Origin of the sequence: Streptomyces sp. NPDC052052, from assembly GCF_040680455.1 — a bacterium.
Lineage (GTDB): Bacteria > Actinomycetota > Actinomycetes > Streptomycetales > Streptomycetaceae > Streptomyces.
This window is the reverse complement of sequence record NZ_JBFAWU010000015.1, coordinates 57,672-173,014: the sequence shown is the minus strand read 5'-3', so window position 1 is coordinate 173,014 and position 115,343 is coordinate 57,672. Positions and strand designations below refer to the sequence as shown.

Genomic DNA, 115,343 nt, shown 5'->3' with positions numbered 1-115,343 from the left:
TTGCGCTGACCCGTGACGCCGGTGACGACCCGGGCCCCGGCCTGAGTGCGATGGAGACGGTCGGCTGGTTCGTCCTGCTGCCCATCGCCCTGTTCGTGGTCATCGCGGGCCTGGTCATGGTCCTCGACAAGTCGAAGAAGGCCTAGCCCCCAGCACCCTCCCGCGTGCGCCGCAGGTACCCCGTACCGTGCGGCGCACACGCATGTCCGGACGCGGGTGCCGCTGGATCACCCCTGCTCCCGCCCCATGCCGGGAGACGCGCGAGGAGCGCCCGGCCCCGCCGGGCAGGAGTTTGCCCCGGGCGTTCGCGTGTCGCAGTGTATTGCGGCGTGCTACGTTCGAGGTATGAAGACCATCACCCAAAGGGAACTTGCCGCCCGCTCCAAAGCGGTCCTGGATGATGTGGAAGCGGGCGAGGTCTATCACGTGACCCGCAACGGGATAGAGATCGCCGAAGTCCGGCCGCTGAGCACCCGGCGGAGATTCGTCTCGGTCGAGGAGATGCAGCGCAAGTGGCGGACCGCGCCGCGAGTCGACTCCGCGCGTATGCGTGCGGAGGCCGACGCGTTCTTCGGAAACGAGGACCGGGTCGGCGAGTGCGACGACCCTTGGGAGCGGGAGCCGGGGCGAGACCATGGCTGAACGCCGTCAGCAGGGCGTGCTGGACACCTGCGTCGTCATTGATCTGCCGGACATCGCCCCCGAGAGGCTCCCGGTGGAGATGGCCGTTCCCACGATCGTCCTGGCGGAACTCGCCCAGGGAGTCGCCATGGCTGGCGACCCGGTGGACATGATGGCAAGGGCGCAGCGGCTGGCCGACGTGGAGGCGGACTTCGACGCCGTGCCTTTCAGCAGGGAAGCCGCGCGCAGGTATGGCACGCTCGTCGCGCTGGTCGTCAAAGCAGGCCGGAACCCTCGCCCGCGCCGCATGGATCTCATGATCGCGGCCGTCGCAGCCGCCGAAGGGCTGCCGCTCTACACGCGCAACCCGGATGATTTCAAGGGCCTGGAGCAAGGCGTGGAGGTCATCGCCGTGTGAGCCGGCAACCGCCGTCCGGCGAAGAGGCGGCGGGAGGGAAAGCAGGGGCGCCCCCGCCCTTCAGCGGGAGCGCCCCTGACCGCTTGCCGTCCGCGTGTTACGCCGTGGCCGCCGCCGCGTCCGCGGCCTGGGCCTTCAGTGCGCGCTCCACACCCGCGCGCGACTCCGACATCAGACGGCGCAGGGCCGCGTTCGGGTTCGCCGAGGACAGCCAGGCGTCCGTGGCGTCCAGGGTGGCCTGGGAGACCTGAACGGCCGGGTAGAGGCCAACCGCGATCTGCTGCGCCATCTCGTGGCTGCGCGAGTCCCAGGCGCCCTTGACCGCCGCGAAGTACTTCTCCGTGTACGGGGCCAGCAGTTCGCGCTGGTCGGTCTGGACGAAGCCGTCGATCACCGCCTCCTGGACGGCGTTCGGCAGCTTGTCGGACTCGACGACCGAGGCCCACGCCTCCGCCTTCGCCTCCTCGGTGGGACGTGCCGCGCGGGCGGTGGCCGCGTGGCGCTCGCCCGCCGCCGTCTTGTCGTGCTCGTACTCTCCGGCGATCTCGTCCTCCTCGAACACGCCGGTGGCGGCCAGCCGCTCGACGAACGCCCAGCGCAGCTCCGTGTCGACGGCCAGACCCTCGACCGTCTCCTTGCCGTCGAGCAGCGACTGCAGCAGGTCCAGCTGCTGCGGGGTGCGCGCCGTCGCCGCGAAGGCGCGGGCCCAGGCCAGCTGGTGGTCGCTGCCCGGCTCCGCCGCGCGCAGATGCGCCAGAGTGGCCTCGGTCCACTGCGTCAGTCCGGCCTCGCGCCACTCCGGCGCCGCGTACAGGTCCAGGGCCAGCTTCACCTGGCGGTGCAGCGACTGGACGACGCCGATGTCCGACTCCTTGCCGATGCCGGAGAGCACCAGGGAGAGGTAGTCCCGGGTGGCCAGCTCGCCGTCGCGGGTCATGTCCCAGGCGGAGGACCAGCACAGCGCGCGGGGGAGGGACTCGGTGAAGTCGCCGAGGTGTTCGGTGACGACGCGCAGCGACTCCTCGTCGAGGCGGACCTTCGCGTACGAGAGGTCGTCGTCGTTGAGGAGGATCACGGCGGGGCGGGCGGTGCCGGCCGGGAACGGCACGGTCGTGCGCTCGCCGTCGACGTCCAGCTCGATCCGGTTCGTACGGACCAGCTTGCCGGAGCCGTCGAGGTCGTAGCAGCCGATCGCGATGCGGTGCGGCCGCAGGGTCGGCTCACCCTTCGCGCCCGCGGGGAGCGCCGGGGCCTCCTGGAGGACGGTGAAGGACGTGACGTGCCCGTTCTCGTCCGTGACGATCTCGGGGCGCAGGACGTTGATGCCCGCCGTCTCCAGCCACGCCTTCGACCAGGTCTTCAGGTCGCGCCCGGAGGTCTCCTCCAGCGCGCCCAGCAGGTCGGACAGGCGCGTGTTGCCGAAGGCGTGCGCCTTGAAGTACGCCTGGACGCCCTGGAAGAACTTGTCCATGCCGACGTACGCCACCAGCTGCTTCAGGACCGAGGCGCCCTTGGCGTAGGTGATCCCGTCGAAGTTGACCAGCACGTCGTCCAGGTCACGGATGTCCGCCATGATCGGGTGCGTGGAGGGCAGCTGGTCCTGGCGGTAGGCCCAGGTCTTCTCGGTGTTGGCGAAGGTGGTCCAGGAGTTCGGCCACTTCGAGCCGGGCGCGTACGCCTGGCAGGCGACCGAGGTGTAGGTGGCGAACGACTCGTTCAGCCACAGGTCGTTCCACCACTCCATGGTGACCAGGTCGCCGAACCACATGTGCGCCAGCTCGTGCAGGATGGTCTCCGCACGCCGCTCGTACGCCGCGTCCGTCACCTTGGAGCGGAACACGTACTGGTCGCGGATGGTGACCGCGCCCGCGTTCTCCATCGCTCCCGCGTTGAACTCCGGGACGAACAGCTGGTCGTACTTGGCGAACGGGTAGGCGTAGTCGAACTTCTCCTGGAACCAGTCGAAGCCCTGCCGCGTCACGTCGAAGACCGCGTCCGCGTCGAGGTACTCGGCCAGCGACGGACGGCAGTAGATGCCGAGCGGAACGGACTGGCCGTCCCTCTCGTAGCTGCTGTGCACCGCGTGGTACGGGCCGACGATCAGGGCCGTGATGTACGTCGAGATGCGGGGCGTCGGCTCGAAGGACCAGACGTCGTCCTGCGGCTCGGGCGTCGGCGAGTTCGAGATGACCGTCCAGCCCGTCGGCGCCTTCACGGTGAACCGGAACGTCGCCTTCAGATCGGGCTGTTCGAAGCTCGCGAACACCCGGCGGGCGTCCGGCACCTCGAACTGGGTGTAGAGGTACGCCTGCTGGTCGACCGGGTCGACGAAGCGGTGCAGGCCCTCGCCGGTGTTGGTGTACGCGCAGTCGGCGACGACCTTCAGTTCGTTGGAGCCGGCCACCAGGTGCGGGAGCGTGATGCGCGAGTCGCGGAACACGGCCGCGACATCCAGCGCCCGGCCGTTCAGCTCGACCTCGTGCACGGCCGGGGCGACCAGGTCGATGAAGGTCTCCGCACCGGCTTCGGCGGAGTCGAAGCGCACGGTGGTCACGGACCGGTAGGTGCCGCCCTCCTGTGCTCCGGAGAGATCGAGATCGATCTCGTACGCGTCCACGGTCAGCAGGCGCGCCCGCTCCTGTGCCTCTTCGCGGGTCAGATTGGTGCCAGGCACGCGGTCATCTCCTTGGTATGCGATGTTTCGGGTCATCCTTCCACGTCGCCCGGCTTCAGTGGAGTAGCTAATGGTGGGCTACCTTGGTAGCATCAATGGTATGAAGATCAGTGTGAGCCTGCCGCAGGAGGATGTCGCCTTCGTCGACGAGTACGCCACGAAGATCGACGCGGACTCCCGCTCCGCGGTGATACACGCCGCCATCGAGTTGCTGCGCGCCTCGAACGCGGAAGCCGACTACGAGGCGGCGTTCGCGGAATGGGATGCGAGCGGCGACGCCGAGTTCTGGGACACGTTCTCGGGGGACGGGCTGACCGATGAGACGCGGTGACATCTACCTGATCGACTATGAGCCGGTGCGCGGCAGCGAGGCCAACAAGGCCCGCCCCTCGGTGATCGTCTCGAACGACGGCGCCAATGCCGCGGTAGCGCGGACGGGGCGCGGCGTGATCACGGTAGCGCCGTTGACCTCGAACACCTCTCGGGTCTATCCGTTCCAGGTGCTGCTCCGGGCAGCCGAGAGCGGCTTGCCGAAGGACTCCAAGGTGCAGTGCGAGCAGGTGCGCGCGATGGCGCGGGAGCGGTTCCTGAAGCGAGTCGGCGCCGTCCCCCGCCAGCGCATGGCCGAGATCGACGCCGCCCTGCGTCGACACCTCGCCCTCTGACGGACACGAAAGGGCGACCACCGAGCACCGGTGGCCGCCCTTTTCACATGCGACGTGTCAGCTGACGCGTGACCGCGTCAGCCCTTCAGCTCGGCCGCCACCAGCTCCGCGATCTGGACCGCGTTCAGCGCCGCGCCCTTGCGCAGGTTGTCGTTGGAGACGAAGAGCGCGAGGCCGTTGTCCACCGTCTCGTCGACCCGGATCCGGCCGACGTAGGAGGCGTCCTTGCCGGCCGCCTGCAGCGGGGTGGGGATCTCGGAGATCTCGACGCCCGGGGCGTCCTTCAGCAGCTCGTAGGCGCGCTCGACGCTGATCGGACGGGAGAAACGTGCGTTGACCTGGAGCGAGTGGCCGGAGAAGACCGGCACCCGGACGCAGGTGCCGGACACCTTGAGCTCCGGGATCTCCAGGATCTTGCGGGACTCGTTGCGGAGCTTCTGCTCCTCGTCGGTCTCGAAGGAGCCGTCGTCGACGATCGAGCCCGCCATCGGCAGCACGTTGAAGGCGATCGGCCGCTTGTACACGCCCGGCTCGGGGAAGTCGACGGCCTCGCCGTCGTGGGTGAGCTTGTCGGCCTCGGCGACGACCTTGGACGCCTGGCCGTGCAGCTCCGCGACACCGGCCAGGCCGGAACCGGACACCGCCTGGTAGGTGGCGACGGTCAGCGTCAGCAGGCCTGCCTCGTCGTGCAGGGGGCGCAGCACTGGCATGGCGGCCATCGTGGTGCAGTTCGGGTTGGCGATGATGCCCTTGGGCCGGTCCGCGATCGCGTGCGGGTTGACCTCGGAGACGACGAGCGGGACCTCGGGGTCCTTGCGCCAGGCGGAGGAGTTGTCGATCACGACGGCGCCCTGGGAGGCGACCTTCTCGGCGAGCGCCTTCGACGTCGCGCCACCGGCCGAGAACAGCACGATGTCGAGCCCGGTGTAATCGGCGGTCGAGGCGTCCTCGACGGTGATCTCCCGGCCCTCCCACTCGATCGTGGAGCCCGCGGAGCGTGCGGAGGCGAACAGGCGCAGCTCGTCGGCCGGGAACTTCCGCTCGGCCAGAATCCTGCGCATGACTGTGCCGACCTGACCGGTGGCGCCGACGATTCCGACCTTCACGGGAACTCCTTCGAACGTACGAACTGGCACGGTTGCCCGATCCATGATGCGTATGTCCCCGGCTTCCTTGTCCAATCCATTGTCCGAGCTGTGGACAGCATCTGCCCGGTGGACAGCGCAGTGGGGCGGGAGCTCCACAGAGCGCCCGCCCCACTGTCGTACGGATCACACGGCGACCGAGGTCACCGCCGCGTCCGCACCGGCTACTGCGTGACCTTCTCGATCACGACGCTGCCGGTGCCCGCCGCGGTCCCGTGGCTGTTCACCAGGTGGACCTCGCCGAAGAACTGCCGGCCCTCGGGCGCCGCACCGGCGACCGAGACCTCGGCACTGATCTGGGCCGAGGCGCCGTTGGCCAGGTTCACGGCCTTCGACTCGTCGGCGGTGATCGTGCCGAGCGACGGCGTGTAGTACACGTCGCGGTAGTTGTACGTGGTCGTCCCGGCCGGGACGTCGTAGCCGTCGATCACGACGGTGTACTCACCGGCGGCGGGGTTCGTCAGGCTGACCGCCTCCTCGGACCCGGCCGTGGTGGACTTGGCCACCACGGTGTCGCCCTTGTAGAGGTACAGGTCGATGTCGGCGTTGGTGTCCGACGTGCCCCCGATGGCGACGTCGAGCTTCTCGACGCCCTCACCGATGGTGACCGTGTACTCCTGCACGTCACCCGTCTGGATCGACGGAGTGGCAACCTTGGCCGAACCCAGCGAGCCGCCCTTGAGCGTGCCCTCCAGGTCACCGGAGTTGTTGGTGACGGTCCAGTTCACCGCGGCCGGCGTGCCGACCTTCGCCTCGGCGAGGGTCTGCACGGCCGGGTCGAAGGTCGCGCCGAGCAGCGAGACATCGAGCGTGTACGGGTTGTCCAGCAGCGGCGACGTGCGCCGTGCCTCGACCTCGATCTCCCAGACGCCGGCCTGCGGGTCCTTGTAGGAGCGCACGTCCGGGCGGCAGGTGTTGGCGGGGTTCTCGTAGTTCGGGTAGCAGTAGGTCGTGGTGGTGGGGTCGACCGGCGTCCCGTAGGGGTGGATGGCGATGAACCGCGTCTGGCTGCCCGTACGCAGGCCGCTCATCGCGACCTCGAGGGTCTTCGCGCCCTCGGGGACGTTGACGAAGTACGACGTGGTGCCGTTGCGCTGCACCGAGCCCTTCGCCGAGAAGGCGTAGGAGGGCTCCGTCAGGTTCGCGGAGACGACGACCGTGGAGAGGATCTGGTGGTCGATGCCGACCGTCTTGCTGTCGTCGACCTGCAGGATCGCGCTGTGCGCGCCCGCCGAGCGGGGCTGTGCCTGGACCTTGACGGTCACCGGCGTGTTCAGCGGCAGCGAGACCGTGCCGGAGCCGGTCAGCTTGAAGGTGCCGTCGTTGTTCTTCCACGACAGCTGGTGCTTGACGGCCGTGTCCGCACCCGTGGTGCGGGTGATCGTGACGTCGTACGACTTCTTCTGGCCGACCTGGAGGCCGCCCTCACGGTCGTACAGACCGGTACCGAAGCCGGGGGTCTTCAGCGCCCAGTCGATCGAGGTGTCGACCGGGGCCTGCACCGTGTACTCGTGTGCGGGGGAGCTCTGCTTCTCGATCTGCTTCCAGGCGCCGACGATGTTGATCAGACCGGCGCCCTGGGCGTGCGCGGGCACGTCCTTGATCTGGGTGGCGGTGCTGGTCAGCGCGGTACGCAGGGCGGCCGGCTCCAGATCGATGTGCTTCTGCTTGGCGGCCGACAGCAGCAGCGCCGTCGCACCGGCGGCCTGCGGCGAGGCCATCGAGGTGCCCTGCAGCATGGAGTAACCGGCCGGCAGGTCGTAGCCCGCCTCCTTGACCGGGCCGCCGGGCAGCCAGGTCTGGGTGGTGTTGATCGCGGCACCGGGGGCCGACAGGGTCGGCGTGAAGCCGCCGTCCTCACGCGGACCGCGCGAGGAGAAGGGCATCATGTCGTACTTCTTGGTGACCTGCGAGCCGTAGTTGGCGGCCCAGGTCTCCTTGGAGATGGTCGCGCCGACGGAGATGACGTGGTCGGCCAGACCGGGGTCACCGATGGTGTTGAGGCCGGGGCCGCTGTTGCCGGCCGAGATGACCAGCTGGACGCCGTAGGTGTCGATGAGCCGCTTGTACAGCAGCGCACGGGCGTTGTTGCCGTCGTTGAGCGCCGGCAGGCCGCCGATCGACATGTTGATGACGTCGACACCGCGGTTGACCACGAGGTCGATCATGCCCTCGGTGAGCGCGATGTTGGTGCAGCCGCCGTCCCAGGTGCAGGCACGCGAGGAGACGATCTTCGCGCCGGGCGCGGCGCCGTTCATCGCGCCACCGAAGAGGCCGTTGGCGGCGGTGATGCCCGCGACGTGGGTGCCGTGCTCGGACTCGATGACACCGATGTTGACGTAGTCGGCCGTGGCGCCGGCCGCGTTGTACACGACGTCCTTGCGGGTTTCCACGACGAACGGGATGCGCTCGACGACCTCGGTCGTCGGGTCGTCCGTGCCGAAGTAGCCGACCTGGTGGCCGTCCTTGTACGGCTTCATCACGTCGTCGTTGGTGAAGTCCGCGTCGTTGTTCAGGTCGACCCGGACGGTGCCGGCGGCCTGGTCGTAGAGCACGGCCCAGACGTCGGTGGTGTCGCCGTCCCGGTTCAGGTCCCCGGCCATGTCGCCACCCTTGGTGGCGGCCTCCGAGAAGAGCTGGATCTTGTACGAGCCGGCCGGCGCCGAGTAGGTACGGCCGCCGATGGTGAAGGTCGGGCCGGAGACCGAGGCCGACATCCGCAGCCAGGTGCGGTCGCCGTCGTTGACGGGGTCGGTGGCCGTCACCCAGTCGACGATCTTGCGCTCGCCGGTGGTGGTCTTCTGGAGCGCCGGGTGGCCGAGGTCGACACCCGAGTCGAGGATGCCGATGGTCACGCCGCGGCCGTCGGCCTTCGGGTTCTGCTTGACGAAGTCGACCGCGCCCGTCTCGAAGGACGGGTTGTACGGGTTCTTCGCCGGGGTGTTCTTGCCCGGCGCCGCGTAGGTGCCCGTGGTCTTCGTCGACGCCCCGGCGGCCCGGTCGGCCGTGGGGGTCGGGTCGTCCAGCTCGATCTCCTGCTTGAGATCGATGCCGTACACGGACGACAGCTTGGAGGCCGCCTTGATGGTCGCCTCGGCGGACGCGGTGGGCACCGTGGCCCGCACGTAACCGAGCTTGTCGTAGGTGCGTCCCAGCACGGACCCCTTGACGGCGTCCAGCTGCTCGGCGACCTTCTCGGTCGCACCGGGGGCGGTGGCGACCATCATCGTGATGTTCTTCTCGCCCTTGGCCTTGGCCTCGGCGAGGACATCGGCGTCGGACTGGCCGAGCTTGTCGGTCGCGGCGCCGGTGGCACCGGACTTGACGGGAGCGGGGTCATCGGCGGCGAAGACCGGGGCGGCGCCGGTGGCGGCCAGTGCGGCCACCAGGCCTGCGGCAGCCGCCACGCGTGCTGCGCGTCTGGCCCCGGGTATGGAACGGGGGGACTCGGAGATCATCAGCATCCCTGAAGTGAAAGAGAGAGTCCGGAATTCGGTACCGGATGACCGCTCACCCTTTCGTAAATGACAGGGGTTTGTGGAGACATTCCAAGGGGCGAGATGTAGACATGGCGCAATTCCGCCAGCGCGACTGATGTGTCATCAGGGATGAAACGGTAAAAAGAGGGGCATTTGAGGGGCCGTCATCAACGGGGCAGTACCATCACATATGCCGCCGGTTCGCGATCGGCCGCCGCCATCAGGGCCGTTCGTACCACGACCACCTGCTGCTCCCGTGCGTCGCACAGCTTCTCCGGCGACAGCGGGACGACGGTCACGCCGAGCCGTTCCAGCCGCTCCCGGCCGCCGGCGTACGCGGACCACCGCGCGTCCTGCTCCACCGAGGGCCGGCCGTCGTCGAACCTGTTGCGCCACGGCGCTGTGGTGTCGAGCACCACGGCGACCCCCTCCTCGGGCCAGTAGGCGTCCACCCCGCCCAGATACGGCCCTGCGGGCAGGCGCAGGCCGACGTTCCAGAGCGGCTCGGGCAGGCCGTACGTCCGCACCATGTCGTACAGCCGGGCCTCCGCCCGTGTCCGCTCCTCGGTGAACAACGAGTCGACGGCGCCCGCCATCTGAGGGCTGCCCAGCAGCCCGGACCGGTCCAGCTCGTCCACCACGGCGGCCGGCTCGCAGTGTCCGCCGCGTACCGCCTCGATGAGCAGGCCGCGTACGGCCATGGCATCGCCGAGCCCGGCGATCGCGTCCGCGAGCGCCCGCTCCACCGGCGCCACGGGCAGGTCCCGCACCCGCTCGGGACGGGGCGGTTCGGAGGTCCGTACCAGGTGCACGTACCGGACCGAACGCATCCGGCGGACGTGCGGCACCAGCACGTCGATCCGGTCCGACGGCACGGGCGGCGGCGCGGTCGCGAGCCCGTGCAGGGCGAGCGCGGCGAGTCCGGTCAGCATGGCCTCGCCGTACTCGGGGTCCGTGTCCGGGTTCCGTTGCGCGGGTGCCTTCCGGCGGCCGGCCGCCGGTGGCCGGCCCGCGTACAGCAGTGCGGAACGCAGCAGTTCCTCGCCGGTGGGGGCTCCCGGATGCAGGACGTACACACCGGGCAGCGGCTGCTGCCACGGCCCACCGGCTCCGCACTGCGCGGCGGCCTCGGCGGCGGACACGCCATGCGCCTTCAACTGTGCTGCGGACAGCACGCGTTGACGGAGATCGCCGGTGATGCGGAGAGGGGAGGGGGAGGGTGGGATGTTCTGGGTCATGCTCCGGGGTATCCCGCACCCGGTCGCGGCACTAACCCCTGTTACACGCTCGTCGACAATTCAGGACAACGCCGCCCTAAAGTACGCGTGTTCGATGGCCGACAAGGGCCGTCCTGCCGCAAGCCCCCTTGGGCCCTTCCGGCCCGGACCGCCCGGTGCGCGAGGACCGTGCCGGGGCCCCACCGGGCCCCGGCACCTGAAGTCACGCGCGTCCTGCCGCCGCCGCGTCGCACTCCTGGGCCCGCAGCGCCCGCGCCAGATCGTCCCGGGCCTCCAGCACCAGCCTCCGCAGCGCCGGCGCCGCCTCTGCGTGGGCGGCCAGCCATGCGTCGGTGGCCTCCAGCGTCGCCGGATGGTCCTGCAGCGCCGGGAACAGGCCCCGCACCACGGCCATTCCGATCTGGATCGACCGCTCGGCCCACACCCGCTCGATCGCGGCGAAGTACTTCCCCGTGTACGGCTCCAGCAACTCCCGCTGCGAGGACTGCTCGAACCCGGTGATCGTCGCCTCCACCAAGGCGTTGGACAGCGCCTCCGACTCCACGACGCCCGCCCAGGCCTGCGCCTTCACCGCAGCCGACGGCCGCGAGGCCAGGCACCGCACCTGGTGCCGCTTCCCGGACGCCGTGTCGTCCCGGGCCAGTTCGGCGTCGATCACCGACTCGTCGGCCACCCCGTGCGCGGCCAGCGGCGACAGCAGCGTCCACCGCAGCTCCTGGTCGACATCCAGGCCGTCGATCCGGGCCGAACCGTCGAGCAGACCGGACAGCAGCTGGAAGTCCGCCTCCGAGTCGGCCACCGACGCGAAGAACCGCGCCCACGCCAACTGGTGCTCGCTGCCCGGATCGGCCACCCGCAGCTCCCGCAGCGCACCCTCGGCCAGTGCGCGGCCACCCTCCTCGCGCCACTGCGGCGCCGCGTAGTGCACCAGCGCGGTCCGGGTCCAGGTGTGCAGCATCTGCAGCACCCCGATGTCGGACTCCCTGCCGGAGAAGGCCAGCACCAGCGAGACGAAGTCACGGGCCGGCATGAGGCCGTCCCGGGTCAGGTTCCACAGCGCGGACCAGCACAGGGCCCGGGCCAGCGGATCGGTCATGTCGCCGAGGTGCTCCCGCAGCGTGGCCAGGGACGCCTCGTCGAAGCGGACCTTGCAGTACGTGAGGTCGTCGTCGTTGACCAGGACCAGCTCGGGACGCTCGGCCCCGGCCAGCTCCCCGACCACCGTGCGCGGCCCCGCCACATCCACCTCGGCGCGCGCGTACCGCACCAGGTTGCCGTCGACGGCCCGCCGGTACAGACCGACCGCGACCCGGTGCGGCCGCAGCTCCGGGTGGGACTCGGCCGCCTCCTGGAGCACCGCCAGTTCCGTGATCCGGCCCGCCGCGTCGTAGGTGACCTCCGGAGTCAGCGAGTTGACGCCCGCGGTCTGCAGCCACGACCGGGACCATGCGGTCATGTCGCGCCCCGACGTCTCGGCCAGCACCGACAGCAGGTCACCCAGCTGGGTGTTGCCCCAGGCGTGCTTCTTGAAGTAGCGCCGGGCACCCTCCAGGAACGCGTCCCGCCCCACGTAGGCGACCAGCTGCTTCAGCACCGAGGCGCCCTTGGCGTACGTGATGCCGTCGAAGTTGAGCTTGGCGTCCTCCAGGTCACGGATGTCCGCCGTGATCGGGTGGGTGGACGGCAGCTGGTCGGCACGGTACGCCCAGGCCTTGCGGTTGTTGGCGAAGGTGATCCAGCCGTCCTCGAAGCGGGTCGACTCCACCATGGCGAAGACGCCCATGAAGTCGGCGAAGGACTCCTTCAGCCACAGGTCGTCCCACCACTGCATGGTGACGAGGTCGCCGAACCACATGTGCGCCATCTCGTGCAGGATGACGTTGGCCCGGCTCTCGTACGAGGCCTGCGTCACCTTGCCGCGGAAGATGTACTCCTCGCGGAACGTGACGCAGCCCGGGTTCTCCATCGCACCGAGGTTGTACTCGGGTACGAACGCCTGGTCGTACTTCCCGAACGGGTACGGGTAGTCGAAGTTGTCGTGGAAGAAGTCCAGCCCCTGCTTGGTGACGAGGAAGATGTCGTCCGCGTCGAAGTAGCGGGCGAGCCCCTTGCGGCACAGCGCGCCGAGCGGGATCTCCAGCGTCGTGCCGTCGTCGAACGTACGGCTGTAGGAATCCGTCACATAGTGGTACGGACCGGCCACGATCGCGGTGATGTACGTCGAGATCGGCTTCGTCTCGGCGAACCGCCACACCTCGCCGTCCTGCGTCTCCGCGACCCCGTTGCTCCAGACCGTCCAGCCCTGCGGCGCCGTCACCTCGAAGCGGTAGGTGCCCTTCAGGTCGGGCTGCTCGAAGTTGGCGAAGACCCGCCGGGAGTCGGCCGGCTCGTACTGCGTGTAGAGGTAGACCTCGCCGTCCTCCGGGTCGACGAACCGGTGCATCCCCTCACCGGTCCGGCTGTACGCGCACTGCGCGTCGACCACCAGGACGTTGTCGCCCTCCGGCAGGTCCTCCAGCGCCACCCGGGTCCCGTCGAAGACGACGGCGGGGTCGAGCGGCTGCCCGTTGAGCGTCACCGCGTTCACGCTGGGCGCCACCAGGTCCGCGAAGGTCGACGCGCCCCCGCGCGCGGTGCGGAACCGGATCGTCGTCACCGAGCGGAAGGTACGCGGGCCCGAGGAGGCGTCGTCGCCGTTCTCGTCGGGCCCGCCGACGGCGGAACGCAGATCGAGGGCGACCGCGTAGCTGTCGACGCTCAGCAGTTCGGCCCGTACGCGGGCCTCGTCGCGGGACAGGTTCTCACCGGGCACGGGCACACTCCTTTGTGTCATGTTCTCAGGGTTTGATCCTCCCACGCCGCCCTTCGGCCCGGCGTAGGGGAATGGCTGGTGAACCCGAGGCGTTCTCGGCCACAGGAGCGAAACGCCCTGATGAGGAGAGGCATGTCTGACAACAGCACGGCGACCGGCAAGACCCCTGCCGATTTCTGGTTCGACCCGCTCTGTCCCTGGGCGTGGATGACCTCCCGCTGGATGCTGGAGGTGGAGAAGGTCCGCGACGTCGAGGTGCGCTGGCATGTGATGAGCCTGGCCGTCCTCAACGAGGACCGGCTCGACGAGCTGCCCGAGGAGTACCGCGACATGATGGCGAACCAGGCCTGGGGCCCGGTACGCGTCGTCGTCGCCGCCCAGCAGAAGCACGGCGACGACATCGTCGGCCCGCTGTACACCGCGCTCGGCACCCGCTTCCACAACCAGGGCGAGGGCCCCACCCGCGAGGCGATCCTGGGCGCGCTCCAGGACGTGGGCCTGCCGGCCGAGCTGGCGGACTTCGCGGACTCCGAGACGTACGACGCCGAGCTGCGCGCCTCCCACAAGGAGGGCATCGACAAGGTCGGCCAGGACGTCGGCACCCCGGTCATTGCGGTCCCGGGCCCGGACGGCGAGGAGATCGGCTTCTTCGGCCCGGTCGTCACCCCCGCCCCGAAGGGCGAGGAGGCGGCGAAGCTGTGGGACGGCACGCTGCTGGTGGCGTCGGTCCCCGGCTTCTACGAGATCAAGCGGACCCGTACCCAGGGGCCGATCTTCGACTGACGCTTTCCGCGCGGTGCGGTGCGGGGCCTGTTGTCGTCGGGGCCCGCACCGAGCCGTCTCGCGCGTATCGTGAGGCGTGGTCCGGATCGGCGTGACCCCGCCGGGATCGAGATATGCGAGCTTCGTTCTCCCAGCTGCCGATCGAGGAGACTGTGATGACCCGCGACGACGCTCTCGAACAGCTCGGCCACATCGCGCGCGAGAGGGCGTTCGGTAGGCACGTCGGGTCCGACCGGCTCATCAAGACAGGGCTGGAGGCGCTGATTGCCGGGGTTGAGAGTCCCTCCCTCGCCATGCTGGCCGGCCTCCTCCGGAGCGAGGAGCCTGAAGCTCCGGAACTCTTCGACCGGGTGTTGGAGGAGTTGGGGCTGCTCTTCGTCGCGCCCGCTGATCCTCGGGCCGCGAAGTGGGCGCTGGCCTACTGGATCGCCGGACAGATCGCCGACGGATCCCTGGATCCAGCCACTGGCACCCAGCTCATCTGGGTTGACATCTCCGATGGCCTCGGGCGCCCCGAAGAGCTGGAGTCGCTCGTCCATTGCGCGGACAACTTGGAGTGCTGGGAGGAGAGTTGGGGAGTCTCTTACGAGGATCTATGCGGGGAAGCGGTTGAGGCAGCGAAGCAGTTCTTGAGCACGCGATCGGCCGCAGAGGTGGGGGACTGACCGCCGGTTCATCTACATCACCGGGATCGGTCACTCGGAGGGACACCCGGTTCGCTGATTCCCGCGCCCCGGAATCGGCGCTGACGCCTGCACAGTCGAAGTGGGGCGTGTTCCGGGTCGGCGTGATCCGGCGGAATCGATTCCCGGACGTGGGCCGCCGTTGCCGGCGCCAGATGATCGGTCGCGCCGGCTGACCCTGTTGCGGAGAGAAGTCGTGCTGTCGCAACTCATGCGAAGGGTCAACGAGAGGGCAGGTGGGCCGGACGGTCCACGGCGTACACCGTGACTGGGTTGCCCTGCAGGTGGTCCTCTCGACGCGGCGCGAACCCCAGGCGCTCGGCCACCCTCACCGACGCCTCGTTGCCCGGACGGATGAGAGCTGTGAAGTAGCGGGCGTCAAGCGTGGCAAAACCCCATTCCAGGCATGCCCGGGCGGCCTCGGTCGCATACCCGCGTCCCCAGTGATCGGTTCGAAGGGTCCAACCCAGTTCCACCTCGTCGAACTGCTCCCAGTACTGCAGGCCGCTCCGGCCGACGAACTCGCCGCTCGACTTGAGCTCGATCGCGCACAGGCCATGGCCTCGCTCGGCCCACTGCCGTTCGATCGCAGTGAGTCGTTCCCGTGCTTGGTGACGCGAGAATGACCCGACGAAGCGGTTGACCTGAGGGTCGGTATGGAGCTCGACGAAGGCGTCGACGTCGGACACACGCAGAGGTCGCATGAACAGCCGCTGGCTCTCGATCATATGGCCGAGCATAGATCTCGCCTCCCCCTGCACCGAGGCCCCGCTGCCATGCCACTCCCGACGGCATCTCACCCGAGGGCTGCCGGAGCTTGACTGTCAGTGCCGGGTGGAAGACTGCCCGATGTGATCGAACCGAATCCGAAAGCGGACCTTCTCCGATACCTGCAAGATGCGCGTGATGCCTTGTTGTGGAAGCTCGATGGGCTCTCGGAATACGACATCCGCCGCCCGTTGACCCCCACAGGCACGAACCTGTTGGGGCTGGTCAAACATGTCACCGGTGTGGAGCTGGGGTACTTCGGCGACACATTCGGGCGGCCGTTCTTCCGTGACGCACCGCCGTCCTGGTGGTACACGGAGGACGCAGAACCCAACGCGGACATGTGGGCCACTGCCGACGAGTCGCGCGAAGAGATCGTCGGGCTGTATCGCCAGGCGTGGGAGCACTCCAACAGCACGATTGCGACGCTGACGCTTGACGCGATCGGCTCAGTCCCGTGGTGGCCGGAGGAACGCCGAGAGACGACGCTGCACCACATCCTGGTGCGGGTGATCTCCGATACCCAGCGTCACGCCGGCCACGCCGACATCGTGCGAGAACTCATCGACGGGAGCGTCGGGTGTGTGAAGAGCAGCGACAACATGCCGCCAGGCGACCAGGCATGGTGGGAGAGCCACCGGAGCCGACTGGAACGCGTGGCGCGCGAAGTCGGCAACGGCTGATTCCGCCCTGATGCCGCCGACCCCACCGGCCGCGGGGCCGGCCTCTCACTCGCGGGCCGGGCCGCGTTCATCGCTGGGGTGAAAGCCGGGGCCCTGTCCGGCTGAGCCACTCCCTGACCTCGACCACGTCCCCGACGCTCACCACGCCCTCGCGGACGACCGCGTTCTTCGAGCCGAAGCTCACCTTGTTGCCGTAGTCCGGCTCGCGCCGGTACGTCGCCAGAGTCCGGACCGGTTCCGGGCCGACGCGGCGGCCGGTGCGCTGGTCGACGAGCGGGACGCTGCACCGCGTCGCTCGTACCGCGTGGGCGAGTTCGGCGGTACCGACGGACATACTGCGGATCCGGTCCTCGAAGTGCGGTTCGTCGTCGCCGGTCAGGACGATGTTGGGGCGGAATCGGTTCATCGGGACGGGTGTCGCGTCGCCCCGCGCGGCGATGCGGGCATTGAGGTCGTCCAGCGAGGCCGTCGAGGCGACCAGCACCGCGTGGGCGTCCCCGAAGTTGACCTTGCCCGGGGTGTCGCCCCAGCCGTCCCGGTCGAAACCGGGGACCACACGTACCAGACGAGACTGCGCACCGAGCGTGGCGGAGAACCATTCCGCCGCCTCATCTCCCTGGTCCGCTGCCGCACCCAGAGGACGGTCGAACATGCTGACTTCGCGGCGCGGGCCGTCCGGGTCGACGTCCAGGCGCAGCGGCCCGACACCCTCGGCGGACAGGGCCAACGCCGCCCCGTCATCGAGGACTTCGACGCTGATCGCGGCCATCGCCGGATGTGTGCGCTGGCTGCGGAACGCACCGTCCACCGCGTCCACCACCATGAATGTCCGGTCGTGCTTGAGGCCGGTCACGCCGACCCGTGCCGTATCGACCGTGATCCCGGAGCAGCCCTTGACCGGGTAGGAGACGAGTTCCTGAACGGTGATCGTCACGAGGTACCTTCCGGGGCAGGCGCTCGGAGCGCGGTGGGGGCTGCGGGTGTGGGGATCATGGGGCCATCCATTCTCGCACCCACCCTGCATCGCCGGGTCAGCTGTCCGGCCTTGCCGCGGTGCGGGCGCATCGGCTCAGGACGTGGTCCGGGACGACGCGTTCGTATCGATCAGCAGATGGGTGCGGGCGGTCGTGAACAACTTCCGCTGGGTGGTGAGCTTCTCGGGGGTGGCGGCGGTGTCGACGAGCAGTTGGTAGACGCGGCCCGCCTCTCCCGCGACGAAGACTTCGACGCGCTTGCGGGGTTCGCTCTGGTGCACCCAGTGGTAGTCGATCTCCAGCCAGAGGGCGTCCCGGCCGTTCTGCCGGGTGGTGTGGGTGACGGCCTTGAGACCGGCCATCGACGACTGGCCGGTGTCGCGGTACCAGGCGAGCTGCCCGGCGGAGGCCGCCTGGGCGGTCGATCCGTACGAGGTGTCCCGCTTGACGCTCATGTCGAAGGCGCCGTCCGGGGACTTCCAGGTGTTCTGGATGTCGTTGTCCTCCTTCTGGATCCAGCCGTTCGGCAGGGCGAAAGCGACCGTGAGATCGGGGTCGCCGACCCGGTGCCAGCCCTTGGGCAGGGGCGAGGGGGAGAGGGAGGGGCTGGAGGACGCCGAGGGCGCGGGGACCGGCTCGACGCTCGCCGTCGCGGACGCGGACGCGGAGGAGGTGGCCCGGGCGGCGTCACCCGCGACGGTCCGGTTGGTCGGGGAGCCGCCGACGAGCGGGACCCCGAACACGGCAAGCAGCAGACCGATGACAGCGGTGATCGCCGAGATCAGCGCCGCTATCTCCCCGATCCGTCGATTCGGCGGTGTGCCGTCACCTGGACTGCTCAACTCTGCCTCTCCCCCTGCGACCGGGCACCGGGTGCCGCCCTTCGGAGCCATTCAACTGGAGGGGTGGCAGCGTCGGCAGGACAACGGGCGGGGAGGTGCCGGAACGTGATCGTCCGGTCTGTCGCGCGGGCGGCATCGTCGAGGACGGCACGGACGGGCGGAGCGAGGTGCTCGGTGGGCCGGTCCCGCCGGGCGACGGTGAGGCTCACGGTGCGCGGCTCACGAGGACACCCGACGAGGTGGCGGGGAGCCGGCCAGGGCGGGGCCGCCGCCGACCCCGTTCAGCCGGGCGTAGGTTCCGTCACGCAGGAGCAGCTCCTCGTGCGTGCCGCTCTCGACGACCCGGCCGCGGTCCAGCACCACGGTGGACGTGGCGTCGTGGACGGTGAGCAGATGGTGGGAGATGACGACGGTGGTCCGCCCGGCCATGAGCCGGCGCAGCGGTTCCATGATCCGGCGGGCCGACCGGGCATCGAGCCCGGTGGTCGGTTCGTCCAGGATCAGGACGGGGGCGTCCCTGATCATCGCGCGGGCGATCGCGAGCCGCTGGGCCTGCCCGCCGGACAGGGTGCGACCACGCTGGCCGACCACGGTGTCGTAACCCTCGGGGAGCAGCCGGATGAAGTCGTCGGCGTCGGCGGCGCGGGCCGCCGCGACGATGTCCGCCTCCGCCGCGTCCGGGCGGCCGTAGGCGATGTTCTCCCGTACGGTGCCGTGGAGGACGAGTGTCTCCTGCAGCACCACCGCGATGTTCTCGCGCAGCTCGGACAGCCGCAGCTCCCTCAGATCGGTGCCGTCGAGCAGGATCGCCCCCTGATCCGGGTCGTAGAAGCGAAGTTGCAGCTTCCCGACCGTGGACTTCCCCGCGCCGCTCGCGCCGACCAGCGCCAGCGTCGTGCCGGGCATCACGTGGAACGACACATCCGCGAGGGCCCACCGGGGTGCACCCGGGTAACGGAACGACACCCCCCGGAACTCGATGTCGCCGCGAGCGCGCCCGATCCGCCGGGGTGCGGCGGCTTCGACGACCTGGGGGTGCTGGTCGAGCAACTCGATGATCCGCTCGGCAGAGGCGGCCGCCCCGTAGAACGTGTTGATGAGATGGGACAGTTCGCGAACCGGGCCGTAGAGACTGCTCAGCAGCGCGAGGAAGACCAGCAGCCCGCCCAGCGTGAGCTGCCCCTGCGCCAGCTTCCACGTACCCAGGCCCATGACGGCGAGCGCACCGATCAGTTCGAAGACCTCCACGATCGGGCTGTACACGGCGTGGATCCGCGCCGAGGTCATCGCCGCGCGGAACCTGCCCGTGCTCTCGCGCTCGAACCGGTGTGCCTCCGTCTCCTGCCGGTTGTACGCCTGCACCAGCGCGATGTTGCCGAGCGACTCCTCGGTGATCGCGCTGATCGAGCCGCTGCGCCGGCGCTGTTCCCGTGACGCGGCCCTGATCAGCCGGGAGAAGTGCCGGGCCGCGCACCAGAAGAGCGGCACGATGACGAGGGCGAGCAGAGTCAGGTCCCAGCGCAGGTAGAACAGCAGGCCGAGAAAGAGGCCCAGCCGGATCAGGTGATAGAGGCCGTCCGCCACCCCGGAGAGGAGGAACGTCTCCACCGCGTCGACGTCGCCGGTGATGCGCGACAGGACGTCCCCCAGCCGCCGTCGTTCGAAGAACCCGAGCGAGAGGCCCTGGACATGCTGGAACACATCCGACCGGAGAATCAGCAGGAAGTGCTCGCCGACCCAGGTGGACATCACGTCGTCGGCGAAGCCCACCATGCCGGAGCAGAGGAAGAGCCCGGTGTAGGCCAGGGCGATCCAGAGGAAGGGGCGCAGATCGCGTGGCACGAGGACGTCGTCCACCACGATCTTGAAGAGCCAGATCTCGGCCGCTTCGACAACGGGACCGATCAGGCTGAAGGCGATTATCGGAACGAGCCAGCGACGCCCACCGCGGGTGTAGGGCCAGAAGCGCCGGAACACCTCACGCGGGGCGACCGGTGGCGCGGCGGCGACGACCGCATCGGAATCATCCGCCACCGACAGCAGTCGGCGCAGCAGCGCATGAACCGAGACACGCCTCATGGGACGCGTTCCTCAGGAATCAGCGGCTGAGCGGACCAGGAACCCTGGCCCGCTCAGCCGTCCAGTGCGATCACTAGTAGCGGCCGTGGCGGTCACCGCCATGACCGTGGTCACCGCCGTGTCCGTGGTCACCGCCGTGCCCGTGGTCGCGACCATGGTCCCTTCCGTGGTGGTCCGAGTGCCGCGACATCCGGTCGTTCCTGTCGCGACGGTAATCGGTGGGGATGAGATGACTGAAGATCGTCATGAGCTTCCCTCCTGAAGAGGCTTCCAGACGGAATACGCTCCGGAACGCTCAGCGGATTGCCTTTTCGGGAAATTGCCCCGCCTGGATCTGCCCGCCGTCCTGCCCGAATCCGCCCGCCGTCCTCGCCGTGCACGGATGCCGGGGCCCGCGCCCGTCCTTCCGCCGCTCCGGGGCTGCCCGGCGCGGGCAATCCCCGCGTGCCCGTGCTACGTAAGGAGTGTGCGCAGGATTGGCATCCCCCTGGAGCGGGTGCCCGACGAAGCGCTGCTGGCCGGACTCATGACCGGCGATCCCGAGATCGCCGTGGCCTTCGTCCGGCGGTTCCAGCGTCGCGTCTTCGGCGTGGCCATCGCCGTGGTGGGCGACGTCCAGCTCGCCGAGGACATCGCTCAGCAGACCTTCGAGCGCGCCTGCCGGCACGCTCAGGTCTACGACCCGCGCCGCGGGTCGGTGCCCACCTGGCTGGCGTCGATCGCGCACAACCTCGCGATCGACGCCGTACGCACCCGCAAGGCCACTCCGGTCGACCCCGCGGACCTGGAGAGCATGATGGAGACGATCACCGACACACCGGAGCGGCACGCACTCTCCACCGAGACCGCGACGGAACTGCGCCGCGCCGTCGCCGAGCTGCCGCGGGAGCAGGCACGCGCTCTGGTGATGGCCGGCATCTACGGGATGACGGCCCGACAGGTCGCCGACTTCGAGGGCATACCGCTCGGTACCGCCAAGACCCGGATACGGGCAGCCATGGGCAAGGTCCGGGAATCCCTCGCGACCAGGCAGGTGGACCATGACTGACCACGACGGGTTCACCTGCGAGCACCTCCGGGAGACCGGTGCGGAACTGGCCCTCGGCGTGCTGCCGGCCAAGGAGCGGGCCGAGGCGATGGACCACCTGGAGCACTGCCCCGCCTGCCGCGAGCACCTCCACGAGCTGACAGCGACCTCGGACGCGCTGCTGGACCTCGTCCCGGGCAGCGAACCGCCGGCCGGCTTCGAGGACCGGGTGATCGACCGGCTCGGGATCTCCTCCGCGCGCAGCCCGCAGAGCCTGCGCAGGCGGGTGCTGTGGCGGCGTTTCACCCTCGCCGCGGCGGCAGCGGCGGCGGGGCTGGCCCTCGGCGGAGGCGGTTGGGTACTCGGCGCGTCCCTCGGCCGCCCGGCCCCGGTCGCGCCCATCGTCGCACCGGCGCAGCCGCAACTGCGCACCGCCGAACTCACCCACGCGGGCCACTCGTTCGGGCAGGTCTACCTCTACACCGGGCCCTCGCCCTGGCTGTACATGTCCGTGGACGCCGATGGGCACTCCGGCACCGTTCGCTGCCAGTTGCAGCGGGCCGACGGCTCCACCGTCACGGTCGGTTCCTTCGCCCTCAACCCCAAGGGCTACGGCTCCTGGGGCGCGCCCTTTGCCGCCGGCGCGTCGCCGGTCACCGGTCTGCGCCTGTTCAACCCGGACGGAACCGTGCTCGCGAGCGCCTCCTTCCAGCAGCTCTAGCGCTGACCGGGTCCTCGGACACCGGCAACGAGCGGTCACAGACGGGACCGCGCGCTCGACGTACCGGGCGCGCCACCCTTGAGACGGCCTTCAGGCGCCCTTCAGGCCCGGACGCGAGCGGACCGCCGCTGCCGTACGACGCCGATGGTCGCCAGGACGACGGTCAGGATGCCGGAAGCCATCAACTGGTTGCGGGTGTCGGCTTCCCGGAGCATCAGGAGGAAGATGCCGGCCATCGCCAGCAGCGCCACCACGGTCAGCACCGGGAAGAGCCACATCCGCACGACGAGCTTCTCCGGGGCCCCGCGCTCCAGTCGCTTGCGCAGGATCAGCTGGGACACGGCGATGAAGATCCAGACGACCAGGATCACCGCGCCGACCATGTTGAGCAGCCACGGGAAGACGTCGTCGGGGCGCCAGTAGCTGAGCAGCACGCACAGGAAACCGAACACGGACGAGAACAGGACGGCGGTGCGCGGGACACCGGAGGAGACCCGGCCGAGCCGTGCCGGCCCCTGGCCGCGGGCCACCAGCGAACAGGCCATCCGGGAGGCGCCGTAGATGTTGGCGTTCATCGCGGAGAGCAGGGCGACCAGGATGACCACGTTCATGATCTCCGCGGCGCCGTTGATGCCGAGACGGTTCAGGGCCGCGTAGAACGGGCCGACCTCGACGACCTTCGGGTCGTTCCACGGGACCAGCGTGACGACGACGGCCATCGAGCCGACGTAGAAGAGCGCGATCCGCCACATCGCCGTCCGTACGGCCTTGGCGACACCCTGGACCGGGTTCTCGGACTCGGCCGCGGCGATGGTGACGGTCTCCAGACCGCCGTACGCGAAGACGGAGGCGAGCAGTCCGATCACCAGGCCCTCGGAGCCGTTCGGCAGGAAGCCGCCCTCGCCGGTGAGGTGGGTGGTGCCGGGGGCGTCCGTGCCGGGCAGGACGCCGAGGACCGCCAGCACCCCCAGGACCAGGAAGAGCGTGATCGCCACGACCTTGAGCGTGGCGAACCAGAACTCGAACTCGCCGAACTTCGTCACCGAGGCCAGGTTCGTGCCCAGGAACACCACCATGAACAGCGCGACCCAGGCCCACTCCGGCGTACCGGGCAGCCAGCCGGTGACGATCTTCGCGGCGCCGATGCCCTCCAGGCCGACGGCGACACAGAGCAGCACCCAGAACGCCCAGCCCGCGGTGAATCCCGCCCAGGGCCCGATGGCCCGCTCCGCGTGGACGGAGAAGGAACCGGAGGCCGGGTTCGCGGCCGACATCTCGCCGAGCATCCGCATCACCAGCATGACCAGCAGCCCGGACACGGCGTACGCGATGACGACCGACGGGCCCGCGGCGGCGATTCCCGCACCCGAGCCGACGAAGAGCCCGGCGCCGATGACCCCGCCGAGGGCGATCATCGAGAGATGGCGCTGCTTGAGTCCGTGGGTGAGCGCCACGTCGCTTCCGGTGCCGGGAGCGACGGCCGGGGAGTCGGTGGGGGGAGACGCGAGGTTCCGAGACATGGACAAGCTCTGTTCGGTAAGTGAGACGGGGTTCTACCCGGACAGTCTGGCCACGCACCCCGTCCGCAGGGAACCCATGTCCGCCATACGGGCACAAGCCGCGCACAAGGTGTGCAGAGGGGGCGGACCGGTCGGCCGGGGCGGCGCGGACGGCCCTCGGGAGGTTCTCGCCTTCTCCTGGGCGGAATTGGCGAGAACCTACAGATGCTCCGGACGGCCTCTGCCGGAAGAACAGCGGGTCGGCCCGTCTCCACCTCAGTGAGAAGCATCACGCCGTCCTGTGATTGCGTACGGCTCTTTGTATGAATTCCATCAAGGCCTCGACCGCCGCTTTGTGGGCCACTGACGGTGATCGAGCGTTGACCGGTGGACTAACGTCGACTCCAGCCCGTCACCACCAGACCTCACCACCCGTCCTCACCCCGGGGAGTCCCGATGAGCACTGCTGCCGCCACCCCTGCCCGTACCGGATCGGTCCTTGCCGACCTGCTGCCCGCCACCCGGAACCGTGTCGCCGTCGACACGGCCCTGGTCCTCGGCGGCGCCGCGCTCACCGGCATCGCCGCCCAGATCGCCGTCCCGGTCCCCGGTTCTCCGGTCCCGGTCACCGGCCAGACCTTCGCCGCACTCCTCGTCGGCACCGCGCTCGGTGCCCGCCGCGGCTTCCTCTCCCTCGCCCTGTACGCGCTCGTCGGCATGGCGGGCATGCCGTGGTTCGCCGGCGGGGCCTCCGGGGCGGGCGGTGCCTCGTTCGGTTACGTCCTGGGCATGCTGCTCGCCGCCACCGTGGTCGGCGGCCTCGCCCGCCGCGGCGGCGATCGCTCCATGCTGCGCACCGCGGGCACGATGGTGGTCGGCTCCGCGATCATCTACGCCGTCGGCGTCCCGTACCTGGCGCTGTCCACCGGCATGTCGGCGAGCGCCGCGATCGCGGCCGGCCTGGTGCCGTTCCTGCTCGGTGACGCGCTGAAGGCGGCGCTGGCGATGGGTGCGCTGCCCGCTTCCTGGAAGTTCCTCGGCCGTCGCGGCTGATCCCGTAGCTCCCTCCGCAGAGGCCCGCCGGACCGCCGCACCACAGCGGCCCGGCGGGCCTCTCGGGTGTCCGGGGAACACGAACCCGCCCGTAGGGTCCCGAGCGGCGGGGGAGGGCCGACCCGATGGCGGTCACCCGCCGGGGGGCGTGCCACACTCGTCGTATGCGCGTGTACCTCGGCTCGGACCATGCCGGCTATGAACTCAAGAACCACCTCGTCGAATGGCTCACGGCCCAGGGCCATGAGGCCGTCGACTGTGGCCCCCACATCTACGACGCCCAGGACGACTACCCGCCGTTCTGCCTGCGTGCCGCCGAGCGGACGGCCGCGGACCCGGACAGCCTCGGCATCGTGATCGGCGGCTCCGGCAACGGCGAGCAGATCGCCGCCAACAAGGTCAAGGGTGTGCGCGCCGCGCTCGCCTGGAGCGAGCAGACCGCCGCGCTGGGCCGCGAGCACAACAACGCCAACGTGATCGCCATCGGCGGCCGGATGCACTCGGTGGAGGAGTCCACCAAGTTCGTCGAGGTCTTCCTCGCGACCCCGTACTCCAACGAGGAGCGTCACACCCGCCGCATCGACATGCTGACGGCGTACGAGACGACCGGCGTGCTCCCCCCGATCCCGGCCCACCACCCGCAGCAGGGCTGACCGCCCCTCGCCCCTGTGCCGCCGGTGTTCCCGGCGGCACAGCCGTTTCCCCGGCCGCCCACCGCCGCGGCCGCCCACCCCACGTCTTCGAGGAGAACCGCCGCCGTGCCCGAGGGACACACCATCCACCGCCTCGCGGCGGACCACCGGGACCGGTTCGCCGGGCGGCCGGTGCGGGTGAGCAGCCCGCAGGGCAGGTTCTCCGAGAGCGCCGCACTGCTCGACGGCCGGACGTTCACCGACGTCGACGCCCACGGCAAACACCTCTTCCTCGGTTTCGAGGACATCGGCTGGGTCCACATCCACCTGGGCCTCTTCGGCAAGCTCGGCTTCGGTACGACCCCGGTCCCGCCGCCCACCGACACGGTCCGGCTGCGCCTGGTGAACGACGACCACCACGCCGACCTGCGCGGCCCCACCACCTGCGCACTGATCACCGAACCCGAGAAGCGCGCGATACACGAGCGCCTCGGCCCGGACCCGCTGCGCACCGACGAGGACGGCGAACGGGCCTGGCGGCGGATCTCCCGCAGCCGTATCACCGTCGCGGCCCTGCTGATGGACCAGAAGGTCATCGCGGGCGTCGGCAACGTCTACCGCGCGGAGGTGCTGTTCCGGCACGGGATCGACCCGTACCGCGCGGGCAAGGACCTCACCCGCGGTGAGTGGGACGCGATCTGGGCGGACCTGGTGGGGCTGATGCGCGAGGGTGTACGGAACAACCGCATCGACACCGTCCGCCCCGAGCACATGCCGGAGGCGATGGGGCGCCCACCGCGGGTCGACGACCACGGCGGCGAGGTGTACGTGTACCGCAGGGCCCGGCAGGCCTGCCACATCTGTGGCGGCGAGATCCGCACCGCCGATCTCGCCGCTCGCAACCTCTTCTGGTGCCCGGACTGCCAGCGGCCCTGACGCTGCGGCCACCGCTGTCCGGGCCGCTGCCGGACAGGCTTCAGAAGCCGTGCGGCAGCCACGGTGCCGCGTCCGACGAGAACGCCAGGGACGCCTCCACCAGCGCACCCGCCCGCAGCTCCCGTACCTGCCCGGCCAGCGCCATGGCGCTCAGCGACTCGCCGCCCAGGTAGGCCGACCCCAACTCCCGCACCGACAGAGCGAGATCGGCCGCGTCATCGGTCCGCCGGCACGTCGCGGCCCCCTTCAGATCGCTCGTGAGCCGCCAACGCCCCGCGTTCCAGGGACAGAACGCGTCCTCGACCTCGAACACCACGTCCACCGGCGCCCGGTACGTCCGCGCCTCCAGCGCGGCGCCCAGCTCCACCAGCCGCACATACAGCGAGTCCCGGACCCGGACATTGCACCGTCGTACGTCCGACACCAGGTGCAGCACCGCGTCGTCGACCGGCCGGTTCAGCGCCTCCACCGTCGAGGTGAGGTCGATCTCGAAGACGAACCGCCAGAGCGCCGCGTACGTCGCCGGGTCCAGCGCGGCGAGACTCCGCACCGCGACCGTGCCCTTGGGGCCGGTCGGATCCCAGTCCGGCTTGATGTGATAGGTCACACAGCCGACGATCTCGCCGTCCCGCTCCGCCAGCACGCACTGCAGCGCCGAACCGCCCTGCCGGGAACTCACCGGGTCCGCCATCATCTTCTGCTCCCAGCCGGGCCCGTGGGTCGGCGTGCCGGGACGGCCGGCCACCAACTGCGCGTACACGCCCTCGCACGCGGCCGTCGCCTCGCCGGGCCGCGCACGACGCAGACGCACCTCGTCCGTGCCCTCGGGCACCGTCAGCCGCACCCGGTCCGAGTCGATCGTCAGGGACATCTGACGGGAGGCCACCCCGTAACCGAACCGGCCGTAGATCGCAGGTTCCGAGGCCGTCAGCACGGCGATCGGCTCACCCAGTGCCCGGACGTCGTCGAGCTGCCGGCGCATCATCGAGGTCAGCAGCCCGCGCCTGCGGTGCGTGGACGCGACACTCACCATCGTGACCCCGGCCGCAGGCACCAGTGCCCCGCCCGGCACCGCGACCCGGAAACTGAAAGCCCCGGCGGTGCCGACGACATCGGTGCCGTCCCAGATCCCGAGCGAGCGCTGGTGCTCGGTCAGTTGCTCGTCCAGCTCGCGCAGCTCCGGGGGCTCGACGACGCCGAACGCGAGTTCCAGGCACTGGAACCATTGGTTCCACTCGGACGGTCGGAGCACGCGCAACTCAGTAGTCATGGGCCACGTCTATCAAGGCGATGAGGCCCGGGCGACCCATTTTCGAACACATTGTCACGGGGTCCCCCTGCACCGGAGGCGGCCGGGTGGATAGGGTCCCCGCAATGGCCCGTCGCGCAGGAGCAGACTCGTACCCGGCCCGATTGAGGAAATCGGCGCACCGGGTACGCATCGCCCTGCGTAAATCCGGTGTCGACTACTTCCGCGGCGACGGATCGGACTGGGTCGCGCTGGCCGCCCTGCTTCTCACCATCCCGGCCATCACCTGCGCCACCCTGGTCAATTCGGTGTGGTGCTCACCGGCCGCGCTCGTCCTGCCGATCGTCGCGGGCGGACTGCTGCTGCGGCCCGCGAGCCTGCTCGGCCTGTACGCGACCGCCGCCACTGCTTTGATCGTGGAGTCACTGACCCTGGGGCCGTACGACCAGGGCCCGGCCCGGGTGACCCCCGGCATCGTCCTGGTCGTCGCCGCCTGCGGCTTCTTCGGGCTGGTCGTCGCCCAGTTCCGGGCCAGGGTCGGTGTGCCATGGCGGCGTGGCGGCACCATGCTCTTCGACCTGCGCGAACGCATCAGGGTGCAGAGCGCTCTGCCCCGGCTGCCGCAGGGCTGGCACCGCGAGATGGCGCTGCGCCCGGCGGGGGGCCAGTCCTTCTCCGGCGACTTCGTGGTCGCCGCGCGCACCAACGGCGGACGGACCCTGGAGGCCGTCCTCACCGACGTCTCCGGCAAGGGCATGGACGCGGGTTCCCGCGCCCTGCTGCTGTCCGGCGCCTTCGGCGGCCTCCTCGGCTCACTGCCCCCGCACAGCTTCCTGCCGGCGGCCAACGGCTATCTGCTGCGCCAGGACTGGGACGAGGGCTTCGCCACCTCGATCCATCTGGTGCTGGACCTCGAATCGGGCGACTACGAACTTCTCTCGGCGGGGCATCCGCCGGCGCTGCAACTCCACGCGGGCAGCGGCCTGTGGGAGGAGAAGGCCGCGGAGGGGCCGCTCCTGGGGGTGTACGACGGGGCGGAGTTCGACGCGGTGAAGGGCTCGCTGGCCCCCGGCGACGTGCTGATGCTCTTCACGGACGGCCTGGTGGAGGCGTCCGACCGCGACATCGCGGAAGGCATCGACCGGCTGACCGGGGAAGCCGACCGCTATGTCACCACCGGCTTCGAGGGCGCGGCCTGGCATCTGATCGAGGCGTGCGCCAAGGACGTCAACGACGACCGGGCGCTGCTGCTCCTGTCCCGCAGGTCCTGAGCCGTAGGCACCATCCGTACAAACCGGCCCCGGGCCGTGCGCGGCCCGACGGGCGGGGGCTCCCAGGAGCGGACACGCGGGCAGGCCCGGGTAGCGGGGTCCGCGCTGTGACGACCCCGTACCCGGACCTGTGAGCCGTTGTCTCAGGCCGGGACCGAGACCTGCTCGGCGCCGCTGCCACGGTCCCCCTCGCGGTCACCGTCCCGGCCCCGCCCGCCGGGCAGGACGCGGGCCAGCCAGTGCGAACGCCCGGCCACCAGCGGTGCGAGGACGGCGAGCACGAGCACATAGCCCGCGATGAACGGGGAGAGCCGTTCGTCCAGCCCCGCGCCCGCCGCCATCGTGGCGAGGATCAGGGCGAACTCGCCGCGGGCCACCAGCGTGGTGGAGATGTTCGCCGTGGCCTGCGGACCGAACGCGTACACCTTGGCGGTGGCCAGTCCGGCGAGGACGTTCATGACGAGGGTCACCGCGACGGCGGCCAGCACCGGCCACAGGACGGTCGGCAGATCGCCCGGGGCGATGGAGAGGCCGAAGGCGAAGAAGAAGATCGCGCCGAAGGCGTCGCGCAGCGGGTGGACCAGCTTGAGGATGCGGGTGCCGGAGGACGTGCTGCCGAGCATCAGACCGACCATGAAGGCGCCGATCGCGTCCGCGACCCCGAACCACTCCGATATGCCCGCCACCAGGACCGCGACGCCGAGGAAGGAGATGACGAGGAGTTCGTCGTCCCGGGTGTTGATCAGCCGGCCGACGACCTTGGTGCCGAACCGGGCGGCCAGGGCGAGCAGGAGCAGGAAGCCGAAGGCCTTGCCGCCGTCGACCGCCGCGGCGCCCAGGCTGTCGGCGCCCGACAGGATCGGCTGGAGGGCGGCCAGGTAGAGGGCGAGGAACACGTCCTCGACGACGATGATGCCGAGGATCGGCCGGGTCTCCGGATTGCCGATCCGCCCCAGGTCGACGAGGACCTTGGTGACGATGGCCGACGACGAGATGCCGAGCACCCCGGCGAGGACCAGCGTCTCGGATGTGCCCCAGCCCAGCGCCAGCCCGAAGCCGAGCCCGGCGCCGACGTTCAGCGCGAGATAGGTGCCACCGGCGAGCGCCATCTTGCGGCCGCCGGTCTTGAGGTCGTCGAGATGGAATTCGAGACCGAGGTAGAAGAGCAGCAGCACCAGGCCGAGCGCGGAGAGCATCTCCAGGTCGTGCGGTTCGGCGACGAGCACGATGCCGGGTGTGTGCGGGCCGAGCAGGATCCCGGCCAGGATGAACAGAGGGATGGTCGGCAGCCCGATACGGCTGCCCACGCGAGCGAGGACGGCGGCGGCGAGGAAGGCGCCGCCCATGGCGATGAGCGTGTCTGCGTGTCCGATGGGCCCGGTCCTTCGTTAGGTCAAGAGAACGTCAAGAATGCGTCAGTAATTAGTTTACCGAATGATTGACGTTGCAAGTGTGGCCGCTCTCCGGACTGTGCGGGGCCGTCGAGGAGGGCGGGTCGCCGGGTGATGGCCGGCCGATCCTGTGCGGCCTCGGCGGGAAACGGGGTGGGGGAAACAAAAAGTCCTCGCCGTCACCAGAGGTGACGGCGAGGACTTCCGTTCGGCCCCGGACGCATCCTGCGCACTCCGACCGGTCCGCCTGGCCCCGCCGGGGCGGCGGCCCGTACCCGGCTGGCCGAGAAGTATGCGCGGGGGTGGGGGTTTCCCGGGTCCACCCCAGGTGAAGCGCCCGCCGAGCCATCGGTTTCAGGCCAACACGGCGACCGGCTGGTCCACTTGGGCCGGAGCCTTCGGAAAGGGGCGGACCGGTCCCGCCCGAGGGCGGCTCAGGTCCTGGGTGCGGCTCTCCGGAACGCCCAGTCCATGTCCGGTTCGGTCACCGGGCGCAGCGCCCGGCGCACCGGCGGTGTGCACAGCAGCGTCACCGCACCGGCCGCGACCAGCGAGACGAGGACCAGGCCTCCGGGGTCCGCGAGCCAGGCGAAGGTGTCGAACACCCCGGCGTACTCGGCGGCCTTGATCAGGAATCCATGGAGCAGATAGCCGCAGATCGTCCCGGCGCCGAGCACCGTGAACCAGGTGGAGCGGCTCGGAACCCAGGACAGGAACCCGATGGTGAGCAGCAGTGCGATGCCGAACAACGCGGGGGTCGTCACGGCACCCATCCACCACGGGGCGCCCATCTCCGGCGCGCTGTTGCTGCGGTAGAGCCAGCCCGTATCCATGTGTGGCACCGCCCAGTACGCGCATGCCAGGGCCCCGGCGAAGAGCGGCAGCGAGAGCATCCGTACCTCGCGTCGGCGGACCAGCTGGAAGTGCTCGGGCCTGAGCCGGAGTCCCAGCACGAAGAACGGCAGGAACTGCAGAACGCGCTGGAGATCGAGATCATTGCCGATCTCCGGGGAGAAAGAGGCGAGCACGGCGATGACGAGCGCCACCGGAAGCGGGTGGCGCAGCGCCTGCCAGAGCGGTGTGGTGATGCGCCATACGAACAGTGCGACCAGGAACCAGGTCAGAAACCAGGGGTCGGTGAGACTGATCGGCTGATCGGGCGAGTCGCCCGCGTACCGCTTGAACAGCGAATAGGCCGTCTCGAACACGATATAGGGCACGGCGACGCCGGTGACCAGGCGTTTTACCTTCGGCGCGGACATGTCGAACGAGCGGGAGAAATAGCCGGAGACGAGGATGAACGCCGGCATGTGAAAGCTGTACGCCACCATGTACAGCGCGCGGGCGGTCCGGCTGCCCTCCATCACCGGTTCCCATGCGTGTGCCACCGCGACGAGCACGATGGCCAGGTATTTGATGTTGTCGAAGTAGGGGTCACGTTTCTTCGCCGAGGTGGCCGTCGGAGGCCTGTTCGCCACCGGCGAGGGGGGTGGCGCGGTGGCTGTCGACATCCCTTGGCGTCTGGGCTCCTTCTCTCGGGTCGCCGATGGGAGCGAGGCCCTCCTGAATGCGTTCGGAGCGTGAAACATTCAAAGCACTTTAGACGCCTCGCTCGCCGCTCGTAAAACCAGGGCGCGGATATCGTGTGTCCGCGTCCAATCAAAAGTGAAACCGTCGAAAACCGACCACTATGACCCGATTCATCCCGCTTAAATGGGGCATGACGGCAGGCGGTCGAGAGGGTTGAATTTCTTCGCTTCGCCGTCTCGGATTTGTATGTGAACGAAGTGTGTGGATAGGGAAACCGTTACGGTCACCGCGTTGTTGTGATTATTTGATTCGCGGGCGGCTCATTGAAGTCCGCGGCACCCCGAAGTCGCCCCGTGCCACCCCTGGTGCGATCGTGCGCCCCGGGGCGCACAGAGGGCGCAAGGATGGCGCGATCCTGTCTGTCCGGTCCGTCACCCGGCAGCGGCCACAGGGGAGTTGGTGGCACGATGGGTGGGACGGAGGGGTGCTCGGCCGCGCGCCTCCGGGCCGGAAGGCGGACCGACCAAGGGTGTGATCAGTTGTGGCCATTTCCATGTCTGTGGTGCTTCTGCTGGCGATCATCCTGGTGGTCCTGATCCGGAACGGCTCAGTCAAGCCCGGGCCCGCGGTCGTCGCGGCGCTCTTCGGCTTCTTCCTGGCGTCGACCGGCATGGCGCCGTCGATCGACAGGTTCATGAAATCGATAGCCGAGACCATCAACCAGATCAGCTTCTGATTCGGCCGGCCGCAGTGCGCGCTTCGGCGCGCCCGGTGGCGTACGCACAGCAAAAGGCCCGGCCCGACGAGGAGATCGTCGGGCCGGGCCCATGTGTGGAGCGGGCGACGGGAATCGAACCCGCGTAGCTAGTTTGGAAGACTAGGGCTCTACCATTGAGCTACGCCCGCAAGCGTCGCACCGCCGGTCCGGGGGGAGCGGCGGCAACGAGAAGCATCGTAGCGGGTCATGGGCACTGGCCGCACACCCCGTGGGGTCAGCCGGTGTCTCCTTCGACGCCGCCCGCGCAAAGCGGCCGATGCGTGGTCGGTCTGCATGTACCCTACGTGTCGCACCAGCGGGGTGTGGCGCAGCTTGGTAGCGCGTCCGCTTTGGGAGCGGAAGGTCGTCGGTTCGAATCCGGCCACCCCGACCACCGGCAGGACCGAGGACCCGCAGCGGGATCGTGGACCACCGGCGAGATCGCATTGTGGGAGTCGGTCTCCTTGCCGTTACTATGCAAAATGCGTGCCCGTGTGTCTGATGTACCGGGCTCGGTCCGCGAAGCCGCCTCCCGCGCGGCGGAGCAGAACCCCAAGAAGTCAGCCACCAAGGAGACCGAACCGTGAAGAGCGCCGTGGAGACCCTGAACCCGACCCGGGTTCGGCTCACTGTCGAGGTGCCCTTCGAGGAGCTCAAGGACAGCCTCGACGCGGCGTACAAGAAGATCAACCAGCAGGTCACGGTGAAGGGCTTCCGTAAGGGCAAGATCCCCGCCCGGGTCATCGACCAGCGCTTCGGCCGCGGTGCGGTGCTGGAGGAGGCCGTCAACGACGCCCTCCCGAAGTTCTACACCGAGGCCGTCAACGAGGGTGAGCTCAACGTCCTGGGCCAGCCCGAGGTCGACATCACCGAGCTGAAGGACGGCGAACTGCTGGCCTTCACCGCCGAGGTTGACGTACGCCCCGCGATCGAGATCCCGGACTACTCCGGCATCGAGGTCACCGTCGACGCCGTCGAGGTCACCGACGAGGACGTCGAGAAGGCCGTGGAGCAGCTCCGCGGGCGCTTCGCTTCCACCAACCCCGTCGAGCGCGCCGCCGCCGAGGGCGACGTCGTGACGATCGACCTGCAGGCCAAGGTCGACGGCGAGGTCCTGGAGGACGGCGTGGCCGAGGGTGTCTCGTACACCATCGGTTCCGGTGAGCTCCTCGACGGCATCGACGCCGCCGTGACCGGCCTGGAGGCGGGTGGCGAGGCCACCTTCACCTCCGAGCTGAAGGGCGGCTCGGCCGAGGGCAAGGAGGCCGAGGTCACCGTCAAGGTCACCGCCGTCGCCGCCCGTGAACTCCCCGAGCTGGACGACGAGTTCGCCCAGATGGCGAGCGAGTTCGACACCCTCGACGAGCTGAAGACGGACAGCCGCAAGCGCCTGGAGAACACCAAGCAGTTCGAGCAGGCCACCCAGGCCCAGGAGCGCGTGCTCGAGGCGCTGCTGGAGCTCGCCGAGGTCCCGATCCCGGAGAAGCTGCTCGAGGACGAGGTCCGGACCCGCAAGCACAACCTGGAGCACCACCAGCTCGGTCAGATGGGTCTGACCCTCGACAAGTACCTGGAGATCCAGGGCAAGACGGTCGAGGAGTTCGACACCGAGACCTCGGAGCAGGCGGTCAAGGGCATCAAGACCCAGTTCCTGCTGGACGAGATCGTCAACAAGGAGAAGCTCAACGTCAACCAGGAGGAGCTCACCGAGCACCTCATGCGGCGTGCTGCCTCCTCCGGCATGAGCCCCGACCAGTTCGCCCAGGCCGTCGTCGAGGGCGGCCAGGTGCCGATGCTCGTCGGCGAGGTCGCCCGCGGCAAGGCGCTGGCCGTGGTCGTCGAGGCCGCGAAGGTCGTCGACACCAAGGGTGAGATCGTCGACCTCGAGGACGACGAGGAGGAGGCCATCGAGACGGTCGAGGCCGCCGACGGCGCCGCCGAGGCCGTTGCCGAGGCCACCGAGGAGAAGAACGAGGCCTGAGCCTCGCGCTGAATCCGTACGACGGGCTCCGGGCGTTCTGCGTCCGGAGCCCGTCTCCGTTTGCCGTGTGCGCCCCACAACCCTTGTGCGGACTGCGGAGCTTGCGCTCCCAGCGAACAGTTGCGGAACCGGGATGGCGTTGTCCCACCTGCGCGTTAGGGTCCATGAATAGGAAGGGCAGGGGAGTACCCGCCCACCCGGTACGAAGACGCTGAGACGGCCGGAGCCGTCAGAGACGAGCAGGTGGATACGTGACGAATCTGATGCCCTACGCCGCCGGCGAGCCGTCCCTCGGTGGAGGCCTCGGCGACCAGGTCTACAGCCGACTGCTCGGCGAGCGCATCATCTTCCTCGGTCAGCAGGTCGACGATGAGATCGCCAACAAGATCACGGCGCAGCTGCTTCTCCTTGCCGCCGAGCCGGACAAGGACATCTACCTCTACATCAACAGCCCCGGCGGTTCGGTGACGGCCGGCATGGCGGTCTACGACACCATGCAGTACATCCCGAACGACGTGGTCACCATCGGCATGGGCATGGCGGCCTCGATGGGCCAGTTCCTGCTCACCGGCGGCACCGCGGGCAAGCGTTTCGCACTCCCGAACACCGACATCCTCATGCACCAGGGTTCGGCCGGCATCGGCGGTACGGCGTCGGACATCAAGATCCAGGCCCAGTACCTGCTCCGCACCAAGCAGCGCATGGCGGAGATCACCGCCCAGCACTCCGGCCAGACGGTCGAGACGATCCTCCGCGACGGCGACCGCGACCGCTGGTACACCGCGGAGGAGGCCAAGGAGTACGGCCTCATCGACGAGATCATCACGATCGCATCGGGCGTTCCGGGCGGCGGCGGCACCGGCGCCTGATCCGGTCCCCACCGGATCCGGCTCCACCGCCCCGCACCACCTCTCGTACGCCGAGACATCCAGCCACAGAACGCCCACCAGGATGGTGAACACCCACATGAACAACTTCCCCGGCGCCTCCGCGAGCGGCCTCTACACCGGCCCGCAGGTGGACAACCGCTACATCGTGCCGCGCTTCGTGGAGCGCACCTCGCAGGGCGTGCGCGAGTACGACCCGTACGCGAAGCTCTTCGAGGAGCGCGTGATCTTCCTCGGCGTGCAGATCGACGACGCCTCGGCCAACGACGTCATGGCCCAGCTGCTGTGCCTGGAGTCGATGGACCCGGACCGCGACATCTCGATCTACATCAACAGCCCCGGCGGCTCGTTCACGGCGCTCACCGCGATCTACGACACGATGCAGTTCGTGAAGCCGGACATCCAGACGGTCTGCATGGGCCAGGCGGCCTCCGCCGCCGCCGTGCTGCTCGCCGCGGGTACGCCCGGCAAGCGGATGGCCCTGCCCAACGCCCGTGTGCTGATCCACCAGCCGTCCTCGCAGACCGGCCGCGAGCAGCTCTCCGACCTGGAGATCGCGGCCAAGGAGATCCTGCGGATGCGTACCCAGCTGGAGGAGATGCTGGCCAAGCACTCCACCACGCCGCTGGAGAAGATCCGCGACGACATCGAGCGCGACAAGATCCTGACCGCCGAGGACTCCCTCGCCTACGGTCTCATCGATCAGATCGTGTCGACCCGCAAGCAGGCGGCTGCGGCCGTCTGACGTCGGCCTTCACCCCTTGGCATGGCCGTTTCGCACCGCTTCGGCGGTGTGAACCGTGCCAAGGGGGGCCCGAACGGGGGGCCAGGCAAGGTACCGTCGGATAGAGGCACAGGAGCTGCTGAACCAAGCTGCTCCCAGGCGAAGGGGAAGCACCTCGTGGCACGCATCGGTGATGGCGGCGATCTGCTCAAGTGCTCGTTCTGCGGAAAGAGCCAGAAGCAGGTGAAGAAGCTCATCGCGGGACCCGGTGTGTACATCTGCGACGAGTGCATCGATCTCTGCAACGAGATCATCGAGGAGGAGCTCGCGGAGACCTCCGAGGTGCGGTGGGAGGAACTCCCCAAGCCGCGCGAGATCTACGAGTTCCTCGAGGGGTACGTCGTCGGGCAGGAGCCCGCGAAGAAGGCCCTCTCGGTCGCTGTGTACAACCACTACAAGCGGGTCCAGGCGGGCGAGAACGGCGGCGCGCAGGGCCGGGACGACGCCATCGAGCTGGCCAAGTCCAACATCCTGCTGCTGGGCCCCACGGGCTCCGGCAAGACGCTTCTGGCGCAGACCCTGGCCCGGATGCTCAACGTCCCGTTCGCCATCGCCGACGCGACGGCGCTGACGGAGGCCGGCTATGTCGGCGAGGACGTCGAGAACATCCTGCTGAAGCTGATCCAGGCCGCGGACTACGACGTCAAGAAGGCCGAGACCGGCATCATCTACATCGACGAGATCGACAAGGTCGCCCGCAAGAGCGAGAACCCGTCGATCACCCGTGATGTCTCCGGCGAGGGCGTCCAGCAGGCCCTGTTGAAGATCCTGGAGGGGACCACCGCGTCCGTACCGCCGCAGGGCGGCCGGAAGCACCCGCACCAGGAGTTCATCCAGATCGACACGACGAACGTGCTGTTCATCGTCGGCGGCGCCTTCTCCGGTCTGGAGAGGATCATCGAGTCGCGGGCGGGTGCCAAGGGCATCGGCTTCGGCGCGACGATCCGCTCCAAGCGGGAGATCGAGGCGAGCGACCAGTTCCAGGAGGTCATGCCGGAGGACCTGGTGAAGTTCGGGATGATCCCGGAGTTCATCGGCCGGCTGCCTGTCATCACCTCGGTCCACAACCTGGACCGTGAGGCGCTGCTGCAGATCCTCGTCGAGCCGCGCAACGCGCTGGTGAAGCAGTACCAGCGCCTGTTCGAACTCGACGGTGTCGAGCTGGACTTCGACCGTCCGGCCCTGGAGGCCATCGCCGACCAGGCGATCCTGCGTGGCACCGGGGCGCGTGGCCTGCGGGCCATCATGGAGGAGGTCCTCCAGTCCGTGATGTACGAGGTGCCGTCCCGCAAGGACGTCGCCCGGGTCGTCATCACGGCGGACGTGGTCCGCAACAACGTCAACCCGACCCTGGTCCCGCGCGAGCCGCGGACGATTGGCAAGGGCGACGAAGGACGGCACGAGAAGTCCGCGTAGCGCATGCCGCAAGCAGCGCGAAGGGGCGCCCGCCAGGTGAACTGGCGGGCGCCCCTTCGGCGTTGACGCGGTCAGATCTTGGTGCGGGATGTGTTGTAGAGCTTGGCGGCCAGGGCGGCCAGATCGTCCTGGGGCATGCCCTTGCCGGTCATGGCCTGCGCGACATCGACTCCGATGACCACGCCGACCGTGCTGTAGTCGGCCCACACACAGATGGGCGTCACGAACTCCTTCGGCCCGTTGGCGAGGGTGTTGTCGCCCTTCTTGTTGATCGCCTTGAGGTCCTGGCACTTCATCAGCGCACCCTCGAACCCGGGCGGACTGACGCTCTTGGGGCTGCCGACGAGGGAGTACTCCATGCTCTCGTCCTTCGCCATGTCCTCCTCGGCGCCGGTGAACGAGCTGTCGATGACCTTCGCGGGGTCGGTGACATCGCCCCAGATGCCCGAGAGCATCAGGCTCTTCATCGTGAGCGGGCTGTCCTCGGAACCCGACTGGTAGGCGGCCTCGACCTGCTGGGGATCCTTGATCCCCATCGCCTCGGCCTCCTTCTTGTCGCTGCCGGTCAGCGCCTTGGAGGAGGTCGATCCCGATGATTCCTTCTTGTACTCGCCCACCGAGGCGGCCGGCGTCAGCTTGTAGCCCTTGGTGGAGTCCGCCACATCACTGTTGCTGGCGCCCCCGCCCGACGTCAGGAGGTACGCCGCGCCCGCGATCACCGCCAGCGCCACGACCACGGCGCCGATGATGAGGCCCGTCTTCTTCTTCGGCTGCTCCGGAGGGAACGGGGGCTGACCGCCGTACTGCTGTCCGTCGTACGGGGACGCGGGCGGCTGCTGGCCGTACGGACCGGGCTGCTGGCCCTGCGGGTAGCCGTAGCCCGGCTGGGGCTGCTGCTGCGGCGGGATACCCGGGGGAGCCTGCTGCGGGTACCCGTAGCCCGGCTGACCCTGCGGAGGCTGACCGCCGTACGGACCCGGCTGCTGACCGTACGGGCCCGGCTGGCTGCCGTACGGTCCGGGCTGCCCCTGCGGGGGCGGGCCGCCGTAGGGTCCGGGCTGGCCCTGCGGAGGCTGGCCGCCGTACGGGCCCGGCTGGTTGTAGCTCATCTGCGGTGTCCCCTGTTCGGATTCCTTATGCGTTCCGAACATCCTGGCGGATGGGCCACTCCCGTGGAGGGCCGGGAGCCACACCGTTACTGAACAAACCGGTTTCAGTGCACGACTGTGACGGCTCTAAACTGTCCCCCGTGACCGACAACACTCAGCAGACACCAGCCAGCAACCCCGAACTGCCGACCCAGTACGCACCGGCCGAGGTAGAGGGGAAGCTGTACGAGCGCTGGGTGGAGCGCGGTTACTTCGAGGCCGACGCGCACAGCGACAAGCCCGCGTACACGATTGTCATCCCGCCGCCGAACGTCACCGGCTCCCTCCACCTGGGCCACGCCTTCCAGCACACGCTGATGGACGCCCTCACCCGCCGTAAGCGGATGCAGGGCTACGAGTCGCTCTGGCTGCCCGGCATGGACCACGCCGGCATCGCCACCCAGAACAAGGTCGAGCAGCAGCTCGGCGAGGAGGGCAAGTCCCGCCACGACCTGGGGCGCGAGGAGTTCGTCGAGCGCGTCTGGCAGTGGAAGGAAGAGTACGGCGGCAAGATCCTCGGCCAGATGCGCCGCCTCGGCGACGGCGTCGACTGGACCCGTGAGCGCTTCACCATGGACGAGGGCCTCTCCGCCGCCGTCCAGACCGTCTTCAAGAAGATGTTCGACGACGGCCTGATCTACCGCGCCGAGCGCATCATCAACTGGTGCCCGCGCTGTCTGACGGCCATCTCCGACATCGAGGTCGACTACCAGGAGGACGACGGCGAGCTCGTCTCCATCCGGTACGGCGAGGGCGAGGAGAGCGTGGTCGTCGCCACCACGCGTGCCGAGACGATGCTCGGTGACACCGCGGTCGCCGTCCACCCGGACGACGAGCGCTACACCCACCTCGTCGGCAAGCGGATCAAGCTGCCGCTGACCGACCGCACCATTCCGGTCGTCGCGGACACCCACGTCGACCCGGAGTTCGGCACCGGCGCCGTCAAGGTGACACCCGCCCACGACCCGAACGACTTCGCCATCGGCCAGCGGCACGGCCTGGAGTCGCTGACCGTCATGGACGAGCGCGCCGTCATCCACGTCCCCGGCCCCTTCGAGGGCCTCGACCGCTTCGAGGCGCGCGCCGCCATCGTCGGCGCCCTGCGCGAACAGGGCCGCATCGTCGCCGAGAAGCGCCCCTACCTCCACTCCGTCGGCCACTGCTCGCGGTGCCACACCACCGTGGAGCCGCGGCTCTCCCTCCAGTGGTGGGTCAAGGTCGAGACCCTCGCCAAGGCCGCCGGTGACGCGGTCCGTGACGGCCGGGTCACGATCCACCCCAAGGAGATGGAGCAGCGGTACTTCGACTGGGTCGACAACCTCCGTGACTGGTGCATCTCCCGCCAGCTCTGGTGGGGCCACCGCATCCCCGTCTGGTACGGCCCCGACGGCGAGGTCGTCTGCGTCGGCCCTGACGAGCAGCCGCCGAGCGGCGAGGGCTGGACCCAGGACTCCGACGTCCTGGACACCTGGTTCTCCTCCGGCCTGTGGCCGTTCTCCACGCTCGGCTGGCCCGAACAGACCCCGGAGCTCAAGAAGTTCTACCCGACCGACGTCCTGGTCACCGGCCACGACATCATCTTCTTCTGGGTTGCCCGGATGATGATGTTCGGCCTGTACGTCATGGACGGCGAGGTCCCGTTCAGGACGATCGCGCTGACCGGCCTGGTCCGCGACGAGCGCGGCAAGAAGATGTCGAAGTCCTTCGGCAACGTCGTCGACCCGCTCGACTGGATGGACACCTACGGCTCCGACGCCGTCCGCTTCACCCTGGCCAAGGGTGCCAACCCCGGCACCGACGTCCCGATCGGCGAGGACTGGGTCCAGGCCTCCCGCAACTTCGCCAACAAGATCTGGAACGCCACCCGCTTCGCCCTGATGAACGGCGCGACGGTGGAGGGCGAACTCCCGCCCGTCGAGAAGCTGTCCGCGACCGACCGGTGGATCCTCTCCCGGCTCAACAAGACCGTCGCCGAAGCCGACGCGTACTACGACGACTTCCAGTTCGCCAAGCTCAGCGAGGAGCTCTACCACTTCGCGTGGGACGAGGTCTTCGACTGGTACGTCGAGCTCTCCAAGACCACCTTCTTCGCCGGTGGCGAGCAGGCCGAGGTCTCCGGCCGGGTCCTCGGCGAGGTCCTCGACGTGATGCTGCGCCTGCTGCACCCGATCGTCCCCTTCGTCACCGAGACGCTCTGGACCACGCTCACCGGCAAGGAGTCCGTCGTCGTCGCCGAGTGGCCGAAGGACTCGGGCTTCCGCGACGACGCCGCCGAGAAGGAGATCGAGCTCGTCCAGCAGGTCGTCACCGAGGTCCGCCGGTTCCGCTCCGACCAGGGCCTCCAGCCCGGCCAGAAGGTCCCGGCCGACCTGACCGTCGCCGGCACGGTCCTGGCCCCGCACGAGGCGGCCATCCGCCAGCTGCTGCGCCTCCAGCCCGCCGGGGACGACTTCCAGGCCACGGCGACCCTGCCGGTCGCCGGGGTCACCGTCGCCCTCGACCTGTCCGGTGCGATCGATGTCGAGGCCGAGCGCAAGCGGCTCGGCAAGGACCTGGGCGCCGCCGAGAAGGAGAAGGCACAGGCGACCGCGAAGCTCGGCAACGAGGCCTTCCTGGCCAAGGCACCCGACCACGTGGTCGACAAGATCCGCGGCCGGCTCGCCAAGGCCGAGGCCGACATCGAACGGATCACCGCCCAGCTGGCGAACCTGCCCCAGGGCTGACCGTCCACGGCGGAGCCCCCGCACACCCGGCCGACCGGGACCGCGGGGGCTCCGCCGTGTCCGGGCGCACACAACGGGCGCTGCGCGCGATGTCCGCACCCATCCGTAGACTGGGGTCCGTGAGTGAGCCCCGCCCTTCCGACCGGCATGACGACTCCGATCCCGACGAGACCTTCGCGGAGATCGTCGACGAAGCGACCCAGCGCGACCCCGACCTGGCGGTGATCGAGGCCGGGAGCCGTACGCTGCGCACCCGTTCCGGACCGCCTCAGGCCCCGGACGCCCCCGCCCGTCCCGCGGACCCCGAGGTGGACAAGGCGCTGCGCGCGGTGGAGCAGGAGCTCGCCGGCCGCTGGGGCGAGACCAAGCTCGAGCCCTCCGTGGCGCGCATCACCGCGCTGATGGACCTGCTCGGCGAGCCGCAGCGCGCGTACCCCTCGATCCACATCACCGGGACCAACGGCAAGACGAGCACGGCCCGCATGGTCGAGGCCCTGCTCGGCGCCTTCGACCTGCGTACCGGCCGTTACACCTCGCCGCACGTCCAGTCGATCACCGAGCGGATCAGCCTGGACGGCTCACCGATGGACCCCGAGCGGTTCATCGAGACGTACCAGGACATCAAGCCGTACGTGGAGATGGTCGACGCCCAGCAGCCGTACCGGCTCTCCTTCTTCGAGGTGCTGACGGGCATGGCGTACGCGGCCTTCGCCGACGCCCCGGTCGACGTCGCCGTCGTCGAGGTCGGCATGGGCGGCAGCTGGGACGCGACGAACGTCATCGACGCCTCGGTCGCCGTGATCACGCCCATCTCGCTGGACCACACCGACCGGCTCGGCTCCACGCCCGCCGAGATCGCGGGGGAGAAGGGCGGGATCATCAAGCAGGGTGCCACCGTCATCCTCGCGCAGCAGCCGGTCGATGCCGCCCAGGTCATACTGAAGAAGGCCGTCGCGGTCGATGCCACGGTCGCCCGGGAGGGCATGGAGTTCGGTGTCGTCTCCCGAGAGGTCGCCGTCGGCGGCCAGCTGCTGACGCTCCGCGGACTGGGCGGCGAGTACGAGGAGATCTTCCTCCCGCTGTACGGCGCCCACCAGGCGCACAACGCCGCGGTGGCGCTCTGCGCCGTGGAGGCGTTCTTCGGGATCGGTGCCGAGCGGCCCGGCGCACTCGACGCCGACACGGTCCGTCAGGCCTTCGCCTCGGTGATCTCGCCAGGCCGCCTCGAAGTCGTCCGCTCCAGCCCGACCGTCGTCCTGGACGCGGCCCACAACCCGGGGGGCGCCCGCGCCACCGCCGACGGGATCTCCGAGGCGTTCGCGTTCTCCCGGCTGATCGGCGTGGTCGGGGCCAGCGACGACAAGGACGTCAAGGGGCTGCTCGAAGCCTTCGAGCCGATCTTCGCCGAGGTCGTCATCACCCAGAACTCCAGCGCGCGCGCGATGGACGCCGATGCACTGGCCGCCGTCGCCGTCGAGGTCTTCGGCGACGAACGCGTCCAGGTCGAACCGCGCCTCGACGACGCCATCGAGGCGGCGATCACCCTGGCCGAGGAAGAGGACGAGTACGCGGGCGCCGGCGTCCTGGTGACCGGCTCCGTGATCACGGTCGGCGAGGCCCGGCTTCTCCTGGGAAGGCACTGACCGACGTGCGTACGCTCTGTGCATCGACATTGATCGGTGAATTCTTCGTGATCGGCTTCGCCGGACTCGTCGCGATGAAGTCCGACGACCTGACGACCAGCACGGTCTGGACGGTCTGCGGTATCGGCATGCTGCTGTCCGTACTGCTCTGCGGGATGCTCAGCCGCCCCGGTGGAATACAGCTCGGCTGGGCGTTGCAGATCGCCCTGGTGCTGAGCGGTTTCTTCGTGCCGATGATGTTCATCCTCGGTGTCGTCTTCGGCGGACTGTGGTGGGCCTCGGTCCATTACGGTCGCAAGATCGACGAGGCCAAGGCCCGCTGGGCGGCCGCCCAGGAGGCGGCCGAGACCCCGGCCACCGGCTGATCCGCCGCCCTGTGGCCAAACCCGGCCGCAGACCCGCCCCCGTACCCCTGTAGCCTCGCCTCACCGCACTCGCATGCCTCCAAGGAGCCGCACATCATGACCCAGCGCACCCTCGTCCTCCTCAAGCCCGACGCCGTCCGGCGCGGACTCGTCGGCGAGATCGTCGGGCGGATCGAGCGCAAGGCCGGCTGGCGGATCACCGCACTGGAGATGCGCACCCTCGACCGCGCCACGCTGGAGCAGCACTACGCCGAGCACGTCGGCCGCCCGTTCTACGAGCCGCTCGTCGAGTTCATGCAGTCCGGTCCGATCGTGGCGCTGGTCGCCGAGGGCGAGCGGATCATCGAAGGTATCCGTACACTGGCCGGCCCCACCGACCCGATCGCCGCCGCGCCCGGCTCGATCCGTGGCGATTTCGGCACGATCACCAGGGAGAACCTCATTCACGCGTCGGACTCCGAGGAGTCCGCGGAGCGGGAACTGAAGCTTTTCTTTCCGGGACTTTCCTGACCTCGCATCAGCCGTTCAGCGCTGGTGACCCGGGGCGACCGAATTAATTCGGTCGCCCCTCGGCATACCGGCCCGAATCGCGGGAACGCATCACTCCGACGTAACGTCACCATGAGTGGAACGACCACCCGTTCCGCCGACACCGGCGCAGGGCCCTCGCGCGATGTCCGTGCATACGGCACTACGATGGAATCTTCCACGCCCGCAGCGCTCACCTCGCCGACCAGAACAAGCCGTCATCGCTTTCTCGGAAGGCCCGACGCATCCTCAATGGGGAACAAGGGGAACTCAATGTCGTTCATCGGCCGTGACATGGCTATCGACCTCGGGACTGCCAACACGCTGGTGTACGTCAGGGGGCGAGGCATCGTTCTGAACGAGCCGTCCGTCGTGGCCATCAACACCAACACCGGCGGAATCCTGGCGGTCGGTTCCGAGGCCAAGAAGATGATCGGGCGCACGCCGGGCAACATCGTTGCCGTGCGCCCCCTGAAGGACGGCGTGATCGCCGACTTCGAGATCACCGAGCGGATGCTCCGCTACTTCATCCTGAAGATCCACAAGCGCCGCTACCTGGCCCGCCCGCGGGTCGTCGTCTGTGTTCCCTCCGGCATCACCGGAGTCGAGCGACGCGCCGTCATCGAGGCGTCGACGCAGGCCGGCGCGCGCCAGGTGCACATCATCGAGGAGCCCATGGCGGCGGCCATCGGTTCCGGGCTGCCGGTCCACGAGGCCACCGGCAACATGGTCGTCGACATCGGCGGCGGCACCACCGAGGTCGCGGTCATCTCGCTCGGCGGAATCGTCACTGCCCAGTCCATCCGGGTCGCCGGTGACGAGCTGGACAACGCGATCATCCAGCACATCAAGAAGGAGTACTCGCTCCTCCTCGGTGAGCGCACCGCCGAGCAGATCAAGATCACGATCGGTTCGGCCTACGACCTGGACAAGGACGAGCACACCGAGATCCGTGGTCGCGACCTGGTCTCGGGACTGCCCAAGACCGTGGTCATCTCGGCCGCCGAGGTCCGCAAGGCCATCGAGGAGCCGGTCAACGCGATCGTCGACGCCGTGAAGACCACGCTCGACAAGTGCCCGCCCGAGCTGTCCGGCGACGTCATGGACCGGGGCATCGTCCTCACCGGCGGTGGCGCGCTGCTGCGCGGACTGGACGAGCGGCTGCGCCGCGAGACCGGCATGCCGATCCACATCGCCGAGGACCCGCTGGACTCGGTGGCGCTGGGATCCGGCAAGTGCGTCGAGGAGTTCGAGGCACTCCAGCAGGTGCTGGACGCCCAGCCCCGCAGATGACCGGCTCCACCCGGGGACATCGGACACCCCACACGCAGTCAGCTGTGCGGGCCGCTGCCGCTCCGTACGGCCGAACGTTGATATACAGGCACGAACATTCCGACGAGGAAGGCACGGCCGCCGCACGTGAGGGACACACGAGAGAGCCGGCTGCTCCTGGTGCTGCTGATCGCCATCGCGTTCGCATTGATCACGGTGGACATCCGCGGCGGTGAGGGGTCACCCGTGGACGGCGCCCGGCGGGCCGCCGCCGCGGCCTTCGGGCCGGTCGAGAACGGCGTCGCGGCGGCTGTCGACCCGGTGGGCAACGCCATAGGGGCCGTACGCGACTCCGGGACACGCCACAACCGGATCGCACAGCTGGAACAGCAGAACGCCGCGCTCAGGACGAAGCTCGGCAGCGACGACCAGAACCGCAACCGGGTCCGCGAGCTCGACAAGCTGCTGAAGAACTCGGCCGCCGGACAGTACGGCATCAAGGCCGCCGAGGTCATCGCCATAGGAGCGGCCCAGGGCTTCTCCTGGACGGTCACCATCGACGCCGGGGCCAACGACGGCATCGAGCGCGACATGACCGTCATCAACGGCGACGGACTCGTCGGAAGGGTCACCACCGTCGGCCCGAGCACCGCCACGGTGCTCCTCGCCAACGACCCCGACTTCACCGTCGGCACCCGCATGGAGAAGACCGACGAACTCGGCTTCGCCACCGGCCAGGGCACCCAGCCGCTGTCCGTCCAGTTCCTCAACGGCAAGGCCAAGGTGGAGAAGGGCGACCGCCTCGTCACCTTCGGCTCCAGCAAGAACAAGCCGTTCGTGCCCGGCGTCCCGGTCGGCGAGGTCGTCCGGGTCGACCCGTCCGGCGGCGGCCTGACGCGCACCGTCTACGTCCGCCCGTACGTCGGGTTCACCAGGCTCGACATCGTCGGCATCGTCGTCCAGGCCCCGCGCGAGGACCCCCGCGACATGGTCCTGCCGAAGGCGACGGCCAAGCCCGCCAAACCCAAGCCCACCCCGACCGTCACCGTCACGATCTCGCCCAACGGCGACATCGTCGACACCGAAGGCAACGTCGTCGGGAACATCCACGAAAGCCCCGACCCCAGCGGCAGCCCGGACCCGAGCACCAGTCCCAACGCCGCACCGAGCGCCCACAACGCGGTAGACGAACAGAGGTAGAGCTGATCCCCATGCGCGTGAACCGGACTCTGCTCTCCGTCGTCCTGGTCGTGGTCGCCCTCGTCATCCAGGTCTCCGTGCTTGCCCGCCTCCAACTCCCCGGCGCCGTACCCGACCTGCTGCTCCTCGTCGTCCTCGGACTCGCCTTCGTGTACGGCCACGTCAGCGGCGCCCTCATCGGCTTCGGCGCGGGACTCCTCGCCGACCTGGCACCGCCCGCCGACCACGCCGCCGGGCGCTACGCACTGGTCCTCTGCGTCATCGGCTACCTCGCCGGACTGGCCAAGCCGGAGAACGGTCAGCTCAAGTCGGCCTTCGTACCGATGGTCGCGGTCGTCGCCGCGGCGATCGGCTCCACGCTGCTGTACGCCATGGTCGGCGCACTCGTCGGCGACACGGCGGCCCGTCATGTGGGCCTCGGCAACCTGCTGTTCACCGCGGCCGTGTACGACCTGCTCCTCGCACCGTTCGTGGTGCCCCTGGTCATGGCGATCGCCAGACGCACGGTGAACGATCCGCTCACCGACCCGTCCGGGGGCGGTGACGTCGCCGCCGGCTGGCTGTCCACCGGCACCGGGCTGCGGATCGGAAGCCAACGCGGCGGACTGCGGGGCAGGGCCGTCCGCAACCGCGCCGCACGTGCCGCACGGATCAAGGGAGTCAAGCGACTGTGAGGCTGCACCACGGCGGGGCCGCGCCCCGTACCTCCGGCCCGACCACCACCGGGGGCGCCCCGTGAGCAACATCCCCGAGACCGGCCGCACCCAGCGGGTCCGGATCCGTCTCGTCGTCATCCAGATCCTCGTCTTCTCCCTGCTGCTCACGCTCGGCGGGCGCCTGTGGTACCTCCAGATCCGCAACGGCCAGGAGTACAGCGACAAGGCGAAGAACAACCACGTCCAGCAGGTCGTCCAGCCCGCCGTCCGCGGCTCGATTCTCGACGCACGCGGCGTTCCCCTCGCCGACAACGAGACCCGACTGGTCGTCTCCGCCAGCCGCACCGAACTGATGAAGATGGACGACGACGGCAAGGGCGTGCTGACCCGGCTCGCCGATGTCCTCGGCATGGAGCCCAAGGAAGTCATCGACAAGGTCCGGCTCTGCGACTCCAAGACCCCGCAGCCCTGCTGGAACGGTTCGCCGTACCAGCCGATCCCGGTCACCGACGAGGCCACCACCCAGCAGGCCCTCCAGATCCGCGAACGAACCGAGGACTTCCCCGGCATCACCGCCGAACCCACCGCCGTACGCCGCTACCCCTCGCCCGGCAAGGCCAACACCGCCCAGGTCCTCGGCTACCTCTCGCCCGTCACCGACGAGGAGATCACCAAGGCCCAGGACACCGACTCGCCGTACCTGCGCTCCGACCAGGTCGGCCGCTCCGGACTGGAACGCACCTACGACAAGGAGCTGCGGGGCAAGGCAGGGGTGACCCGCTACGAGGTCGACAACCTCGGCCGGGTCATCGGCGAGGCCAAGAACGACGAGGCGGTGGCCGGATCCAGCGTCATCACGTCGATAGACGCCCGGGTCCAGGCCGTCGCCGAGTACGAGCTCAACGAGGCCATGAAGACCGCCCGTCAGTCCTTCGACAAGAACACTGGCGAGAACTACAAGGCCGACTCCGGCGCCGTCGTCGTCATGGAGGCCAAGACCGGCCGCGTCGTCGCCATGGCCTCCCTGCCCAACTACGACCCCAACTCCTGGGTCGGGGGTATCTCCGCCAAGGACTACGCCAAACTCACCGGCAAGAACTCCAACTTCCCGCTCCTGAACCGGGCCATCCAGGGCCAGGCGGCCCCCGGCTCGATCTTCAAGGTCGTCTCCTCGACCGCGGCGGTCAACGCCGGCTACGCCTTCGACGGCCACTACCCCTGCCCCAGCTCGTACAGCGTCGGCGGCCAGGTCTTCAAGAACTTCGAGTCCCAGGGTTACGGCGACATCACCATCGGACGCGCCCTCGAGGTCTCCTGCGACACCGTCTACTACGGCATCGCGCACAAGGAGTGGCTCAAGGACGGCGGCATGAACCCGAAGAAGAACGCCAAGGACTGGTTCTACAAGACCGCCCACCAGTTCGGCCTCGGCAAGGAGACCGGCATCGACCTCCCCAACGAGGTCAGCGGCCGTGTCCCCGACCGCAAGTGGAAGCAGGACTTCTACGAGGCGAACAAGGACGCCTGGTGCAAGCAGGGCAAGAAGGACGGCACGTACGTCGAGAAGATCGCGTACGAGAACTGCCTCGAAGGCGACAAGATGCGCGCCGGTGACTCCGTCAACTACTCGATCGGCCAGGGCGACACCCTCGTCACCCCGATCCAGATGGCGACCATCTACGCCGCCATCTCCAACGGCGGCACGCTCTACGACCCCACCGTCGGCAAGGCGATCGTCAGCGGTGACGGAAAGACCGTCAAGGAGATCGAACCCACGTCGCACGGCAAGCTGCCCTTCACCAGCAAGACCCGCAACCAGATCGACAGCGCTCTCGCCGGAGTCGCGACCCGGGGCTCGGCCGCCTGGCGATTCGGCGGCTGGCCGCAGGACAAGATCCCGATGCACGCCAAGACGGGTACCGCCGAGGTCTACGGCAAGCAGACGACGTCGTGGTTCGCCACGTACACCAAGGACTACTCGATCGTCATGACGATCTCCCAGGGTGGTACCGGATCCGGCGCCTCCGGGCCCGCCGTGCGCAACATCTACGACGCGATCTACGGACTCGACGACGCCGGCAACCAGGACCTCAAGAAGGCACTCCTGCCCACCCCGCAGAAGTCCCTGCCGAAGATCCAGCACGACGGCTCGATCGAGGCCCCGCAGATCAAGCCGTACGACCCCAACTCACAGAAGGTCCCCGAGGGCCAGACCCTCGCCGCAGTGGTCGGGAGGCGTGACTGATGGCCGGCTTCTCCGTCTCGCGGTACGCCCCCGAGCGCTCCACCTGGGGCAAACTCGCCGCCCGGGACTCCGTCGTCCGCAAACTCGACTGGCCGCTGCTCGGATCCGCGATCGCGCTCTCCTTCATCGGCTCCCTGCTGGTCTACTCCGCCACCCGCGGGCGTGACTCGCTCACCCACGGGGACCCCTACTACTTCCTCTTCCGCCACGCCCTCAACACCGGCATCGGCTTCGCCCTGATGATCGGCACGATCTGGCTCGGCCACCGCACCCTGCGCGGCGCCGTCCCGATCCTCTACGGCCTCTCGGTGCTCCTCGTGCTGGCGGTCCTCACACCTCTCGGCGCCACCGTCAACGGCGCGCACGCCTGGATCATCATCGGCGGCGGCTTCTCGCTCCAGCCGTCCGAATTCACCAAGATCACCATCATTCTGATCATGGCGATGCTGCTGGCCGAACGCGTCGACGCGGGCGACCAGCTCCACCCCGACCACCGGACCGTGGCGAAGGCCCTCGGCCTGGCCGCCGTCCCCATGATCATCGTCATGGGAATGCCGGACCTCGGCTCCGTGATGGTCATGGCCGTCATCGTGCTCGGCGTCCTTCTGGCCTCCGGCGCCTCGAACCGCTGGGTCTTCGGCCTCCTCGGCACGGGCGTCGCCGGTGCCGTCGCCATCTGGCAGCTCGGCCTGCTCGACGACTACCAGATCGCCCGCTTCGCCGCGTTCGCCAACCCCGCGCTCGACCCCGCGGGCGTCGGCTACAACACCAACCAGGCACGCATCGCGATCGGCTCCGGCGGCCTCACCGGAACCGGCCTCTTCCACGGCACCCAGACCACCGGCCAGTTCGTCCCCGAACAGCAGACCGACTTCGTCTTCACCGTCGCAGGGGAGGAACTCGGCTTCCTCGGCGCCGGGCTGATCCTCGTTCTGCTCGGCATCGTCCTCTGGCGCGCCTGCCGCATCGCCCGCGAGACCTCCGAGCTCTACGGCACGATCGTCGCCGCCGGGATCATCGCCTGGTTCGCCTTCCAGGCGTTCGAGAACATCGGGATGACCCTCGGCATCATGCCGGTCGCCGGACTTCCCCTGCCGTTCGTCTCGTACGGCGGGTCCTCGATGTTCGCCGTCTGGGTAGCCGTCGGACTGCTCCAGTCCATCAGGGTGCAGCGCCCGATAAGCGCCTGACCCGGGACCGCGGGACTGCCCATCCGCAGGCAACGCGTCTAGATTCGGTGCATGGCGGACTCCAAGCGAGAGATCGAGCGGAAGTACGAAGCCACCACAGCCACCCGGCTTCCCGACCTCAGCCGGGTGGCCGGGGTCTCGGCCGTCGCGCACCAGGGCGTCAGCGACATGGACGCCGTCTACTACGACACCGAGGACCTCCGGCTCATGGCCGGCTCCCTCACCCTGCGCCGCCGCACCGGAGGAAGCGACGCCGGCTGGCACCTCAAGTTCCCGGTCGCCACCGGTATCCGGGACGAACTCCGGCAACCCCTCTCCGACACCCTCCCGCGCCCCTTCGCCGGCCTGCTCCGCTCCCGGATCCGCACCAGCGCACTCGTCCCGGTCGCGCGCCTGCGCACCAGCCGTGACGTCCACCACCTCCTCGACACCGACGGCGCGCTGCTCGCCGAGGTCAGCGTCGACACCGTGCGGGCCGAACGGCTGACGGGCACCGGCGCCACGGCCGACTGGACCGAGATCGAGGTCGAACTCGCCGACGACGGCGACCCCGCCTTCCTCGACGCCGTCGAACACCGGCTGCGGACGGCCGGCATCCACCCCTCCGCACTGCCGTCCAAGCTGGCCAGGGCGCTCGCCGAGACCGGCCCCCCCGAGCAGCACGAGCACGACCGGAGCACGAGCCCGGCGACACCACCCACCACGGCCGGCGACCACGTCCTCGCGTACGTCCGCCACCAGACCGAGGCGATCACCGACCTCGACCCCGCCGTACGCCGCGACCTCCCCGACTCCGTGCACCGGATGCGCGTCGCGACCCGCAGACTCCGCAGCGCGCTGCGGACCTACCGGAAGATCCTCGACCGACACGTCACGGACCCGGTCTGCGACGAGCTGAAATGGCTGGCGACCGAACTCGGCGTCGAGCGCGACCAGGAGGTCCTCGAGGCCCGGCTGCGGACCGCCCTCGATCGCCTGCCCCGCACCCTGACCCTCGGCCCCGTCGACGCCAGGCTCCGCCTGTGGTCGGTGGCGCGCCACGGCGGCTCCCACCGGCGGACCGTCGCCGTGCTCGACGGGGAGCGGTACCTGGCACTCCTGGAGAGCCTCGACGCCCTGCTCGCCGCCCCGCCGCTGCTGCCCGCGGCCTCCAGCGCCCCCGGACGGGCACTGCCGCGTGCGGTGCTCAAGGACTACGAACGCCTCGCCGCCCGGGTCGCCCACGCCCTGGACCTCCCGCCCGGCCACGACCGGGACCTCGCCCTGCACGACGCCCGCAAGGCCGCCAAGCGCGCCCGCTACGCCGCGGAGGCGGCCCGGCCCGCGCTCGGGAAACCGGCCAGGCGGCTGGCCCGGCGGATGAAGGCCGTCCAGAGCCTCCTCGGCGACCACCAGGACAGCGTCGTGGCCCGCGAGGCCCTGCGCACCCTGGCCGTCCAGGCACACGCGGCGGGGGAGCCGACGTTCACCTGGGGCCTGCTGTACGGGCGGGAGGAGGCGGAGGCCGCCGACCGCGAGCGGGAGCTGCCGCAGGTGTGGCACCGGGCGTCCCGGCCGCGATTGCGGGCGGCGCTGGAAGGCTGAGCGCCGGGGTACGCTTGATGGTCACCCTTGCCCGCTCTCGAAAGTGCGCGATGTCTGTCGATTCGGTCTTCCCACAGCTCGAAGCTCTGCTCCCGCATGTGCAGAAGCCCATCCAGTACGTCGGCGGTGAACTGAACTCCACCGTCAAGCAGTGGGACGAGTGCGACGTCCGCTGGGCCCTGATGTACCCGGACGCGTACGAGGTCGGACTCCCCAACCAGGGCGTCATGATCCTCTACGAGGTGCTCAACGAACGCCAGGGCGTCCTCGCCGAGCGCACCTACAGCGTGTGGCCGGACCTCGAAGAACTGATGCGCAAGCACCAGGTCCCGCAGTTCACCGTGGACAGCCACCGCCCGGTCAAGGCGTTCGACGTCTTCGGGCTGAGCTTCTCGACCGAGCTCGGCTACACCAACATGCTCGCCGCCCTGGACCTCGCGGGCATCCCGCTGGACGCCCGGGACCGCACCGTCGACGACCCGATCGTGCTGGCCGGCGGCCACGCCGCGTTCAACCCGGAGCCGATCGCGGAGTTCATCGACTGCGCGGTCATCGGCGACGGCGAGCAGGCCGTCCTGGAGATCACCGAGATCATCCGCGCCTGGAAGGCCGAGGGCCGCCCCGGCGGCCGGGAAGAGGTGCTGTTCCGGCTGGCGAAGACGGGCGGCGTGTACGTCCCGGGCTTCTACGACGTGGAGTACCTCCCCGACGGCCGCATCGGCCGCGTCGTGCCCAACAGGTCGGGTGTGCCGTGGCGGGTGTCCAAGCACACCGTGATGGACCTCGACGAGTGGCCGTACCCGAAGCAGCCCCTCGTGCCGCTCGCCGAGACCGTCCACGAGCGGATGTCCGTCGAGATCTTCCGCGGCTGCACCCGCGGCTGCCGTTTCTGCCAGGCCGGCATGATCACGCGCCCCGTGCGGGAGCGAAGCATCACCGGCATCGGCGAGATGGTCGAGAAGGGTCTCAAGGCGACCGGCTTCGAGGAGGTGGGCCTGCTCTCGCTCTCCTCCGCGGACCACACCGAGATCGGCGAGATCGCCAAGGGCCTCGCCGACCGCTACACCGAGGACAAGATCGGCCTCTCGCTGCCCTCCACCCGCGTCGACGCCTTCAACGTGGACCTGGCCAACGAACTCACCCGCAACGGCCGTCGCTCGGGTCTCACCTTCGCCCCCGAGGGCGGGTCCGAGCGCATGCGCAAGGTCATCAACAAGATGGTCTCGGAGGAGGACCTCATCCGTACCGTCGCCACCGCGTACGGCAACGGCTGGCGTCAGGTGAAGCTGTACTTCATGTGCGGGCTGCCCACCGAGACCGACGAGGACGTCCTCCAGATCGGTGACATGGCGGTCAACGTGATCGCCAAGGGCCGCGAGGTCTCCGGCCAGAACGACATCCGCTGCACGGTCTCGATCGGCGGCTTCGTGCCCAAGCCGCACACGCCGTTCCAGTGGGCCCCGCAGCTCGGCGCGGAGGAGACCGACGCCCGGCTGGCCAAGCTCCGCGACAAGATCCGGGGCGACAAGAAGTACGGCCGCTCCATCGGTTTCCGCTACCACGACGGCAAGCCCGGCATCGTCGAGGGCCTGCTCTCGCGCGGCGACCGCCGCGTCGGCTCCGTCATCCGCGCGGTCTACGAGTCCGGCGGCCGCTTCGACGGCTGGCGCGAGTACTTCAGCTACGACCGCTGGATGACCGCGGCCGACAAGACGCTGCCCGAGTACGGCGTGGACGTCGACTGGTACACCACCCGCGAGCGGACCTACGAAGAGGTCCTGCCCTGGGACCACCTGGACTCCGGCCTCGACAAGGACTGGCTCTGGGAGGACTGGCAGGACGCGCTCGACGAGACCGAGGTCGAGGACTGCCGCTGGACCCCGTGCTTCGACTGTGGCGTCTGCCCTCAGATGGACACGAGCATCCAGATCGGCCCCACCGGCAAGAAGCTGCTGCCGCTGTCGGTCAAGAAGTAGCCGCCCGGTCCGGGTGACAGATCGGTGACGACGGCCCGGTCCGGGAAACTCCGGACCGGGCCGCCGCGTCATGCACGGCATGGACTACGGCAAGCCCCAGGCCCCGGGGCACTACGAAGCCGGCGAGGGCTGCCTCACCGCCCTGATTCGGATACCGGTCCGGATCGTGGTGCTGGTGATCGTGCTGCCCGTACGGATGGTCTGGGACGCCCTGGCGGCGGGCGCCCGCGCCGTCGACCGCAGCCTGCTGCGCCCGCTGGGCCGGGCCCTGTCGCGGCTGTTCGTGACGGTGGTGGTGGCCCCCGCGGTCTGGCTGTACCGGGCGGTGCTCACCCCGCTCGGGCGGGCTCTGCTGTGGCTGGCCGCGGCGGTCCTCGTGTGGCCGTGGGTCGCGCTCTGGCGGTATGTGCTGGTACCGGTGGTGCGCTACGGACTCGTGGCGCCGGTGGCGTGGCTGTACAGAGCGGTGCTCACGCCGCTCGGGCGCGGGCTGCGCCGGGTGTACCGCGACCTGCTCGTCCCTGCCGCGCGGTGGATCGCCGCCGCGGCCGGCCGGTTGCTCACTGCCTTGTTCGTGCGCCCGGTGGCCGTCCTGTGGCGGTGCGTCCTGGTCCCTCTCGCGCTCGCCGTCGGCTGGCTGGTGGACCAGCTGGTGGTACGGCCGTCGGTCTGGGTGTACCGGGCGGTGCTCACCCCGCTCGGTCACGGCGTCGTCCGGCTGCTCGTCCTGCTGGCGCGCGGGATCGCCGCCGTCGCGCGCGGACTGTGGGCGGTGGCGGTGTGGCTGGTCGAGCGGCTGCTCGTCGCCCCGCTCGTCTGGTTCTGCCGCCGGGTACTCGTCCCGGTGTGCCGGGAGACCGTCGCCGCCTTCGGTGTCGCCTGGCGCATCGCGGGACATGTCTCGCGGGCCGTGGGCCGGGCCGTCGCCTGGCTGGTGTGGCATCTGATCGGGGCGCCCGCCGTCTGGATCCACCGCGCGGTGTGCACCCCGGTGGGGCATTTCCTGCGGGACGCCGTCTGGGCCCCCGCGAGGAGGGCCGCCGTCGAGGTGGCGCGTACGGCCCGAGCGGCGCTGCGTACGGCCCGCGCGGCCGTGGCACGGGCGCGCCGGGACGCGTGGCGGGCACTGGTCGGCGGGCCCGGGGTGCCCGAGCTGCGGGAACCGGGGGGCGCCCATGCGCGTACTCTGGGTAGTACAACGACTGTGCCCCGCGCGGCGCCCGAACCAGAGATCTCCTCGCTCGGAGAGCAGAACGCCGAGCGGGGGTGAGCCGGACCGGACACCCCGGGCCATCCGCATTTCGAGGGCGGCGTGCCACCGCGTCCGCCCCGCACCGAGGAGAAGAACCACTGGGCAAGCGACAGCCCGAAGGCCCGCCGCCCGCACCGGCGGTGCAGCGCATCCGACTGCGCTACACCAAGCGCGGCCGCCTCCGGTTCACCAGCCACCGTGACTTCCAGCGTGCCTTCGAGCGGGCACTGCGCCGCTCCGAGGTGCCCATGGCCTACTCGGCGGGCTTCACTCCGCACCCGAAGGTGTCGTACGCCAATGCCGCCCCCACCGGCACGGGCAGTGAGGCCGAGTTCCTGGAGATCGCGCTCACCGAGGCCCGGGATCCGGCCGTGCTGCGCGAGCAGCTCGACGCCTCGCTCCCGGACGGTCTGGACATCACCGACGCCGTGGAGGCCCGTACCTCGGGTCTCGCCGAGCGGCTGACCGCGTCTGTCTGGGAGCTGCGCCTCGACGGAGTCACCACCGAGGAGGCCGTCAAGGCCGTGGCCGCTTTCAACGGGGCCGAGACCGTCGAGGTCCAGCGCCGGGCGAAGAACGGCGTGCGGACCTTCGACGCCCGTGGCGCCGTGGTCGACCTGCAGGTCCTTGATCCACAGCCTGATAGGCCCGCGGACAGGCCCTGTGCGATACTGCGGCTGGTTGTACGGCACGTGACACCTGCCGTGCGGCCCGACGACGTCCTGTCCGGTCTCCACGTTGTGGCCGACCTGGCGCCGCCGGTCCCCGCAGCGGTGACCAGGCTGGCGCAGGGGCTCTTCGACGAGGAGTCCGGCACGGTGACCGACCCGCTCGCGCCCGACCGCGAGGCAGCCCCGGCCGCTCCACCCACGGCCGCCGGGACCGCCGTCGCGACGGCGCCGGAAGGTGCAGGTTCCGCGTAAGGCGGTCGTTGCAGCGCAGTCCTGCGACTCGGGAGCCACCTGGGTCGGACCGCGCGATGACCCATAAGACTTTCGCCAGGCCGTCCGCACTTCGCGTACGGAACCGGCGAGCCAGACATTGAGTTCCCGTGCGGCGCCCGCGCCCCGGACGGCGGTCTCGCGAACATCACGCGGACTGTGCCGGACCGGAACCGGACGCGGCGCCCGGGAGCCTGACGGGAGAACCGCCCGCATGCCCCAGTCCATCGAACCCGGCACCACCGGGAACATCGAAGAGAACAACGCCCCCGGGGACAAGCTGCCACCGCGCCGCAGGCGCCGTGCAGCGTCCCGCCCGGCAGGCCCGCCGGTGGCGGAGGCGCAGAGCAGCGCGGCCCCGGCCATACCGGCCGTTGACGCCGCAGTGTCCGAGAACACCGCCGAAGCCGAGAGCGCTCCGGCGGCAGAAGCCGCGCCGCCGGTGCGTGCGCGTCGCCGTGCGGTGCGCAAGGCGACGTCCCCGGCCCGTGCGCCGAAGGCCGCCGAGGCCGTCGAGGAAGCCACTCCCGCAGCAGCCGAGCCGGTTGCCGAGCCCGAGGCGGAGGCCGTGGAAGCGGCTCCGCCGGCCCGCGGACGTCGTCGTGCGGTGCGCAAGGCGACCGCTCCGGCCGGTGCGCCGAAGGCCGCCGAGCCCGTCGCGCCCGAGGCCGCTGTCGAGCCCGAGCCGGTTGCCGAGCCCGAGGCGGAGGTCGTGGAGGCGGCTCCGCCGGTGCGCGGACGTCGTCGTGCGGTGCGCAAGGCGACCGCTCCGGCGGGTGCGCCGAAGGCGGCCGAGGCCGTCGAGATCGTCGAGGAAGCGACGCCCGCGGCAGCCGAGCCCAAGCCCGAGCCGGTCGCCGAGCCCGAGCCGGCCGCTGCCGCGCCGCGCGGTCGTACCCGGCGCAGGGCATCGGCTCCGGCCGGTGCGCCGCAGCATGTGGAGGCGGCGGCCGAGCCTGCCGCGCCCACCGAAGCCGAGGAAGCCGAAGCAGTGGTCACCGAGGCGGCCGAGCCCGTCGAGGCTACGAAGGCCCCGCGCGGACGCCGTCGTGCGGTGCGCAAGGCGACCGCTCCGGCGGGTGCGCCGAAGGCCGCCGAGGCCGCTGAGATCATCGAGCCCGCCGAGGTCGTCGAGGAAACCGGCGAGAGCCTGCCCGAGGCCGCGGTCGAGGAGCTGGCCGCCGAGCCCGTCGAGGTCGAGGAAGCGGCCCCGCGCGGCCGTCAGCGCCGCAGGGCCACTGCCGCTGCCGGACGGCCGGAGTTCACCGGCAGGGCCGAGGAACCCGCGCAGAAGAGCCGTCGGGTGACGCGCCCCGCCGTGGCCGTGTTCCAGGCGCCGGTCTTCTCCGAGCCGATGTTCCAGACCCCGGAGACCGCGGCCGCCGCCGCTGCCGCTTCCCGTCACGTAGAGGCCCCGGAAGAGATCGAGCCGGCCGAGGAGCCGACCGCCACCCCGGAGGCCGCCGAGGCCGCGCCGCAGGGCGGTTCGCGTCGCCGTCGCCGCCGTCGCGGGGAGGCCGCCGAGCCGGCCGCCGCTGCCGCGGTGGAGGAGCACGTGGAGGAGCTCGAGCAGGAGGCCGAGGCCGAGGCCGAGCACGAGGGCGGGGAGACGGACGAGTACGGGGACCGGCCTTCGCGCCGTCGCCGTCGCGGAGGCCGTCGCCGTCGTCGTGGCGAAGCCGGTGAGGGTGACGAGGCCGCGGAGCAGCACGGCGAGGAGGCCGCTGCCGAGCACGCCGAGGAGGACCAGGAGCACGCCCAGGAGGCGGAGGAGCACGAGGAGCACGAGGAGCACGGGGAGGACGAGACGTCCGCCGGCTCCAGCAGCAGCCGTCGTCGCCGTCGTCGCCGTCGTCGCAGTGGTGACGTCTCGGCCGAGGCCGAGGGTGCGGCGGACGACCCGGAGCGTACGGTCGTCAAGGTCCGCGAGCCCCGCAAGAAGGAGGAGCGCGAGCACGGCACGGGCTTCGACGAGGTTCAGTCCATCAAGGGCTCGACCCGTATGGAGGCGAAGAAGCAGCGCCGCCGTGAAGGCCGTGAGCAGGGCCGTCGTCGTGTCCCGATCATCACCGAGGCCGAGTTCCTGGCGCGCCGCGAGGCCGTCGAGCGGGTGATGGTCGTCCGGCAGAACGGCGAGCGCACCCAGATCGGCGTGCTCGAGGACAACGTGCTCGTCGAGCACTATGTCAACAAGGAGCAGTCCACCAGCTACGTCGGCAACGTCTACCTGGGCAAGGTGCAGAACGTTCTGCCGTCCATGGAGGCGGCCTTCGTCGACATCGGCAAGGGCCGCAACGCCGTCCTGTACGCCGGTGAGGTGAACTTCGAGGCCCTCGGCATGGCCCACGGGCCGCGCCGCATCGAGACCGCGCTCAAGTCCGGCCAGTCCGTCCTGGTCCAGGTGACCAAGGACCCGATCGGCCACAAGGGCGCCCGTCTGACCAGCCAGGTCTCGCTGCCCGGCCGGTACCTGGTCTATGTGCCCGAGGGCTCGATGACCGGCATCAGCCGCAAGCTGCCCGACACCGAGCGGGCCCGGCTGAAGACCATCCTCAAGAAGATCGTTCCCGAGGACGCCGGTGTCATCGTCCGTACCGCGGCGGAGGGTGCGAGCGAGGACGAGCTGCGTCGCGATGTCGAGCGGCTGCAGCAGCAGTGGGAGGACATCCAGAAGAAGTCGAAGAGCACCGGCAGCTCCAACGCGCCGACGCTGCTGTACGGCGAGCCGGACATGACCGTCCGGGTTGTCCGCGACATCTTCAACGAGGACTTCTCCAAGGTCATCGTCAGTGGCGACGACGCATGGGAGACCGTCCACGGGTACGTCTCCCAGGTGGCGCCCGACCTGACGGACCGGCTGTCGCGGTGGACCTCCGAGGTCGACATCTTCGCGACGTACCGGATCGACGAGCAGCTGATGAAGGCGCTGGACCGGAAGGTCTATCTGCCGAGCGGCGGCTCGCTGGTGATCGACAAGACCGAGGCGATGGTCGTCGTCGACGTCAACACCGGCAAGTTCACCGGGCAGGGCGGCAACCTCGAGGAGACCGTCACCAAGAACAACCTGGAGGCGGCCGAGGAGATCGTGCGCCAGCTGCGGCTGCGGGATCTCGGTGGCATCGTCGTCGTCGACTTCATCGACATGGTGCTGGAGTCCAACCGGGACCTGGTGCTCCGGCGTCTGCTGGAGTGCCTGGGACGCGACCGTACGAAGCACCAGGTCGCCGAGGTCACCTCGCTGGGCCTGGTCCAGATGACCCGGAAGCGGGTGGGCCAGGGCCTCCTGGAGTCCTTCTCCGAGACCTGCGTCCACTGCAACGGGCGTGGCGTGATCGTGCACATGGAGCAGCCGACCTCGGTCGGTGGCGGTGGCAACGGCAAGCGTTCCAAGAAGCGCGGTCGGGGCGGCGCGGGCCATGAGCACGAGCTGGACCACGAGCACGTGGCCGAGCGTGTGTCCGAGGCCGAGGCCGAGACCGAGGCCGAGGTCGCCGCCGAGGTGGCTGCCCCGGTTGCGCTGGCCGAGCCGGAGTTCGCCCCGGACGAGGAGCTGTACAGCAGCGCCGCCGAGGCCGAGGCAGCTGCCTCCCGCGGTCGCGGCCGACGCCGTGCGACCCGTAGGACGTCGGCCCCGAAGGCCGCGGCGGCGCCCGCCCCGGCTGCCGAGCCGGAGACGGTCGTGGTCGTGGAGCCGGCGCCCGAGACGGTCGTGGTCGTGGAGCCGGAGCCGGTCGTCGAGGCGCCGCAGCCCGAGGTGGCCCCCGAGGCCGCCCCGCCGCGTGCTCGCCGTCGGGCGACCCGCAAGGCGACCGCCCCTGCGGGCTCGCCGGCCCCGGCCGAGCCGGTCGAGGCTCCCGTGTCGGCCAAGGCCTCCCCGGCTGCCGAGCCGGAGACGGTCGTGGTCGTGGAGCCGGCGCCCGAGACGGTCGTGGTCGTGGAGCCGGAGCCGGTCGTAGAGGCGCCGCAGCCCGAGGCCGCCCCGCCGCGTGCCCGTCGCCGGGTGACCCGCAAGGTCACCGCCCCCGCGGGCTCGCCCGTAGGCGCGGACGCGGCAGAGGTCGTCGTGGTCACCGGTCCCACCGAGCCGAAGCCCGAGGCCGAAGCGGAGCCCGCTGCCGAGCCGGTCGATGCCGGCCAGGCTCCGGACACCGGGGAAGCGCCGGCCCCGGCGAAGAAGACGGCCCGGAAGACCGCGAAGAAGGCCACCGCGAAGAAGGCGGCTGCCAAGGAGACTGCGGCCAAGGAGACTGCGGCCAAGAAGACGGCGGCGAAGAAGACGGCGGCCAAGAAGACGACCGCGAAGAAGACTGCGGCGAAGAAGACGACCGCCAAGAAGACTGCGGCGAAGAAGACGGTCGCCGCGGAGCAGTCGTCGCAGACAGCGGTATCGGTCGACAGCGCGAGCTGACCGACGATCGCTGTGCGATGAAGGGGGTGCGGGCCCCGCAGGGGTCCGCACCTCCTTTTTTCATGCGGTGGCGGATGCGGAGCGTTCGGGGCGCATCCGGTTGTGCGTTACCTTCAGGAAACCGGCTGTGAAAACCCTGATAATGTGACGCGGCTGTCGTCGCATATGTCGTTCCTAAGAATGCTTATCGACGTGGTCGCTAGTCTTGGTTTGAGTAAATTGTCCTTTATGTCACGAATATGCGAGTTTCGCGACATGGGGCGATTTTGTCCGCACTGTATCGAAACGGAATCGGCCATGTGCCGGGGCGGCGGAGCCTCATCCGGCATTCGCATGCCCCTGGAGTCATCGCCGCCCACAGCTCTTGCGTTGTTCGAGGAGGATGTCCATGTCGAGCGACACCAGGGAACCCATCCCTGCGGCGCGGCCGGTGATCGGCGAGGAGGAGATCGAGGCCGCCGTGCGCGTGCTGCGCAGCGGCCGGGTCGTACAAGGCCCGGAGGTCGCGGCCTTCGAGGAAGGCTTCTCGGAGCTGGTCGACGGACGCCACTGCGTCGCGGTCAACTCGGGCACCTCGGCGCTCCATCTTCTGCTGCTCGCCCTGGGGATCGGCCCCGGTGACGAGGTCATCGTCCCGTCGTTCTCCTTCGCGGCCTCCGCCAACGCGGTCCGCCTGGTCGGTGCCGACGTGGTCTTCGCGGACATCGAGCCGGGCAGCTTCTGTCTGGACCCGGCCGCCGTCGAGGCAGCCGTCTCACCCCGCACGGCCGCGATCATGCCCGTCCATCTGTACGGTCACCCGGCCGCCATGGACCGGTTGATGCCGCTGGCCGACAAGCACGGCCTCGCCGTGGTCGAGGACGCCTGCCAGGCACACACCGCCGCCCTGGGCGACAAGCCGGTCGGCGCCTTCGGTGCCGGTGGCACCTTCAGCTTCTACCCCACCAAGAACATGCACTCCCTCGAAGGAGGCATGGTCACCACCGCCGACGCCGAGGTCGCACGCACCCTGAGGCTGCTGCGCAACCAGGGTATGGAGCAGCGGTACGCCAACGAGATCGTCGGCGCCAACATGCGTATGACCGACGTCTCCGCCGCGGTCGGCCGCGTGCAGCTCGGAAAGGTGCACGGCTGGACCGAGCAGCGGCGCGCCAACGCCGCCTACCTCGACCGGCACATCAGCGCGCCCGGCGTCACCGTGCCGCCCGTTGCCGAGGGGGCACGCCACGTTTACCACCAGTACACCATCAGGGTGCAGGGTGACCGTGACGCGGCCATGGCCAGGCTGACCGAGGCGGGCATCGGCAACGCCGTGTACTACCCGACCCCGATCCACCGGCTGAAGCCGTACTGGGAGCCCGACCAGAAGGCGGGCCGGATCTGGGACCTGCCGGAGACCGAGCGCGCCGCCGCCGAGGTCGTCTCGCTTCCCGTGCACCCCTCGCTGTCGTCGGAGGACCTGGACCGCATCGTCGGCGCCGTGAACTCGCTGGGAGAAATACAGTGACCGCAGGACTGAGAGCCGGCCTGGTCGGCCTCGGCTCGATGGGCCGCCACCACGCCCGCGTGCTGGCCGGTCTGGAGGGCGTACAACTGGTCGGCGTCGTCGACCCGATGGGGGACAAGAACGGCTGGGCGCAGGGTGCCCCCGTCCTGTCCACGGTCGAGGAGCTCCTCTCCCTCGGAGTCGACTACGCGGTCGTGGCCTGCCCCACCGCACTGCACGAGGAAGTCGGCCTTCAGCTCGCCGAAGCCGGTGTCTGCGCGCTGATCGAGAAGCCGGTCGCCGACACCGTGGAAGGCGCCCGACGGCTGGTGGACGCCTTCGAGTCGCGCGGTCTGGTGGCAGGCGTCGGCCACATCGAGCGCTGCAACCCGGCACTGCGGTCGCTGCGCTCCCGGCTGGAGGCGGGCGAACTGGGCGAGGTCTTCCAGGTCGTCACCCGCAGGCAGGGGCCGTTCCCGCACCGCATCGCCGATGTCGGCGTGGTCAAGGACCTCGCCACCCATGACATCGACCTGACCGGCTGGGTGACGGGGCAGACGTACACCTCGATCGCGGCCCACACCGTGTCGAAGTCCGGTCGCCCGCACGAGGACATGGTCTCCGCCGTGGGCCAGCTCTCCGACGGAACCATGGTCAACCACCTGGTCAACTGGCTGAGCCCGCTCAAGGAGCGCTTCACCTCCGTCACCGGTGAACGCGGCACCTTCATCGCCGACACCCTCACCGCCGACCTCACCTTCCACTCGAACGCCGCCGTGGCCACCGAGTGGGAGGCGCTCCAGGCCTTCCGCGGTGTCTCCGAGGGCGACATGATCCGGTACGCCATTGCCAAGCGCGAGCCGCTGCTGGTCGAGCACGAGCTGTTCCGGGACGCGGTGCGCGGCGTCTCGAAGGACATCTGCACGCTGCGGGAGGGGCTGCGTACGGTCGAGGTCGCCGCAGCGGTACTGGAATCGGCGAGGAGCGGACGCACCGTCACGACCTTCGTGGAGGAGCTGGCCGCACATGGGACCTGAGATCAGCGCACGACTGCTTCCCGGTAGTAGGCGTCCACCCGTCGAGGGAGCCACCGAGGTGACTGTTCCTGATGTGACGGTCGTCGTGGCCGTGTACAACACCATGCCCTACCTCACCGAATGCCTGAACTCGTTGGTAGGGCAGTCCATAGGTGTGGACCGGCTGGAGGTCGTCGCGGTCGACGACGGTTCGACGGACGACAGCGGCGCCGAGCTCGACCGCTTCGCCGAGCGCTATCCCGGTACGATCAAGGTCGTTCACCAGCCCAACTCCGGTGGCCCGGCGATGCCGAGCAACCGGGCCCTGGAACTCGCCACGGGCAGGTACGTCTACTTCATCGGCTCCGACGACTACCTCGGCGAGGAGGCGCTGGAGCGGATGGTGACCTGCGCCGACGCCAACGAATCCGATGTCGTCATAGGCAAGATGGTCGGCACCAACGGCCGGTACGTGCGCCAGTCGCTCTACCGGGCCAATGACTCCGACGTCAGCCTCTACGGACGCGATCTGCCGTTCGCGCTGGCCAACACCAAGCTCTTCCGCCGCGACCTCGTGGAGCAGTACAAGCTGCGCTTCCCCGAGGACATGCCGGTCGGCAGCGACCAGCCCTTCACCATCGAGGCGTGCGTCCGGGCCCGCAGGATATCCGTGGTCGCCGACTACACCTGTTACTACGCGGTGAAGCGCGGGGACGCCAGCAACATCACCTACCGTGCCGACCATCTGGCACGGCTGCGCTGCACCCGCCTGATCATGGACCGTGCGGCCGGGCTGATCGAGGCCGGGCCGGACCGGGACGCCGTCCTCAAGCGGCACTTCACCTGGGAACTCTCCAAGCTCATCCAGGACGACTTCGTCGGGCTCGACGACGAGACGAAGCGCGAGATCTGCGCCGGCATCACCCGGCTCTCCGACAGCTATCTGACCGACCCGCTGAGTGACTCGCTCCCGGTCAAGCTCCGGGCGAGGCTCCGGCTCGCACAGCGCGGCGCCGTCGACGAACTCTGCCGCGCGATCAGCGAAGAGGCCGAGCACGGTGCGCCGCCCTTCCACTTGGAGGACGGCCGGGCCTTCGCCCGGTACCCCGGGTTCCGCGACGCCGGCCTGGAACTCCCCGACCGCTGCTTCGAACTGGTCGGGGAGATCGTCCCCGGCCGGCTCGCCAACAAGACCGAACTGGTCGAGTCGGGGTGGGTGCAGACCGGTGAGGCGCTGGCGCTGGCGCTGACGGTACGGATCGGTGTGGTCGGCGACACCGGCTCCGCGGTGGTTCGCCTCGTCGAGGGAGCCATGCCCAAGAGCGCCGACAAGGCGCGCGCCCGCCGTCTGCCGGAGGGGCACGACCTCCCTCCGGCGGAGGGCGAGTTCACCTGCGAACTCGCCGACGACGGCCAGGCCACCCTGCTGCGTGCGCTGATCCCGCTGGCTCCCCGTAAGGTCAAGCGCGGGGTGCGGGTCTTCGTCGACGTGGCCGGTGACACGTACGAGATACCGGTACGCGGCGTCGGGCAGCCCATGCCGCTGGCCCGCAGATGGCACAGCGAATCGGATCCGTACCGCGCCGCGGCACGGATCAACTCCAAAGGGCGCGTGGTGATCAGCACCGGTCCGCTCCATCCGCCCAAGCCGTCGCTGGGCTCGCGGCTGCGACCCCGGCTGACCGGCGCCATGCGCTCCAAGAGGAAGTAATCCCCATGAACATCTGTGTAGTGGCCCTCGGCAAGATCGGTCTGCCGCTCGCCGTGCAGTTCGCCGCCAAGGGACACCGGGTGATCGGTGCCGACGTCAACGAGAAGGTCGTCGAGCTGGTCAACGCGGGCGTCGAACCCTTCCCCGGTGAGCACGACCTCGACGTCAAGCTCAAGGAGACCGTCGAGGCGGGCCTGCTGAGCGCGACGACGGACACCGCGGCCGCGGTCGCGCAGTCCGAGGCCGTCGTGGTCGTCGTCCCGCTCTTCGTCGACGCGGAGGGCACCCCGGACTTCGGCTGGATGGACTCCGCGACCAAGGCGATCGCCGCCGGGCTCAAGCCGGGCACCCTGGTCAGCTACGAGACCACGCTGCCGGTCGGCACCACCCGTACCCGCTGGGCGCCGATGCTCGAAGAGGGTTCCGGTCTCAAGGCAGGCGAGGACTTCCACCTGGTCTTCTCCCCGGAACGGGTGCTCACCGGACGGGTCTTCGCCGATCTGCGCCGTTACCCGAAGCTGGTCGGCGGCATCGACGAGGCCTCGGCGGCGCACGGTGTCTCCTTCTACGAGTCGGTCCTGGACTTCGATGACCGCACCGACCTGCCGCGTCCCAACGGCGTCTGGGACCTCGGTACTTCGGAGGCGTCCGAGCTGGCCAAGCTCGCCGAGACGACCTACCGCGACGTCAACATCGGCCTGGCGAACCAGTTCGCCCGCTTCGCCGACCAGCAGAACATCGACGTCCTCAAGGTCATCGAGGCCTGCAACTCCCAGCCCTACAGCCACATCCACCAGCCCGGCATCGCCGTCGGTGGCCACTGCATCCCGATCTACCCGCGGATGTACCTGTGGAACGACCCCTCGGCGACCGTGGTGCGTTCGGCGCGCGAGGCCAACGCGGCCATGCCCGAGTACGCGGTCGACCTGCTTGCCGCCGCCTACGGCGACCTGGACGGGGTGGGCGTGCTGGTACTGGGCGCGGCCTACCGCGGCGGTGTGAAGGAGACCGCATTCTCCGGCGTGTTCCCGACCGTCGAAGCGCTGAAGGCGCGCGGTGCGGTGCCGTTCGTCTCCGACCCGATGTACACGGCCGAGGAGCTGACCGCGCACGGTCTCGTCCCGCACGAGGGTCAGACCGTCACCGCCGCGATCCTCCAGGCCGACCACGCGGAGTACCGCGAGCTGGCCGCCGCCGACCTCCCGGACGTCCGTGTCCTGGTCGACGGCCGCCGCACGACGGACCCGGCCCGCTGGGAGGGCGTCCGCCGCGTCGTCATCGGCGGCTGACCATGACCTGGCCGATCACCGGCGGGGCCGGGCACATCGGATCCCATGTGGTCGAGGAGACGGCGGGCCGGGAGTCCGTCGTCGTCCTCGACGAACTCAGCACCGGCCGGGCCGAGCGGTTGCCGGGAGGCGTACCGCTGGTCGTGGGATCGGTCCTGGACCGTGGGCCGGTCGACCGGGTCCTGGCCGGCCACGCGGTGACCGGCATCGTGCACATCGCGGGCAAGAAGCAGGTCACCGAATCCGTCGAGCGCCCGCTTCACCACTACCGCGAGAACGTCGACGGACTGCACACCCTGCTGGAGGCGGCGGCCGCCGCCGGTGTCGGCAGTCTCCTCCTCGGCGGCGGACCACGGCATGGCCGATCGAGTCGGCCTGGGCCGGTTGGTGCCTCCGGCACGGGGGCCTGCCCCGACGCGAGACACGGCCGCCCGGCCGACCGGGTCACGAGGCGCTACGGAAAACAACTCCGATACTCAGCAGAACAGGAATGACTGAAGTGCCAAGCATGGATGAGCGAAGCGGACCCCGTCCGCATCTGCTGTATTTCGCCATCGGGTTTCCCCCAGCCGCAAAGAGTTGCGCATTCCGGATGAGGGAGACCGCCAACCAGTTTGCCGCTGAGGGCTGGGACGTCACCGTGGTCACGATCACGGAGGAGTCCTGGATCCGCGACTCCGGTCTGGACCACACGCTCTCGGAGTCCGTGGACAAGCGGATCAGGGTGGTGGAGCTGCCCCTCTCGCGCGTCGACCTGGAGACGGACATCCGGCTGTTCTCCGAGGAGCGTGCCCTGGACCCGGGCAAGTGGCTCCAGGGGTATCGGGCCGAGGCGCTCCAGAACTTCCCCGAACCGGTCTTCGGCGCTTGGCGAGGGGCCATGGAACAGGCCGCGCTCGACCTGCACCGCGAACGGCCTGCCGATCTCGTCCTGGCCAGCTGTGTGCCGTACGTCCAGCTCGCTGCCGTCCGCAGGCTCTGGGACGAGCACCGGGTCCCGTATGCCGTGGACTTCCGCGATGGCTGGTCCCTGGACGTCATCGATGGCGTCGAGGCGTTCCCCAAGGACTCCGAGGCCGGACGCTGGGAGCTGGACCTGCTGGAGCACGCCCAGTCGCTCTGGGTGGTCAACGACCAGATTGCCGACTTCTACCGTGCCCGGTACCCGGAGCACGCCGACCGTATCCACGTGGTGCGCAACGGCTACGACCGCGACAGCGTGCCCCAGCCGTCGCCTCGTCCGGACGAGGCGAGCAGTCTGGTCTTCGGTCACCTCGGCACGGTCAGCTTCTCCGTACCGCTGCTGGAATCGGTGCTCGCCGCGTGGCGGACCGCGCGCGGCCGGGAACCGCTCCTCGCCGATGCCAGGTTCGAGGTGCGTGGACACATCGGTGCGGGAGCCAACCGCGAAGCCAACCGGCATATCGAGGTGCTGCGCGCCGCGGCCGAAGACGGTGTGGTCGTGGGCGGCCCGGTACCGAAGGCGGAGGTCGCCAGCGTCTACGCCGCGTGGGACGCGTTGGTGCTCGTCATCATCGGCGGCCCGTACATGACCTCCGGCAAGGTCTACGAATACATGGCAGCCGGGCTGCCGATCGTTTCCATGCATGCGGCTGACCACGACGCCTCACGACTGCTGGAGGGACACCCGCTGTGGACCGGCCCCCGCGGTCTGGACGAGGAACAACTGGCCGACGCGTTCTGTGAGGCCGCCCGCATGGCGGTGGAGGCCTCGCCCGAACAGCGTGCCGCCGCCCGCGACCATGGGACCACCTACGCCCGTGATTCCCTGATGTCAGCTGCCGTACAGCGCCTGAGCTCTCTGGTACTCGGCCAGCGGCCCGCACTTTCCGGAGGTCCCGGCGCATGACCGATGTAGTGATGATCGCGGGCTCGACACCCCGTCCGGCCGTGATTGCGGCGGCCCTGAGGACATACCAGGAACGGGGTGCGCGGGTACATCTGGTCGGTAGCTTCAAGTCTGCCGACATGGAGGATGACCTGGGCTGGGCCACCTTGTACAAGGTGCCTGCCCGCGGTTCGGCCGGCAAACACATGCGGCGCAGGACGGAAGCGATGCCCGCCCCCGAGCGGCTCTGGTTCCACCTCGAGCACGACCGGTCGGCCCGCGCGACCCTGCGCTCCGCCGATGTGGTCGTCGCGCTCGACAACCGCGCCGTCTACAGCGCCTGGCGCGTCGCCCAATCCCAGCGGACCCCAGAGGTGTGCTTCGGGATCGCCGCCGGTCTGCGGGCCGTGGAACGGCGGCGGGAGCAGGTTGGCACGGTGCTGCCCGAGCACGTGCCGAGCCCGGTCGCCGTGGCTACCGACGGGCTGCGGCGCCGACTGCGCGGCCTGCCCGCCGATCTGCTGCGCAACGCCACCGGGCCGCTCATCCTGCGCACCCGCGTCGGGGCCCGCGCCTGGCGTGCCGCCGTCTCCGCCCCAGGAGTCTCCGAGCCGCTGCGCCTGGCGGCCACCGAGCAGGTCATCGAAGGCATGTGGCTGGCCGGCCGCCAGTCCGGAGCACTCGCCACGGCCCGAGCGGCCGCACGGAAGCTCTCCGACCCGGCCAGAAGAGCCCGTCTCTCGAACGACCTGGCATGGAGGAGCATCCGTAACGGCCGCACGCCCGGCAACCTCGCCGAGGCGGTAGGGGCCCATCTGGAGTTGGCCGACACGTATCAGGAGGCCGGCAACCTGACCGAGGCGTCAAAGTCCGTTCTGGAAGCCATGAAGCTGGCCTTCCACCGTGTCGTCCACATCGACCAGGTCTCCAGCCCACTGGCCGAGAACCCTGCCGGGTTCACTGCTCCGTTCAGGAAGTCGGCGGCGGCCCGCACCGCGGTCGAGGCGAAGGGCAGGGTGACACCGGCTGCGGCCCCGCCGAAGGACCGGCCGCTGCGGCTGCTCGTGGCCACCACCGCCAACGCGAACTTCCTGCACCTCATCCGGTCGCATTACGGAGCCAGCCCGGACGTCGAGCTGAGGTTTCTCGACATGGCCGAACACCCTGGCATGCAACGGCTCAACGGCGCTGCCCAACGCCACATCGAGCACCGGCTCGGCGGCGACCCGCTCTTCGCGCACGCTGCAGAGCAGCAACTGAGGCCCTATCTGGACTGGGCCGACACCGTGTTCGTGGACTGGTGTGTGGCTCCCGCGGCCCTTTTCACCGCGATCGATCCCGGAGACACGAGGATCATCGTCCGGCTGCACAGTTACGAGGCGTTCTCGCGGTGGCCCCACATGATGGACTTCTCGCGCGTGGACGACCTGGTGTTCGTCGCCGACCATGTCCGGGACCTGGCAAAGGCGGCCATTCCGGGGCTCGGCGGGGAACTGGCGCCCCGCACTCATGTGATCGACAACGGCATGGACCTGGCCAACTTCCGACGCTCGAAGGACCCGTCCACCCGGTTCAACCTGGGGATGGTCGGCATCGGTCAGGTCGCAAAGGACCCGCTCTGGGCCCTGAAGGTCCTTGAGCAACTGCGCCGGCGGGACGAGCGCTACCGGCTGATCCTGATCGGCGGGGAGATGAGCAAGCCCAGCAACGCGGCCAAGGCGTACTCACGGAAGCTGGAGAAGGCTCTCGCACCACTGGTGGAGAACGGTGTGGTCGTACGCATCGGCGCGACCGACGACGTCGCCGGGGAATTGGAGGACGTCGGCGTCATCCTCAGCACCTCGGTGCGCGAGGGCTGCCACGTGGGGCTCATGGAAGGGGCGGCCAGCGGTGCCGTCCCGGTGGTCCGTGACTGGCCGTTCTTCGCCGGTGGCAGACACGGTGCAGGAACGCTCTATCCGGCCGAATGGGTCGTGGGTACGCCGGAGGAAGCCGTCGAACGTGTGTTGGCCGTCACGGCGTCCGACGAAGGCTGGCGCAACGCCGGAAAGCTGGTCTCCGAGTACGCCCTGACCACCTGGGACTGGTCGGTCGTGCGCCTGGACTTCGACCGGTTGTTCTTCGGTCGCTAGAGTCCCGCGACCGGCGGGGGCCGGCATCACCAGATTCCGGCAAAATTGGATTCCGGCCCCCGCCGGTTCCTGTCCGGCCGTGGACAACCACTGGGCGGGAACCGGCGAGGGCCGGCTCACCGCTCGGTGAGCTCCCCGTCCTTCTCCTCGTGCTGGGTGCCGCTCGCTTCCCAGCGGGCGATGCGGGCCTCAGGTCACTGTCGACCGGACGGAGGCAGCGCAACAACCGACCTGAGGTCCTTCTTCGCCGCGAACTCGCTGGAATCCGTGGCACCGCAACTCAACCCTGGTCAGGGATTCGAGTCCCTACCGGACCTGGGAGAGGCCATGTCATGTGCGGCGTCGGCATACGTGGGGCGGCTCCCGGAAGCCGGGACGCTTCCGGGAGCCGATCACTCCATCAGTCCTGAGGCTTGTTCACCACCGGCTGGGCAGTGGCGCGTCCAGAGTGCCGACAGGGACGCGCCCCTGCATCACGCGCCTGTCGAGTAACCGAGGCCGCTCAGCTCTGTGTGATCCCGCCGGGATTTTCTTGATTCGACTCTTCCAGGATTCTGCCGGTGACGTGGGGAGCCGGATTGTCTCGCATTGCAGGTGATCGAACGAGTGTGCCGGGCACGGGGTGACGGCGGTGCGGTGCGAGCCCGCTACGACCACATCGAAGCCCCGGTTGAGAATGGGTGACCTTGCCAAGTCGGCTTCCGAGCCGGAGTTTCGATGTGCTGTCAGTTTGCTGTCCTGTGCCCTGTGAAGTCCGTCTTGTCGAAGTCGGTATCAGGCCTCATGCCGGCGCAGGGCTGGTCGGACTGCCGGTTCCACGGTGCCGCCGGAGAAACGTCACCTGTTCGCGGCGGTCGGGCTCTCCACCCCACTGGGCTTTCCTGGAGACGGTGGGGGTTACGCGCCACGCTCGGCCAGCGCGCCGGCCTTCTCCTCGTACAGCGCACCCGTCTGCGGGCACTCCCAGAGGCCCGGCTCGCCCTCGCGCTCCACGAGCTTCACGCCCGCACGGCCCACCCAGCCGACCTGCCGGGCCGGGACACCGACCACCAGGGCGAAGTCGGGAACGTTCCGGGTGACCACGGCGCCGGCGGCGACCATCGCCCAGCGCCCGATGTGGACCGGGGCGACACACACGGACCGCGCACCGATCGATGCGCCCTCGGCGACCTTGACGCCGACGGCCTCCCAGTCGCCGCCGCGCTTCTGCTTGCCCTCGGGGTCGACGGAGCGCGGGTTGTGGTCGTTGGTGAAGACCGCTGCCGGGCCGACGAAGACACCGTCGGCCAGTTCGGCGGGCTCGTAGACGAGGGCGTAATTCTGCAGCTTGACGTTGTTGCCGATCTGTACACCTGTGCCGACGTAGGCGCCGCGGCCGACCACGCACCCTTCGCCGAGCCTGGCACCTTCGCGGATCTGGGCGAGTTCCCACACGCTGCTGCCGGCCCCGATCTCGGCGCTGTCGTCGACCTGAGCGGTGGGCTGAACCCTGTAGTTCACTTTCCATGCCTTCCGGAGCGCGGTTTGTGGCGAGAGCATACGAGCGGCGGCCGGCGGCAGTGCAGCCAGGTTCGCGGGCCCGGCACCTTGCGACGTGGTTCTTCCGCCCCTGCGGCCCCGGTTTGACCCCTTGAGTGCAGCCCCGTAACCTTGACCCTCGGCGTGTTTCCCCTACGCGCCCACCCCCTGAGCACATTCCTTCCGGTGGCTCCGTCCGCCGGGAGAGGCCGCTCGTCCTTCCGGATCGTCGCGGGCCCCGGCCCGTGCGGGCGGCTGGCATCAGGGGATCCGTTCCGAGCGAGAGAGAGATCCGCGTGTACGCCATCGTGCGCAGCGGTGGCCGCCAGCACAAGGTTGCTGTCGGTGACATCGTTGAGGTTGACAAGATTTCCACTGCCAAGGTTGGCGACACGGTCGAGCTCTCGACCCTGCTCGTGGTCGACGGCGACGCCGTGACCAGCGACCCGTGGGTGCTGGCCGGGATCAAGGTCCAGGCCGAGGTCGTGGACCACCACAAGGGCGCGAAGATCGACATCCTTCGCTACAAGAACAAGACCGGCTACCGCCGTCGCCAGGGTCACCGTCAGCAGTACACGGCGATCAAGGTCACCGGCATCCCCGCGGCTGCGAAGTAAGGGACTGAGGAGACATGGCACACAAGAAGGGCGCATCGTCCACCCGGAACGGGCGCGATTCCAATGCTCAGCGGCTCGGCGTGAAGCGCTTCGGCGGTCAGGCCGTCAACGCCGGTGAGATCCTGGTCCGCCAGCGCGGCACCCACTTCCACCCGGGCACGGGCGTCGGCCGCGGCAGCGACGACACGCTGTTCGCCCTCGCCGCTGGTGCGGTCGAGTTCGGCACGCACCGTGGCCGCAAGGTCGTGAACATCGTTCCGATCGCCGGCTGATTTCGGCGCCCGCGAGCGGTTCTGCGGAGGCGGACCTCACTTCCCGTAACGGGAAGCGGGTCCGCCTTTCGCGTGTTTCTCTCATGAGAGACGGCTTTCTCCCTGTGCGGGGACGGCGCGAGTGAGACATTTCTGCATGCATGTAACTGGAGGATCCCACCATGACCACCTTCGTGGACCGCGTCGAGCTGCATGTCGCCGCGGGTAACGGAGGCCACGGCTGCGCCTCCGTACACCGTGAGAAGTTCAAGCCGCTCGGCGGTCCGGACGGTGGCAACGGCGGCCGTGGTGGCGATGTGACCCTGGTCGTCGAGCAGGCCGTCACCACGCTCCTCGACTATCACCACAGCCCGCACCGCAAGGCCACCAACGGTCAGCCCGGCGCCGGCGACCACCGCTCCGGCAAGGACGGGCAGGACCTGGTGCTGCCGGTGCCCGACGGCACCGTCGTGCTCGACCGGAACGGCAACGTGCTGGCCGACCTGGTCGGTCAGGGCACCGCCTTCGTCGCCGGACAGGGCGGCCGCGGCGGCCTCGGCAACGCCGCGCTGGCCTCCGCCCGGCGCAAGGCCCCCGGCTTCGCGCTGCTCGGCGAGCCCGGTGAGGCCCGGGACATCGTCCTGGAGCTCAAGACCGTCGCCGATGTCGCGCTGGTGGGCTACCCGAGTGCCGGGAAGTCCTCGCTGATCTCCGTCCTCTCGGCGGCCAAGCCGAAGATCGCCGACTACCCCTTCACGACCCTCGTCCCGAACCTCGGTGTCGTCACTGCGGGCAGCACCGTCTACACCATCGCGGACGTGCCGGGCCTGATCCCGGGCGCCAGCCAGGGGCGTGGCCTCGGCCTGGAGTTCCTGCGGCACGTGGAACGCTGCTCGGTGCTGGTGCACGTCCTGGACACCGCGACCCTGGAGTCCGACCGGGACCCCGTCTCCGACCTCGATGTGATCGAGGAGGAACTGAAGCAGTACGGCGGCCTGGAGGACCGGCCCCGTGTCGTCGTCCTGAACAAGATCGACATCCCGGACGGCCAGGACCTTGCCGACATGATCCGCCCGGACCTGGAAGCGCGTGGCTACCGCGTCTTCGAGGTCTCCGCCGTCGCCCATACGGGACTGAAGGAGCTCTCCTACGCGCTCGCGGGCATCGTCGCCGAGGCGCGCGCGACCAAGCCCGTGGAGGTGGCGACCCGTATCGTCATCCGTCCGAAGGCCGTCGACGACGCGGGCTTCACCGTCACCAAGGAGGACGACGGGCTCTACCGGGTGCGCGGCGAGAAGCCCGAGCGCTGGGTGCGGCAGACCGACTTCAACAACGACGAGGCCGTCGGTTACCTGGCGGACCGCCTCAACCGTCTCGGTGTCGAGGACGAGTTGCTGAAGGCCGGCGCCCGGTCGGGCGACGGCGTGGCCATCGGTGCCGAGGACAACGCGGTGGTCTTCGACTGGGAGCCGAGCATGGCGGCAGGTGCGGAGATGCTCGGACGCCGTGGCGAGGACCACCGTTTCGACGCTCCGCGTCCGGCGGCGCAGCGTCGTCGCGACCGGGAAGCGGAACGCGACGAGGTGCTGCGCGAATTCGACGAGTTCAACCCGTTCTAGGCACTGCCCCACGCCGGACGAGCTTGTTCCGCAGGCCCGTCCGGCACGTAGGCGGCCGGTGCGCCGGGTGACTCGTGCCCGCGCCCGGGCGTCGCACCATGTGATCGACGCAGATGAACCTGCTCAAGAGTGATTAACACCGCTCAACCGTGTGGCGTCAATCACCTGTTAAGGAAGCGTCAATTCCGGGATTCGCCCTGATGGCAAGGCATCAAAAGGTTTCAGGGGGCTGTTCGGCAGTGGACGTCCGCCTTGCGAGACGGTAACGGAGAGTGCAACCATCGCTGTATCTCCAAGCCCTCAAGGTAGGTCGTCTGTGTCTGCTCAGCACATAGCCAAAGCCCGAACCACAGCAGTCGTGCTCGCCGGAGGAACCGGTCAGCGTGTGGGTCTGTCCATTCCCAAGCAGCTGCTGAAGATCGCGGGCAAGGCCGTCATCGAGCACACGCTGTCGATCTTCCAGCAGGCCGACTCCATCGACGACGTCATCGTTCTGATGGCTCCGGGCTACGTGTCCGACGTGGAGAAGATCGTGGCCAAGGCCGGACTCACCAAGGTCACCAAGGTGATCGAGGGCGGCTCCACCCGCAACGAGACCACCGAGCGCGCCATCGCGGCCCTCGGCGAGGGCCTGGCCGAGGGGGAGGACCGCAACGTCCTCTTCCACGACGCCGTGCGCCCCCTGCTGTCGCAGCGCGTCATCAAGGACTGCGTCGACGCCCTGGACCGCTACCAGGCGGTCGACGTCGCCATTCCCTCCGCGGACACGATCATCGTGACCCGCACGCACGGGGGTGACGGCGAGTTCATCACCGACGTGCCCGACCGGTCCCGGCTGCGCCGCGGCCAGACGCCGCAGGCCTTCAAGCTCTCCACGATCCGTCGGGCCTACGAGATCGCCGCGGGCGACCCGAACTTCCAGGCCACCGACGACTGCTCGGTCGTCCTGAAGTACCTCCCCGACGTACCGATCTACGTGGTCGCGGGCGACGAGTACAACATGAAGGTCACCCAGCCGGTCGACGTCTTCATCGCGGACAAGCTCTTCCAGCTGGCCTCCACGGCCGTTCCGCGGCCGACCGACGAAGCCGCCTACCGTGAGCTGCTCACCGGCAAGACCCTGGTCGTCTTCGGCGGCTCGTACGGGATCGGCGCGGACATCGCGACGCTCGCCGAGTCCTACGGCGCCACCGTCTACGCCCTGGGCCGCTCCACCACCGGCACGCACGTGGAGAACCCGGAGCACATCGACGACGCGCTCTCCAAGGCGTACGCGGACACCGGCCGCGTCGACTACGTGGTCAACACCGCGGGCGTGCTCCGCATCGGCAAGCTGGCCGAGACGGACAACACGACCATCCAGGAAGCGCTGAACGTCAACTACCTCGCCCCTGTGCAGATCGCCCGCGCCTCCTACAAGTACCTCGCGGAGACCAAGGGCCAGCTGCTGCTCTACACCTCCAGCAGCTACACCCGGGGCCGCGCGGAGTACAGCCTCTACTCGTCGACCAAGGCCGCCATGGTGAACCTCACCCAGGCGCTGTCGGACGAGTGGGCGGCCGACGGGGTGCGGGTCAACTGCGTGAACCCCGAGCGCACCGCCACGCCGATGCGCACCAAGGCGTTCGGCGACGAGCCCGCGGGTACGCTGCTGTCCTCCGAGGCGGTCGCCAGGACCTCCCTGGACGTCCTGCTCTCCGAGATGACCGGCCATGTCATCGACGTGCGCCAGCAGGACCCGACCCGCGGCGTCTCCGAGGCATCGGGCTTCGAACAGGCCCTGGCGGCCGTGCTGGACCGGCAGGCCGATGTGTAATATTGATTGACAATCGACTTTTCGGACCTCTGTGGACGCCCGCGCGCGAACCACAGGGGTCCGAATGCGTGAAGCTCTGCCTTCACATCTTCCCTGCAAGATGATCAGTCGGCGTTCTCAGGAGCAGTACTTCGTGATTTCGAAAGCCATGCGCATGGCTCGAGTGGGCAGCGGCTCGGAACTGGTCGCTGCCCTTCTCCTGGCCCTGGGGTTCCCGTGCACAATGCTCGCGGCCATAATCCCCAACCTGTGGTTCTTTGCAGGCGCTGCCGCAGTGACCTACCTGGCCGACCAGTACCTGCACCACTGCGGGAGTTACCTGGTCAACCGGCTCGCCGCCGTCCGTGCGGGGCTTTCGATCCGTTTCCTGGTCCGTCAACTGCTGCTGATCCTGTTGCTCTCCCGTATGGGTTACGGGGAGCAGGCGCTGTTCTATGTGACGATCGCCTGCCTGCTGGCCTTCTATGGTCTCCAGGCGCCACAGGGCGCGGTCGTCACCCTCATCAGGCTCCGCCGCAAGCTCCCCGTGGTCACGCGCAACGTCGACCTGGAGGACGCGCGCATCCCGGACGCGCCGCCGCGGCTGCTGATGAACCGCCCCGCGGAGAAGATGCTTCACCTGGATGTCTTCTCGGTCGCAGGCGTGCTGGTCGCGATCGAGACCGGCGTCCACGGCTTCGCCTACGCGGGCTTCGCCCTCACGCTGCTTCTCGCGGTCGGCTACCTGGCGGCGCTCCTCCCGTACATCCGCCCGAAGCGGCTCGTGCCGCCCGACGCCAAGATCCTGGGCGCGGTGAGCAACTGGCTGCGCGAGTACAGGCCGACCGTGGTTCTCTACTTCTCCGGCTCCAAGGACTCGGCCTACCAGGTCAACATGTGGCTGGAGACGATGGCGCAGCTCGATGGGCGCCCGCTGATCCTGCTGCGTGAGCGCGCGATACTGCCCCAGCTGGGCACGACATCGGTGCCGGTGCTCTGTGTGCCCGGTGGCGTGCACCTGATGAATCTGGACCTCTCCTCGGTGCGGGTCGCGCTGTACGCGGCCAACGTCGGCAAGAACATCCACCTGCTGCGGGTGCCCACGATGAAGCACGTCTTCATTGGCCACGGCGACAGCGACAAGCTCGCCAGCGTCAACCCGTACAGCAAGGTCTACGACGAGGTGTGGACCGCGGGCCGGGCCGGCCGGGACCGTTACGCGCTGGCCGATGTCGGCGTACGTGACGAGGACATCGTCGAGGTGGGCCGCCCGCAGCTGGCTTCCATCCAGCCGTGGACCGGCGCGCCGAAGAACCCGATCCCGACCGTTCTGTACGCCCCCACCTGGGAGGGCTGGGACGACAACCCCGGCAACACCTCGCTGCTCCTGGCCGGTGAGAACATCGTCAAGCGGCTGCTGAACTCCGAGAAGCCGGTCCGGCTGCTCTACAAGCCGCACCCCTTCACCGGCACTCGCAGCGCCAAGGCCAAGGCCGCGCACCAGCGGATCGTCGCGATGATCGAGAAGGCCGCGGTCGAGCGCGCAGCCGACCCCCGCTGGGCGGCCGAATCCGCGGCGCTCCAGCCGGTACGGGCCGAGGCGCAGGCCGACCTGGCCCGTATCGAGGCGCGACTGGAGGCACTGTCCAGCGGTGGCCGCGTCGCCGGTGACGAGGCCGAGACGTCTCGCGACTCGCTGGCCGACCCGGTGCGCGAGGCCGAGATCGCACGGCTCAGGGACGAGTGGAACGCCTCTTCCTGGCGTGAGCTCGGCTGGTGGGAGCACAAGATCGTCACGGGCGCCCGGATGCGGCTGTACGACTGCTTCAACGAATCGGACGCCATGGTGTCGGACATCTCCAGCGTGGTGTCGGACTTCATCGCGAGCGGCAAGCCGTACGCGGTCACCGACTCGGCGGCACTGGGTGACGACGAATTCCGTCGGCAGAACACCGCGGTCCGTGCGGCGGTCGTCCTGTCCAACGCCGCCACCGAGCTGGACGCCCTGCTCGCCGCAGTGGCGGACCCTTCGGCGGACACCCTGGCGGAGGACCGGCGGGAGCTGAAGGAGTACTTGCTCGGTCCCGACGAGCCCACCTCGATCGTTCAGTTCGACACAGCCGTGAAGGCACTCGCCGCCAAGGCGGAGGCCCGGAACGCCGGTCTGGCCAGAAGCCTCGGCGAACGCGTCACCGGCTGAGCCTTCCCGGCCCTTAGCACGAACCACCTGGCCCGGCATAGCCCTGAAAAGGGTTGTGCCGGGTTTTTGTGAGGTGACTCACTCTTTTGGTGTGCGCGATCGAGGCAACCGACGTGCGGTTTCACCTGTCTTCTGTTGATGTGAATGACATGTCAACTCCCGATGTGACCGTGATCATCGGCGCTTATGAGGCAATGCCCTACCTCGTTCGCTGCCTCGAGTCGGTGGAGAATCAGACCTTGGGCGCCGACCGGATCGAGATCGTGGCGGTCGACGACGGCTCGACCGACGGCACCGGTGAGTACCTGGAGGAGTTCGCGGCCCGGACCTCGGTTCCGACTCGGGTGGTCAGGCAGGCGAATTCCGGCGGCCCCAGCGGGCCGCGCAATGTGGGTCTCGGAATGGCCCGGGGACGCTACGTCTTCTTCCTCGACGCCGACGACTACTTCGGTGACGAGGCCCTGGAACGGATGGTGACGCGGGCCGACCGGGCGAAGACCGATGTGGTGCTCGGCAAGGTGGTCGGGGTCAATCGAGGGGCGCCCCGGTCGATGTGGACGGCCACCAAGGACCGGGTGAACGTATACAACTCCAAGATTATTTACACGCTGAGTGCACAGAAGCTCTTCCGGCGTGAACTGCTGGAGCGCATCGGTCTGCAGTTCGACGAGGGACTCAAGACCGGTGAGGACGCGCTCTTCACCATGGAGGCGTATCTCCGGGGTGCCGGGGTGTCCGTCATATCCAATTACATCTGCTATTACCTGGTCGGCCGGGACGACGGAAAGCACGTCACCAAGAGCGGCACCTACGAATGGCGCTTCGACTCCGCGCGAGCCATGATGGCGCTCATCCACCGGCTCGAACCCGCGGGGCCGAGGCGGGACTTCTTGATGGTCCGCCCGTTCACGGTCGGGCTGATCCAGCAGTTCGGGCCCAATTTCCTCCGGGACTCCCAGGAGGTCCGGCGCCACAAGATGGAACTGGCGGCGCCGCTCATGGACATGTACTGGAACGACGGCGTCGCACGCCTGATCAAGGTCGCCGAGCGGCTGCGGCTCGCCGCGGTCGCGCGGGGCCGGGCCGATGTGCTGGTGGACCACCTGACCTATCTGCAGGAGAAAACCGTTCCGGAGGTGGTCAGCTCCCGCAAGGGTGACAAGCTCTTTCTCGCGTACCCGCACTTCCGGGACCGTTCGAGTGGACTCTCGGACTCCGATTTCGAGGTCACGGTGCCCGACTGGCGCGACGGCAAGCGCATCGAGAAGCCCGAGGTCGTCCCCGGTCGGCCGTCGTTGTCGAGGCGTGTCGTCCGGCGTATGCGGCGGGACGTCCGACGCTGGCGAGCGCGGATCACTACAGGCTGAGGACGGACCCCAGGTCTCGGTACGAGTTCCGTCCCCGTGCGTGGGATTCGGCACACAGGGAATCGCACAGTAAGGCTCAGTAAGGTCGGCTCGGAAGGTCGCGGCCGCGGCAAGACCGATATCCCTACCACGAGGACGGGTCACGTGAAGGCTCTCGTACTGTCCGGAGGAGCGGGCACCCGCCTGCGTCCCATTACGCACACCTCGGCCAAGCAATTGGTACCCGTCGCGAACAAGCCCGTGCTTTTCTACGGCCTGGAGGCCATCTCCGAAGCGGGTATCACCGAGGTCGGCATCATCGTCGGCGACACCGCACAGGAGATCCGGGAAGCGGTCGGCGACGGATCCCGGTTCGGCGTCGAGGTCACGTACATTCCGCAGGACGAGCCGCTGGGCCTCGCCCATGCGGTGTTGATCGCCCGGGAGTTCCTGGGCGACGACGACTTCGTCATGTACCTGGGTGACAACTTCATCGTCGGTGGGATCACCGGCCTGGTGGAGGAGTTCCGTTCGGACCGGCCCGACGCGCAGATCCTGCTGACCCAGGTGCCCAACCCGACCTCCTTCGGCGTGGCGGAACTCGACGCCGAAGGCCGGGTGGCGTCGCTGGAGGAGAAGCCGAAGGAGCCCAAGAGCGATCTGGCGCTCGTCGGTGTCTATCTCTTCACCCCCGCCATCCACGAGGCCGTCCGCTCGATCGAGCCGTCCTGGCGAGGAGAGCTGGAGATCACGCACGCCATCCAGTGGCTGATCGACCAGCGGCGTGACGTCCGTTCCACCACCATCCGCGGGTACTGGAAGGACACCGGTAACGTCACCGACATGCTGGAGGTCAACCGGACCGTGCTGGAGACCATCGAGCCGTCCTGCGAGGAGGCCGAGGTCGACGAGAACAGCGAGATCATCGGCCGGGTGCGGATCGAGGCCGGCGCCAAGGTCAGCGGCAGCCGCATCGTGGGGCCGGCCGTCATCGGGGCCCGGTCGGTGATCAGCGGCGCGTACGTGGGCCCTTTCACCTCGGTCGCGGAGGACTGCCGGATCGAGGACAGCGAGATCGAGTACTCCATCGTCCTGCGGGGCGCCTCCGTCGCCGGTGTCCGACGCGTCGAGGCGTCGCTCATCGGCCATGACGTCGAGGTGACCCCCGCACCCCGTTCCCCGTCCGCCCACCGGCTCGTCCTCGGTGACCACAGCAAGGTGCAGATCTCTTCATGACCACCGACATCCTGGTGACCGGCGGTGCCGGTTTCATCGGCTCGCACTACGTCCGTACGCTGCTCGGCCCCCACGGCCCCGGAGACGTCGCCGTCACCGTGCTCGACAAGCTCACCTACGCGGGCAACCCGGCCAACCTCGACGAGGTGCGCGACCACCCCGGTTTCAGGTTTGTGCAGGGCGACATCTGCGACGCCGACCTGGTGTCCGAGCTGATGGCCGAACACGACCAGGTGGTGCACTTCGCCGCCGAGTCCCATGTGGACCGCTCGATCGACGGCGGCGCCGAGTTCGTCCGCACGAATGTCGTGGGCACCCACACCCTGGTCCACGCCGCGCACCTGGCCGGCATCGACACCTTCGTGCACATCTCCACCGACGAGGTCTACGGCTCGATCGACGAGGGCTCCTGGCCCGAGACCGACCCGCTCGCGCCCAACTCGCCCTACTCCGCGGCCAAGGCGTCCAGCGATTTGATCGCCCTCTCCTACCACCGCACCCATGGCCTCGACGTGCGGGTGACCCGCTGCTCCAACAACTACGGGCACCACCACTTCCCCGAGAAGGTCATCCCGCTGTTCGTCACCAACCTGCTCGACGGCAAGACGGTCCCGCTGTACGGCGACGGCGCCAACGTCCGCGACTGGCTGCACATCGACGACCACGTCCAGGGCATCGAACTGGTGCGTACGAAGGGCCGGGCCGGCGAGGTCTACAACATCGGTGGCGGCACCGAGCTCTCCAACAAGGAGCTGACCGGCCAGCTGCTCGACGCCTGTGGGGCCGACTGGGACACCAGCGTCACCTATGTCGAGGACCGCAAGGGCCACGACCGCCGCTACTCGGTGGACTGCACCAAGATCCGTGAGGAGCTCGGCTACGAGCCCCGCAAGGACTTCCGCATCGGACTGGCCGAGACCGTGCAGTGGTACCGCGACAACCGCGCCTGGTGGGAGCCGCTGAAGGACCGGGCCGCGCTGTGAGCGCGGTCTGGCTGGTCACCGGGGCCGCCGGCATGCTGGGCCGGGACGTCCTGGCGCGGCTCGCCGGTGAGGATGTCACCGCGGTCGCCGCGGACCGCGCCGCCCTGGACATCGCCGACCCCGGAGCGGTGCGTGCCGGTTTCCGGGAGCACCGTCCCGCCGTGGTGGTGAACTGCGCCGCCTGGACCGCCGTCGACGACGCCGAGACCCAGGAGGACGCCGCTCTGCGGGTCAACGGCACCGGCCCCGGGGTCCTTGCCGCGGCCTGCCACGAACACGGCGCCGTCCTCCTCCAGGTCTCCACCGACTACGTCTTCGCCGGGGACGACGGGAAGCCGTACGCCGAGGACGCCCCCACAGGGCCGCGCAGTGCCTACGGCCGCACCAAACTGGCCGGCGAACAGGCCGTGCTGAGGGCGCTTCCGGACACCGGCTATGTGGTCCGTACCGCCTGGCTGTACGGCGCGGGCGGCGGCAACTTCGTCCGCACGATGATCAAGCTGGAGAGCGTCAAGGACACCCTCGATGTGGTGAACGACCAGCGCGGACAGCCCACCTGGACCGTTGATCTCGCCGACCGGCTGGTCCGGCTCGGACAGGCCGCGCTCACGGGCGCCGCACCGGCGGGCGTCTACCACGCCACCAGCGGCGGAGAGACGACCTGGTTCGGCCTCAGCCGGGAGGTCTTCCGGCTGCTCGGTGCCGACCCCGCACGCGTCCGCCCCACGACCAGCGACTCCTTCGTACGGCCGGCCCCCCGGCCCGCGTTCAGCGTGCTGGGACACGAACGCTGGGCGGCGGCCGGGATCGAACCGATCCGGGACTGGCGGGCGGCGCTGGAAGAGGCATTTCCGGAACTCCTTGCAGCAGAGCGGTCATGATCGTCGAATGATCGTATCGGCGGTCGATTCCCGCCGATATCAAGAATCCGAACAACGCGGGTTTACGTTTCGGGGAACGGTTACATCGCGGCGCGCTCATGGGGTAACTTCGCCCGGAGCCGGACCAGTTGGATTCCTCCGAAGGGCTGCTCCACGTGAACCGCCACGACTTTCTGCGTCAAATGCACCGCGTATACCGTCCCCGGAACTATTTGGAGATCGGGGTCAACGACGGCAGAAGCCTGGCTCTCTCCAGAGTGCCCTCTGTCGCAGTCGACCCCGCCTTCCGGGTGGTGACGGACATCAGCTGCGACGTGCACCTGGTCAAGGCGACGAGCGACGACTTCTTCGCCCGCAAGGACCCCCTGCTCCACCTGCGCAACGGCCGCAACCCGTTCCGGGCCCTCGCCCGCCGTGACGCCCTCAACGTGTTCGGAGGGGACCCGAAGCTGGAGCTCGCCTTCATCGACGGCATGCATCTCTTCGAGTACGCCTTGCGCGACTTCATGAACGTCGAGAAGCACTCCCGCTGGTCGAGCGTGATCGTGCTGGACGACATGCTGCCGCGCGATGTCGACGAGGCGGCCCGCGACCGGCACACCAAGTTCTGGACCGGCGATGTGTACAAGGTGGTGCAGGTGCTGCGCCGCTATCGCCCCGATCTGGTGGTCGTCGAACTGGACACGGCACCGACGGGTGTGGTCGCCGTGTTCGGTGCCAACCCGGAGAGCGACGTCCTCAAGAACGCGTACGACAAGATCATCGAGGAGTACGTCGTCCCCGATCCGCAGGACGTGCCCGAGGAGGTGCTGGTGCGGAAGAACGCCGTCCAGCCCGAGAGGCTGCTCGGCGCCGACTTCTGGCCGGCCCTGGTCCGTGCCCGCAACCTGCGCCGCCCGCGCTCGGCGTTCTCCTCCCTGCGGGGGCGCATCGAGGCCGTGACGGGCTGACCGGCCCCGGACGTACGCAGCCCCCGTGGTCCGTCCGGATCACGGGGGCTGCGTACGTCCCTGCCCGGGTTCAGCCGCGGGCGCGCAGGTGCGCGTAGTACGCCTGGCACGCCTCGTACGACGGCAGCAGGCCCTGCTCCTCGGCCTCGGCCAGCGAGGGGGCCGCGGCGTCCTTGTCGGACAGGAGGGGGAGGATCCCCTGAGGCCACTCGATGCCCAGCTCGGGGTCGAGCGGGTTGATGCCGTGCTCACGGCCGGGTGCGTAGCCCTCGGAGCAGAGATAGACGACCGTCGCGTCGTCCGTCAGGGCCATGAAGGCATGGCCGAGACCTTCGGCGAGGTAGACGGAGTGGTGGTCCACGTCGTCGAGCCGGACCGCTTCCCACTGCTTGTACGTGGGGGAGCCGACCCGGACGTCCACGATCACGTCGAGCACCGCGCCACGCACGCACTTGACGTACTTTGCCTGGCTCGGCGGCACGTCGGCGAAGTGGACGCCACGCAGCGTGCCCCGGCTGGAGACGGAGCAGTTGGCCTGTGCGAGCCGCAGCGTGTGTCCTGCGGCTTCGCCGAGGTCCGCCGCCTTGAACCACTCGTGGAAGCTGCCGCGGCTGTCCGGGAAGACCTTGGGTTCATGGACCCAGGCCCCGGGGATGGAGAGTTGACGCATGGGATCACGTCCTCGTTCCGAAGTGTTCGGTGCTGGTGCTGGTGCTGGTGCTGGTGCTGGTGCTGGCGGGTCGGCTTCGGCAGGGATCAGCCGGTGAGCCGGGAGGCGAGACGGCGGGCCCGCTTGCGACCCGATGGGGGCAGCCTGCGCACGATCGGGCCGCCGACGGTGCGCAGCGCGCGGTGCAGGGCCATCCTGCGGCGTTGCGCGGCCACGCCGTTCATGACCGAGGCGTCGGCCTCGGGCAGCTGCGGGTCCAGCTCGATCCGGCCGCTGCCGCTGATGGTGACGTCGCAGAGTTCGAGCGCGGGGCCCTTGTCCCCGTCCAGCCGCACGGAGAGCTTCCAGACGCCCGCCGCGACGCCCGGGGCGCGTGGAGGCACGGTGAGGTGGACCCGTCCCTTCGTCGGGTGCAGCGAGGTGCGTAACGAGTGCACGGCCGAGCCCGTTTCCTGGCTCAGGACCAGTTGGGCGTCGGAGGCAAGGGTCGTGGTGGTGGTGAAGAGATCCACGCGCAGCTCGGGCCGACGGCCCCGGGCCTGCAGAACGGGACGGCCGTCCAGATAGGCGGCGAGCTTCTTGCTGCGGCGGGCGACATCGAGCGTGAGGTTGCCGTGCGGGTCGGTGAAGTAGGGGATGACGGCGCGGGCCGGCGACCCGAGCGATGCGGGCAGACAGTCGGTGTCCACCTCCGGCGCGCGGTCGGCGCCCAGTCGTGCCTTGCGGACCAGACCCAGACCGCGCAGCGGCACCCAGATGTCCCAGAAGCCGCGGGAAACCCGGCCGCGGCCCTTGACCGCCTCCGACGAGACATGACCGCTGCCGCGCAGGACGACCTCGAAGGACCCGTCGCCGAGGTCCTCGATCCGGGTGGTGAACGTCGCGGGGCAGGGCCACTCGACGGCCGTCTCGCGATTGCGCAGGGACAGCTCGGCGGAGAAGCCGTCCATGTCGTCGGTGACATCGATGAGCTCGTCCTCGGCGAGCAGCCCGTCGCCGTTGTCCGGGTGCAGGAAGTAACGGCCGTCCCGCCGCAGCAGCTTCACCGGGGACTCGTCGTCGCCCTGGACCAGCCGGGCGGTGACGGTGACAGCGGCGCGGCCGTCCGGCTCCCAGGAGAACTGCTCCAGCCGGGCGGAGGCCTTGACGGACCCCGCGAACCGGGCGATCCGGAGCAGGCCCTCCCGGTCGTCGCGGCGCAGGAGCGTGGACCGGATCCGCAGCAGCGGGCCGAGACCGTCATGCACGCCGTCGCCCATGAAGTCGAGGGCCAACTGCCTTATCGCGTCGCACATCTCGGCGAAGAATTCGGGTTGGTACCTGGTCACCGCGGGTTCGCTGAGCCGACTCAGCATCTCGACCCGGTAGAAGCGGCGGAGCAGCAGGTCCCGGTAGGCGCCCGGCTCGGTGTTGGCCACGACGACGTCCAGGACCTCGCGGAGGTTTCCGTAGTACTGGGCCGGCACGATCCTGGTGGATCCGGCGTTCTTGCCGTCGTCGCGCCGGGAGTAGAAGTAGCAGGTGTAGGTGCCCAGGATGGAGACGACCTCGGCCGGGAAATAGGCCTGCATCATGTAGAGCTGGTCCTCCAGGCGGCGCTTCCCCTCGGGGTAGGCGATGCCGTTCTTGCGGAGGAACTCCGTACGGAACATCTTGTGCGGCGTGAGGCTGTCGTACAGCGGAGCGTCGCGCAGCGTGCACTTCTCGCGGTTCTTCTTGAACACGCCGTGCGGGACACCGCGGAAGTTGCTGGCCACCTTGCCGATGACGATGTCCGAGCCGTTGCGGTGCCCCATCTCGTACAGCCGTCGCAGGGCGTCGGACGCGAGGTGGTCGTCCTGGTCGACGAACTGGACGTACTCGCCCTTGGCCTCCGCCACGCCGATGTTGCGGGGCTTCCCGGGCCATCCCGAGTTGGGAATCGTGATCACCCGGAAATGAGGGTGTTCCAGCGCCAGCTTCTCGAGCCGTTCAGGCGTGTCGTCCGTCGAGCCGTCGTTGACGAAGAGAACCTCGAATTCCCCTGCTGGGAGGGTCTGTTGCAGAAGCGAGTCGATGCAGGGGGTGATGTACTTGCCCGGGTTGTACACCGGAATGACGACACTTACTTTGACTGGCATCGTAGGTCCCATGTCTTGGAGGTGCCTGAAGACGGCAGCACATGCGGGGCCGACACTCCAACACTGCCGAGACGGGGAAAGACCGCCGCCATGCACCCTATCGGCAGTTAGATGAGCGAAACGTTCCTATGGTTGTTTTGCTTCCGTCACCCCTGCATTGCCGTCACCCCTGCATTGCCATCACCCCGGCATCGCCGTCACCCCCGCATCGCCGTCACCCCCGCATCGCCGGCGCCCCGCATGCGCCGGCGGACGCGCAGGGTGTCGAACGGGCGGACGCTCCACCGTGGCTTCGACAACAGGGCGCCGGAGCTCCGTCGCTCTCCTGCTCCCGAACGGGAGGGGGCCGGATGCGTGACCCACTCCGCCGCTCGCCCGTCCACGGTCCGGAACGCGGGCGCACCGATTCCGCCGCTCGCGTAGATTGGCCAGGGCTGGGCGAGGCCGAATCATTGGGGAAGTACGTGTCAGGGGCAAGGCAGGGCGTCGCAGAGGCCCGCAGGATCGTGGTCAAGGTCGGTTCCTCGTCCCTGACCACCGCGGCGGGTGGCCTCGACGCGGACCGGGTGGACGCGCTCGTGGACGTCCTCGCCAAGGTGAGGAGCGGCGGGGAGCGCGAGATCGTGCTCGTCTCCAGCGGCGCCATCGCGGCCGGACTTGCCCCGCTCGGACTGCACCGCCGCCCCAGGGACCTGGCCAGGCAGCAGGCCGCCGCCAGCGTCGGGCAGGGGCTGCTCGTCGCCCGCTACACCGCCTCCTTCGCGCGTTACGGCGTACGCGTCGGCCAGGTGCTGCTCACCAGCAACGACACCAGCCGCCGCGCCCACTACCGCAATGCCTGCCGCACCCTCGACCAGCTCCTGGACATGGGCGCCTTCCCGATCGTCAACGAGAACGACACCGTCGCCACCGACGAGATCCGGTTCGGCGACAACGACCGGCTCGCCGCGCTCGTCGCCCATCTCGTCCGCGCCGATCTGCTGGTCCTCCTGTCGGACGTGGACGGTCTCTACGACGGGGATCCCAGCACCCCGGGCACCACACGGATCGCCGAAGTGGCCGGTCCCGAGGATCTCGCGGGTGTCGTGATCGGCAGTGCGGGGAAGTCGGGCGTCGGCACCGGGGGCATGGTCACGAAGGTCGAGGCGGCCAGGATCGCCACGGCCGCAGGAGTCCCGGTCGTCCTCACCTCGGCCAGCCAGGCCGCGGACGCCCTGGCCGGACGCGACACCGGTACCTACTTCCACCGCACCGGACGCCGCTCGGCGGACCGGCTGCTCTGGCTCGCCCACGCCTCCACCCCGCAGGGTGCGCTCACCCTGGACGACGGGGCCGTACGGGCAGTCGTCGAGCGGCACAGCTCGCTGCTGCCCGCCGGAATCGCCGCGGTCCAGGGCGATTTCACCGCGGGCGACCCGGTGGAACTCCGCGACCTCCAAGGCCGTCCCGTCGCCCGCGGTCTCGTCAACTTCGACGCCAGGGAGATCCCGCAGCTGCTCGGCCGCTCCACCCGCGACCTGGCACGGGAACTCGGCCCGGCCTATGAGCGCGAGGTCGTACACAGGGACGATCTCGTGCTCCTGGACCGCTGACGGCCCTCCTGAAACGGCTGAAAGTCCAGCCTCGCGGCGGAGACCTTCACGAAAACCGCCCCATCGTCGGCCGCGGGCTGGTCAACTTTGTCACGGGGACACAGCGGTGACAGAGCACAGCAAACGCATTCACAGGAGGCCGCCGGTGAGACGAGCGCGCCCGGGGGCGCCACCCCGAGGAACGGGTGGCCGGGCCCTGACCAGCGTCGGAGCAGGTATCGACTTCGACGGGAGCCGGTCCGCGGACCGCAGGGACGACCGGACCACCGGGCCCGAACCCGTGGTGGCGAAGGAGGAGCGCACCCCTTCGAGACTCTGGCACGTCACGCTCAGTGTCTCGGGCGCCGAGTATCCGCTGAAGGAGGTCAGACGCGGTCTCGAACAGCTCGCGCACGACCACCCCTTCCTGCTGACCAGCCGGTACGCCAACGACCACGCCGAGATCCGCTACTGGGAAGAGGCCCGGGACCTGCACGACGCGGCGGCCGTAGCCCTGCGGCTGTGGGGGGAGCACCGCTCCACCGCCGGGCTTCCTCCCTGGGAGATCGTCGGCCTGGAAGTCATCGACCGCGAGACGTATCACCAGCGCGTCGCCGAGGGATACGGGCCGCCTCCGGCCGCGCCGGTCGGCGTGCACCCGTACTGAGTGCGGCGGTGTCGGGACGGTCTGAGTGCGGCGGTGTCGGGACGGTCGTCTCGCATCACGGGATACGTGCTGGATGCCCGCAGTGTGCGCACTACTCTGCGGGCATGACCACGCTCTCGCCGTACGACAACATGTCCCCGGTCGCGCAGGCCGCCTACCGGGCACGCGCCGCCGCCGCCGACATCGCACCGCTGCCGCGAGCGGCGAAGGACGACGCGCTGCTGGCCATCGCGGACGCCCTGGAGGTGCGGACGAGCGAGATCGTCGAGGCCAACGCCGAGGACGTCGCCCGGGCCCGCGAGGCCGGCACCAGTGAGTCGATCGTCGACCGGCTCACCCTCACCCCGGAGCGGGTCCGTGCCATCGCGGCCGATGTACGGGACGTCGCGGCGCTGCCCGACCCGGTCGGCGAGGTCGTTCGCGGCTCGACCCTGCCCAACGGTATCGACCTGCGTCAGGTGCGGGTGCCGCTCGGCGTGGTCGGGATCATCTACGAGGCCCGGCCCAATGTGACGGTCGACGCCGCGGCCCTCTGCCTGAAGTCGGGCAACGCCGTCCTGCTGCGCGGCTCGTCCTCCGCCTACGCGTCCAATACCGCCCTGGTGCGGGTGGTGCGCGACGCCGTGGGCGGCTCCGGCCTCCCCGCCGACGCGGTGCAACTGGTGCCCGGCGAGAGCCGCGACTCGGTGCGGGAACTGATGCGGGCCCGCGGGCTCGTCGACGTCCTCATCCCGCGCGGCGGCGCCTCGCTGATCCGCACCGTGGTCGAGGAATCCACCGTGCCGGTGATCGAGACCGGCACTGGCAACTGCCATGTGTACGTGGACGCGCAGACCGACATCGACACGGCCGTCGCCATCCTGGTCAACTCCAAGGCGCAGCGGCCGAGCGTCTGCAACGCCGCCGAGACGCTGCTCGTCCACAAGGACGTCGCCGCACAGTTCCTGCCGCGCGCGCTGGACGCTCTGGCCGATGCCGGGGTGACCGTGCACGGCGACGAGCAGGTGCTCCGGTACGCCGAGGGATCCAAGGCCACCGTGGTGCCGGCGACACCGGAGGACTGGGAGACCGAGTACCTCTCGTACGACATCGCCGCCGCCGTCGTGGAGTCGCTGGACGCGGCCGTCGCCCACATCAGGCTCTGGTCCTCCGGTCACACCGAGGCCATCGTGACCACCTCCCAGGCCGCGGCCCGCCGCTTCACCCAATTGGTGGACTCCACGACGGTGGCCGTGAACGCGTCGACGCGCTTCACCGACGGGGGCCAGTTCGGTTTCGGCGCCGAGATCGGCATCTCCACGCAGAAGCTGCACGCCAGAGGGCCGATGGGCCTGCCGGAGCTGACCTCGACGAAGTACATCGTCACCGGCGACGGACACGTACGGTGACCGCTCGGTTGCCGTGAATGTTGCGGGCTCCCTGCCCAGAACGACCCTGCGGGGCTAGTCTGGAAGCGTGCCGGACGACGTGGGGGGCAGGCCGTTCCAGGACGGCTGGGAGCCCGACGACGACCGCGGGGGCGCGGACGAGGACTTCGCCTCCGTGGTGTTCGACGAGGACTTCGTGCGGGCCGCGGAGATTCATGAACCGACCGCTGTGGAGCGGCTCCTCGCGGCTGCGCAGGCACGCGCCGAGGCCGAGGCGTCCCGGGCGAGGGCGGGCGGCGGCCCGTCGGACGACGACCCCCACGACGAGGGCTACGGGCCGGGCGGCGCATACGGCCGCGAGAGCGCCTACGACGACCTGTCGGACCTCGATGACGAGGACGCGTACGGCGACGGCCCCTACGGGCGCCACGGCGGTGCCCTGCGCCCCTACCGCGGTACGGCGCGCTGGCACCGGCCGGTGGCCTGGCTGCTCGCCGTACTGATGGGCATCGGGATGATCGCGCTGGCCTTCGGTGCCGTCTACCGCAACACCTCGGGCAACCGCCAGGAACCCACGCCGCCGCCCGCCTCCACCGGCGTGGACCGCGCCCCTCGCCCTGTCCCGAGCGCCGTCCCGTCGGCCCCGGTCAGCTACCTCCGGCCCACCGTCCCGGCAGCCCCGCGTTCGGGCTGACGGTGCCGCTCCCGCAGGGCCGGGCCCCGTGGGGCCCTGCCCCCGACCGGCCGGCCGGCTTCCTTGTCTGTCCCGGGGCGTCGGCCGGGGGTCTGGTTCGGGGCGGTTCTCTCGCGGCTCGGCGTTTACCCCGGTCGTAATCGACCTACCCTGAAGGTGTGACCCCTCGCCACGAGGGGGCTTCTCACCCGTCCGCACATGCGCAGTCATTCGGCGTCATACGAACTCATGACGTACAGGCCCCGTCCGAGGCCGTCCGGCCGGAGCAGAGCGAAGCGTTCCGGCCCCGGTCGGCGACGTGGAGTCGGGAGAAGTCATGGCAGACCGCGGAGAACCACCGGAAGGCCCGCAGGAGAACCCACCGGGCGGCGGTGACGACGAGTACCGGTCACTCGTCTTCGACGAGTCGTTCGTGCGTGCGGCACGGCTGAAGGAATTCTCCGCCCAGGAGCGCATGGGGGATCACGCCCGGGCCGTGCGCAGCCTCCCGGCCCGGGGCCTGCGCACTGGCTCCAAGGCCGCCATCGCGCTGGTGCTGCTGACCGCCCTGGCCTTCTCCATGGCCGTGTACGTGGGCTTCCGCCATCCCTACCAGGCACCCCTCGGCAGAACGGTCGAACCTCTGAGCTCGACCGTCGTGCCCCTGGTTCCCCAGGGAGCCGTGCCCGGCGGAACCCCTGCCGACCTGCTCGCGAAGAGCCCTGCCGCACAGTCCCCGACAGGTGTGGCAGGCATCAACTTCCCCGCGATCCGAGGGACGGGCAACTTCTCCGACACTCAGGTGGCGACGGCCCTGAGCACGGTCAAGGACTACCTCGTGGCGTCCTCGCTCGACCCGGCTGTCCTCACCAAGAACGCGGTGCGCCCGGTCGAGATGCTGCTCGACCCGGACCAGATGGCCCAGTTCGAGCGCAGCATGAGCCGGCCGGACAACGACGGTCAGCATGCCGCGACCGGCTGGCTGGTGCGGTTCGACCCGGCGAAGGTGGCCCTGGCCGCTGCGGACATCCGTGTCCGGGGCACCCTGAGCTACGCGGAAGTGGGGTCCGACACGCTTGAGGTGGCATCGGACCACACCTTCACCTACACCCTCCGACCGGCCGCCGCGGGGCCTCAACGGGCAGACGGGGCCTCGCTCTTCACCGTGCGGCGCGAGCTGCACTTCCGCTTCGACCAGGACGACCTGCGGCTGCACCGGCTGGAGCTGAGCACCAGTTACGTACTGGCCGGGCCGCAGTCGTGTCCGGGGGACTCCAGCGGTGCGCTGCAGCCCCTGCTCGCGGGGGAGCGCCCCGTCTCCCGCGGCCCCGCCGCCACCGATCCGTACGCGACGGACCGGCCCGCGGCGGCGCTCTGCGGAATGCTGGCGGTCAGCTCCCCTCAGCTCTCGGCCCCTCGGGGTTCCGGGGCTCCTGGGGCCTCGCAGAGTCCGTCGAGCCGTCCGTAGCACCGCCCTTGCGGGCCGAGCCGGCCCCGCCCTGACCGGTGAACTTGTCCCGGAGCTTGCCACCCAGGTCCCCGGCGCCGCCCGCTATGTCGCCGACCAGCTTCATCAGCGGATCCTTGCTGGAGCGCACCGAGTCCGCGTAGTGCGCCGCGGACTCCCGGAAGGAGTCCGTCACCGAGGTGTCCTTGTCCTCGTCGCGTCGCGGATAGTGACCGTCCATGATGCGCTGGTAGTCGCGGGTCTCGGACCACTTCTTCAACTCGGCCGCACGCACGGTGGTGAAGGGATGCGACCGGGGCAGCAGATTGAGGATCTTGAGCACCGAGTCGCGGAGATCGCCGCCCTTCTCGTACTCGTCGGCCTGGGCGAGGAAGGCGTCCACGTTCATCTCGTGCAGATGATTGCCGCCCGCGATCTTCATCAGACCGCGCATCGACGCCCGCAGATCCTGGCCGACCAGCAGCCCGGCCCGGTCGGCCGACAGCTCCGACTTGCGGAACCACTCGCGCAGTGCCGTCACGATCGCCATGATCGCGACGTTGCCCAGCGGGATCCAGGCGACTTTCAGCGCGATGCTGGTGAGGAACAGCAGAATCGTGCGGTACACCGCATGACCGGAGAGGGCGTGTCCCACCTCGTGGCCGACGACGGCCCGCATCTCCTCCTCGTCGAGCAGTTCCACCAGTCCGGTCGTCACCACGATGATCGGCTCGTCGAGACCGATGCACATGGCATTGGGCTGTGGGTCCTGGTTGACGTACATCGGCGGGACCTTCTGCAGGTCCAGGATGTAACAGGCGTCGCGCAGCATGTCGTTGAGATGGGCGAACTGGGCGTCGCTCACCCGGACGGAGTCGGAGAGGAAGAGCAGTCTCAGGCTGCGCTCGGGCAGCAGACCGCTCAGTGTCCTGAAGACGGTGTCAAAACCGCTCAGCTTGCGCAGGGCCACCAGGGCCGAGCGGTCTGCCGGGTGTTCATAGGCCCGGGACGAGATTCCGGCGAAACGCCTGCGCTGCCTGCTCGGCACGCTCTCGTGGTTCTCGTGGCTGCGTTCGGTCATGAAGATGGGCCCCCTGTTCGTACGAGACGTCGCTCGCCCCCTGACAGATCCCAGCCTAGGTGCTGGGGCTACCGTGTGCGGGGGGCTGTGGACAACTGAGGAGACGCCCGACATGCCGCACACCGTTGCCCTGCTCGCCGCCGCATCCGAGGACCAGGGACCGGGCAACACGCTCCGTATCGTGCTGCTCGTCTCGATCGTCGGAGCCTTCCTGCTGGGCTGGTTCCTGCTCCGTGGATACCGCGACGACGACAACAACGACTGAGTCGGCGTGAGCGTGCCAGGGGCGCCCGCATACGATGTGCGCGACGTCTACCTTCCGACTCCCGATCGATAGGTCCTGCCGAAGATGAGCCTCACGAGCACTGCGAACCAGCTGGTCACTCTTGCCGCCGAGGGTGGCGAGCACGGTGGCAACCACGAAAGCCTCAGTCCGCTTCTCACCGGAGGCGGTGCGTTCGTCGTGCTGGTGCTCCTGCTGTGGATCACCACGCGCTTCAACCGCGACCGCTGAGGCGAAGGCGTACAGCTGTGCCAGTAGGCTCTGCACGCATGGGAGAGCAGGAAGTGCCTACCGGCCGTGAAAAGCGCCGAATCGGCGTGATGGGCGGGACGTTTGACCCGATTCATCATGGACACCTGGTGGCGGCCAGCGAAGTGGCCGCCCAGTTCCACCTCGACGAGGTGATCTTCGTCCCGACCGGGCAACCGTGGCAGAAGAGCCACAAGCATGTCTCCCCGGCCGAGGACCGCTATCTGATGACGGTCATCGCGACAGCCTCCAACCCGCAGTTCTCGGTCAGCCGGAGCGACGTGGACCGCAGCGGACCGACGTACACCATCGATACACTGCGGGACCTGCGCGCGATCCATGGCGACGCGGACCTCTTCTTCATCACCGGTGCCGACGCGCTCTCCCAGATCCTCACCTGGCGGGACGCCGACGAACTGTTCTCGCTCGCCCACTTCATCGGAGTGACGCGGCCGGGACACCTGCTCACGGATGCCGGGCTGCCGGAGGGCGGCGTCTCCCTCGTGGAGGTGCCCGCACTGGCGATCTCTTCCACGGACTGCCGCGAGAGGGTCGCGAAGGGCGAGCCGGTCTGGTATTTGGTGCCGGACGGTGTGGTCCGCTACATCGACAAGCGCCAGCTGTACCGCGGCGAATGAGCCATGCAGAGGGGCACCGGTGAACGATCGACAGAACCCGTACGACCCGTACTACCAGCAGCCGCAGATCATCGGCTACGACGCATACGGGCAGCCGGTGTATCAGCAGGCCGGACAGCAGGCGTACGACCCGTATGCGCCTGAGCAGCCCCAGCAGCCCCAGCAGCCCCAGCAGCCCCAGCAGCCCCACCAGGCGGATCAGGGCTATGGATATGACCCGTACGCCCAGCAGCCGCAGTCCCCGCCGCCGCAGCCGTACGACCCGTACACCTCACAGCAGCAGCAACAGCCGCCGCCGCAGCAGCAGGCATACGGCGGGTACGACGCCTATGGCTACGACACCGGCCGGCAGCCCACCGCGGTCGACACCACTCAGCAGTGGAGCATTCCGCAGCAGGCCACCGCGCAGCCGTCACCGCCCCCACCCGCTCCGGTCCGTCCCCAGCCCGATTCCGTGGCCGAGACGGAACCGGCCGTCCTCGGGCAGCGCCGGGCGGACCGTGAACAGGGCACCGAGCAGTTCTCCTTCATCGAGGAGCCCGACGAGGACTCCGAAGACGTCATCGACTGGCTGAAGTTCACCGAGAGCCGCAGTGAGCGGCGCGAGGAGGCACGGCGCCGCGGCCGCAACCGCATGGTCGCGCTGATAGTCGCGGTGGTGCTGGTCGTGGTCGGCGGTGTCGGCTACCTCTGGGCCGCCGGAAAGATCCCTGGCCTCTCCGGTTCGGAGACGGACAACACCGCATCGACGGGCCCTCAGCAGCGGGACGTCATCGTGGTCCATCTGCACAACACCAAGAAGGGCGGGACCTCCACGGCGCTGCTCGTCGACAACGTCACGACCGGACAGGGGACCACGGTCCTGCTCCCCAACTCGCTCGCGGTCTCCGACGACGAGGGCGTCACGACCACCCTCGGCAAGTCCGTCGAGGACGACGGCACCACGGGCACCCGCGAGTCCATCGACTCGTTGCTCGGCACCAGGATCAGCGGCACCTGGCGGCTCGACACCCCCTACCTGGAGACCCTCGTCGACCTGGTCGGCAACATCGAGGTCGACACCGACACCGAGGTACCCGACACGAAGAAGGGCGCCTCCCCCCTGGTGAAGAAGGGCGAGGCGCAGACCCTGAGCGGCCGGATGGCCGTCGCGTACGCCACCTACCGGGCATCCGGCGAGGCCGAGGCGAAGCAGCTCATGCGGTTCGGGGCGGTCATGCGGGGAGTTCTGCGGAAGATCTCGGACGATCCCAAGGCCGCCACGGTCACCGTGCAGACGCTGGCCCAGATCCTCGATCCGTCGCTCCCCGAGAAGGACCTCGGCGCCTCGCTGGCCAAGCTGGCCCAACACGCGAAGGTCGGCGACTACAAGACGGCACTGCTTCCCGTGCAGGCCGACGGCACCCTCACCGACGCGGCCACCGAGAGCGTCGTCAAGGACATCCTGGGCGGCACGGTGAAGGCCCCGGACGCCGACGCGGCGGTCCGGGTCGCGGTCAAGAACGCCACTGGCGACAAGGACGGCACGGAGGCCGCCCGGATCGACCTGGTCAACGGCGGCTACGCCTTCGTCAGTGGGGGAACGACCGGGACCGTGGCTCTGTCCGAGGTCGTCTACAAGAGTGCGACGGACAAGGAGAAGGCCACGCAGGTCGCCAAGACCCTGGGCCTGCCGACGAGCGCACTCAAGCAGGGCAAGCCCGCCGCGAACGCGGATGTGTCCGTCGTGATCGGTCAGGACTACGAGATCAGATGACCGGGACCACGCCGCCCGGATGATGCCGATCCGGTCCGGAGACGTTCGCTTGCGTGGGCTGTCGGCGGTCCGTGAGACCCTAGAGGTTGACCTGACCGCCGACGAAAGCCTGCTTGTGACCGCCACGGACCGCTCCATCGAACTCATCAACGCCGCCGCCCAGGCGGCCGCCGACCGGCTCGCACACGACATCATCGCGTACGACGTCAGCGACGTGCTGTCGATCACAGACGCCTTCCTGCTGGCTTCGGCCCCCAACGACCGCCAGGTCAAGTCGATCGTCGACGAGATCGAGGAGCGGCTCCGGAAGGAGCTCGACGCCAAGCCGGTGCGCCGCGAGGGCGACCGCGACGCGCGCTGGATCCTCCTCGACTACGTCGACATCGTCATCCACGTCCAGCACAGCGAGGAGCGGGTCTTCTACGCGCTGGAGCGCCTGTGGAAGGACTGCCCCGAGATCCCGCTCCCCGAGGATGCCGTCAAGACGCGCGGCAAGGCCGCTGAGCACGCCCAGCTCACCGCCGGTACGGAAGGTGAGCAGAGCTGAACGGCAGCAGACGCGGCAGGGGCCGCAAGATCGTTCTCTGGCGGCACGGCCAGACGCAGTGGAATCTGGAGCGCCGTTTCCAGGGATCCACGGACATCGCGCTCACCGAGGCCGGAGTCGGGCAGGCCCAGCGGGCGGCCCGGCTGCTCGCCTCGCTGAGGCCGCACGCGATCGTCGCCTCCGATCTGCGGCGGGCGGCGGACACGGCGTCCGAGCTCGCCGCGATCACCGGCCTGGAAGTGGCGCTCGACGCGGGCCTGCGGGAGACGTACGCGGGCGCCTGGCAGGGCCTCACCCATGAGGAGATCATCGGGCAGTACGGCGAGCAGTACGCCGCATGGAAGCGCGGCGAGCCCGTGCGTCGCGGTGGCGGTGAGCTGGAGACCGAGGTCGCCGACCGGTCCGCCCCGGTCGTGCTCGAACATGCCGAGAAGCTGCCCGACGACGGCACGCTCGTCGTGGTCAGTCACGGAGGCACCATCCGTACGACCATCGGTCGGCTGCTGGGCCTGGAGTCGCATCACTGGGAGAGCCTCGGCGGGCTCTCCAACTGCTGCTGGTCGGTGCTGGGCGAGGGCGAGCGGGGCTGGCGCCTGCTGGAGCACAATGCCGGCACGCTGCCGGAGCCGGTGCTCGGCGACGACACCTAGGACGCCCTGGAGGACCGGAGCACCGGGGCCGGGAGCGCCGGTGCCCGCCCGTGCGGCGGGTTCGCGCGGTGCTCGGGGGCGGGCATCGGCCGGATTTCACTTTCTGGCTGGTCACAGGCTAGAGTTCTTCTTGTTCGCAGGGCGGAAACGCAGAGAAACACAGCGAACAGCGGGGCTATAGCTCAGTTGGTAGAGCGCCTGCATGGCATGCAGGAGGTCAGGAGTTCAATTCTCCTTAGCTCCACAGTCAAGATCCCGTCCCGTCAGGGGCGGGATCTTCGCGTTCCGGCGATGGCCGGGCCCTCGACTCCCAGGTGCCGACGGCTCCCCGACGGAGCGTCCGGTCACGCTTCCCGGCGTCGCCGCAGCGCCGCCGTCTGCTCCGCGCTCTCCTCGTCGGCCGGGGTGTAGGCCACGATCCGGCACTCCGGCAGCCCGTTGACGGACAGCGACACCGAGGTCATCCGTATCTCGGCGGTCGCCGCCCGGTGTCGCCGCCTCCACGATCCGGAGCGAACTCGGCGCATCCGGCGCCGGGTTGCAGCTCATGGTGGCCGGCTGCACCCTCACATACGCCTTGTTGCTGTCGTCGGTGCCCGGCTCGGCGGCCTGATCGGATGTGGCGGGGCGCGTCTGGCTGGGGCTCGCCTTCTTCGCTGCTGGCTCGCCGGCCTGCGGACTGGCCGTCGGAACCGGGCAACTGATCGCCTTCCGGCCGACCCAGGGGACAGGTGCGGTGGTGATTCCGGAGGTGCTCGGCCTCATGCAGCGTCACATCGCCGGGGAGCTGAGGGGGCGGGGCGCTCGGCGCCTGCGGCATGGTCCTCACCCCCGGTGCGGTCGTTTCGGCAGGCTCCGTCTCAACCGCCTTGATGCGCAAGGGGCACAGGGGTCCCCTCAGGCTCTCTGGGCGTGCGCTCTCGCGCTGTCGGTGGCTGCGATCGCGGGCGCCGCGGCGGGGCTCGTACGACGCCGCTGACCGGCCGGTCGTGCGGCGGGCTGACCCCCTTGCGGGGTCATGGCAGAATCGGACCGCCGGAGGGGGCGACGGACCGAACGGGAGGGAGCGCGATGCCTGCGAGCCGCCACGAGGTCCCGGACCTGCTGCTTGTCCCCAGTCACGGCGCCCGCGCCGCTCGTCCCGACGGTGATCCGTCCCGTGCGGTCCCTGCGCTCGGCGGGTACGGCGGGGCCTTCTGCGCGTGCATCGCCCGCGGCCTGAGCCGGAGCTGACGCATGGGTGCACACAGGCGTAAGTGCGACTGGTGCGGCAGCGGTACGCCCATCGTCAGGGACATGGAGCCGATCAATCCCGGGTACCAGTACTGGTGCGAGGAGTGCGCGCGGGCGCTGATCATAAAGGGCGACCCGATCGAGACCTACCGGGAGCTGGAGGGGGAGCCGATCTACGGGCGGCTGCTGGAGGAGCACTGCACGCTCAAGCGTTTCTACTCCTTCGCCACCGCGTGACCCCCTCGCCGCCGTTCGGAAGAGATGCCGCAAAAACGGCGAAACGGACGCAGGTGGGAATCGATTTGGTGGAGCGGCGGAGTCACCGGTAATGTTCTCGATGTCGCCAGGGGAAACCGGGCGGCGCACGGCAAGGGGCTATAGCTCAGTTGGTAGAGCGCCTGCATGGCATGCAGGAGGTCAGGAGTTCAATTCTCCTTAGCTCCACAGAGAAAGAACGAGAAGCGGGTCATCCTTATCGGATGGCCCGCTTCTCGTATGTCCAGGCCGCGTACGGCCGGCTCCAGCAGCCTTCGGTCCGTGGGGCAACGGGGGACGGTGGGCGCCGTGAAGAGCATGTCGGGTGCCCCATCGGACGGTGCGGGAATCGACCGGCTGTCCCGGCGCAGCGCGGTCCCCGGAGCAGCCGCTGCTCCCTGCGCGTTCCGCCGCGCGTTTGCTCCCGCCGCCCGTCCACGGACCGGCCGCGCCCGGCCCGGCTCCGGGCCTGTGCGGTACCCTGGCGCCATGCGTGCCGTACGCCTTCTGCTTAGCGAGCCGCGCTGATCAGTCCCGACCGGTGAGAATGCCTGGTCGGAATCGGCGCGGCGTCCCCTCCTGTGCGAGGGGATTTTTCGTTTCCGCAGACGCGTGTCGATGGACACGGGTGCCGGCAGATGACGATCGATGGAGCTTGAGGATCATGAGCGAGACGAATTCCGCAGCCGAGGCGGCTGCGCCGCACCGCTATACGGCGGCGATGGCCGCCGACATCGAGGCACGCTGGCAGGACTTCTGGGACGCAGCCGGCACCTACCAGGCGCCGAACCCGACCGGTGACCTGGCGGGCGATCCGGAGCAGGCGGCCAAGCCGAAGAAGTTCATCATGGACATGTTCCCGTACCCCTCGGGTGCGGGTCTGCACGTCGGCCACCCGCTGGGCTACATCGCCACCGACGTCTTCGCGCGGCACCAGCGGATGACCGGGCACAACGTGCTGCACACCCTGGGCTTCGACGCCTTCGGCCTGCCCGCGGAGCAGTACGCCGTGCAGACCGGCACGCACCCGCGGGTCTCCACCGAGGCCAACATCGCGAACATGACCGCCCAGCTGCGCCGGCTGGGCCTGGGCCACGACAAGCGCCGCTCGTTCGCCACGATCGAGTCGGAGTACTACAAGTGGACCCAGTGGATCTTCCTGCAGATCTTCAACTCCTGGTACGACACCGAGGCCGACCGGGCCCGCCCGATCGCCGACCTGGTCGCACAGTTCGAGAGCGGCTCGCGTGCCACCCCGGACGGCCGTGACTGGAACGAGCTGAGCGCCGTCGAGCGCGCGGACGTCCTGGGCGAGTACCGCCTGGCGTACGCCTCCGACGCGCCGGTCAACTGGGCGCCGGGCCTGGGCACCGTACTGGCCAACGAAGAGGTGACGGCCGACGGCCGCTCCGAGCGCGGAAACTTCCCCGTCTTCAAGGCCAAGCTGCGCCAGTGGAACATGCGCATCACCGCCTACGCCGACCGGCTGCTGAACGACCTGGACGGGCTGGACTGGCCCGAGGCCATCAAGCTGCAGCAGCGCAACTGGATCGGGCGTTCCGAGGGCGCGCGCGTCGACTTCCCGGTCGACGGTGCGGGCGCCATCACCGTCTTCACCACCCGCCAGGACACCCTGTTCGGCGCCACCTACATGGTGCTGGCGCCCGAGCACGAGCTGGTCGAGCGGATCATTCCGGCCGCCTGGCCCGAGGGCACGCACCCGGTGTGGACCGGCGGGTACGCGTCCCCGGCCGAGGCCGTCACCGCGTACCGCAAGCTGGCCGCCGCCAAGTCCGACGTGGAGCGGCAGGCCGAGGCCAAGGACAAGACCGGTGTCTTCACCGGTGCGTACGCGACCAACCCGGTCAGCGGCGAGAAGGTGCCCGTCTTCATCGCCGACTACGTCCTGATGGGGTATGGCACCGGCGCGATCATGGCCGTACCGGCGCACGACACGCGCGACTTCGCCTTCGCGCGCGCCTTCGAGCTGCCGATGCGCTGTGTCGTCGAGCCGTCGGACGACCGCGGCACCGACCCCGCCACGTGGGACGACGCCTTCGCCTCGTACGAGGCGAAGCTGGTCAACTCGGCCAACGACGAGATCTCGCTGAACGGTCTCGGCGTCGTCGACGCCAAGGCGAAGATCACCGAGTGGCTGCGGGAGCACGGCGTCGGCGAAGGCACCGTCAATTACCGGCTGCGCGACTGGCTGTTCAGCCGCCAGCGCTACTGGGGCGAGCCCTTCCCGATCGTCTACGACGAGGACGGCATCGCCCACCCGCTGCCCGAGTCGATGCTGCCCCTGGAACTGCCCGAGGTCGAGGACTACTCGCCGCGGACCTTCGACCCCGATGACGCCGACACCCAGCCCGAGACCCCGCTGTCCCGGAACGCCGACTGGGTCAACGTGACCCTGGACCTGGGCGACGGCAACGGTCCGAAGCAGTACCGTCGCGAGACCAACACCATGCCCAACTGGGCAGGATCCTGCTGGTACGAGCTGCGCTACCTGGACCCGAACAACGACCGGCAGCTGGTCGACCCGGAGATCGAGCAGTACTGGATGGGGCCGCGCGACGGGCAGCCGACCGGCGGCGTCGACCTGTACGTCGGCGGTGCCGAGCACGCCGTACTGCACCTGCTGTACGCCCGCTTCTGGTCCAAGGTGCTGCACGACCTGGGGCACATCTCGTCCGCCGAGCCGTTCCACAAGCTGTACAACCAGGGCATGATCCAGGCGTTCGTCTACCGGGACAGCCGCGGCATCGCGGTCCCGGCGGCCGAGGTCGAGGAGCGGGACGGAGCGTTCTACTACCAGGGCGAGAAGGTCAGCCGAGTCCTGGGCAAGATGGGCAAGTCCCTGAAGAACGCCGTCACGCCGGACGAGATCTGCGCCGAGTACGGCGCGGACACGCTGCGCCTGTACGAGATGGCCATGGGCCCCCTGGACGTGTCGCGGCCGTGGGACACGCGGGCCGTCGTCGGCCAGTACCGGCTGCTGCAGCGGCTGTGGCGCAACATCGTCGACGAGGAGACCGGCGAGGTCACCGTCGTCGACACGGAGCCGGACGAGGAGACGCTGCGGGCCCTGCACAAGGCGATCGACGGGGTCGGCCACGACATGGCGGGGATGCGCTTCAACACCGCCATCGCCAAGGTCACCGAGCTGAACAACCACCTGACCAAGGCGGGCGGCCCGCTGTCCCGGAGCGTCGCCGAGGCGCTGGTGCTGCTGGTGGCTCCGCTGGCGCCGCACATCGCCGAGGAGCTGTGGCGTCGCATGGGCCACACCGAGTCGGTTGTGCACCAGGACTTCCCGGTCGCCGACCCGGCATACGTCGTGGACGAGACCGTGACCTGCGTCGTGCAGGTCAAGGGCAAGGTCAAGGCGCGTCTGGAGATCTCCCCGTCGATCGCGGACGAGGAGCTGGAAGCGCTGGCCCTGGCCGACCCGGCGGTGGTTGCGGCGCTGAACGGTGCGGGGATCCGCAAGGTGATCGTGCGGGCTCCGAAGCTGGTCAACATCGTTCCGGCGTGATGCCGCTCGTCGTTCCCGCGTGAGAGCGCCGGCCGTCCACATGTGACGGCCGGCGCGCACCACCCGGTTGCCGTACGGCGATGTGGGGGCATTCCCCTAAGGGCAGGCTGGGGGTTTCGAAAGTACCCCTCTGCCTGCCCGTTCCGTCTACGGTGGAGGGGCCGGCACCCGGCAGCAGAGACGACATCCGAGGGGCACTCATGGAAGCCGTGATCCTGATTCTGGGGTTGCTCTTTTTCGCCTTCGTCGCCCTGGGCGTGTACGCGACCGTCAAGGTCGTAGGAGCGGCGAAACGGGGTGTGGACCGCACGATCACCCAGGCTCGCCGCGCCGTCGAGGACACCGCGCTACGGGCGAAGAGCTACGGCCAGCCGGGCGTGGTCGGAGAGCTGGCGCAGCTGCGGCTCGCACTGCGCACGTCCATGCGGGCGACGCAGGAGGCCCTGCTGGCGGGAGCTGTCGAGGATGCCTCGCTCTCGGAGTCGTTGGGCCTGTTCCGGCGGCTGAGTGTGCACGGGCATCAGCTGGACGACGAGCTGAAGAGGCTGGAACGCGAGCCCGACAGAGCGACGGTCGCCTCGCTGCTGCCGGGCCTGAAGCAGCGCACGGAGCGGATCACACAATCTGCGGACGCGCTGAGGTGGGCCGCGCGGGACCGGGCGCGGCGGTTCACCGACGACGATCTGGACACGCTGAACGCGCAGATCGATGTGGAGGCCGAGGCGCTGCGACACTGGACACAGGAGCCGCAGGAGCCGGTGCGGGGCCAGGAACAGTGGCAGGGGCGGCCATCGAGCGACCGGCAAGGGCCGGGAACGGGACGTGGTGCAGCCGACGACACGGCGCCGGTGATCACGGCCCGGGACGCGCGAGGGCAGACCGAATATCCCTGGCAGAAGGTGGCTCGGCCCGAGACGACCAACTGAGACGTCCGATGACCAGCGGTGACAGGATGCGGTCCGAAGTGACCAGGAGCGATCGTTCGGTCGGGGTCGGAATGCCGGACTGCGGACTCGCGAGGTAACCTCCCGCTCATGTCCCGCCATGTCGCGATCGTCACCGATTCCACGGCCTACCTGCCACCCGAGGCGATCGAGCGGCACGGCATCATCACGGTGCCTCTGACCGTCGTCCTCGGCGATCAGGCTCTGGAGGACGGTACCGAGATCTCTGCCCGCTCGCTGGCGGCGGCACTCCAGAAGCGTCGCCCCGTGACGACCTCCCGGCCCAGCCCGGAAGTCTTCGCCGCCGCGTACCGGGCGGCGGCCGCGGCGGGAGCCACCGGCATTGTCTCCCTACACCTTTCGGCCGAGATCTCGGGCACGTACGACGCGGCTCTGCTCGCGGCGAAGAGCGCACCGGTTCCGGTGCGGGTGGTGGACACCAGCATGATCGCCATGGCGCTCGGATTCTGCGCCCTGGCTGCGGCGGAGACGGTGGAGACGAACGGGAGCCTGGACGAAGCCGTGGCAGCCGCGCAGAAGCGGGCGGCCGGCACCTGTGCGTACTTCTACGTCGACACACTGGACTATCTGCGCCGCGGCGGGCGCATCGGTGCCGCGCAGGCTCTGCTGGGCTCGGCACTCGCCGTGAAGCCGCTGCTCCAGCTGGACGGTGGGCGGATCGAACCGCTGGAGAAGGTGCGGACCGCCTCGAAGGCCATCGCGCGTCTGGAGGAGATCGTCGTGGAACGGTCGGGTCAGGGCCGGGTGGACATCGCGGTGCATCACCTGGCGGCACCCGAGCGGGCCGAGCGACTCGCCGAGCGGCTCCGTGAGCGGGTCCCGGGGCTGGTGGATCTGCATGTCAGTGAGGTGGGTGCGGTGATCGGTGCACACACCGGACCAGGTCTGTTGGGGGCAGTGGTCTCGCCGCGCTGAAGCCGGTTCGCCGACTCGTCCCCGGGATCCTGGAACGTGGGTCCTGGAACGTGCTTCTCGGGCTCCGAACCGCGGATTCCGTCGACCGGGCCATGCGCGGGTCCCGTTCGGCGCGCTCGGGTGGTCCGTTCTCATGCACCATCACCCCTGGGGGTGATCGGGATATCCACAACTGCCCGGTTGTCCACCGGAATTCGGCCTGCTCAGCGGGTTCGGGCGGATGTCCCTACCGTCGTGAGGCATGGCTCCCCGATCACATCGTGCAACCAGCGGCAGCGGCCCCGGACGGCCTCGCGCCTCGGACGGCCGTACCCGTAGCGGTACCGGCCTCGGACCGGGGCGGAGACGGTCGTCGCGCGGGCGTGCGGGCATTGTGGCGGCGGCATCGCGCCGTCGGGCGGATGCCCTCATGTGCGGTGCGCTCTGCGAACAGGCCGAGCGCCCCGCGTCGCGGGTGCCCGGGACTTCGGGCTCGGTTCCGTTCCCGCCTTCGACGTCACATGCCGCGACGGCTGCGAAGACTGTGGGTGTGGGTGTGGGTGTGGGTGTGGGTGTGGGTGTGGGCGCGGGTGCGGCCGGGTCCGCAGCTCCGGCACCGTCTTCGACCCGGCCCCAGGACCGGGGCCGGACTCGGATCACCGACCCGGTCTCCTCCTCCACTTCCTCCTCTTCCCCGGCTCTACCCCCGACCCAGCCCCCGGCCGCGGCTCCGGGTTCGGTTCCGGTGGCCGGTTTCGGGCCACCGGGGCGGTGGGAGAGGCTCGTGCCGGCGCTGCGGGAACGGATTCCGCTGTGGCTTCAGCTCCGCTGTGGTCTGGAGCTGAAGACCCTTGCCGCACTGGCCGTTGTCCTGATCGCCGCCGCGGCCTTCGCGGCAGCGCATTTTCTGTCCGCGCGCCCTCATCCGGTACATGTTTCCGACCCGGTCGACGAGGCCGCGCACGCCCGGACACCGGTCCCGGTGCCGGATGGTGCCGCAGTGCCGGAGCCGTCACCGGGGCCGCCGCCCGCGACGGGGCCCGGTGGGCACATCGTCGTCGACGTGAGCGGAAAGGTGCGAAGGCCAGGCATCCATCAACTCCCCTCGGGCGCAAGGGTCGCCGACGCGTTGCGTGCCGCAGGCGGCGCCCGGCGCGGAGTCGACCTCACCGGACTCAACCGGGCGCGGGTGCTCATGGACGGGGAGCAGATCGTGGTGGGCGCTCCACCCGGCCCTCCTGATGTCGGCGGTACGGGAGGAAACGCCGGCGGCAGCGGCGATCCCACGACCGGACCGGTCAGTCTCAACCGGGCGACCGTCGAACAACTCGACACCCTTCCCGGTGTCGGCCCGGTTCTGGCCCGACACATCATCGACTACCGCACCCAGCACGGCGGTTTCCGTTCCGTCGACGAACTCCGTGAGGTCAATGGGATCGGTGACCGCCGGTTCGCCGATCTCCAGCCGCTGGTGGGCCCATGAATCGCCGGGACGCTCCGACGCCATCGGGCCGACGGCCGGGCGCCATTGACCCACGGCAGGAGGGTCCGGCCGACCTCCGGCTGGTCCCACCGGCCATGGCGGCCTGGGCCGCAGCGGCGTCGACACCGAGCATGCCGGGACGGTGGACGACGGTGAGTGTGGTGCTGTGCGTCGGCGCAGCGATGGTGCTCCTGGCGGTCTCGGGTGTATCGGCGTCCCCTGCGCTGCGCAGGCCGTGGGCCCGGGCCGGCCCGGGAGCGGCCGAGGGCGGATGCGCGGTGAGCGGGAACCGGTGGCGGCCGCACACCACCACCGCCGCAACCGCGCTGCTCTGTGCGGCGGCCGGGGCCGTGTCGGCCGCACTGCACGGCGCGGACGTACGACAGGGCCTGGTCCATGAAGCGGCCCAACGGTTCGAGAGAGTCGAGGCGGAGGTGACGGTGACGTCCGACGCGCGGCAGACCCGGCCACGGGTACGGGGCGACCACAGCATGCCCGCCTCGCTCCTCATCGACGCCGAGGTCACACGGCTGGTCGGGCCCGACGGCGCGATGGTCCGGCTGCGTACACCCGTGCTGCTGATCATTTCGCCCGGCGGACCGATGGCTCCCTGGCAGCAGTTGCTTCCTTCCACACACCTGCTCCTCCGCGGCCGACTGGCACCACCGTTGCACGACGGGGAGCGCCAGGCCGCCGTGATGCGGGTCGAGGGCAAGGGGCCGCCCCGCATCATCGGCCCCCCTTCCCTTCCCCAGCGCACAGCGGGTGCCCTGCGCGCCGGACTGCGGCAGGCGACCGAGCGGCTGAACCCCGATGCGCGGGCGCTTCTGCCGGGCCTGGTGATCGGAGACACCTCACGGATCACGCCCGAACTGCACGACGCCTTCCGGATGACCGACCTCACCCATCTGATGGCGGTCTCCGGCGCCAACCTGGCGATCCTGCTCGTCCTGCTGATCGGACCGCCTGGCAGGGCCTCACGTGCCGAACGCCGCGGTGCGGCAGCGCGGTTGGGGATTTCGTTGCGGATGACGGCGTTGCTCGGCGGCGGGCTCACACTCGCTTTCGTCATCGTCTGCCGGCCCGAGCCGAGTGTGCTGCGGGCCGCGGCCTGCGGACTGGTCACCCTGCTCGCCATCGCCACAGGACGCCGCAGATCACTGATTCCCGCGCTGGCCGCCGCCGCGCTGCTGCTGGTCTTGTACGACCCGTGGATGGCGCGCAGTTACGGCTTCCTGCTCTCCGTCCTGGCCACCGGCGCCCTGCTGACCATCGCCCCGGGGTGGAGCGACGCCCTGCAACGGCGTCGGATCCCACCCCGGCTCGCCGAGGCGCTGGCCGCGGCCGCCGCGGCGCAGGCGGTGTGCGCACCGGTTGTCGTGCTGCTCGCCTCCCGGGTCAGCCTGGTGGCGATCCCGTGCAATCTGCTGGCCGAGTTCGCGGTGGCGCCGGCCACGATCCTCGGTTTCGCCGCGCTCGCCCTGGCACCGGTGGCCATGCCAGTGGCGAAACTCCTCGCCCGGGTCGCCGACTGGCCGACGGCATGGATCGCCTCGGTGGCCCGCACCGGGGCGGACCTGCCCGGAGCGCAGACCGACTGGCCCAGTGGCGGGAAGGGTGCGCTGCTGCTCGCAGCCTCGACGGTGCTGGCGGTGCTGTTCGTCCGTCGTGCCGTGCGCCACCCCTGGATCTGTTCGGCTGTGGCGCTCCTGCTGATCCTCGTGGTGCTCCGCCCGGTGCCGCTCACCAGGGTGCTGACCGGATGGCCCCCGCCCCACTGGGCGTTCGCCATGTGCGACGTGGGACAGGGCGACGCCCTGGTGCTGGCCGCCGGGGACGGTGCGGCGGTGGTCGTCGACACCGGTCCCGATCCCCGGCTCGCCGACCGGTGCTTGCGGGACCTGGGCATCACCGAGGTGCCGCTGCTGGTCCTCACGCACTTCCACGCGGACCACGTACGAGGCCTGCCCGGGGCGCTGCGGGGCAGATCGGTGGGGGCGATCCAGACGACGAGCCTGGACGAACCACCGGACCAGGTCGCGTTCGTCCGGAGAACGGCTGCCGGGGCGGGCGTCCCCCTGGTGCGGGCCATCGCGGGTGAACACCGCCGGATCGGGCCGCTGGACTGGCGCATCCTCTGGCCGGCGGGCGGTGCGGGGGTGCCTGCCGGGGCGGGCGGGGCATCGGCGGTGCCCCGGGCGGGCGGTGCGGGGGCGATTCCCTGGGCGGGCCCCGTACCGCAGGACCCGAATGATGCCAGCGTCACCCTGTACGTCCGGACCGGCGGTCTGACCGTGTTACTCCTGGGCGACCTCGAACCTCCGGCCCAGCAGGGGCTGTTGCGCGGGTATCCGGCGCTGCCGCGGGTGGACGTCCTGAAGGTCGCCCATCATGGCTCCGCTCACCAGGACCCCGCGCTCCTGCGCAGTGTCCACCCGAGACTCGCCCTGGTGAGCGTGGGCCGGGACAATCCCTACGGGCACCCGGCCGCCCGCACCGTCGACGCCCTCAGAGCCGGGGGAGCTGTCGTGCTGCGCACGGACACCGACGGCGCGATCGCCGTGACGGGCGCCGGACCGGGGCTGAGGGCGGTGGGCCGGTCATGAACCCTGTCCGTGCGAGAGACGGGTGCGTCCGCCGCTGTGACGCCGTGTGCCGTAGAGCCGTCCGGGACCGGGCGGGGGAGCCTGCCCCGTACCCGGACCGGTGGCACGCTTCAAGGAGTTTCGAGCCAGCCGTCGTACTCCTCGGCGAATGCGTCGAGTTCCGAGGGAGCGAGCCGCCCCGAGGGATCCTCCACCACCACCAGCCACTGGGCGTCCTCGGCGTCGTCCTCGCCCGCCAGGGCATCGCGTACGAGCTGGGGCTCCTCGGTGATCCCGAAACGGGCGCCGAGTTCCTCGGCCACCTCCTCCGCGGCATCGCGGTCGGGCAGCACCAGCACATGTCTCACGTCGCTCACGCGCTCATTCTTTCGTACCGGGCTACCGGGCCTCGGCGGGGCCGAAGCGAAGCGGCTCTTGTGCCGGCGGGGTGCGGCAGCAACCGCTCCCGCCGCATCCTGCGACCCGCAGGCCGGGGCCCACACGGTGCTTCCGGGCCGGCGGCAGGGATCCCCGTCGACTCCTTGCGGTGGCCCTCCGGGCTCCGGGCTCCGGCCCCGCGCGAGGTGGCTCCCGTGCCGGGCGGACAGGGAGCCCAGCGGGCTGTCGGTGACGCGTGGGATGCTGGACGGCGATGGCCACCAGAAGGAATTCCACCGACGATCCGCTCGCCCCCCTCACGCTCGCCGTGGGCCAGGAGGACCTGCTCCTCGACCGCGCCGTGCAACAGGTGGTGGCGGCAGCCCGCGCTTCCGACCCCGACACGGACGTCCGCGACCTCACCTCCGACCAGCTCCAGCCCGGCACTCTCGCGGAGCTGACGAGCCCGTCGCTCTTCGCCGAGCGCAAGGTGCTGATCGTGCGCAACGCCCAGGACCTCTCCGCCGACACGGTCAAGGACGTCAAGGCGTACCTGGGCGATCCGCTCGAGGAGATCATTCTCGTGCTGCTGCACGCCGGTGGTGCCAAGGGCAAGGGACTGCTGGACGCGGCGCGCAAGGCCGGGGCGCGGGAGGTCGCCTGTCCCAGGACGACCAAGCCGGCCGAGCGGCTCTCGTTCGTACGGTCGGAGTTCCGGACGCTGGGGCGCTCGGCGACCCCCGAGGCGTGCCAGGCGCTGGTCGACTCCATCGGCAGTGATCTGCGGGAGCTGGCGAGTGCGGTCTCGCAGCTCGTCGCGGATGTCGAGGGCACGATCGACGAGGCGGTCGTCGCCCGTTACTACACGGGCCGCGCGGAGGCGTCGAGCTTCACGGTCGCCGACCGTGCAGTGGAGGGGCGGGCCGCCGAGGCGCTGGAGGCGTTGCGCTGGTCGCTGGCGACCGGAGTCGCGCCCGTGCTGATCACCAGTGCGCTGGCGCAGGGCGTACGGGCGATCGGGAAGCTGTCCTCGGCGCGGGGCGGGCGGCCCGCCGACCTCGCCCGCGAGCTGGGCATGCCGCCGTGGAAGATCGACCGGGTGCGCCAGCAGATGCGTGGCTGGACGCCGGACGGGGTGGCCGTGGCGCTGCGGGCGGTCGCGGACGCGGACGCGGGCGTCAAGGGCGGTGGCGACGATCCGGAGTACGCGTTGGAGAAAGCGGTGGTCGCGGTGGCACGGGCGGCGCGGTCGGGCCGGTCCGGGCGGTAGAGGGCCTGCGCGGTAGCAGGTCCGGCGGTAGAGCGCCTGCGCGGTAGTAGGCCCAAGCGGCAGAAGGTCCGGGCAGCAAGGGGCCCGGGCAGGAGAAGGACAGAGGCGGAGGACGGCAGCGCGGACGAGGCTGCCGGAGCACCCGAGCCGGAGTACCCGAGCCGGGGCACCGGGTCCTCGATCCCATCACCCTTGCCCCGCTCTCGATCCCCATCGGCTCGCCCCACCCTCGGCCCCATCGGCCCGGGCCGGCCCTGACCCGCACTGCCGCCCGAGCCGCGTGCAGCACAGGCACGGGTACGGGTACGGGAACGCCGAAGGCCCCGGCCTCGCTCCGGGGAGAGCGAGGCCGGGGCCTTCGGTTCACGCGTGATGCGCCGCACCCGCGTGGCGAACGCAGGTTCGGTGTGCGGCGCGGGGGCCGGGCAGGGGCGGGAGAGAGGGCCCGCGGGTCCGTTCCGGCGGTTACATCAGAGGAGCTCAGCCCTGGAGGGAGGCAACCTTGGAAGCCAGCGCCGACTTCTTGTTGGCGGCGGCGTTCTTGTGGATGACACCCTTCGAGACGGCCTTGTCGAGCGCGCGGGAGGCGTCGCGAGCGGCCGTGGTGGCCTTCTCGACGTCACCGGCGGCGGCAGCCTCACGGGCCTTGCGGATAGCGGTCTTGAGCGAGGACTTGACGGCCTTGTTGCGCAGGCGCGCCTTCTCGTTCGTCTTGTTCCGCTTGATCTGGGACTTGATGTTCGCCACGAAAGAGCCTTTTCAGGTTCGATGGATCTCCGAAGTGCGCCCGGCGGCCCAAGAGAGTCGCGAGGCACAGCTGTCAACGGTACCAGCCCCCCTCCGACCGGCCCAAACCGGTCGCTGCCCCGCAAGCGTGGGACGATGGAGGCTACGTATTGATCCGACCGAACCGACATCGACCCGAGACACGGCGTTCGGCGTCTCAAGAATCAGGACCCTGCGTGCCCGCGACTCCTATCCACGTGCCCGAGCCGAGCCGTACCGACCCGGCGCTGATCCGCAACTTCTGCATCATTGCGCACATCGACCACGGCAAGTCGACCCTTGCCGACCGGATGCTCCAGCTGACCGGTGTGGTCGACCAGCGGCAGATGCGCGCCCAGTACCTCGACCGGATGGACATCGAGCGCGAGCGCGGCATCACCATCAAGTCCCAGGCAGTGCGTCTGCCCTGGGCGCCCACCACGGGCGAGGACCAGGGGCGCACCCATGTCCTCAACATGATCGACACCCCGGGCCACGTGGACTTCACCTACGAGGTCTCACGCTCGCTCGCCGCCTGCGAGGGCACGATCCTGCTGGTCGACGCCGCGCAGGGCATCGAGGCCCAGACACTGGCCAACCTCTACCTGGCGATGGAGAACGACCTCACCATCGTCCCGGTGCTCAACAAGATCGACCTGCCGGCCGCGCAGCCCGAGAAGTTCTCCGAGGAGCTGGCCAACCTCATCGGCTGCCAGCCGGAGGACGTGCTCAGGGTCTCCGCGAAGACCGGTGTCGGCGTGGACGCGCTGCTCGACCGGGTGGTCAAGGACGTCCCGGCCCCGGTCGGCAAGGCCGACGCCCCCGCCCGCGCGATGATCTTCGACTCGGTCTACGACTCGTACCGGGGCGTCGTCACGTACGTCCGTGTCGTCGACGGCCAGCTCAACAAGCGCGAGCGCATCAGGATGATGTCCACCGGCGCCACCCACGAGCTGCTGGAGATCGGGGTCTCCTCCCCGGAGATGACCCCGGCCGACGGCCTCGGTGTGGGCGAGGTGGGTTACCTCATCACCGGTGTGAAGGACGTCCGGCAGTCCAAGGTCGGTGACACCATCACCTCCCTGAACAAGGGCGCCACGGAGCCGCTCGGCGGCTACAAGGACCCCAAGCCGATGGTGTTCTCGGGTCTGTACCCCCTGGACGGATCCGACTACCCGGACCTGCGCGAGGCGCTCGACAAGCTCCAGCTCAACGACGCCGCCCTGGTGTACGAGCCGGAGACGTCCGCCGCTCTCGGCTTCGGCTTCCGTGTCGGCTTCCTCGGCCTGCTCCACCTCGACGTGATCCGTGAGCGGCTGGAGCGTGAGTTCGGTCTCGATCTGATCGCCACCGCCCCCAACGTGGTCTACCGCGTGGACATGGAGGACGGCAGCGAACACGTCGTCACCAACCCGAGCGAATTCCCCGAGGGCAAGATCGACCAGGTGTACGAGCCCGTCGTGCGCGCCACGATCCTCGCACCCAGCGAGTTCATCGGCGCGATCATGGAGCTCTGCCAGAACCGGCGCGGCACGCTGCTCGGTATGGACTACCTCTCCGAGGACCGGGTCGAGATCCGCTACACCCTGCCGCTCGCCGAGATCGTCTTCGACTTCTTCGACCAGCTGAAGTCCAAGACCCGGGGATACGCCTCCCTCGACTACGAGCCCACCGGCGAGCAGAGCGCCCAGCTCGTCAAGGTCGACATCCTGCTGCACGGCGACAAGGTCGACGCGTTCTCCGCGGTCACCCACAAGGACAAGGCGTACGCCTACGGTGTGCGGCTCGTCGCCAAGCTGCGGGAGCTGATCCCGCGGCAGAGCTTCGAGGTGCCGATCCAGGCCGCCATCGGCTCCCGGGTCATCGCCCGTGAGACCGTCCGCGCCATCCGCAAGGACGTCCTCGCCAAGTGCTACGGCGGTGACATCTCCCGTAAGCGGAAGCTGCTGGAGAAGCAGAAGGAAGGCAAGAAGCGGATGAAGATGGTCGGCAATGTGGAGGTGCCGCAGGAGGCCTTCATCGCCGTGCTGTCGACGGACGAGTCGGGCGGGGACGGCAAGGCCAAGAAGTAGCTTCCGCCGCACGGCCGGGAAGGGGCTGCCGGTGCGGGGCGCGGGCTTCCGCCCCTCGACTCCGCGTCCCGCCCGGGTCGGCGCCATGGACCCCTGTACCGCAGTGATGCGCGGCACAGGGGTCCGTTTGTTATGAAGCGGCGGCCCGCTGCCCCTTACGCGGGGGACGCGGGCGCTCTACCCTGATCACGACCTCGTGGTTACTCGCCAGTTAAACAAGTGGGACGAAGACCACCGCTGCAGGACGAGTGAACAGGACGAGCGAACAGCACGAGCGAACAGGACGAGCGCCCAGGACAGGCACGCAGGACCACGCGCACGCACGAGCGCGGGAGACACACCCGTAGGAACACGCAGTAGTCAGCAGCAATCAGCAACCGGTCGTGAAGCACTGCCGCAGGCCCGGAGGATGTCGTGAGCGACACACAGACCCTGATCGAGAACCGACCGCCCTCCGTGGCGAACCTCTTCGTCGACCGCGTGGCGGCCACCCCGGACGGGGAGGCCTACCGGTACCCCGTTCCCTCGGCCACCGGCGAGGGGCCCGACGAGTGGAAGTCGCTGAGCTGGGCGCAGGCCGCCGAGCGGGTGTACGCCATCGCGGCGGGGCTGATCGGTCTGGGCGTGCAGCCGGAGCAGCGGGTGGCGCTCGCCGCCAGTACCCGGGTCGAATGGATCCTCGCCGACCTCGGCGTGATGTGCGCGGGAGCCGCCACCTCGACGATCTACCCGTCGACCAACGCCGAGGAGTCGGCTTTCATCCTCGCCGACTCCGAGAGCCGGGTCCTGATCGCCGAGGACGCCGGTCAGCTGGCCAAGGCCCGCGAGCGCCGTGCCGAACTGCCGCACCTCGCCCATGTCGTCGTCATCGACCCCGAGGGCGCCGGTCCCGCCGAGGGCGACCCCGACGGCTGGGTGCTCACCCTCGCCGATCTGGAGGCCCGCGGCGCGGAGCACCTCGCGAAGCACCCCGACGCGATCAAGGAGCGGGTCTCCGCCATCACCGCCGATCAGCTGGCCACGCTGATCTACACCTCGGGCACCACCGGTCGCCCCAAGGGCGTACGCCTGCCGCACGACAACTGGTCGTACATGGCGAAGGCCACCGTGGCGACCGGCCTGATCACCAAGGACGACATCCAGTACCTCTGGCTGCCGCTCGCGCATGTCTTCGGCAAGGTCCTCACCTCGGGCCAGATCGAGGTCGGCCACGTCACCGCCGTCGACGGCCGGGTCGACAAGATCATCGAGAACCTGCCGGTCGTCCAGCCGACGTACATGGCCGCCGTTCCCCGCATCTTCGAGAAGGTCTACAACGGTGTCGCCGCCAAGGCGCGGGCCGGCGGCGCGGCCAAGTACAAGATCTTCCAGTGGGCGGCCGGGGTCGCCCGCGAGTACGCGGTGGTCTCGCAGGACAACTTCCAGCGCACCGGCGCGGCCTCCGTCCCGTTCGGGCTCGGTGCCAAGCACAAGGTCGCCGACACCCTTGTCTTCGCCAAGATCCGCGAGGCCTTCGGCGGCCGGCTGCGCGCCTGTGTCTCCGGCTCCGCGGCCCTCGCCCCCGACATCGGCTACTTCTTCTCGGGCGCCGGCATCCACATCCTGGAGGGCTACGGGCTCACCGAGTCCAGCGCCGCCTCCTTCGTCAACCCGGGCGAGGCCTATCGCACCGGCACCGTCGGCAAGCCGCTTCCCGGCACCGAGGTGCGGATCGCCGACGACGGTGAGATCCTGCTGCGCGGCCCCGGTCTGATGGAGGGTTACCAGGGGCTTCCCGAGAAGACCGCCGAGGTGCTCGAGGCGGACGGCTGGTTCCACACCGGTGACATCGGTGAGCTGTCCGTGGACGGCTACCTCCGGATCACGGACCGCAAGAAGGACCTGATCAAGACGTCCGGTGGCAAGTACATCGCCCCGGCGGAGGTCGAGGGACAGTTCAAGGCGGTCTGCCCGTTCGTCTCCAACATCCTGGTGCACGGTGCGGACCGCAACTTCTGCACCGCCCTGATCGCGCTCGACGAGCCGACCATCCTGGGCTGGGCCGCCGAGAACGGCCTGGACGGGAAGACCTACGCCGAGGTGGTGGCGAACCCGCAGACCGTCGCACTCATCGACGGGTACGTGAAGCGGCTCAACGAGGGGCTGCAGCGCTGGCAGACCATCAAGAAGTTCCGGCTGCTGCCCCGCGATCTCGACATCGAGCACGGCGAACTGACGCCCAGTCTCAAGCTGAAGCGACCGGTCGTCGAGCGCGAGTACAAGGATCTCATCGACGACATGTACGCGGGAACCCGGGAGGCCTGACACCGGTCCTTCCGCCACCGGCCGCACGGTGCGGCTCCTTCTGTCTCCGTCTGCTCACTTTCTCTGCCCACTTCGGCAACTCGTCGCTTGTGGGCACGGCCCATCTGTCACTCTGTCGGTGTCGTCAGCGGCGCCCAAAGAGAACACACAGCCAGAGCGAGAACAGACAGCAAGAGCGAGAACAGGTCAGGAGCTGCACCGTGGGGCCCATTCCCTTGCAGCGGGACATCATCCAGCGTCCCGGTCTCCCCGTCGGCCATGCGGACGCACGGCCCGTAGCCCGAACGTCCCTGCCCGGAAACCTCCTCGCGCCCTCCACCGCCCGCAGGTTCGTCCAGGCCGCGCTCACCGAGTGGGCCGGGCTCGGACTGCCGGCGGCCGTGGGCTTCAGCGAGCGTCTGGCCGAGGACGCGGCGATCGTCGCCAGCGAACTGGTCACCAACGCGGTCGTGCACGCCGGGACCACCGTCGAACTGCTCTGCCGGCTGGAGGAGACCGCCGAGGACGAGGCCGCGGCCCTGGTACTGGAAGTCTCCGACCACCACCCGGCCCGATCCGTGGGCGGCGACGCCCCGGAGGGCGGCGCGGCGGACACCGCACAGGGCGATCCGAGCCCCGGCCCCGAGGAGCCCGCCGAGTACGGTCGCGGGCTCCAGCTCGTCGGCACCCTCGCCGAGCGCTGGGGCATCACCTACCGCACGGGCCTCAAGACCGTCTGGGCCCGGCTCCCCGTCGACGACTGGAATCCGTTCCCCGAGCCGTCCGCCGAGAACGGTTTCGCCCGGCGACCGCGTGCCGCCGAACTGCTCGCCCCCAGCGCCCGCCGGGCCCCGCGCGACGACACGGACTGGGCCGGCCGCGGTGCGCTCTCGTT

At 69.5% G+C, this 115,343-nt stretch carries 91 protein-coding genes, 4 tRNA genes and 2 pseudogenes (2 of these 97 cut by a window edge); 74 read left to right on the top strand and 23 right to left on the bottom strand.

What is annotated here, in order from left to right; all coding sequences use genetic code 11:
* The 3 genes from AB0L71_RS19815 to AB0L71_RS19805 all read left to right on the top strand — a co-directional run.
* Window positions 1–146, top strand: the 3' portion of a protein-coding gene (locus AB0L71_RS19815) for a hypothetical protein (RefSeq protein ID WP_365244292.1). Its footprint begins 82 nt before the window's first position; only the last 146 of its 228 coding nucleotides appear in the window; its start codon lies beyond the left edge, outside the window; its stop codon occupies window positions 144–146.
* 199 nt (window positions 147–345) lie between these two features.
* Window positions 346–642, top strand: a complete 297-nt coding sequence (locus AB0L71_RS19810; RefSeq protein WP_365244289.1) for a PhdYeFM domain-containing protein — start codon at window positions 346–348, stop codon at window positions 640–642.
* Window positions 635–1,039, top strand: a complete 405-nt coding sequence (locus tag AB0L71_RS19805) for a type II toxin-antitoxin system VapC family toxin (protein ID WP_365244286.1) — start codon at window positions 635–637, stop codon at window positions 1,037–1,039. The genes AB0L71_RS19810 and AB0L71_RS19805 overlap by 8 nt, the downstream gene beginning before the upstream one ends.
* Before the next feature lie 97 nt (window positions 1,040–1,136).
* Here the strand turns inward: AB0L71_RS19805 and pepN (AB0L71_RS19800) are convergent, their stop codons facing one another.
* On the bottom strand, window positions 1,137–3,713 hold the full coding sequence (pepN, locus tag AB0L71_RS19800; RefSeq protein ID WP_365244283.1) for an aminopeptidase N: 2,577 nt from the start codon (window positions 3,711–3,713) through the stop codon (window positions 1,137–1,139).
* Window positions 3,714–3,813: 100 nt separating this feature from the next.
* Between pepN (AB0L71_RS19800) and AB0L71_RS19795 the strand changes: the two genes are divergently transcribed.
* Both AB0L71_RS19795 and AB0L71_RS19790 read left to right on the top strand, forming a co-directional pair.
* Window positions 3,814–4,044 (top strand): ribbon-helix-helix domain-containing protein, encoded by a 231-nt coding sequence (locus AB0L71_RS19795; protein ID WP_365244280.1) that lies wholly within the window; start codon window positions 3,814–3,816, stop codon window positions 4,042–4,044.
* Entirely contained in the window at window positions 4,031–4,378 is a 348-nt protein-coding gene (locus AB0L71_RS19790; RefSeq protein ID WP_365244277.1) for a type II toxin-antitoxin system PemK/MazF family toxin, read from the top strand. Before AB0L71_RS19795 ends, AB0L71_RS19790 begins: the two co-directional genes overlap by 14 nt.
* Window positions 4,379–4,455: 77 nt before the next feature.
* Here the strand turns inward: AB0L71_RS19790 and AB0L71_RS19785 are convergent, their stop codons facing one another.
* The 4 genes from AB0L71_RS19785 to pepN (AB0L71_RS19770) all read right to left on the bottom strand — a co-directional run bounded on the left by AB0L71_RS19785 (window position 4,456) and on the right by pepN (AB0L71_RS19770) (window position 13,052).
* Entirely contained in the window at window positions 4,456–5,484 is a 1,029-nt protein-coding gene (locus AB0L71_RS19785; RefSeq protein WP_365244274.1) for an aspartate-semialdehyde dehydrogenase, read from the bottom strand.
* 203 nt (window positions 5,485–5,687) lie between these two features.
* On the bottom strand, window positions 5,688–8,987 hold the full coding sequence (locus AB0L71_RS19780; RefSeq protein WP_365244271.1) for a S8 family serine peptidase: 3,300 nt from the start codon (window positions 8,985–8,987) through the stop codon (window positions 5,688–5,690).
* A 182-nt stretch (window positions 8,988–9,169) separates the two neighbouring features.
* Complete coding sequence (locus tag AB0L71_RS19775; protein ID WP_365244267.1) at window positions 9,170–10,240, bottom strand: hypothetical protein; 1,071 nt, start codon at window positions 10,238–10,240, stop codon at window positions 9,170–9,172.
* 202 nt (window positions 10,241–10,442) lie between these two features.
* Window positions 10,443–13,052, bottom strand: coding sequence for an aminopeptidase N (pepN, locus tag AB0L71_RS19770; protein WP_365244264.1), 2,610 nt, complete (start codon window positions 13,050–13,052; stop codon window positions 10,443–10,445).
* A 132-nt stretch (window positions 13,053–13,184) separates the two neighbouring features.
* Between pepN (AB0L71_RS19770) and AB0L71_RS19765 the strand changes: the two genes are divergently transcribed.
* Both AB0L71_RS19765 and AB0L71_RS19760 read left to right on the top strand, forming a co-directional pair.
* Complete coding sequence (locus AB0L71_RS19765) at window positions 13,185–13,835, top strand: DsbA family protein (RefSeq protein ID WP_365244261.1); 651 nt, start codon at window positions 13,185–13,187, stop codon at window positions 13,833–13,835.
* Window positions 13,836–13,990: 155 nt separating this feature from the next.
* A complete protein-coding gene (locus AB0L71_RS19760) occupies window positions 13,991–14,500 on the top strand; it encodes a hypothetical protein (protein WP_365244258.1) in 510 nt (169 codons plus the stop codon).
* 239 nt (window positions 14,501–14,739) lie between these two features.
* Here AB0L71_RS19760 and AB0L71_RS19755 read toward each other — a convergent pair whose 3' ends face one another.
* A complete protein-coding gene (locus AB0L71_RS19755; protein ID WP_365244256.1) occupies window positions 14,740–15,246 on the bottom strand; it encodes a GNAT family N-acetyltransferase in 507 nt (168 codons plus the stop codon).
* A 123-nt stretch (window positions 15,247–15,369) separates the two neighbouring features.
* Here AB0L71_RS19755 and AB0L71_RS19750 point away from each other — a divergent pair, with 123 nt between their 5' ends.
* Window positions 15,370–15,969, top strand: coding sequence for a DinB family protein (locus AB0L71_RS19750; RefSeq protein ID WP_365244253.1), 600 nt, complete (start codon window positions 15,370–15,372; stop codon window positions 15,967–15,969).
* A gap of 67 nt (window positions 15,970–16,036) precedes the next feature.
* On the opposite strand, the gene AB0L71_RS19745 is transcribed toward AB0L71_RS19750, so the two are convergent.
* The 4 genes from AB0L71_RS19745 to AB0L71_RS19730 form a co-directional block, all read right to left on the bottom strand.
* Complete coding sequence (locus AB0L71_RS19745; RefSeq protein WP_365244250.1) at window positions 16,037–16,903, bottom strand: MOSC N-terminal beta barrel domain-containing protein; 867 nt, start codon at window positions 16,901–16,903, stop codon at window positions 16,037–16,039.
* 135 nt (window positions 16,904–17,038) lie between these two features.
* Window positions 17,039–17,785, bottom strand: coding sequence for a hypothetical protein (locus AB0L71_RS19740; protein ID WP_365244247.1), 747 nt, complete (start codon window positions 17,783–17,785; stop codon window positions 17,039–17,041).
* Window positions 17,786–18,004: 219 nt separating this feature from the next.
* Window positions 18,005–19,864, bottom strand: a complete 1,860-nt coding sequence (locus tag AB0L71_RS19735; RefSeq protein WP_365244244.1) for an ABC transporter ATP-binding protein — start codon at window positions 19,862–19,864, stop codon at window positions 18,005–18,007.
* Between the two features lie 73 nt (window positions 19,865–19,937).
* On the bottom strand, window positions 19,938–20,111 hold the full coding sequence (locus AB0L71_RS19730) for a hypothetical protein (protein ID WP_365244241.1): 174 nt from the start codon (window positions 20,109–20,111) through the stop codon (window positions 19,938–19,940).
* A gap of 219 nt (window positions 20,112–20,330) precedes the next feature.
* Between AB0L71_RS19730 and AB0L71_RS19725 the strand changes: the two genes are divergently transcribed.
* Window positions 20,331–20,912 (top strand): sigma-70 family RNA polymerase sigma factor, encoded by a 582-nt coding sequence (locus AB0L71_RS19725; RefSeq protein ID WP_365244239.1) that lies wholly within the window; start codon window positions 20,331–20,333, stop codon window positions 20,910–20,912.
* A complete protein-coding gene (locus AB0L71_RS19720) occupies window positions 20,905–21,612 on the top strand; it encodes a hypothetical protein (protein WP_365244236.1) in 708 nt (235 codons plus the stop codon). The genes AB0L71_RS19725 and AB0L71_RS19720 overlap by 8 nt, the downstream gene beginning before the upstream one ends.
* 101 nt (window positions 21,613–21,713) lie before the next feature.
* Here the strand turns inward: AB0L71_RS19720 and AB0L71_RS19715 are convergent, their stop codons facing one another.
* Window positions 21,714–23,132, bottom strand: coding sequence for an amino acid permease (locus tag AB0L71_RS19715; protein WP_365244233.1), 1,419 nt, complete (start codon window positions 23,130–23,132; stop codon window positions 21,714–21,716).
* 435 nt (window positions 23,133–23,567) lie between these two features.
* Here AB0L71_RS19715 and AB0L71_RS19710 point away from each other — a divergent pair, with 435 nt between their 5' ends.
* The 3 genes from AB0L71_RS19710 to AB0L71_RS19700 all read left to right on the top strand — a co-directional run bounded on the left by AB0L71_RS19710 (window position 23,568) and on the right by AB0L71_RS19700 (window position 25,732).
* Window positions 23,568–24,164: a biotin transporter BioY gene (locus AB0L71_RS19710; protein WP_365244230.1), complete on the top strand. Its 597-nt coding sequence runs from the start codon at window positions 23,568–23,570 to the stop codon at window positions 24,162–24,164.
* 164 nt (window positions 24,165–24,328) lie between these two features.
* A complete protein-coding gene (locus AB0L71_RS19705) occupies window positions 24,329–24,817 on the top strand; it encodes a ribose-5-phosphate isomerase (protein WP_365244226.1) in 489 nt (162 codons plus the stop codon).
* Between the two features lie 105 nt (window positions 24,818–24,922).
* Window positions 24,923–25,732, top strand: a complete 810-nt coding sequence (locus AB0L71_RS19700) for a DNA-formamidopyrimidine glycosylase family protein (RefSeq protein WP_365244223.1) — start codon at window positions 24,923–24,925, stop codon at window positions 25,730–25,732.
* Between the two features lie 40 nt (window positions 25,733–25,772).
* Here the strand turns inward: AB0L71_RS19700 and AB0L71_RS19695 are convergent, their stop codons facing one another.
* Entirely contained in the window at window positions 25,773–27,002 is a 1,230-nt protein-coding gene (locus AB0L71_RS19695) for a GNAT family N-acetyltransferase (RefSeq protein ID WP_365244222.1), read from the bottom strand.
* A gap of 104 nt (window positions 27,003–27,106) precedes the next feature.
* Between AB0L71_RS19695 and AB0L71_RS19690 the strand changes: the two genes are divergently transcribed.
* Window positions 27,107–28,252 (top strand): PP2C family protein-serine/threonine phosphatase, encoded by a 1,146-nt coding sequence (locus AB0L71_RS19690; protein WP_365244220.1) that lies wholly within the window; start codon window positions 27,107–27,109, stop codon window positions 28,250–28,252.
* A 143-nt stretch (window positions 28,253–28,395) separates the two neighbouring features.
* Here the strand turns inward: AB0L71_RS19690 and AB0L71_RS19685 are convergent, their stop codons facing one another.
* Complete coding sequence (locus AB0L71_RS19685) at window positions 28,396–29,598, bottom strand: cation:proton antiporter (RefSeq protein ID WP_365244218.1); 1,203 nt, start codon at window positions 29,596–29,598, stop codon at window positions 28,396–28,398.
* Window positions 29,599–30,077: 479 nt separating this feature from the next.
* Window positions 30,078–31,232, bottom strand: coding sequence for an acyltransferase family protein (locus AB0L71_RS19680; protein WP_365244216.1), 1,155 nt, complete (start codon window positions 31,230–31,232; stop codon window positions 30,078–30,080).
* 482 nt (window positions 31,233–31,714) lie between these two features.
* Between AB0L71_RS19680 and AB0L71_RS19675 the strand changes: the two genes are divergently transcribed.
* Entirely contained in the window at window positions 31,715–31,909 is a 195-nt protein-coding gene (locus AB0L71_RS19675) for a hypothetical protein (protein ID WP_365244214.1), read from the top strand.
* Between the two features lie 96 nt (window positions 31,910–32,005).
* Here AB0L71_RS19675 and AB0L71_RS19670 read toward each other — a convergent pair.
* Window positions 32,006–32,079 (bottom strand) — tRNA-Gly (locus AB0L71_RS19670).
* A 168-nt stretch (window positions 32,080–32,247) separates the two neighbouring features.
* Here AB0L71_RS19670 and AB0L71_RS19665 point away from each other — a divergent pair.
* The 5 genes from AB0L71_RS19665 (at window position 32,248) to clpX (ending at window position 36,998) form a co-directional block, all read left to right on the top strand.
* Window positions 32,248–32,324 (top strand) — tRNA-Pro (locus tag AB0L71_RS19665).
* A 189-nt stretch (window positions 32,325–32,513) separates the two neighbouring features.
* On the top strand, window positions 32,514–33,911 hold the full coding sequence (tig, locus tag AB0L71_RS19660) for a trigger factor (protein WP_365244212.1): 1,398 nt from the start codon (window positions 32,514–32,516) through the stop codon (window positions 33,909–33,911).
* 263 nt (window positions 33,912–34,174) lie between these two features.
* Entirely contained in the window at window positions 34,175–34,780 is a 606-nt protein-coding gene (locus AB0L71_RS19655; RefSeq protein ID WP_365244364.1) for an ATP-dependent Clp protease proteolytic subunit, read from the top strand.
* Window positions 34,781–34,862: 82 nt separating this feature from the next.
* Window positions 34,863–35,543, top strand: coding sequence for an ATP-dependent Clp protease proteolytic subunit (locus AB0L71_RS19650; protein ID WP_365244210.1), 681 nt, complete (start codon window positions 34,863–34,865; stop codon window positions 35,541–35,543).
* Between the two features lie 156 nt (window positions 35,544–35,699).
* The gene (clpX, locus tag AB0L71_RS19645) at window positions 35,700–36,998 is read left to right on the top strand and encodes an ATP-dependent Clp protease ATP-binding subunit ClpX (protein WP_365244208.1); all 1,299 of its coding nucleotides are present in this window, start codon (window positions 35,700–35,702) and stop codon (window positions 36,996–36,998) included.
* A gap of 71 nt (window positions 36,999–37,069) precedes the next feature.
* Here the strand turns inward: clpX and AB0L71_RS19640 are convergent, their stop codons facing one another.
* Complete coding sequence (locus AB0L71_RS19640) at window positions 37,070–38,107, bottom strand: hypothetical protein (protein WP_365244206.1); 1,038 nt, start codon at window positions 38,105–38,107, stop codon at window positions 37,070–37,072.
* 140 nt (window positions 38,108–38,247) lie between these two features.
* Between AB0L71_RS19640 and AB0L71_RS19635 the strand changes: the two genes are divergently transcribed.
* From AB0L71_RS19635 to AB0L71_RS19535, 21 genes and pseudogenes are all read left to right on the top strand, one after another.
* On the top strand, window positions 38,248–40,869 hold the full coding sequence (locus AB0L71_RS19635; RefSeq protein ID WP_365244204.1) for a valine--tRNA ligase: 2,622 nt from the start codon (window positions 38,248–38,250) through the stop codon (window positions 40,867–40,869).
* Window positions 40,870–40,988: 119 nt separating this feature from the next.
* Complete coding sequence (locus AB0L71_RS19630) at window positions 40,989–42,512, top strand: folylpolyglutamate synthase/dihydrofolate synthase family protein (RefSeq protein WP_365244202.1); 1,524 nt, start codon at window positions 40,989–40,991, stop codon at window positions 42,510–42,512.
* Window positions 42,513–42,517: 5 nt separating this feature from the next.
* The gene (locus AB0L71_RS19625) at window positions 42,518–42,877 is read left to right on the top strand and encodes a DUF4233 domain-containing protein (RefSeq protein WP_365244200.1); all 360 of its coding nucleotides are present in this window, start codon (window positions 42,518–42,520) and stop codon (window positions 42,875–42,877) included.
* Between the two features lie 96 nt (window positions 42,878–42,973).
* On the top strand, window positions 42,974–43,387 hold the full coding sequence (gene ndk, locus AB0L71_RS19620; protein ID WP_365244198.1) for a nucleoside-diphosphate kinase: 414 nt from the start codon (window positions 42,974–42,976) through the stop codon (window positions 43,385–43,387).
* A gap of 291 nt (window positions 43,388–43,678) precedes the next feature.
* The gene (locus AB0L71_RS19615; protein WP_055599051.1) at window positions 43,679–44,698 is read left to right on the top strand and encodes a rod shape-determining protein; all 1,020 of its coding nucleotides are present in this window, start codon (window positions 43,679–43,681) and stop codon (window positions 44,696–44,698) included.
* Between the two features lie 126 nt (window positions 44,699–44,824).
* Window positions 44,825–45,877 (top strand): rod shape-determining protein MreC, encoded by a 1,053-nt coding sequence (gene mreC / locus AB0L71_RS19610; RefSeq protein WP_365244196.1) that lies wholly within the window; start codon window positions 44,825–44,827, stop codon window positions 45,875–45,877.
* Window positions 45,878–45,888: 11 nt separating this feature from the next.
* The gene (mreD, locus tag AB0L71_RS19605; protein ID WP_365244194.1) at window positions 45,889–46,551 is read left to right on the top strand and encodes a rod shape-determining protein MreD; all 663 of its coding nucleotides are present in this window, start codon (window positions 45,889–45,891) and stop codon (window positions 46,549–46,551) included.
* Between the two features lie 61 nt (window positions 46,552–46,612).
* A complete protein-coding gene (gene mrdA / locus AB0L71_RS19600; protein ID WP_365244192.1) occupies window positions 46,613–48,778 on the top strand; it encodes a penicillin-binding protein 2 in 2,166 nt (721 codons plus the stop codon).
* Complete coding sequence (gene rodA / locus AB0L71_RS19595; RefSeq protein WP_365244190.1) at window positions 48,778–49,968, top strand: rod shape-determining protein RodA; 1,191 nt, start codon at window positions 48,778–48,780, stop codon at window positions 49,966–49,968. The genes mrdA and rodA overlap by 1 nt, the downstream gene beginning before the upstream one ends.
* A gap of 51 nt (window positions 49,969–50,019) precedes the next feature.
* On the top strand, window positions 50,020–51,552 hold the full coding sequence (locus tag AB0L71_RS19590; protein ID WP_365244188.1) for a CYTH and CHAD domain-containing protein: 1,533 nt from the start codon (window positions 50,020–50,022) through the stop codon (window positions 51,550–51,552).
* Window positions 51,553–51,602: 50 nt separating this feature from the next.
* Window positions 51,603–53,528, top strand: coding sequence for a TIGR03960 family B12-binding radical SAM protein (locus tag AB0L71_RS19585; RefSeq protein WP_365244187.1), 1,926 nt, complete (start codon window positions 51,603–51,605; stop codon window positions 53,526–53,528).
* Window positions 53,529–53,607: 79 nt separating this feature from the next.
* On the top strand, window positions 53,608–54,798 hold the full coding sequence (locus AB0L71_RS19580) for a hypothetical protein (RefSeq protein ID WP_365244185.1): 1,191 nt from the start codon (window positions 53,608–53,610) through the stop codon (window positions 54,796–54,798).
* A gap of 122 nt (window positions 54,799–54,920) precedes the next feature.
* Window positions 54,921–55,703, top strand: coding sequence for a TIGR03936 family radical SAM-associated protein (locus AB0L71_RS19575; RefSeq protein WP_365244183.1), 783 nt, complete (start codon window positions 54,921–54,923; stop codon window positions 55,701–55,703).
* Between the two features lie 232 nt (window positions 55,704–55,935).
* Window positions 55,936–60,129 carry an Rne/Rng family ribonuclease gene (locus AB0L71_RS19570; protein ID WP_365244181.1) on the top strand — a complete coding sequence of 1,398 codons (4,194 nt, stop codon included), beginning with the start codon at window positions 55,936–55,938 and terminating at the stop codon, window positions 60,127–60,129.
* A gap of 388 nt (window positions 60,130–60,517) precedes the next feature.
* Window positions 60,518–61,636, top strand: coding sequence for a DegT/DnrJ/EryC1/StrS family aminotransferase (locus AB0L71_RS19565; RefSeq protein ID WP_365244179.1), 1,119 nt, complete (start codon window positions 60,518–60,520; stop codon window positions 61,634–61,636).
* A complete protein-coding gene (locus AB0L71_RS19560) occupies window positions 61,633–62,652 on the top strand; it encodes a Gfo/Idh/MocA family oxidoreductase (protein ID WP_365244177.1) in 1,020 nt (339 codons plus the stop codon). The genes AB0L71_RS19565 and AB0L71_RS19560 overlap by 4 nt, the downstream gene beginning before the upstream one ends.
* A gap of 58 nt (window positions 62,653–62,710) precedes the next feature.
* Window positions 62,711–64,342: a glycosyltransferase gene (locus AB0L71_RS19555; protein ID WP_365244175.1), complete on the top strand. Its 1,632-nt coding sequence runs from the start codon at window positions 62,711–62,713 to the stop codon at window positions 64,340–64,342.
* A 5-nt stretch (window positions 64,343–64,347) separates the two neighbouring features.
* On the top strand, window positions 64,348–65,631 hold the full coding sequence (locus AB0L71_RS19550) for a nucleotide sugar dehydrogenase (protein ID WP_365244173.1): 1,284 nt from the start codon (window positions 64,348–64,350) through the stop codon (window positions 65,629–65,631).
* 2 nt (window positions 65,632–65,633) lie between these two features.
* A pseudogene (locus AB0L71_RS19545) lies at window positions 65,634–65,997 on the top strand (NAD-dependent epimerase/dehydratase family protein); the annotation flags it as partial.
* Window positions 65,998–66,223: 226 nt separating this feature from the next.
* Window positions 66,224–67,501 carry a glycosyltransferase gene (locus tag AB0L71_RS19540; protein ID WP_365244171.1) on the top strand — a complete coding sequence of 426 codons (1,278 nt, stop codon included), beginning with the start codon at window positions 66,224–66,226 and terminating at the stop codon, window positions 67,499–67,501.
* The gene (locus tag AB0L71_RS19535) at window positions 67,498–69,612 is read left to right on the top strand and encodes a glycosyltransferase family 1 protein (RefSeq protein WP_365244169.1); all 2,115 of its coding nucleotides are present in this window, start codon (window positions 67,498–67,500) and stop codon (window positions 69,610–69,612) included. The genes AB0L71_RS19540 and AB0L71_RS19535 overlap by 4 nt, the downstream gene beginning before the upstream one ends.
* 897 nt (window positions 69,613–70,509) lie before the next feature.
* On the opposite strand, the gene AB0L71_RS19530 is transcribed toward AB0L71_RS19535, so the two are convergent.
* On the bottom strand, window positions 70,510–71,112 hold the full coding sequence (locus tag AB0L71_RS19530) for an acyltransferase (RefSeq protein WP_365244167.1): 603 nt from the start codon (window positions 71,110–71,112) through the stop codon (window positions 70,510–70,512).
* 314 nt (window positions 71,113–71,426) lie between these two features.
* Here AB0L71_RS19530 and rplU point away from each other — a divergent pair, with 314 nt between their 5' ends.
* The 10 genes from rplU (at window position 71,427) to AB0L71_RS19480 (ending at window position 83,008) form a co-directional block, all read left to right on the top strand.
* Entirely contained in the window at window positions 71,427–71,747 is a 321-nt protein-coding gene (gene rplU / locus AB0L71_RS19525) for a 50S ribosomal protein L21 (protein WP_042812502.1), read from the top strand.
* A 14-nt stretch (window positions 71,748–71,761) separates the two neighbouring features.
* Window positions 71,762–72,019, top strand: a complete 258-nt coding sequence (gene rpmA, locus AB0L71_RS19520) for a 50S ribosomal protein L27 (RefSeq protein ID WP_365244164.1) — start codon at window positions 71,762–71,764, stop codon at window positions 72,017–72,019.
* 161 nt (window positions 72,020–72,180) lie between these two features.
* Window positions 72,181–73,617 (top strand): GTPase ObgE, encoded by a 1,437-nt coding sequence (gene obgE, locus AB0L71_RS19515; RefSeq protein WP_365244162.1) that lies wholly within the window; start codon window positions 72,181–72,183, stop codon window positions 73,615–73,617.
* A 316-nt stretch (window positions 73,618–73,933) separates the two neighbouring features.
* Entirely contained in the window at window positions 73,934–75,433 is a 1,500-nt protein-coding gene (locus tag AB0L71_RS19510; protein WP_365244160.1) for a bifunctional cytidylyltransferase/SDR family oxidoreductase, read from the top strand.
* 133 nt (window positions 75,434–75,566) lie between these two features.
* Window positions 75,567–77,612 (top strand): hypothetical protein, encoded by a 2,046-nt coding sequence (locus AB0L71_RS19505; protein WP_365244158.1) that lies wholly within the window; start codon window positions 75,567–75,569, stop codon window positions 77,610–77,612.
* Window positions 77,613–77,761: 149 nt separating this feature from the next.
* On the top strand, window positions 77,762–78,979 hold the full coding sequence (locus AB0L71_RS19500) for a glycosyltransferase family 2 protein (protein ID WP_365244156.1): 1,218 nt from the start codon (window positions 77,762–77,764) through the stop codon (window positions 78,977–78,979).
* Window positions 78,980–79,123: 144 nt separating this feature from the next.
* Entirely contained in the window at window positions 79,124–80,194 is a 1,071-nt protein-coding gene (locus tag AB0L71_RS19495) for a glucose-1-phosphate thymidylyltransferase (protein ID WP_365244154.1), read from the top strand.
* On the top strand, window positions 80,191–81,177 hold the full coding sequence (gene rfbB, locus AB0L71_RS19490) for a dTDP-glucose 4,6-dehydratase (RefSeq protein ID WP_365244152.1): 987 nt from the start codon (window positions 80,191–80,193) through the stop codon (window positions 81,175–81,177). The genes AB0L71_RS19495 and rfbB overlap by 4 nt, the downstream gene beginning before the upstream one ends.
* Window positions 81,174–82,058 carry a dTDP-4-dehydrorhamnose reductase gene (rfbD, locus tag AB0L71_RS19485; protein ID WP_365244150.1) on the top strand — a complete coding sequence of 295 codons (885 nt, stop codon included), beginning with the start codon at window positions 81,174–81,176 and terminating at the stop codon, window positions 82,056–82,058. The genes rfbB and rfbD overlap by 4 nt, the downstream gene beginning before the upstream one ends.
* Before the next feature lie 155 nt (window positions 82,059–82,213).
* Window positions 82,214–83,008, top strand: coding sequence for a class I SAM-dependent methyltransferase (locus AB0L71_RS19480; protein WP_365244148.1), 795 nt, complete (start codon window positions 82,214–82,216; stop codon window positions 83,006–83,008).
* Between the two features lie 70 nt (window positions 83,009–83,078).
* On the opposite strand, the gene rfbC is transcribed toward AB0L71_RS19480, so the two are convergent.
* Together rfbC and AB0L71_RS19470 are read right to left on the bottom strand one after the other, a co-directional pair.
* Complete coding sequence (rfbC, locus tag AB0L71_RS19475) at window positions 83,079–83,678, bottom strand: dTDP-4-dehydrorhamnose 3,5-epimerase (protein WP_365244146.1); 600 nt, start codon at window positions 83,676–83,678, stop codon at window positions 83,079–83,081.
* A gap of 86 nt (window positions 83,679–83,764) precedes the next feature.
* Window positions 83,765–85,798 (bottom strand): glycosyltransferase family A protein, encoded by a 2,034-nt coding sequence (locus AB0L71_RS19470; RefSeq protein WP_365244144.1) that lies wholly within the window; start codon window positions 85,796–85,798, stop codon window positions 83,765–83,767.
* Window positions 85,799–86,304: 506 nt separating this feature from the next.
* Here AB0L71_RS19470 and proB point away from each other — a divergent pair.
* The 5 genes from proB (at window position 86,305) to AB0L71_RS19445 (ending at window position 91,544) form a co-directional block, all read left to right on the top strand.
* Window positions 86,305–87,390, top strand: coding sequence for a glutamate 5-kinase (gene proB, locus AB0L71_RS19465; protein ID WP_365244361.1), 1,086 nt, complete (start codon window positions 86,305–86,307; stop codon window positions 87,388–87,390).
* 145 nt (window positions 87,391–87,535) lie between these two features.
* Window positions 87,536–88,036 (top strand): hypothetical protein, encoded by a 501-nt coding sequence (locus tag AB0L71_RS19460; protein WP_365244142.1) that lies wholly within the window; start codon window positions 87,536–87,538, stop codon window positions 88,034–88,036.
* A 104-nt stretch (window positions 88,037–88,140) separates the two neighbouring features.
* Complete coding sequence (locus AB0L71_RS19455) at window positions 88,141–89,424, top strand: glutamate-5-semialdehyde dehydrogenase (RefSeq protein WP_365244140.1); 1,284 nt, start codon at window positions 88,141–88,143, stop codon at window positions 89,422–89,424.
* A gap of 67 nt (window positions 89,425–89,491) precedes the next feature.
* Window positions 89,492–90,097 carry a hypothetical protein gene (locus AB0L71_RS19450; protein ID WP_365244138.1) on the top strand — a complete coding sequence of 202 codons (606 nt, stop codon included), beginning with the start codon at window positions 89,492–89,494 and terminating at the stop codon, window positions 90,095–90,097.
* Window positions 90,098–90,413: 316 nt separating this feature from the next.
* Entirely contained in the window at window positions 90,414–91,544 is a 1,131-nt protein-coding gene (locus tag AB0L71_RS19445) for a hypothetical protein (protein ID WP_365244136.1), read from the top strand.
* Here the strand turns inward: AB0L71_RS19445 and AB0L71_RS19440 are convergent.
* Complete coding sequence (locus tag AB0L71_RS19440; RefSeq protein ID WP_365244134.1) at window positions 91,468–92,604, bottom strand: M48 family metallopeptidase; 1,137 nt, start codon at window positions 92,602–92,604, stop codon at window positions 91,468–91,470. The two genes, AB0L71_RS19445 and AB0L71_RS19440, sit on opposite strands and share 77 nt — an antisense overlap.
* Window positions 92,605–92,716: 112 nt before the next feature.
* On the opposite strand from AB0L71_RS19440, the gene AB0L71_RS19435 reads away from it, so the two are divergent.
* The 7 genes from AB0L71_RS19435 to AB0L71_RS19405 all read left to right on the top strand — a co-directional run bounded on the left by AB0L71_RS19435 (window position 92,717) and on the right by AB0L71_RS19405 (window position 96,971).
* The gene (locus tag AB0L71_RS19435; protein ID WP_365244132.1) at window positions 92,717–92,869 is read left to right on the top strand and encodes a hypothetical protein; all 153 of its coding nucleotides are present in this window, start codon (window positions 92,717–92,719) and stop codon (window positions 92,867–92,869) included.
* Window positions 92,870–92,953: 84 nt separating this feature from the next.
* Window positions 92,954–93,118, top strand: a complete 165-nt coding sequence (locus AB0L71_RS19430; protein WP_365244130.1) for a hypothetical protein — start codon at window positions 92,954–92,956, stop codon at window positions 93,116–93,118.
* A 38-nt stretch (window positions 93,119–93,156) separates the two neighbouring features.
* Window positions 93,157–93,774, top strand: coding sequence for a nicotinate-nucleotide adenylyltransferase (gene nadD, locus AB0L71_RS19425; protein WP_365244129.1), 618 nt, complete (start codon window positions 93,157–93,159; stop codon window positions 93,772–93,774).
* A gap of 19 nt (window positions 93,775–93,793) precedes the next feature.
* Window positions 93,794–95,530: an LCP family protein gene (locus tag AB0L71_RS19420; RefSeq protein WP_365244127.1), complete on the top strand. Its 1,737-nt coding sequence runs from the start codon at window positions 93,794–93,796 to the stop codon at window positions 95,528–95,530.
* Window positions 95,531–95,645: 115 nt separating this feature from the next.
* Window positions 95,646–96,077 (top strand): ribosome silencing factor, encoded by a 432-nt coding sequence (rsfS, locus tag AB0L71_RS19415; protein WP_365244125.1) that lies wholly within the window; start codon window positions 95,646–95,648, stop codon window positions 96,075–96,077.
* Complete coding sequence (locus AB0L71_RS19410; RefSeq protein ID WP_365244358.1) at window positions 96,074–96,727, top strand: histidine phosphatase family protein; 654 nt, start codon at window positions 96,074–96,076, stop codon at window positions 96,725–96,727. Before rsfS ends, AB0L71_RS19410 begins: the two co-directional genes overlap by 4 nt.
* A gap of 171 nt (window positions 96,728–96,898) precedes the next feature.
* Window positions 96,899–96,971 (top strand) — tRNA-Ala (locus AB0L71_RS19405).
* 100 nt (window positions 96,972–97,071) lie between these two features.
* On the opposite strand, the pseudogene AB0L71_RS19400 reads toward AB0L71_RS19405, so the two are convergent.
* Window positions 97,072–97,200 (bottom strand): annotated as a pseudogene (locus tag AB0L71_RS19400) (transcriptional regulator); the annotation flags it as partial.
* A gap of 763 nt (window positions 97,201–97,963) precedes the next feature.
* Between AB0L71_RS19400 and AB0L71_RS19395 the strand changes: the two are divergent.
* The 7 genes from AB0L71_RS19395 (at window position 97,964) to AB0L71_RS19365 (ending at window position 107,701) form a co-directional block, all read left to right on the top strand.
* Window positions 97,964–98,197, top strand: coding sequence for a hypothetical protein (locus tag AB0L71_RS19395; protein ID WP_365244123.1), 234 nt, complete (start codon window positions 97,964–97,966; stop codon window positions 98,195–98,197).
* Window positions 98,198–98,331: 134 nt separating this feature from the next.
* Window positions 98,332–98,404: transfer RNA gene (locus AB0L71_RS19390), tRNA-Ala, on the top strand.
* A gap of 475 nt (window positions 98,405–98,879) precedes the next feature.
* Entirely contained in the window at window positions 98,880–101,753 is a 2,874-nt protein-coding gene (gene leuS / locus AB0L71_RS19385; protein WP_365244121.1) for a leucine--tRNA ligase, read from the top strand.
* A 200-nt stretch (window positions 101,754–101,953) separates the two neighbouring features.
* Window positions 101,954–102,679 (top strand): hypothetical protein, encoded by a 726-nt coding sequence (locus tag AB0L71_RS19380; RefSeq protein WP_365244119.1) that lies wholly within the window; start codon window positions 101,954–101,956, stop codon window positions 102,677–102,679.
* A 108-nt stretch (window positions 102,680–102,787) separates the two neighbouring features.
* A complete protein-coding gene (locus AB0L71_RS19375) occupies window positions 102,788–103,633 on the top strand; it encodes a DegV family protein (protein WP_365244117.1) in 846 nt (281 codons plus the stop codon).
* A 763-nt stretch (window positions 103,634–104,396) separates the two neighbouring features.
* Window positions 104,397–105,095, top strand: a complete 699-nt coding sequence (locus tag AB0L71_RS19370; protein WP_365244115.1) for a ComEA family DNA-binding protein — start codon at window positions 104,397–104,399, stop codon at window positions 105,093–105,095.
* A complete protein-coding gene (locus AB0L71_RS19365) occupies window positions 105,092–107,701 on the top strand; it encodes a ComEC/Rec2 family competence protein (RefSeq protein WP_365244113.1) in 2,610 nt (869 codons plus the stop codon). The genes AB0L71_RS19370 and AB0L71_RS19365 overlap by 4 nt, the downstream gene beginning before the upstream one ends.
* A gap of 110 nt (window positions 107,702–107,811) precedes the next feature.
* On the opposite strand, the gene AB0L71_RS19360 is transcribed toward AB0L71_RS19365, so the two are convergent.
* The gene (locus AB0L71_RS19360) at window positions 107,812–108,057 is read right to left on the bottom strand and encodes a hypothetical protein (RefSeq protein ID WP_365244111.1); all 246 of its coding nucleotides are present in this window, start codon (window positions 108,055–108,057) and stop codon (window positions 107,812–107,814) included.
* Window positions 108,058–108,332: 275 nt separating this feature from the next.
* Between AB0L71_RS19360 and holA the strand changes: the two genes are divergently transcribed.
* The gene (holA, locus tag AB0L71_RS19355) at window positions 108,333–109,328 is read left to right on the top strand and encodes a DNA polymerase III subunit delta (protein WP_365244109.1); all 996 of its coding nucleotides are present in this window, start codon (window positions 108,333–108,335) and stop codon (window positions 109,326–109,328) included.
* A 480-nt stretch (window positions 109,329–109,808) separates the two neighbouring features.
* Here the strand turns inward: holA and rpsT are convergent, their stop codons facing one another.
* Window positions 109,809–110,075 carry a 30S ribosomal protein S20 gene (gene rpsT, locus AB0L71_RS19350; protein WP_124717766.1) on the bottom strand — a complete coding sequence of 89 codons (267 nt, stop codon included), beginning with the start codon at window positions 110,073–110,075 and terminating at the stop codon, window positions 109,809–109,811.
* 215 nt (window positions 110,076–110,290) lie between these two features.
* On the opposite strand from rpsT, the gene lepA reads away from it, so the two are divergent.
* The 3 genes from lepA to AB0L71_RS19335 form a co-directional block, all read left to right on the top strand.
* Window positions 110,291–112,165 (top strand): translation elongation factor 4, encoded by a 1,875-nt coding sequence (gene lepA / locus AB0L71_RS19345; RefSeq protein ID WP_365244106.1) that lies wholly within the window; start codon window positions 110,291–110,293, stop codon window positions 112,163–112,165.
* A gap of 414 nt (window positions 112,166–112,579) precedes the next feature.
* Window positions 112,580–114,469: an AMP-binding protein gene (locus tag AB0L71_RS19340; RefSeq protein WP_365244105.1), complete on the top strand. Its 1,890-nt coding sequence runs from the start codon at window positions 112,580–112,582 to the stop codon at window positions 114,467–114,469.
* Window positions 114,470–114,684: 215 nt separating this feature from the next.
* A protein-coding gene (locus AB0L71_RS19335; protein ID WP_365244355.1) for an ATP-binding SpoIIE family protein phosphatase crosses the window boundary here: on the top strand, window positions 114,685–115,343 show its 5' end (the start). It continues 1,276 nt past the right edge of the window; 659 of the gene's 1,935 nt are visible here — the first part of the coding sequence; the start codon lies at window positions 114,685–114,687; its stop codon lies off the right edge, out of view.

Coding starts and splice junctions, on each gene's coding strand:
- nadD (WP_365244129.1), top strand. CDS start 93,157: ATGGGAGAGCAGGAAGTGCCTACCGGCCGTGAAAAGCGCCGAATCGGC.
- ndk (WP_365244198.1), top strand. CDS start 42,974: ATGACCCAGCGCACCCTCGTCCTCCTCAAGCCCGACGCCGTCCGGCGC.
- AB0L71_RS19710 (WP_365244230.1), top strand. CDS start 23,568: ATGAGCACTGCTGCCGCCACCCCTGCCCGTACCGGATCGGTCCTTGCC.
- AB0L71_RS19735 (WP_365244244.1), bottom strand. CDS start 19,864: ATGAGGCGTGTCTCGGTTCATGCGCTGCTGCGCCGACTGCTGTCGGTG.
- AB0L71_RS19395 (WP_365244123.1), top strand. CDS start 97,964: ATGGGTGCACACAGGCGTAAGTGCGACTGGTGCGGCAGCGGTACGCCC.
- AB0L71_RS19690 (WP_365244220.1), top strand. CDS start 27,107: ATGGCCCGTCGCGCAGGAGCAGACTCGTACCCGGCCCGATTGAGGAAA.
- AB0L71_RS19685 (WP_365244218.1), bottom strand. CDS start 29,598: ATGGGCGGCGCCTTCCTCGCCGCCGCCGTCCTCGCTCGCGTGGGCAGC.
- AB0L71_RS19565 (WP_365244179.1), top strand. CDS start 60,518: ATGTCGAGCGACACCAGGGAACCCATCCCTGCGGCGCGGCCGGTGATC.
- AB0L71_RS19470 (WP_365244144.1), bottom strand. CDS start 85,798: ATGCCAGTCAAAGTAAGTGTCGTCATTCCGGTGTACAACCCGGGCAAG.
- AB0L71_RS19715 (WP_365244233.1), bottom strand. CDS start 23,132: ATGTCTCGGAACCTCGCGTCTCCCCCCACCGACTCCCCGGCCGTCGCT.
- AB0L71_RS19765 (WP_365244261.1), top strand. CDS start 13,185: ATGTCTGACAACAGCACGGCGACCGGCAAGACCCCTGCCGATTTCTGG.
- AB0L71_RS19755 (WP_365244256.1), bottom strand. CDS start 15,246: ATGATCGAGAGCCAGCGGCTGTTCATGCGACCTCTGCGTGTGTCCGAC.
- mreD (WP_365244194.1), top strand. CDS start 45,889: ATGCGCGTGAACCGGACTCTGCTCTCCGTCGTCCTGGTCGTGGTCGCC.
- AB0L71_RS19780 (WP_365244271.1), bottom strand. CDS start 8,987: ATGCTGATGATCTCCGAGTCCCCCCGTTCCATACCCGGGGCCAGACGC.
- AB0L71_RS19775 (WP_365244267.1), bottom strand. CDS start 10,240: ATGACCCAGAACATCCCACCCTCCCCCTCCCCTCTCCGCATCACCGGC.
- AB0L71_RS19455 (WP_365244140.1), top strand. CDS start 88,141: ATGACCACGCTCTCGCCGTACGACAACATGTCCCCGGTCGCGCAGGCC.
- leuS (WP_365244121.1), top strand. CDS start 98,880: ATGAGCGAGACGAATTCCGCAGCCGAGGCGGCTGCGCCGCACCGCTAT.
- AB0L71_RS19680 (WP_365244216.1), bottom strand. CDS start 31,232: ATGTTTCACGCTCCGAACGCATTCAGGAGGGCCTCGCTCCCATCGGCG.
- AB0L71_RS19435 (WP_365244132.1), top strand. CDS start 92,717: ATGCCGCACACCGTTGCCCTGCTCGCCGCCGCATCCGAGGACCAGGGA.
- AB0L71_RS19440 (WP_365244134.1), bottom strand. CDS start 92,604: ATGACCGAACGCAGCCACGAGAACCACGAGAGCGTGCCGAGCAGGCAG.
- AB0L71_RS19790 (WP_365244277.1), top strand. CDS start 4,031: ATGAGACGCGGTGACATCTACCTGATCGACTATGAGCCGGTGCGCGGC.
- AB0L71_RS19380 (WP_365244119.1), top strand. CDS start 101,954: ATGGAAGCCGTGATCCTGATTCTGGGGTTGCTCTTTTTCGCCTTCGTC.
- AB0L71_RS19445 (WP_365244136.1), top strand. CDS start 90,414: ATGGCAGACCGCGGAGAACCACCGGAAGGCCCGCAGGAGAACCCACCG.
- AB0L71_RS19795 (WP_365244280.1), top strand. CDS start 3,814: ATGAAGATCAGTGTGAGCCTGCCGCAGGAGGATGTCGCCTTCGTCGAC.
- rodA (WP_365244190.1), top strand. CDS start 48,778: ATGGCCGGCTTCTCCGTCTCGCGGTACGCCCCCGAGCGCTCCACCTGG.
- AB0L71_RS19580 (WP_365244185.1), top strand. CDS start 53,608: ATGGACTACGGCAAGCCCCAGGCCCCGGGGCACTACGAAGCCGGCGAG.
- AB0L71_RS19570 (WP_365244181.1), top strand. CDS start 55,936: ATGCCCCAGTCCATCGAACCCGGCACCACCGGGAACATCGAAGAGAAC.
- rfbB (WP_365244152.1), top strand. CDS start 80,191: ATGACCACCGACATCCTGGTGACCGGCGGTGCCGGTTTCATCGGCTCG.
- AB0L71_RS19585 (WP_365244187.1), top strand. CDS start 51,603: ATGTCTGTCGATTCGGTCTTCCCACAGCTCGAAGCTCTGCTCCCGCAT.
- AB0L71_RS19705 (WP_365244226.1), top strand. CDS start 24,329: ATGCGCGTGTACCTCGGCTCGGACCATGCCGGCTATGAACTCAAGAAC.
- AB0L71_RS19810 (WP_365244289.1), top strand. CDS start 346: ATGAAGACCATCACCCAAAGGGAACTTGCCGCCCGCTCCAAAGCGGTC.
- AB0L71_RS19365 (WP_365244113.1), top strand. CDS start 105,092: ATGAATCGCCGGGACGCTCCGACGCCATCGGGCCGACGGCCGGGCGCC.
- AB0L71_RS19500 (WP_365244156.1), top strand. CDS start 77,762: ATGTCAACTCCCGATGTGACCGTGATCATCGGCGCTTATGAGGCAATG.
- AB0L71_RS19615 (WP_055599051.1), top strand. CDS start 43,679: ATGTCGTTCATCGGCCGTGACATGGCTATCGACCTCGGGACTGCCAAC.
- rfbC (WP_365244146.1), bottom strand. CDS start 83,678: ATGCGTCAACTCTCCATCCCCGGGGCCTGGGTCCATGAACCCAAGGTC.
- AB0L71_RS19805 (WP_365244286.1), top strand. CDS start 635: ATGGCTGAACGCCGTCAGCAGGGCGTGCTGGACACCTGCGTCGTCATT.
- AB0L71_RS19720 (WP_365244236.1), top strand. CDS start 20,905: ATGACTGACCACGACGGGTTCACCTGCGAGCACCTCCGGGAGACCGGT.
- AB0L71_RS19760 (WP_365244258.1), top strand. CDS start 13,991: ATGACCCGCGACGACGCTCTCGAACAGCTCGGCCACATCGCGCGCGAG.
- obgE (WP_365244162.1), top strand. CDS start 72,181: ATGACCACCTTCGTGGACCGCGTCGAGCTGCATGTCGCCGCGGGTAAC.
- AB0L71_RS19650 (WP_365244210.1), top strand. CDS start 34,863: ATGGTGAACACCCACATGAACAACTTCCCCGGCGCCTCCGCGAGCGGC.
- AB0L71_RS19540 (WP_365244171.1), top strand. CDS start 66,224: ATGAGGGAGACCGCCAACCAGTTTGCCGCTGAGGGCTGGGACGTCACC.
- AB0L71_RS19550 (WP_365244173.1), top strand. CDS start 64,348: ATGAACATCTGTGTAGTGGCCCTCGGCAAGATCGGTCTGCCGCTCGCC.
- AB0L71_RS19375 (WP_365244117.1), top strand. CDS start 102,788: ATGTCCCGCCATGTCGCGATCGTCACCGATTCCACGGCCTACCTGCCA.
- AB0L71_RS19590 (WP_365244188.1), top strand. CDS start 50,020: ATGGCGGACTCCAAGCGAGAGATCGAGCGGAAGTACGAAGCCACCACA.
- rpmA (WP_365244164.1), top strand. CDS start 71,762: ATGGCACACAAGAAGGGCGCATCGTCCACCCGGAACGGGCGCGATTCC.
- holA (WP_365244109.1), top strand. CDS start 108,333: ATGGCCACCAGAAGGAATTCCACCGACGATCCGCTCGCCCCCCTCACG.
- AB0L71_RS19655 (WP_365244364.1), top strand. CDS start 34,175: ATGCCCTACGCCGCCGGCGAGCCGTCCCTCGGTGGAGGCCTCGGCGAC.
- AB0L71_RS19730 (WP_365244241.1), bottom strand. CDS start 20,111: ATGACGATCTTCAGTCATCTCATCCCCACCGATTACCGTCGCGACAGG.
- AB0L71_RS19430 (WP_365244130.1), top strand. CDS start 92,954: ATGAGCCTCACGAGCACTGCGAACCAGCTGGTCACTCTTGCCGCCGAG.
- AB0L71_RS19640 (WP_365244206.1), bottom strand. CDS start 38,107: ATGAGCTACAACCAGCCGGGCCCGTACGGCGGCCAGCCTCCGCAGGGC.
- AB0L71_RS19535 (WP_365244169.1), top strand. CDS start 67,498: ATGACCGATGTAGTGATGATCGCGGGCTCGACACCCCGTCCGGCCGTG.
- AB0L71_RS19695 (WP_365244222.1), bottom strand. CDS start 27,002: ATGACTACTGAGTTGCGCGTGCTCCGACCGTCCGAGTGGAACCAATGG.